The organism is Stappia sp. G46H5W, from assembly GCF_058448995.1.
The window spans coordinates 171,649-286,991 of the sequence record NZ_JBZFLL010000001.1; the positions used below are offsets into that span (position 1 = coordinate 171,649).

Sequence of the window (115,343 nt, forward strand, 5' to 3'; positions counted from 1 at the left end):
CGGGTCGAGGACACCGGCACCAGCTGGTCGACGGCGGAGCCGTAGAGCGCTTCGGCCGCGGCAAGGCAGGCGGGGGTGACGCCGCTCACCACCTTGGGGATCTCGCGGATGCCGAAGCTGGCATTGCCCGGATCCTCGCGCTCGGGCGAGTAGACGACGAAGAGGTCCTGGCCCACCACCAGGTCCTCGCGCGCCATCGCCGGCAGCATGTCGTCTTCGGTGGTGCCGGGATAAGTGGTCGATTCCAGCGCGACCACCTGGCCGGAGCGCAGGTAGGGGCGGATGGCACGGGCGGCATCGAGAATGTAGCCGATATCCGGATCGTGGAAGCGGCCGAGCGGCGTCGGCACGCAGATGATCAGCGCGTCGCAGTCAGCCGCGCGCGCGAAGTCCGTCGTCGCTTCGAAGGGGCCGGCGAACCGCACCTCCTCGCGCCGATTGCCGACATAGCGGGGAAAACCGCGATCCGCGTTGAGCCGTGCGATCTTCGCCGGATCCACGTCGAAGCCGACGATGGGGTGGCCGATCTGCGAAAAGCGCAAGGCAAGCGGCAGGCCGACATAGCCGAGACCGATGACGCCGATGACGGCGGAGCGGTCGGCAAGGCGGGCGCGCAAGCTGGCAAGGGCATCGGAGTGGGCAGTGTCCGCGGCCATGATCGGATCTCTGGTAGGGTTCGATGAAAGAGAAACGGCATGCGGTGGATACCCGCATGCCGTTTCGTGTCGCACAGGCGTCGCAGCGCGGCAAGTCCCGGCGGCGAAGAGTTCTCCCCCGCCGGGCGCTCGCCCTATCCTCCGGTCACACGAAGCTGAAATCGCTCTCCGAAATCAGCGTGTGGTCGAAGTTCTGCAGCACGATGGTGTTGGTGCCGAAGGTCAGGTGCGTGTCCGCCCCCACATCCGTCACCGTCACCTGCGAGAAGTTGTTCACACCCAAACCGACGCGGATCGTGTCGATTCCGTCCTCGAAGTCGGTGATCGTGTCGGTATCGCCGGCAGACAGGAACACGAACGTGTCGGCCCCCGCACCGCCGGTCAGAAAATCGTTGCCGGCACTGCCATCAATCCAGTTGTTTCCGGAGTTGCCCTGAATTGCATTCGCCCGCGCATTGCCGACGCCGGAAAGGTTCCCTGTGCCAATCAATGTCAGGTGTTCGACATGCTGACCATGCTGCCACAGCGCGAAATTCACAGAACTAACAACCGTATCGACGCCTTGGCCCGCAGTCTCCACAATCGTGTCACCGACGTTGTCCACGTGATACGTGTCGTTGCCGGCACCGCCGATCATCGTGTCCGCTCCAACGCCACCATTCAGCACGTTGTTGCCAGAGTTACCCGTGATCACGTTGTTCAGCGCGTTGCCGACCGCATTCAGGTTTCCGCCGCCCAGAAGCGTCAGGTTCTCGATATGCTGGCTCTGGGCCCAAAGCTCGAAGCTCACATAGCTCTGAACCGTGTCCGTGCCGTTGCCCGCCGTCTCCACGACCACATCGCCGACATTATCGACAACATACGTGTCGTTGCCGGCACCGCCGATCATCGTATCCGCTCCAACGCCGCCATTCAGCACGTTGTTGCCCGAGTTGCCCGTGATCACGTTGTTCAGCGCGTTGCCGACCGCATTCAGGTTCCCGCCGCCCAGAAGCGTCAGGTTCTCGATATGCTGGCTCTGGGCCCAAAGCTCGAAGCTCACATAGCTCTGAACCGTGTCCGTGCCGTTGCCCGCCGTCTCAACGATCACATCGCCGACATTATCGACAACATACGTGTCATCGCCGGCACCGCCGATCATCGTATCCGCTCCAACGCCACCATTCAGCACGTTGTTGCCAGAGTTACCGGTGATCACGTTGTTCAGCGCGTTGCCGACCGCATTCAGGTTTCCACCGCCCAGAAGCGTCAGGTTCTCGATATGCTGGCTCTGGGCCCAAAGCTCGAAGCTCACATAGCTCTGAACCGTGTCCGTGCCGTTGCCCGCCGTCTCAACGATCACATCGCCGACATTGTCCACGACATAGGTGTCGTCGCCGGCGCCGCCGATCATCGTATCCGCTCCAACGCCGCCATTCAGCACGTTGTTGCCCGAGTTGCCCGTGATCACGTTGTTCAGCGCGTTGCCGACCGCATTCAGGTTCCCGCCGCCCAGAAGCGTCAGGTTCTCGATATGCTGGCTCTGGGCCCAAAGCTCGAACGAAATCGAGCTGATCACCGTGTCGACGCCCTGTCCCGCAGTCTCCACAACCGTGTCACCGACATCGTCGACATAAAAGACGTCGTTGCCCCAACCGCCAATCATGTGATCGGCGCCCAGGCCACCATCCAAGGTGTCGTTTCCGCCACCGCCGGCAAGGTTGTTGTTGCCGCTGTTGCCTTGAATGTTGTTGTTCTGGCCGTTGCCGTAGCCGTTGATGTTCCCTGTACCCTGCAGATACAGGTTCTCCAGATGCTGGCTCTGCGAACTCAGGCCGAACGTGATCGTGGAGTAGACGCTGTCCGCACCCTCGTTCTCAAGCTCGACGATCGTGTCGCCGACATTGTCGACATAATAGGTGTCGTTGCCCCAGCCACCGACCATGTGGTCGGCGCCGTCGCCGCCATCAAGCGTATCGTTGCCGCCGCCGCCATACAGCGTGTCGTCGCCCTGATTGCCGTCCAGGTTGTTGTTACCAGAGTTGCCCGCGATGATGTTCGCCTGCCAACTACCCCACGCGTTGATGTTCCCAGTCCCGATTAGATACAAGTTTTCGACGTAAGCAAACACGCTCAGCCCCAACGAGATTGAGCTATAAATCGAATCTGTACCTCCTCCATAACTCTCAAGAATGGAATCACCGATGTTATCGACATAATATGTGTCGTCGCCATCCCAACCGATCATTCCATCGGCGCCGGCACCGCCATCCAGGATGTTGTTTCCCGAATTGCCGTTAATAATATTGTTCAGATCGTTTCCGTAACCGTTGATGTTTGCGGAGCCGGCCAAAGTCAGACTTTCAACAAAATCGGTTAGTGTATAACTAATCGAACTCATCACACTATCGCGGCCACCCCGGCTCGAGTTCTCGATGACGATGTCGCCGACATTGTCCACAATATATGAGTCATTGCCGGTGCCGCCGATCATTGTATCGGCACCTTCGCCACCGTCGATGATGTTAATGCCGCCGACACCGTAAATCGTGTCGTTGCCGCCGCCCCCTTGTAGTCTGTTAAAGGACGAGGAGCCGGTAATAATATCCTCTGCGGAGGAACCGAGGACAACCTCGATGCTCGACAGCGTGTGACTGAAGGCATTGCCGTTGTAGCTTCCCGTCGCCGTGCCCGCGCCGAGATCCACGGTCACGCCGCCCATACCAACCCGGTCGAACCTCACGGAGTCCCAGCCATCCCCTCCGTTCACGGTATCGTTGCCGCCGAGCATGACAAATTGCTCATCGCCCCAGCCACCGTTGAACGTGTCGTCGCCGTTCGAGCCGACGATCACAGCAACATCTTCCAGTGTATCAGTGCCGATCCCAACGCCCGTCACAGTGCCGCTGACATTCGCGCCATTGTTACCGGTATAGACGATCCCCGACGCGACATCGGCATAGACGACGCTGACGAAACCGGCGTACTGACCGGCCGCAGGAGTACCATACCAAGCGTAGCCACCGGTGATGGTGTCATCGCCTGCACTCGACAGAATCTCGCAGGGCATCCCGAAATAACGATCGATTACGATTGCGTCATCGCCCAAACCGGGGGCGATCGTCAAACTGCTGACATCGGGATCAAAATCGCCGCTGAAGACGAACGTGTCTGAGCCGACCCCGGATATGGCAACTATGTGTTCTCCACCCGGCCCACGCTCCATGGTGGCCGCGAGTCCTTCGATGAACGCCGAGTAATCGACGTAAAGGCCGACCTCAGGAGTAAGCGTTATCGTATCGTTTCCACCAGTTCCGATATAAGTGTGACCAAGCCCGGTGATCGAGAACACATCGTTTCCGCTTCCGCCTGAATACGTCGTCATTTCAACCCCTTTAGTGAGCTTGGCAATGGCTCGAATGCCTCTAAACGGCATCGCTCGGCGCGGTTGAGTCTGGCATCAACGCCCTCCCAACTACCGAAATACTTTATCGGGGAGAAGTCTTCAGGCAGAAAATGCGTGCGCGGAGCACCGTTTTGAATAGTCAGCCCTGTTAGCTATCGCCATATAGATGCGATTGTAGACGCCTGCGGCAGTTTCAACGTAACCCCAACAGGATCTGCCCAAGTCATGGGCTCGTCGCTAGGACCGGCGGCCCAAGCGGGTCGCCGGTATATATGTCAACGTCATACTTGAACAGGATCACACGAAGCTGAAATCGCTCTCCGAAATCAGCGTGTGGTCGAAGTTCTGCAGCACGATGGTGTTGGTGCCGAAGGTCAGGTGCGTGTCCGCCCCCACATCCGTCACCGTCACCTGCGAGAAGTTGCTCGCGCCAACCCCGATCCGGATCGTGTCGACCCCGTTCTCAAAGTCGGTGATCGTGTCAGTATCGCCGGCAGACAGGAACACGAACGTGTCGGCCCCCGCACCGCCGGTCAGAAAATCGTTGCCGGCACTGCCATCAATCCAGTTGTTTCCGGAGTTGCCCTGAATTGCATTCGCCCGCGCATTGCCGACGCCGGAAAGGTTCCCTGTGCCAATCAATGTCAGGTGTTCGACATGCTGACCATGCTGCCACAGCGCGAAATTCACAGAACTAACAACCGTATCGACGCCTTGGCCCGCAGTCTCCACAATCGTGTCACCGACGTTGTCCACGTGATACGTGTCGTTGCCGGCACCGCCGATCATCGTGTCCGCTCCAACGCCGCCATTCAGCACGTTATTGCCAGAGTTACCCGTGATCACGTTGTTCAGCGCGTTGCCGACCGCATTCAGGTTTCCGCCGCCCAGAAGCGTCAGGTTCTCGATATGCTGGCTCTGGGCCCAAAGCTCGAAGCTCACATAGCTCTGAACCGTGTCCGTGCCGTTGCCCGCCGTCTCCACGACCACATCGCCGACATTGTCGACAACATACGTGTCATCGCCGTCACCGCCGATCATCGTGTCCGCTCCAACGCCGCCATTCAGCACGTTGTTGCCAGAGTTACCCGTGATCACGTTGTTCAGCGCGTTGCCGACCGCATTCAGGTTCCCCCCGCCCAGAAGCGTCAGGTTCTCGATATGCTGGCTCTGGGCCCAAAGCTCGAAGCTCACATAGCTCTGAACCGTGTCCGTGCCGTTGCCCGCCGTCTCAACGATCACATCGCCGACATTGTCGACAACATACGTGTCGTTGCCGGCACCGCCGATCATCGTGTCCGCTCCAACGCCGCCATTCAGCACGTTATTGCCAGAGTTACCCGTGATCACGTTGTTCAGCGCGTTGCCGACCGCGTTCAGGTTCCCCCCGCCCAGAAGCGTCAGGTTCTCGATATGCTGGCTCTGGGCCCAAAGCTCGAAGCTCACATAGCTCTGAACCGTGTCCGTGCCGTTGCCCGCCGTCTCAACGACCACATCGCCGACATTGTCCACGACATAGGTGTCGTCGCCGGCGCCGCCGATCATCGTATCCGCTCCAACGCCACCATTCAGCACGTTGTTACCCGAGTTGCCGGTGATCACGTTGTTCAGCGCGTTGCCGACTGCATTCAGATTGCCGGTACCGAGGAGCTCTAGGTTTTCGATGTGCTGGCTCTGGGCCCACAGTTCGAAGCTGATGTAACTGCGCACGGTATCCGTGCCCTCGTCAGCATACTCGACGACCACGTCGCCCGCATCGCTGACGACGTAGATATCGTCGCCGGTGCCGCCGATCATCGTGTCCGCACCGGCGCTGCCGTTCAGGATATCATTGCCTCCCATGCCTTCGAGACGGTCGTCGCCGAGGGAGCCGATAAGAACGTCGTCACCGGTCCTGGAGCCGCGGACATGCTCGATATTGGCGAGCGTATGGCTGAAGGCATTGCCGTTGAACAGACCCGTCGCCGTACCGGCCGCGAGATTGACCGTCACAGCGCCCATACCGTTGCGATCGAAGCGCACCGTATCGAACCCACCGCCGCCATCGACCGTGTCGTTGCCGCCGCGCAGGATGAAACGCTCGTCGCCATCGCCGCCGTTGAAGACGTCGTTGGAGTCGGAGCCACGGATCTCGCTCACATTGACCAGGGTATCGGTGCCGATGCCTGCGCCGGTCACGGTGCCGCTGACGCCGGAGCCGTTGTTGCTGGTATAGGTGATACCGGAGGACGCGTTGCGATAGTCTGCACGGACCGAACCATCACCTGTCTGCGTGATAGTGTCGTCGCCGCCGCCGCCGCGAACCTGCACGAAAATACCCGCAGTCGCGTTGATCGTGACGGTGTCGTTGCCGGAGCCGAGCGCGAGAGCGACGCTGCCCAGCTCCGGATCGATGGGCCCCGTCACGTTCAGCGTGTCGACATCCCCGGTTCCCTTGTCGATGGTCATGACCGTACCGGTCATGCTGATCGCCATGTTGGTGGTGAACCCGGCGTAGTCGACATAAACGTCATGCTGCTGCAGGACGTTGATCGTGTCGTTGCCGGCAGACCCGATGACCGTGTCCTCGCCCTCGCCGGTGTTGATGATGTCGTCGCCATCACCACCATCGAGGTAGTCGTTGCCGGCCCCGCCGTTCAGCGTGTCATTGCCGCCACGCCCTTCCAGCGTGTCATCGCCGGACGACCCCGTGAGGCTGTCGTCGCCGGTGCGCGAACCGCGAACCGCCTCGATGCCGGACAGGGTGTGACTGAAGGCATTGCCGTTGAACAGACCTGTTGCAGTACCTGCCTCAAGATTGACAGTCACCGCCCCCATGCCGTCCTGGTCGAAACGCACCGTGTCGTAGCCGTCGCCGCCGTTCAACGTGTCGTTGCCGCCGCGCAGAATAAAGCGCTCGTTGCCGGACCCGCCATTGAAGACGTCGTCGTAATCGGTGCCGCGGATTTCCGAGAGGCCCACCAGAGTATCGGTGCCGACACCTGTTCCGGTCACCGTACCGCTCACATTGATGCCGTTGTTACTGGTGTAAGTGATGCCGGACGAAACGTTGCGATAATCCGCCCGTACGAAACCGTAACCCAGTTGGGTGATCGTATCGTCGCCTGCGCCGCCTCGGACCTGGACGAAAATGCCAGAGACCGAATCGATCGTGACATTGTCGTTGCCGGAGCCCAAAGCAAGGGTAATCGTGCCGCTGCCGTCGTAGGGTCCGCCGATATTGACCGTATCGGTGCCACCGACGCCCTTGTCGATGGTCATCGTCGTGCCGGTAAGATTGACCGACAAGGCGCTGGAGAACGAACTGTAGTTCAGGAAGACCTCTTCAGTCGCCAGAACGTTGATCGTATCGTTGCCGGTCGAACCATAGACCGTGTCGCTTCCGGTGCCGACATTGATGGTGTCGTTGCCGCCGCCGCCGTTGAAGACATCGTCGCCGGCATAACCGTCGAACCGCTCGTCAGCGTTGGAGCCGGTAAACTGTGTGCTTTCCGTACGCGACCCGCGGACATATTCGATCCCGGACAGGTTGTGCGAGAATCCAACGCCGTTGAACGTTCCCACCGCTGTTCCGGCGGAAAGATCGACAATGACGGATCCCATGCCGTCGCGATCGAACCGGACCAGGTCGAACCCGGCGCCGCCATTGACGATGTCATTGCCGCCGAGCGGGATGAAACGCTCGTCGCCGTTGCCGCCGTTGAACGTGTCGTTGCCGGCCGAGCCCATGATCTCGAAGACACTGGAGAGCGTATCCGTCCCCATGCCGGCCCCGACCACGGTGCCGCTGACGCCCGAGCCGTTGTTGCTGGTATAGGTGATGCCCGTTCCGACGTTGCGATAGTCGACCCGAACGAACCCGCCGAGGTTCGTGATGGTGTCGTTGCCGGCGCTGGACTGGATGCTGTAAAAAATGCCGCCGGGATCGTCGATGGTGACGCTGTCATTGCCCGAGCCGAGGCCGAATGTCAGGGCACTGACGTCCGGATCCAGTTCCCCGCCGGCAAGGAAAGTATCCGTGCCGATCCCGTCCTTGGTGACCTGACCGCCGCCGGCGTCCCCGTCGATGACAACCGTCAACGCTGCCGAGAAGCCCCGGTAATCGACATAAAGGTCGACTTCAGGAAGAAGCGTGATCGTATCGTTGCCGCCGCTCCCGATATAATCGTGACCGAACCCGGTGATCGAAAATGTATCGTTACCGTTTCCGCCTGAATACGTCGTCATTTCAACCCCTCCAATGAGCCTGGCAATGGCCCAAATCCCCTTGAACGGCGCCGCTCGGCACGATTGAGCCTGGCATCAATGCCCCTCGCCGCAACCGAAATACTTTATCGGGGAGAGGTCTTCAGGCGGGAAATTGCGAGCGAGAAACGCGGTTCGATCAGTCAGCCCTGTTAGTTATCGCAATAAGAATCAAATTGTAAACGCCTCGGGCGATTTTGAGTCCCTTGAGCGAAAGCCCGAAAGGGTGCCCATTGCCCGCTCGGGGCGAATACCGGCAATCCTGCAAAATCGCCGGCATCCATCTCGTCAGCACATCTCGGCCCGGGTCACACGAATGCAAAGTCACCCGAGGAAATCAGCGTGTGGTCGAAGTTCTGCAGGATGACCGTGTTGCTGCCGAAGGTCAGGTGCGTGTCCGCCCCCACATCCGTCACCGTCACCTGCGAGAAGTTGCTGGCGCCAACCCCGATCCGGATCGTGTCGATCCCGTCCTGGAAGTCCGTGATCGTGTCAGTATCGCCGGCAGCCAGAAACACGAATGTGTCGGCCCCTGTCCCGCCGGTCAGCGTGTCGTTGCCGGCACTGCCATCGAGCCAGTTGCTGCCCGAATTGCCCTGGATCACGTTTGATCGCGCATTGCCGACACCTGACAGGTTCGAGCTGCCGATCAGCGTCAGGTTCTCGACGTGCTGGCCGTGCTGCCAAAGCGCAAAATTCACCGAGCTGAACACTGTATCAATGCCTTGTCCGGCAAGCTCGACGATTGTGTCACCGAGATTATCGACGGAATAGACATCGTTGCCGGCTCCACCGATCATCGTATCGGCACCCACAGCACCATCGAGCACGTTGTTGCCCGAGTTGCCGATCAACGTGTTCGCCTGACCGTTGCCGGTGGCGTTGATATTCGCGGCTCCGATCAGCGTCAGGTTTTCGATATGCTGGCCCTGCTGCCAGAGTGCATACGAGACGGAACTGATAACCGTATCCGTGCCGTTGCCGGCCGTCTCGATGACCACGTCCCCCACATTGTCAACGTAATACGTATCGTTGTGGGCGCCGCCACTCATCGTATCGGCACCAAGACCACCATTCAGCACGTTGTTGCCTAGATTTGTGGTGATCACATTGTTCAGCGCGTTCCCGACTGCAGTCAGGTCCCCACTGCCCAAAATGGTCAGATTCTCGATGTACTGGCCCTGCTGCCAGAGTTGATAGGAAATGGTGCTGTAGACAGTGTCTATGCCTTCACCGGCCAATTCGATGACCCGATCGCCGACATTGTCGACGGAATAGGTATCGTTGCCGGCTCCGCCGATCATCGTATCGGCACCCACAGCACCATCGAGCACGTTGTTGCCCGAGTTGCCGATCAACGTGTTCGCCTGACCGTTGCCGGTTGCGTTGATATTCGCGGTCCCGATCAGCGTCAGGTTTTCGATATGCTGGCTCTGCTGCCAGAGGATGTACGAGACAGTGCTGTATACTGTATCAATACCCTCTCCAGCGAGCTCGACCACGGCATCGAAGACATTGTCGACCGAATAGCTGTCGTTTCCGGCACCGCCGATCATCCTATCGGCCCCAAGAGCACCATCGAGCACGTTGTTGCCCGAGTTGCCGGTGAGCGTGTTGGCGAGGCCATTGCCCGTCGCATTGATATTGGCGGTCCCGATCAATCGAAGATGCTCGATGTGCTGCCCCTGCTGCCAGAGCGCGTACGAGACCGAGCTGATCACTGTGTCGATGCCCTCGCCAGCAAACTCGACGATCGTATCTCCGACATTATCGACATGATAGGTATCGTTCCCGGCGCCGCCGAGCATGTTGTCAGCGCCAGCGCCGCCATTCAAAACGTTATTGCCGAAGTTGCCGGTGATCACGTTGTCCAGGGCGTTGCCGGTTCCATTCAGGTCGGCAGCACCGTGAAGCTCCAGCCCCTCGATATTCTGGCCGTTCTGCCATAGCGCAAACGAGATAGAGCTGATGATCGAGTCGTAGCCTTCCCCGGCATTCTCGACGACGACATCTGCAACATTGTCAATGTAGTAGACGTCATCACCGGTGCCGCCGATCATCGTGTCCGCGCCGGCATTGCCGTTCAGGTGATTGTTCGCACTGTTGCCGATGAGCGTATCGTTGCCATTGCCGCCGGTCGCGTTCTCGATGACGGTTCCGCGCGCGATCGTCAGGTTGCCGGTCAGCCCGCCAACGTTCGAGTAGGTCTCGGGACGCAGGTCGATCAGCTGGGCAGCATTGATCCCGGAGAAATCCAGAAGGTCGATACCGCCGTTATCATAAATGGTCAGCGCAACGTTGTTTCCGTAGCTCAGGAAGTTGTCGACATAGGTTCCGGTGTTGTTGGCACCGGTGGATCCGTACACGGTGTTGCCGAGATTGGTCGTCGTCGATGCGCCGTACAGGTTCTGGATGGCGATGATGTCCGCCACCATCGGAGTGATGATGTAGGCGCGCGTGGCGTTGATATAGGTATTCTCGTCCTGGTCGAAGTAGGACATCACGGTGCCCTGCCAGGAGTCGTTCCTGTAGTGGTTGTCGATGCCGTAGGTCGCCGTGCTGTTATAGTTGCCGGCATGCCCCAGCCCCAGCGCGTGGCCGATCTCGTGGAGATAGGTCTGGAAGGAATAGCTGTCGATCGTCGTGCCGGAATTGGCGAGCCAGGCGGTCGAGACGTTCACGGTCGACGACAGGATGGTGTTGCCGCTGGTGGTCGACGAGTTGTAGGCGCCGCTGTCGTTGTCGTCGATCATGATGGCGGCGGAGCCCGACACGAAGTTGAAGTTGATCCCGGTCACGGCCGTCCAGGCGGCCAGGGCTTGGGTGGCAAGAAATTGCCCTTCGGCCGTCAGGCCCGTGATGTTCACATCCAGCGTGCCGCCGGAGGACACGTTGAAGGACCGCTGCGAGCGTCCGGTCGCTTCCCAATAGCCATTGGTCAGCTGCGCGGCGATCTGGTCGTTATCGAAGACCGGGAGCGGCGGCGGGGCCGTGATCGACAGGGTGTAGTTGCCGGTGGATAGACCGTTATAGGAGCCTGCGTTCAGATAGTAGGTGCCGCCGGTCGTCGCAGTGAAGGAGAGGAACGAATTTAAGCCGTCGCCTCCATCGTCGTTGAAGGCGATCTGAGTACCGGAGGAGTTGTGGACGCGAAGATAAGTGTCGAGGCCCGACGTGTTTGCGGTCAATGCGATGTTGTAGGTCGTACCTGCCTCGAGCGTGACCCGCACCCAGTCCTGATCGCCGCTCGTCAGAGTGCCGTTGAAGCTGTCGCCGACATTGATCGTGTAGGAGGTGGACGTGCCTGCCGAAGCGTCCACGCCCTCATTGATGACCGCGAAGTCCGTATCCGCACCCGGAGTGAACGTCTCGTCGCAGCTGTAGCCGGCCACGACAGGAACCACAGGGTCCCGGTAGGTCATCGCACAAAGGTCACACATGATCTCACACCCTTTCGCAATCTGATCGGACGCCTGGCGCCCTGATGACCGGCTGCAGGCGCCGGTCGTCGATAATCATCCCCCCACAGGCAAAGTGTCCGCCAGCATCCGGCCAAAGGGCCGTGCGTCGGAGAAATTGACCTGTCGGTCATTGACGGAAAACTCGATAACGGGCCCCTGAGCCGCAGCGGCCGAGCCCTGACGCCAGGAAAGGCGCGCCATCACGAAAGTCTCGTGAGACCTCACCCACTCCACGGCCACCCGCATGGAACGGGCATCGCCATCGTCGCCGCCGGTCCGGACCGCAATGTCCGGCAGCCGCTCCCGAAGGCGCGCGAGGAGACCTTCGCATGCGTTCCTGCGCCAATCATCGCCACCGAAATCGCAGGCGACGACAAGCTCCTCAGGTCGTTGTGCAAGCACCAGATCAGTTACCTTTTCGCCGGCATCGGCCATTCGCGGGCCAGTCAGCATACCTGCCACTGCCGCAACGGCAACAGCCAAAAAAAGCACGCCATGCCGGACCCTGTTCATAACGGTCTTCATTGCGCGACGCCGTGCTGAGCCAGAATCACGCACTGCCTAAATTACCTACCGGAATTAACCATAACCCCGTTCCACGCCACTTTCCACGAGTTGCGTGAAATTTGCGTGATAGCAGGACCGCCTCAGCCGCAGACCTGGTCGAGTTCGGCAATGGCGCAAACGAGGTGATAAAGCGAACTGGCCGGCGCCGGCTCATCGATGAACCGGCCATCCGGCGCCAGGCGGTCGCGCCAGAGACCGCGCGGCTCAACGTCCAGATAGGTCTCGATGACACGGGCGGCCGCAATCGCTGATGCTGCGGCCTCGCGCTCGCGCGGCACGTCGCCGGCCTTGCGGGCCTCTTCCATCATCACCAGGGAGGCCTTCAGCCATTCGGTCTGGGACCACAGCCGTGCCACCGGATCGCGCGGGCGCAGGTCGTCGCCGATCTCCAGCATGACCACGCCGCGATCCGGGCAAATGCCATGCTGCAGTCCGGCCGAATAGAGCCGGGCCGCCGCGGCAAGGGCATCGTCGCGGCCGGTCCTGCGCCCCCAGATCGTCAGCAGCCAGCACCACTCGAACAGGTGGCCGGGATCGACCCTGTGCCCGGCGTCGCCCGCCGCCGGCGACCAGTCGCCCTCGAAATACTCGCGAAGCACCCCAAGATCGGGATCGATGAAACGGCTCATGGCGAGTTCGGCGATGCCGCGCGCCATGTCGCCCCAGCGCGGACTGCCCGAAAGCCGCTCCCAGGCCAAAGCCGCCTCGAAGAGGTGCATGTTGGGATTGGCGCGCAGCGGCAGCCGGCGGGGAACATCCTCCTCGAAGCCGCCGTCCGGATGGCCGAGCGTCTCCATCAAAAGGTCCCGAAGGCGCCTGCCCTCCTCGACGGCGATCTCGCGCAGGCTCGCCACGGCGCCGGCGATGCTGGCATAGGCGAAAAGTGCAAAGGCCTGGTCGTAGAGATCGAAGGGACGCGAGCCATCCGCCGCCGGCGGGCGCAGGCTGCCGTCCTTCTGGAGAAAGCGGCCATGGAAGGCGCCAAGCCCACGGGCCGCGATGCGCGCCGCATCCCCCGGCCAGCCGAGCCGCGCGCCCTCAACGAAGGAATAGATCTGCCGGGGCGGCACGCGCGGCCGCGCCGGAGCTGAAGACGGCTCAGCCGTTCCCAACTCCAGGCTCTCGGCGAAGTGCCCGCTCGCCGCGTCGTAGCCGGCCTCGGCCCAAAGGGGCAAGGCGTCTCGCACGAGCCAGTTCTTCAGCCGCTCGCGAACCACCATCAGTTCGGAGGCGGACTCCTCGGACCCTGTCGCGCGCACTACCGCCTCCTCCCCCAAGACCGACGCCGCAGCGTCAGAGCGTCTGGTTATAGTCGCCGACTTCCGGATTTTCCCGCAGGACCGCATCCACCGCGTGGAACATGGCGTGCAGGCGTTCCTCGGAGACCGGGCTTTCCACCACGACGACAAGCTCCGGCTTGTTGGACGAGGCACGTACCAGACCCCAGGTACCGTCCTCGGCAACGACGCGGATGCCGTTGACGGTGACGAGATCGGCGATACCGTGCCCGGCAATCGTCTCGCCGTTCTCCTTCATGGCGGTGAAGCGCTCCACCACCCGGTCGACGACCTCGTATTTGATCTCGTCGGCGCAGTGCGGCGACATGGTCGGCGAGCCCCAGGTGCGCGGCAGCGCGCGGCGCAGATCCGCCATCGAGCGGCCCGGGTTGCGGTCCAACATGTCGAGAATGGCGATGGCGGAGACGAGGCCGTCGTCATAGCCGCGGCCGATCGGCGCGTTGAAGAAGTAGTGCCCGGACTTTTCGAAGCCGACGAGCGCGTCCAGCTGGTTGACGCGGCGCTTGATGTAGGAGTGGCCGGTCTTCCAGTAGTCGGTGACGGCCCCGTTCTCCTGCAGCACCGGATCGGTGGCGAACAGGCCGGTCGACTTGACGTCGACGACGAAGCGGCAGCCGGGATGCAGCGCGGACAGGTCGCGGGCCAGCATCACGCCGACCTTGTCGGCGAAGATCTCCTCGCCCTCGTTGTCGACGACACCGCAGCGGTCGCCGTCGCCGTCGAAGCCCAGCCCCACCTCGGCGCCGCTCTCCAGCACCTGGTCGCGGAGCGCATGAAGCATCTTCATGTCTTCCGGATTCGGGTTGTAGCGCGGGAAGGTGTGGTCGAGCTCGCAGTCGAGCGGGATAACCTCGGCGCCCAGGGCCTCCAGCACGCGCGGCGCGAAGGCGCCCGCCGTGCCGTTGCCACAGGCGGCGACCACCTTGATCGGACGCGACAGGCGCGGCCGATTGGTGAGGTCCGCGATATACTGCTCCTGGAAGTTCTCGACAAAACGGTAGCTGCCCGAGCCTTCGCGGAAGCTCGCTGTCAGCACGATCTCCTTCAGGCGTCCCATCTCGTCGGGACCGAAGGTCAGCGGACGCTCGATGCCCATCTTGACGCCGGTCCAGCCATTGTCGTTGTGCGAGGCCGTAACCATGGCGACTGCCGGCACGTCGAGAGCGAACTGCGCGAAATAGGCCATCGGCGACAGCGCCAGGCCAATATCGTGGACGCGCACGCCGCCGGCCATCAGGCCGGTGACCAGTGCCATCTTGATGGCGGCGGAGTAGCCGCGGAAGTCATGCCCGACGACGATATCGGGGCGCACGCCGCGCTCGCGCATGAGGGTTGCAATGCCCATGCCGAGGGCCTGCATCCCCATCAGGTTAATTTCCTTTTCGAACAGCCAGCGGGCGTCATACTCGCGGAACCCGGTGGCCTTCACCATCGGCCGGGATTCATAGGCGTAGGTGTTCGGCTTCAGTTCGGCGACAGGCACTGGCAGCATGTATCTTCCTCAGGATCTGGTCCGGTTCGGCTCGCGCGGGTCGCAAGACAGGCCCGCACTTACTTGGACGAAAATGGCGCCCCCGCCTCGTCGTAACGGATAATGTCGTCATCGCCTATATAGGCGCCCGACTGGATTTCTATGACACGCGCCGGCACCCGGCCCGGATTGGCGAGCCGGTGGCGCGCTCCCACCGGAACGTAGGCCGACTGGTTCTCGGTCATCAACCGCGTCTCGCCGTCGATCTCGACCGAGAGCGTGCCGGAGACCACCACCCAGTGCTCGGCCCGGTTGACGTGGCTTTGCCGGGACATGCTCTCGCCCGGCTTGATCTCGATTTCCTGCACCTGGAACCGGCCGCCGACGGCGATCTCCTCGCGCCAGCCCCAGGGGCGGTACAGCCGGCGATGCTCGCGGGTCTCGCGGCGGCCTTCCGCCTGCAGCCCCTCGACCACGGTTTTCACATCCTGGGCATGGGCCTTGTCGGCAACCAGGACCGCATCCTTGGTGGCGACCACCATGACATGGTCGAGGCCGACCACCGAGACCAGCGCACCATCGCTGACGACGAGATTGTCCCTCGCCTTCACGAAACGCGCCTCTCCCAGAACGCTGTTGCCCTCATCGGATTTCTCGAAAGCCTCCCACACCGCAGACCAGGAACCCAGATCGCTCCAGCCCGGTTCCATCGGCACGCAGGAAATCCGCTCCGACTTCTCCATGATCGCATAATCGATGGAGATATTCGGGACCTGCGAGAAGAGGCCGGCATCGAGGCGCAGGAAGTCGAGATCGCGGGTCGCAGCGGCCAGGGCCTCCTTCACGCGGGCGAGGACCTCCGGCGCATGCCGCGCGAATTCCTCCAGCATGGCGCGGGCGGAGAACAGGAAGATGCCAGCGTTCCAGACATAGGTCCCGGCGGCAAGGAACGCGCGGGCGCGCTCAAGATCCGGCTTCTCGACGAAAGCCTCGACCGCACAAGGTCCCTCGCCGGCTTCCGCCAGACGGATATAGCCGTAGCCCGTGTTGGGTTCGGACGGCTTGATGCCGAAGGTGACGATACGCCCGGCCCTTGCGGCCGGCAGCGCCCGCTCGACGGCAGCGGCAAAGGCGTCGGTGTCGCGCAGCAGGTGATCGGAGGGCGCCAGCAGAACCAGCGCGTCCGGATCGCGCGCCTCGGCCAGCAGCGCGGCGATGGCCGCAGGGGCCGCCGTGTTGCGGCCGACGGGCTCCAGCACGATGGCCGTATCCTCGGCCGGAGCGCGAACTTCCGCCATCTGCTCGCCGACGAGGAAGCGATGCTCGGAATTGGAGATGACAATGGGCGCCGAGAAGGCGGGGCCGGCAAAGCGCTTCAACGTCTTCTGAAACAGGCTCTCACCGTCGAAGATCGGAAGAAACTGCTTGGGTCGAGCCGAGCGCGACAGGGGCCAGAGCCGCGAACCGGAGCCGCCGGACAAGATGCAAGGGATGATCACGCAAGGTCTCTCGTCGCCGGGGTTTGCCGCAGGATGCGGAAAGGTCAGACCCTCTTTTGCCCAATCCCGGACTGACAGGAGGTTAACCCGAAATCCCAGAGGTGTGAAACAGCAGAGAAAAACGCCCTGAAGCTCAGTCGGGAGAGGCCGGCGCGGACCAGGCGCGCGCCTGCGCAGGCCCCAGCCGCAACAGGTCCACCGCCCGCGCGGCGATCTGCGCAACCGCATCGGACAGCGAGGCAGGCTGCAGATAGAAGGCCGGCACCGGCGGCAGGATGATGGCGCCGGCCTCGGTCGCCAACACCATGTTGCGCAGGTGGATGAGCGAGAGCGGCGCCTCGCGCACCAGCAACACCAGCGGCCGGCGCTCCTTGAGCTGAACCGAGGCCGCGCGCGTCAGCAGGTTGTCGTCGAGGCCATGGGCGATGGCGCTGAGCGTGCGCATGGAGCACGGGGCGACGATCATCCCGGCGATCGCGCTGGAGCCCGAGGCGATCTCCGCCCCCACATCGGCAATGCCGTGTTCACGCGCGGCAAGCGCAGACAGCTCGCTTCGCGCGCCCTCTCCTCCCTCCAGCTCCAGCGTCCGCTCTCCCCCGGTGCTGACGACGAGATCGAGCAGCGCGCCGCGGCGGGCCAGATCACGGGCACAGGCGAGCGCCAGCTGCGCCCCGGAAGCGCCCGAGACGCCGAGAACAACGCGGGTCATGCCAGCCCCTCCGCTTTCAGGATGCGCTCGGCGGCGCCCTCCGCCTCGGGCGAGAGCCGCATCACCTCGCCGAAGGCGCGGGCGGTTTCCGATCCGAGCTTCACCGTCGCGTCGAGCCCGATCTTGCCGGCGAGCCCCTCCAGCGGCGAGGCGAAGTCGAGATAATCCATCGGCGTGCGATCGAGCAGCATCGTGTCGCGGGCCGGGTCGTAGCGCGTCGCCAGCGCCCAGGCGATGTCGTCCCAGTTGCGCGGATCGATATCGGCGTCCACCACCACGATCATCTTGGTGTAGCTGAACTGCGCCAGCAGCCCCCAAAGCGCCAGCATCACCCGGCGCGCCTGCCCCGGATAGCGCTTGTCGATGGCGATCACCGCGATGCGGTAGGAGCACGCGGCTGGCGGCAGCCACAGGTCCACCACTTCCGGGATCTGCTGGCGGATGACGGGAAGCGCCAGATCGTTGAACACCTCGCCGATGATGGAGGGCTCGTCCGGCGGCCGGCCGGTCCAGGTGGACAGGTAAAGCGGATCGCGCCGGTGGGTGATCGCGCTCACCTGCATCACCGGGAAAGGTTCGACCGAGTTGTAATAGCCCGTGTGGTCGCCGAACGGGCCTTCCGGCGCCGTCTCCTGCGGATGCACCCAGCCCTCCACCACGATCTCCGCGCTGGAGGGAACCAGCATGGGCACGGTGACGGCGGGCGCCAGCGAAGTGCGCGCCCCGCGCAACACACCGGAGAAGGCCAGCTCCGACACGGTTTCCGGCAGCGGCAGGGCCGCGGCCAGCAGCAAGGCCGGATCGGCGCCGAGCGCGATGGCCACCGGCATCGGCTCCCCCTTGCGCACCCAGCCGCGATGATGAGCCGCCGCGCCCCGGTGCGGCAGCCAGCGCAGGATCAGCCGGTCGGGGCCCAGCACCTGCGCCCGGTAGATCCCGGCATTGTAGCGTCCGCTATCGCTCGCCTGCGCCCCCGCATCGCGGGTCAGCACCACCGGCCAGGTCATCAGCGGGCCCGCATCTCCCGGCCAGCAGGTCTGGACCGGCAGGCGCGACAGGTCCGGTTCTCCCATCCGCTCTTCCTGCGAGACACCCCTGCCGAGCACCTTGACGCGGGCCCTGAGGGCCGCCGCCATCTGCGGCCAGCGCGAAAGCGCATCACCGACGCCTTGCGGGGGCACGGGGCTGCGCAGCGCGGCGAGAAATTCTCCAAGCTGAGCGATATCGGCAGGCTCGATACCGAGACCGGCAGCAACGCGCCGCCGGGTGCCGAAGAGATTGGCGATGAGCGGGATGGAGGAGACCGAGCCGTCTTCGGCGAGCGGACGCTCGAAGCGCAGGACTGGCCCGCCCGCCAGCAGCACCTTGCGGTGCACGGCGGTGACCTCCTCGCGCAGCCGCACCGGCTGGGCGATGGAGCACATCTCGCCGGCTGCATCGCACCAGCGCAGAAAGCTGCGGAGATCGGGAAAGGCTGGCAGGCGGCGCATGGCGGCTCCTTGAAAAGGGTGCCCTGCCTTAGCAAAGCGGATCGCCCGCGAAGTTGATGCGGATCAACAACGGCGGGAGATCGCCCCTCTATGGTGCGCGGCACCCGTCCCCTCCTGCCGGAGCGCCCCATGCCGCAAGCCCTTGCAGATCCTCTGGAACATCGCGCCATTCCGAAAATGCCCGCGCTTCTGGCCTTCGGTGTGCGAATGGCGCCGCACGGGCCGGCGGACCTGCTGCTGACGCAGGTGACGCGCCGGATTCTCGCGCGGCATGCCGGACTGCTGGAGCGCCTCGGGCCGTACCGGCGAACGCGCTTCGTGGTGACGGCGAGCGACGTGCCGCTGTCCTTCCTGCTCGACCTTGCCCGCGACACGCCGGCAGTCAGCCTCCACCGCGAACCGCCGGCGGCCGATGCGCGCATCACCGGCAGCCTCGCCGCCCTGGTCGGCCTCGTCCACGGGGTGTGGGACGGCGACGCGCTTTTCTTCTCCCGCGACCTCACCGTTGAAGGCGACACGTCCGCCGTTCTGGCCCTGCGCAACGCCATCGATGACGCGGAACTCGACATCGGCGCGGAACTGGCCGGCCTCACCGGCCCTCTGTCGGGTTTGGCCGCACGCGCAATCGCCCGCCTGGAAGCGGCAACGGGCGTGCCACTCACCCGCGCGGGAGGCGTGCGATGATGGAGCTCGTCTGCCCCGCCGGCACACCGGCTTCGCTACGCGCTGCAGTGGATGCCGGCGCCCACAGCATCTATTGCGGCTTTGCCGACGACACCAACGCCCGCAACTTTCCCGGCCTCAACTTCTCCCGCCCCGAAATGGCGGACGGCATCGCCTATGCCCATGCGCGCGGCGCCAAGGTGCTGGTCGCCATCAACACGTTCCCGCGGGCCGGCGAGACGGAGCTCTGGCACCGGGCGGTGAGCGACGCGGAAGCGCTCGGCGCTGACGCGGTGATCCTTGCCGATCTCGGGCTGATCGCGCATGCGGCCGAGCGCCATCCCTCGCTGCGCCGACACCTTTCGGTGCAGGCGGCGGCGGCAAACCCGGACGTCATCAACTTCCACGCAAGCGCCTTCGGCGTGAAGCGGGTGGTGCTGCCACGGGTGCTCACCGTCGACGAGATCGCCTCGATCAACCGCGACATCGACGTGGAGACGGAAGTCTTCGTCTTCGGCGGGCTCTGCGTCATGGCCGAGGGCCGGTGCTCGCTGTCCTCCTACATTTCCGGCAAGTCGCCCAACATGAACGGCGTGTGTTCGCCGGCAAGCCACGTCGCCTACGCCGAAGAAGACGGCGAGCTGGCCGCCCGCCTCGGCGGCTACACCATCCACCGCACCCCGGCGCAGGCGCCCGCCCCCTACCCCACCTTGTGCAAGGGCTGCTTCAAGGTCGGCACGCGCACCGGCTACGTGTTCGAGGACCCGGCGAGCCTGGACGCCTCGGAGCTGCTGCCCGCGCTTGCCCGGGCCGGCGTCACGGCGCTGAAGATCGAGGGCCGCCAGCGCTCGCGCGCCTATGTCGCGCAGGTGGTGCGCAACTTCCGCCAGGCGGTGGAAGCGCTCGCCGAAGGGCGCGAGGTGCCGCTCGGCACGCTTGCCCGGCTGACCGAGGGACAGGCCGCGACCGCCGGTGCCTACAACAAGATCTGGAGATAAGCAGATGCAGCTGACCGTCGGCCCGATCCAGGGCTTCTGGGATCCGGGGCAGTGGAGCGCGTTTTACGAGCGGCTGGCCGATACGCCGGACATTTCCCGCGTCGTCATCGGCGAGCTCGTCTGCTCGAAGCGGCTCCCCTTCTACCAGACCCGCCTGCCCGATGCGATCGCGCAGCTGCTGGCCGGCGGCAAGGATGTGGCCCTGACCAGCCTCGCCCTCGTCACTCCGCTCAAGCGGGAACGTCGCATGGCCGCGGAACTGGCCGTGATGGACCTGGAGGTCGAGGTCAACGACCTCACCATGCTGGCGCATCTGTCGCCGGACGCGCACTTTTCCGTCGGTCCGTTGGTGAACGTCTACAACGAGAGCACGCTCGCGGTTCTGGCGCGGCGCGGCGCAATGCGCGTCTGCCTGCCGCCGGAACTGTCCGCCACCTCCGTCCGCCGCATCGCGGCGGCGACCGACATGCCGGTCGAGGTCTGGGGCTGGGGGCGCCTGCCGCTCGCCATGTCCGGGCGCTGCTACCATGCGCGCTATCACGACCGGGCGAAGGACCAGTGCCAGTTCGTCTGCGCCGAGGACCCGGACGGGCTCGCCGTCGACACGCTCGACGACCAGCAATTTCTGGCGATCAACGGGCTGCAGACCCTCTCCGGCCAATGCGCGAACATGGCGCATCACCTGCCGGCCCTGCGCGAGGCGGGCGTTGCAGGCCTGCGCCTGTCGCCGCAGACCAGCGGCTTCTTCGAGGTGATCGAGCTCTTCGCGCATCTGACGGCGGGCCGCATCGATGCGGAAGAGTTCTGCGCCAAGGCCCTGCCGCATGCGCCAGGCGGGGCTTTCTGCGACGGCTTCCTGGACGGCCCGACCGGGGTCTCCTGGTCGGGCTCACAGGCTCAGGTCAGACGGCAACCGGCCGGAACGCCTTGAGCCGCGCCGGATCGGTGTCGATCCGGGCCGCCCCGATCAGGTCGAGGCAATAGGGCACGGCCGCGAACACCGCCACCAGCGAGGTGGCGATGCTCGCCGGCTTGCCCGGCAGAGTGATGATGAGGCTTGCCCCGCGAATTGCCGCCTCCTGGCGCGAGAGGATCGCGGTCGGCACTTCGGCGAGATTCGCATGCCGCATCGCCTCGCCGAAACCGGGCAGGAACCGCGTTGCGACCTGCGCCAGCGCTTCCGGCGTCTCGTCGCGCGGAGCCGGCCCCGTGCCGCCCGTGACCAGCAAAAGGTCGCATCCTTCCACATCGCACAGATGGCGCATCGCGCCGGCAACGCTGTCGGCGCCGTCCGGCACGATGCGGCCGACGAACTCCCAGTCGCCGACGAGATGCGCCCGCAGCCAGTCGAGCGCCGCCGGCCCGCTGCGATCCTCGTAGATGCCCGCGCTGGCCCGATCCGAAACCGTGAGAATGCCGATGCGGGCGGGCTTGCCCAGTGTACTTGCCATGAGATTGTTCCTTGGGAGGAAGGGAGGGGCTGCCGGTCAGTCGGCTTCAACCGGCAAGGGAGTAATGCGCGGCGGTAAAGACCGCGCCGATGGTGCCGCCCAGCGCGGCGACGAGGGCGATGAGGCCGTAGCGCCAGCCGGCCGGTGCCTCGCGCAGGCCGAGGAACTGGGTGAGCACGATCCAGGCCTTGGCGAGCGCAAGGGCAAGGATCGACCAGACGAGGATCGGGGCGCCGCCATCCGGCACCGCGAGCGAAGCGGCGGCGAGCCCAGCCAGGGCAAGGGCGGCGACATGCAGGCGTGTCATGGAGATCACCCGATCAGGTAGACGACGGGGAAGACCAGGAGCCAGACCAGGTCGACCATGTGCCAGAAGGCGGTGCCGGTCTCCAGGTTCTCCAGGCTGTTGTAGCGGGCGACCACGGCAAGCAGCACGATGCCGGCCAGCACATGCAGGGCGTGGAAGCCGGTGACGAGATAGTAGAGTTCGAAGAACGTGCCGCTGTCCGGGCCGTAGCCCAGTGAGATCTTGGCGGCATATTCGGCGCCCTTCACCACGAGGAACACAACCCCGAGCGCCATCGCCGCCGCAAGCTGCGGCCGCCCGGAGCGCCCCGTCTTGCGCCCTTCCACTGCAAGCGCCGCGCACCAGCCGCTGGCGATCAGAACCAGCGTGTTGAGCCCGCCGAGCCGCACGTCCAGTGCCGCCTGCCCTTGCGCGAAGGCGAGCGGGTCAAGCGCCCTCGCGACCGAGAATCCGACAAGCAGCGCACCGAACACGGCGAGCTCGCCGAGAATCAGGATCCACATCATCGGGTTGCCGGGCAGTCCGTCCAGCGGCCCCCATCCTTCGTCGGGCGTCTCGCCCGCGACGTCCTCATGCATGCTTGCGCCTCCAGTCGGCGCGACCCTAGCAGGCGCCCGCCCGGCCGAGTTTGAGCAGGCTCAAACTCGCGGCGAGGTGGTGCGGGCGAGTTTGCGCTGGAACAACGTTCGTCCGACGCCTTGGCCCTAGCTCTTGGCTCCACTGACGGCATCCGCCAGCAACTGGAGAGCACACATGTCCGGACCAAGCGAACCGCATCGACCGCCGGTCGAGCGTTTCACGAAGTCGGCCGCCAGAAACATTTTCTACGGTGGCTCGATCTTCTTCTTCGTCGTCTTCGTCGCCCTGACCGCGCAAAGCCATTGGCACATCGTCACCAATTCGACCGACGAAGAGACGCTGACCGCGGCGGTGATCCGCGGCAAGCACGTGTGGGAGAAGAACTCCTGCGTCAACTGCCACTCGATCCTCGGTGAAGGCGCCTATTTCGCGCCCGAGGTCGGCAATGTCTGGGTCCGCTACGGCGGCAAGGACGACCCGGAAGGCGCAAGGGCCGGCCTCATCGCCTGGATGCAGGCCCAGCCCACCGGCATCGAGGGGCGCCGGCAGATGCCCCAGTTCAACCTGACCGACCAGGAGCTGAACGATCTCGTCGACTTCCTGGAGTGGACGAGCCGGATCGACACGCAGGGCTGGCCGCCCAACGACGCGGGCTGAGGAGCAAACCCCGATGAAATACGCTTCCCAAAGAGTGGCCTACTGGTACTTCGTCTGTGCCATGGTCCTGTTCGGCGTGCAGATCCTTGCCGGCGGCCTGGCCGGCACGGTCTATGTCCTGCCGAACACGCTTGCGGAACTGATGCCGTTCAACATCATCCGCATGATCCACACCAATGCGCTCATCGTCTGGCTGCTGATGGGCTTCTTCGGCTGCGCCTACTACTTGGTGCCGGAAGAGGCGGAGCGCGAGATCGAGAGCCCGTTCCTCGCCTATGTGCAGCTCGTGCTGCTGATGGTCGGCGCACTGGCCGCGGTCATCGGCTACACGCAAGGCATCCATGGCGGACGCGAGTTCCTGGAGCAGCCGCTCTGGATCAAGATCGCCATCGTCGTGGTGGCGCTGATCTTCCTCTACAACGTGTCGATGACCGTGCTGAAGGGCCGGCGCACCGCCGTGACCAGCGTTCTGTTGCTGGGCCTGTGGGGCATCGCCGTCTTCTGGCTCTTCGCCTTCTACGCGCCGGACAACCTGTCGCTGGACAAGGTCTACTGGTGGTACATCGTCCACCTGTGGGTGGAAGGCGTGTGGGAACTGGTGATGGCTTCGGTCCTCGCCTTCCTGCTGATCAAGCTGACCGGCGTCGACCGTGAAGTCATCGAGAAGTGGCTGTACTCCATCGTCGGCCTCGCCCTGTTCTCGGGCCTGCTCGGCACCGGCCACCACTACTACTGGATCGGCGCGCCCGGCTACTGGCAGTGGGTCGGCTCGATCTTCTCTGCACTCGAGGTCGCGCCGTTCTTCGCAATGGTGGTCTTCGCCTTCACCATGGTCTTCCGCGGTCGCAAGGACCATCCGAACCGGGCCGCGGTGCTGTGGTCGCTCGGCTGCACGGTCGGAGCCTTCTTCGGCGCCGGCGTGTGGGGCTTCCTCCACACCCTGTCTTTCGTGAACTACTACACGCACGGAACGCAGCTCACCGCCGCCCATGGGCACCTGGCCTTCTACGGCGCCTATGTGATGCTGAACCTGGCGCTGATCTCCTATGCAATGCCGTATCTGCGCGGCAAGGCGCCCTATCACCAGACGCTGAACATCACCTCCTTCTGGCTGATGAGCGGCGCGATGATGGTGATGACCTTCGCGCTGACCTTCGCCGGCGCCGTGCAGGTCCACCTGCAGCGCGTGCTGGGCATGTCCTACATGGAGGTCCAGGACGAGATCGCCCCCTTCTACTGGGTGCGCCTCGGCTCCGGCATTCTGGTCGTCATCGCCGCGCTGATGTTCCTTTGGGCGGTGTTCGGTCCCGTCCGCGAACGGCGCAAGGTCGCTCGCGAAGGTCGTGCGGCCTCGCTGCAGGCAGCCGAGTGACACAAGCCGGGCGCCGCATTGCCGGCGCCCGGCCCTCTTCTTCCGCCCCGTCTTTTGCGCAAGCGCCCCCAGGCGCAACAAGGAGCGATCCGCGATGATCCCCGCCACCTCTCCCCTCGCCGCAAACGGCGAAACTCCGGACCTGCCCTTCTACGCGGCCTCCGGCGACGAATGCATGCTGTTCGAGCAGGCTTGGCGCAACCGGCTGCCGGTGCTGCTGAAGGGGCCGACCGGCTGCGGCAAGACGCGCTTCGTCGCCCACATGGCTGCGCGCCTCGGCCGGCCGCTCTACACCGTCGCCTGCCATGACGACCTCACAGCCGCCGACCTGACCGGACGCCACCTGCTGAAGGGCGGCGAGACCGTCTGGGCCGACGGGCCGCTGACCCGCGCAATGCGCGAGGGCGCGATCCTCTATCTCGACGAGGTGGTGGAAGCGCGCAAGGACGTGACCGTGGTGCTGCACCCGGTCACCGACGACCGGCGCACGCTGACCCTGGAGCGGACCGGCGAGACGCTGCTCGCCCCGCCCGAGTTCATGCTCGTCGTCTCATACAATCCCGGCTACCAGAACGTGCTGAAGTCGCTGAAGCCCTCCACCCGCCAGCGCTTCGTGGCGATGGAGTTCGGCTATCCCGATCCGGACACGGAAGCGGCCATCGTCGCCAGCGAGACCGGCCTTGCGCCCGATCGCTGCGTGCCGCTGGTGCGCATCGCCAATGCCCTGCGCGACCTCAAGGGCCAGGACCTCGACGAAGGCGCCTCGACGCGGCTCATCGTCTACGCGGCAACCTTGATCAAGGCCGGCATGAAGCCGGCGGCGGCCATCGATGCGGCCCTGCTGCAGCCGCTCAGCGACGATCCGGACGTGCAGGCCGCCCTTGCCCGCGTCGCCGATCTTGCCCTCGGGTGATGCCATGTCGCTGTTCGAGCCGGAAGAGTTCGTCGGGTCCCACTGGCACAGGCTGGTCGGCAGCCTGACCACCCTGCCCCATCATCCCGGGGCGGCCGTGACGCTCGCCGACATGCGCACGCGGCTCGGCGTGCTGTTCCGGGCGATGGGCGGCAGCGGCGCGCTACGTCTAGTCGAAAGCGCGCCGACGGTTTCCGCGCACCGCCTGTCGCCGCTGCGGCGCATGGGGCTCGGCGCGGAGAAGATGAGCCTCGCCATCCTCGACAAGTCGACGCTGCGCCTGCCGGCCGTCCTCGACAGCTTTCCCGACCGTTCCGACAATATCGCGCTGTACGAATGGCTGGTCGCCTGGTTCGCCCATGCCGGTGCGGGGCCGACGCCGAGCGGCGATCCTCTGGTCGACGACCTTCAGCGGCTGCGCATGAGCGTTGCCACGACCCGTGCGACGCTGCGCGCCTGGCCGGGCCTGCGCCCGTTGTTCCACCGGCTGCGCGAGGCGGCCCTTGCCGTTCGCCCGCAGCGCTCCCTTCCCGCGGTGGAGATGCGCGTCGAACAGGCGATCCGGGCCCTGCTCGGAGGCCAACGCGGCGAGGATGCGGACAGTCTTCTTGCCCTGATCGAGAGCCCGGACGCCAGCCTTGCCGGCGTCAAGGCCCCGCGCGGCTACCGCACCTATCTGCCCATCCCGCTGTTCGGCGAAATCCGCGAGGAGGCCGGCGCCCCACGCCCCGACGACGCCGAAGATCCGACCGGAACCTCCATCGCCGTCGACGGCCGCCGCCGGCAGGCGGAGCGGCGCGACACCGACATGAGCGACCGGGGCGATCCGCTTTACTTCCACCGGTTCGAGACGATCTTCTCCCTGGCCGAGATGGTCAACGTCAACCGCCGGGTGGACGACGACGACGAGGACGGCGCCCGGCAGGCGGCCGACGACATCAGCGAACTGACCATCGGCAGCAACCGGCAGAAGGCCGGCGTGCGGCTCAAGATGGATCTCGACCTCGCCCCTTCCGAGGCCGAGGAGGGAAGCCTTGCCGGCGGGCTGACCTATCCCGAATGGGACTGGAAGCGGCGCGCCCACCGGCCGGACCATTGCCGCGTCGTCGCCGCGCGCGCTCCGCAGAGCGGCAATCTCTGGCAGCCGGACGAGGCGATGCAGCGACGCATCCGCGCCGTTCGCCGCCAGTTCGAGGCCCTGCGCCCCAGGCGCATCGTCCTGCACGGACAACCCGACGGCGACGATCTCGATCTGTCCGCTCTCGTGCGTGCCGAGGCCGATCGGCGTGCAGGCAGCGCCGGCACCGAGAACCTGTTCACCTGCGGCCGTGCCGTGGAGCGGGATCTGTCCGTCGCCGTGCTGATGGATGTCTCGCTGTCGACCGACGCCTGGATCGGCAATCACCGGGTGCTCGACGTCGAAAAGGCGGCGCTGCTCGCCCTCACCCATGGCCTGACCGCCTGCGGCGACGAACACGCGATCCACACCTTCACCTCGCGCCGGCGGCAAAGCGTACGCGTCGACACGGTGAAGGACTTCGGCGAGCCGCTCGGCCCCGCCGTCGAACGCCGGATCGCGGCGCTCACTCCCGGCCAGTACACACGCATGGGCACCGCGATCCGCCATATCGCCCGGCAGCTGTCCGCAAGGCCGCAGCGCCACCGGCTTCTGCTGCTGCTCACCGACGGCAAGCCGAACGACATCGACTATTACGAAGGGCGCTACGGGATCGAGGACACGCGCGAGGCGATCCGCGAGGCCAGGCGGGAGGGGCTGACCGTCTTCGGCGTTACCGTCGACGAGGCGGCGCGCGATTACTTCCCCTACCTGTTCGGCAAGAGCTCCTACGCGATCATCGCCGATCCGGAGCGGCTGCCCGGTGCCCTGCCTGCGATCTACCGGCGACTTATGGCGTAACGCTTACGCGCCCGGCTGCCTGCCTGCGACGAGATCCGCCCAGAAACCCGCGACTGCAGTCCGGTCGCCGAGCCGGCGGCTGAGCGCAATTCCTCCTTGCGCGATTTCCTTCGCCTTCGCCCGGTCGCGGGCAAGCCTCAGCACCGCATCTCGGAACGCTGCCGGCTCATGCGCGGCGAAGAGACCGTTGCGGCAATCCTCGATCACCGGCGCGAACACCGCCGTCGGCGTGTAGATGCCGGCGGCGCCCGCCACCGCATGCTGGTGCAGCTTGATGATCGAGCGGCCGTCATTGACCGGATTGACCGCATAAGGCGCCAGCGCCACATGGTGCCGCGCCCTGTTCAGCCAGCGCTGAAAATCCTCCAGCACCATCGGCGTCATGTGCGCGACCTGCCGCGAGGCGGGCAGCAGGGCCTCGCCCTTTGTCCCCAGGAACGTTTCGACACGCAGACCCGGCTCGGCGGCGAGCGCCTCGGCAAGGCCGGGGGCGACGGCGGCGAAGTCCTCCGCATGGGTCGCTGTTCCCAGGAACAGCACCCGCGTCTCGCCGTCCTCCCGGTCGAAATGCGCAAGGTCGCCGGTGGGGGCAAGGTCGGCGGGATGCAGAAACGCGCCGGGTAGCGGCGCCAGCCGCTCCAGCAGGCGCCGGTTCGGCGCGACCGCGACGTCGACGCGCTCGAGCAGCCTTGGGAACAGGCCAGAGAGGAACCGCGCGATCCGCCCTCGGTAGCGGGCGTCGAGGCGCGTATCGCTCGCCATCGCCCACAGATCGTCGTCGAGAAGATAGGCGACGCGCCCGCCCCTTGCGCGGAACGCCGACAGCAGACGCAGGTCGCGCGCGGTCACATAGCGCACGACGATGGCAAGGCTCCGTCCCTGCCCGTCGGTCAGCGTCAATCCGTGCTGGCCTATGCGGCCGAGCTGCAGCCCCGTCGCCGCCAGTTCGGCCCCGCAGATCTCCACATAGTGATAGCGCGTCGGATAGGCCGTCTTTGGCCTGCCCGTGAAATGATCGAAGGCGGTGGCAAGCGCCGCCTTGCGCAACAGGTTGGGACGCAGGATCACATTCCGTCCTTCGTCGTGAGCTCCGCCAGTCGCTGACGGGCAAGCTCGTTGTCCGGGAAAAGCTCCAGGGTTTCTTCCAGGACCGAGCGGGCAAGATCGTGTTCGCCGGAGCGACGCAGCAGATGGGCCAGCGTCACCCGGTAACCCGCAACACCGGGAGCCCGCTCGACCGCCCTTCGCTGAAGGCCGACGCCTTCTGCAAGGAACTCGGGAAGGCGTGAGAGAACCCAGGCGCCGAGCGCCAGCCCGCGGTCGTTGTCCGGAAACTGCTCAACGAGCCCGCGGGCCAGCTCCACGGCCGCGGAGCTTGGTCCTTCCAGCGAAAACGTGAGCCTTGCGTGTTCATGCGCCGCATCGAAATGCGACGGATCTTCCGTCTCGGCCTTGCGCGCCCATTCCGCGGCCTCTTCCGACTTGCCAAGACGCTGGAAAACTCTTGAGCGATGATAGCTGCGCGAGGGCTGCAGATCCTCTCCCGCCTTCTTGCGGATGATCACCATCTTGGCGGGGCCGGTGGGCAGGCCCGCTTCATTGACGAACGTCACGCCGGCAATCTGCGAAGCGGCCTCCAGATAGCGCTCTTCGGGGATATCTCCGGTTTCCGCGAACCGGCCCTCCAGCAGGAACCGCGAGAACAGCTCGGCCGTTTTCGGCACGCTCTTCAGCTCTTCGATCTGCGCCGGCTGCCAGTGCAGGTCCTCGATGATGTAGGTCCCGCCCGGCACCAGCGCCGGAAAAAGCTCGATGAACGCGGTCTGCTGATGCCACGAGGCGTGCGATCCATCATCCACCACGACATCGAAGCCATCCGGACACGCTGCCCGGAGTCGGGCAAGGTCCGCAGGCTCCCCCATATCGCCCTGCACGAACGTGAAACGGTCAAGGGAAACGGCCGAGAAATCGGAGATGTCGAAGCCGAAGATCCGGGCGTTCGGCAGATAGTCCAGCCACATCCTAATCGATGGGGCATCGACGGTCTCGCGGCGAGCGCTGCCGCCTGCCGCTTCCGGCCCGCCGACCAGCAGCCCGATCTCCAGAAAATTGAGCGGCTCTGCCCTGCGATGGGCAAGGAGCAGGTCATATACGGCGGTGTAGCCGTGGGCATCGCGATTGCGATAGCCCTTGTCCGAACCGTATTTGTCCGCGAGCGCGCTGAGGTCCGGCAGCTGACCCTGCATGGTCATCATGAAGTTCCTGCTCGTCAGGTTGTCGGCAACCATACCTAGACCAGCGGGCAGTCAACTACCAGTTCCAGAGCGCGCAGCAGAGGGTTTCCACACCTCAGACAGGAGCCCCGTCGCGCATCTTCAGCCACTGGGTCCCGTCGGAATAGGCGAACTGGGCGCCACCGGCCGCATCCTGGACATAGGCGAGCGTTCCGGCCCCGACGGTTGCCGCCGACGGCAACGCGGCCTTGAGATAGCTCCCCGTCCGTACCGGCCCTGCCACGTGCAGCCGTGCCGTCGGTGTCACGGTTCCAACACCGACGTCGCCGCCGCTGGCGATCCGGATCCGCTCGCTGCCGCCGCCATACAACCGATGCGACCGCGTGGGCGTGTCATACATCGTCATGATGTCGGTAGCGCTCCCGTAGATATAAAAAGCCGAGTGGTTCCAGTCGGGGATGCCGATCCACGCCTGTGTTCCGCCGGAACCGGTATTGACCAATTGGAGGAATGCAGAGGACCCCGACAAAGATCGGATACCGCCCTCCACGTCCAGTTGGCCCGCGCCGGGCGCCCGCCCCAACCCGACCTTGCCGTTTACAGCATTGACGGATATCGCCGTCAGCCATGAGGTTCCGGAACCGCTGACCTTAATCGTAAAATCCTCTGATCCGAGCAACCCGAGCTCCGCACGCGCAGAGTACCCTGTCTGGAAAATGACCGATGCGGTTTCACCAGCAGCCCCTTTGTTCAGCTTGAGCCTGTGCCCCGCTTCGCCCCCGTCGAACAGGCTAGCAGCTCCCCCCACGGCCAATCGGTTATCTTCATCCGCGGTGGCGTTGATGCCCAGTTGGTCGAACGCACCTGGAAGATCCGCCCAGCCGTTCTCCTGCCATGCAACGAACTTCCTTTCGTCCTCGACCCAGGCCAACCAACCTGCTCGAGGGGCATGAAAGCGCCAGTCACCCGAATGCCAACACGCCACACAGCCGCCCTTATCGGTCCACGCCCCCGTTCCACCTTCCGGCACGATATGGCGCGAACCTTCTGCGGGCGAGAACGGCGGACTGACCTCCCCCCTGGAGGCAACGGACAGATGCACCAGCGTATCGAGGGCAGCCACTGCATCGTTGTGCGTGACGTGTTTTTGCGCCTGTGCAGCAGCGAGCATCGGCAGCTTGAGATTGAGCGTTGTCTCGGACATCGGGGCCCCCTGGTCTTTGCTGACGCTCAAGACTAACTCGCCCAGAGAACGCGAGGATAAGGTGCCGCCGCGGATGACAGGGCCTGATCGATCCTCTAAACGTCAGGGATAGGCATGTCCGTCAGGCTTGCAACAGCGCGACATGGCGGAAAACGGTTGACGGTTGGAAGGGAAGACTGCCTGTGAGCGAAGACGATCTCCGCAAGAATGTGTACTCGGCACTCAAGGTTTTTCAGGACACGTTGCGCCTCTACCGGCAGCAAACGGGCAAGTCGCCGGACTTCCTGATCGACGGAGCGTCTCCCGCAATCCCACGCGAGCTGTTGGAAGGTTGCAAGGTTCTGCCGCGCCGCGAGCATATTCTCGACGACCTTCCCAAAGGCGGTATCGGCGTAGAAGTCGGTACGCAAACAGGTCTGTTTGCCAGAACCCTTCTGGACAAGACGAAACCCAGCAAGCTCTATCTGCTCGATATCGACTACACTCCATTTCGCCGACATCTGGTCGCCACCGAGATCGATTCTGGAACTGTCGTTCCCAAAGAAGGCTCTTCTTGGGACCTTCTCGAAGAGTTCGACGACGGCTATTTTGACTTCGCCTATATCGACGCTGGCCATGGCTACGACATGGTCACAAAGGACTTGGCGGCAGCGATCCGCAAGGTAAAAAAGGGCGGTTACATCATCTGCAACGACTTCGTTGTGTGGAGCCCCCTGGAAGCAATCACCTACGGCGTGCACAAGGCCGTGACCGAGACCATTGTCGCAAACAACCTTCAAGTGACACACTTTGCGTTCCATCCTTACGGATATTCGGACATAGCGTTCCGAGTGAACTGACTTGGATCAAGGTATCTGAACCATGCTAAACTTGATTGAAGACGTCTTCATGCATGCATCTCCAGTACCGGAGTCGGTTTCGAGATACCCAGCAATGCTCGGACCTGGGGACCGATCTCTTTATTACTATGCAGCACAATCTTTCTACAAGTTCCAAGGAAGAATTGTTGATGCTGGCGTCTTCCTCGGCGGCACAACAAACGCTCTGATCGAAGGCATGAAAGATAACAAAAATTATCCTCACGCGACGCCGCATAAAATTTCGGTATATGATCGATTTCTCGTCAGCGAGCCGCCTTATCAAAATTTCATTCTCAAGAATACCGGAAAGAAACTCGAGCTAACAGACAGTTTTCAAAATATTTTCTCCGAACTACTAGGAGATAACACGTCACATATTGAGATATTTCCCGGGGATTTCCTCGCGTATACATATCCTTATGATTTCATCGAAATCCTCGGATTGGATTTATGCAAATCTAAAGATCTCACATTCCATTGCGCGCGCGAATTCTTTCCGAAGATGCAGCCATTCAAATCCATCGCCATACATCAGGACTACGTTCACATGTGGACCCCATGGATTCATGTGACGATGGAGGCACTGGCAAGGTATTTTATCAAAACAGCAGAGATTGACATCTCGGCTCTTTTTGTTTGCTCAAAAACTCCTTCGCTATCGGACATCAATATCGCGCTCGACCGCCTGTCAGACTATGAAGAAGCACTAAGGCTCATGGACTGCGCAATTGCCAAGGTGCAAACACCGCGAGCGCATTTCGCTCTTACCCTAGCCAAAGCGAAGCTTATCGCAGACCTAAGAAGCAGTTCGGATGCTGCCATGGAATGCCTGACATCAGCTTCAATTGCAGGATATCGCGGCTCAGAGCTTCCCTCGAGCGACCGCCATGGCCTGATGTATCAACAGATGAAAGCGTATATCGAGAAGACAACGGCGACAGCGTCAGCATAGACACTTGCGCGGCTGCCCTTTGGGCGGCCACGCAAATAGGCCTTAAGTAAATAGAATTAGGCCAACCAGTTATCGCCCTGCGAACCTTGCATATACTGCCAACTCAAGAGACAGTGCGCGCATCTGGTTCATGCGCGTACTGATCACGTTCTGATAATCTCCCCAGTCCCGGTACTCCTTGAACGCCTCGCCATAGAGAAACTCGGCGAGTCTTTCTTCCAGCGGCCACCCCTGAAGCCGCTCTTTCCGGATTGCATCCAGTTCACGGGAGCGCCGCGAGACTTCGTCAAAATCAACGGCCCCACCAAATTTTGCCTGGGCATACTCATAAAGCTGGAGATCTTGGGTAATATTCCCCTCGGGAATCTCGATACTCTTCCCCTTCTCCTCCGACGGCCTCTGGTTATGATTCACCTGCTCAGGAGAAATATCTAGGCGTCGGAAAACAATATCTGCCGCGGCCTCGAGATTTTCGGAAAAGTAGACATGATCGAACAGGTCGATCACTCGTTTCGCGCGCTCGAATAGGGATCCGTCAGCGCCTGCGAAGCTCGGGAACCTATGAATAAAAAAATAGCAAATCGGATCAGACGTATACTCGAGAAATCGCTCGAGCGAGAGCGGCTCGTTACCAAGCTGACGGGCCATCCGGAGATGGTAAAGGTACATGCTTTCAAGTCGCGCCTTGGGCTCGCGCAAACCGGTAAACAGGAAAACCGGAGACTTGAAGTATTTCAGCATCTCCTCGTGGATCGAATGCCCCCACACGAACTTGAGCTGGTCACGCCGCGGCAGCTGCATGATTTCCGGCCGACCCAACATGAAGTTTTCATGCATGCTCGTGTTCTGGTAGATCTGATGCTCCGGAAGGCATGATTGCACACGCTTCAAAATAGTCGTTCCTGCGCATTTCGGAACGTGAACACCCACACAAACATTCATCAAATTTACCTTTTCCGTCGCGCCTGTAATGTCAACCTACGTTCCAGAGTCGATAACCTTCCGGGGAACGGTCCGTCAAGGCGGTGCTGGTCGCGGTGGCGCCGTAGTTCGCCGCGATCCGCAGCTGGCCGATGATCTCCACCTCGTCCGCGGACGGCCGGCCGAGCAGCCGATCTAGCCCGCGGAAGGCGTCGGCCGGGTCGAGCGCGCCGGGCCCAAGGCGGGGATTGGCGAGCATCTCCTCGACGAAGGCAAGCGCGGCCTCCTGGATCGGCCCGATGGCCTCGGCGTGCTGGCGCTCCTCGTCGGGGCGCTCCTCGCACACGGCAACGATCCCGTCTCCATCACGTCGATAGCCCGCCGTCGACCCGTGGCCGGCGGTGTGCAGCAGCTCGACCAGGCTCGGGCTCCGTCGCAGCGCCTGCGCCCGCGGCGTGCCGTCGAGCGAAAACAGATAGCCGGCCGCGTCGAAACCGCTCAGCGCCGCCCTGTCGAGGAAGAGGCCGAGATAGCGGCCTGCCAGCCGGCCGCGCCAGCCGCGCGCGCGCAGCACCTCGCCCAACCCCTTCTGCAGCGAGCCGTGCCAGCCGATATCGACCAGCGTGACCGCATCCGCGCCGATCACCCCTTCCTGCGCCAGATAGTCGGTAAAAAGGTCCGCATGCGCCTGGTTGGCGGCCTGCAGGGCCGTCCGGCATGCCTCGAAGAGCTTGGCAAAGCGCCCTGCCCCGGCCCTGTCGCCGATGGCCACGACATCCTGCGGTGACGAAAAGCCGGCACTGAGGATCTGAGCCGCAAACTCCTGCGGGTCCAGCCCCCAGCGCGCCAGCGCATCTGCCGGCGTCAGGCGGGCCCAGTTCTGGGCGAAGAGCGCGGCCGCTGCCTCCGGCTCGCTCACCGCGCGGGCGCGGTAGATCGCCTGGCGCGAGACCATCAGGTAGCGGCTGTCCGTCTTCGTGCCGAAACGCCTGCGGAACAGATCGAAGGCCCGCTTCATGATCAGGCCGTCGCGCGAGCAGAAATGCAGCACCGGCGTCTCATTCGCCTGCACCGCCTCGTGCAGCCAGCCGGCCATGCCGAACAGCAGCGGCCCGAGGCATTCGCGGCCGACCCGCTCCAGCACCGGCATGTCCTCCGGCTCGCGCAAGGCGATACCGGAGCCGAAGAGCTCATCCGCAACGCTGGCGAACACCGCGCTCGATGGCTGCGGGCTCGGATTGCGCCAGTCGATGCGCCAGCGGCCGATCAGCCGCCCCGCCGGATTGGCGACGCGCAGATGCGTGATGCCGGCTTGCAGCGCACGCGAGCCGTCCGACCATGGATTGTCGCCGATATGGGCGATCTGCCGGGGTACCACGCCCATCTCCTCGCAGACATGCGCATAGAGGTCGCCGTGATGCTTGGTGTGGTCGACGTCGCAGGAGACGAACAACCGCTCGTGGTCGGTGTAACCGTTGCGTGGCAGCGCCTCGTTGATGAACGCGGCAGAGGAGTAGAAGTCCGAGACCAGGACGACGCGCTTTCCGACACGCACCGCCCAGTGATAGATCGGCTCGACGCTCGGAACCGGGCGCAAGTGCTCCAGTTCGACTTCCTGCTCGATCCGCTGCGCCTCGACGAGCGCGGCCTGCGTCACGCTGGGACGCCCCTGCGTCGGCAGCAGCGCGTTCATCCGGCCATACATTTCGGCCAGCGTCACCTCGTGGCCGCGCCGCGCCTCCAGCGCACAGCGGGCATCGCGCTCGCCGCGCATGCGCAGACGCGCAAACTCCCCCGGCGACAGCCCGAGCAGCGGGCCGGCCTTCTCGCCGATGGTCAGGAACAGGTCGATGGGGCGGAACACGCCCTCGCGCCGCAGCAGGGTCTCGAAAATATCGAAGGAGATCACGTCGAAGGGCGCGAGCCGGCGCAGGATGTCGTCCAGCCCCTTGCCGGCGGCAACCGCACGGCGCGCCTCGCCGCGCGCTGATGCGACGGGAAGGCGTGCCACGTCCAGATCGAGATAGTTCAAGGTCATGAGCGGTGCTTTCGCAAGCGTCGGATCAAAGGCGTTTGGCGATCAGCGACTCGACATATTTCATGTGCTCGGCGCGGTCGTTGAGCATCTTCTCGAGCCAGTGCATGTGCTGGCGCATCTGGTGCAGCTGGTCGGTGACCTCCCGGTGCATCTCGCCCATGTAGAGCATCTGCCCCTCACTGCTGCCCTGGCCCATCCCCTCGCGCATGTGCCGGTTGATGTAGAGCGCGCGCTGGATCCGGTGCACGTCCTTCTGTGCCACGACCGTGTTGCCGTACTCGCTCGTCGTGCCGGCGGAGCGGTGATGGTAGAAGGCCAGCGGCTCGCGCAGCACATCGATGCGGAAGCGCTGTGCCGCACGCAGGTGGAAGTCCCAGTCGCCCAGCACCGGTAGCTCGCCGTCGAACAGGCCGACCGTTTCCATCACCACGCGGCGGAACAGGAAGGAGATCGGCGGGAATTGGTTCTCGACCGAAAGCCGCGTCAGCTCCAGCGCCTCCATGTTCTTGAACAGGAACCGCTGACGCTCGATGACGTTGTCGCCCTCGATATCCTCGATCACCACGGTCGCATGGGTGACCACGCCGCCGACATCCGGCGAGGAGGTGTCGAGATGGCCGATGCAGCGCTCCAGGAACTTCGGATCCCAGGCGTCGTCATCGTCATGCACGACGAGGAACTCGCTCGCCGAGTTGGTGACGCCGGCGTTCGAGGCGTTCTCCATGCCGGTCGAGACGGGATTGTTGATCACCAGTACCCGGCCCTGGAAGGCGGCGCGGCGCGCCTCCACCAGCTGGCGCACCGGCTCGGGATCGCCGCCGTCGTTGACAACGACCAGCGCCCAGTCGGTGTAAGTCTGCGACAACACGCTGTCGAGCGCGCGCTGCAGCAGGATCGGCCGGTCCTTGGTGCGCATGATCACGGCGACACGGCCATAGGCGATGCGGCCGGCGACCGGCAGGCCGCTGCGGGCCGGCAGGTGCGGATCGACCGGAGGCTGGTCCCAGCGCTGGGTCAGGCCCTGCGCCAGCATCAGCATGCGGTGGATGCCGTGCGGCAGCCCGTGGGAATAGGCGCGGATGTTGCGCTGGAAATCGACCTGGGCGCTCTCGCGCCCGCGCAGCATGCTCTGCGCCGCCACCCGGTACCAGAAATGCGCCCGGTTCAGCAGCTCGTGCCGCAGGCCGAGCGTGCCGGCTCGCGCGAACAGCTCCCAGTCCTCGTGGCCACGGCCGAAATCCTCGGTAAACCCGCCGATCTTCTCGAAGGCCGCGCGGGTGATCAGCATGTTGGCATCGCCGAAGCAGTTGGACAGCACGCCAACCGCAAGATCGGGGATCAGCGGCACGCCGATCTCGCGCGGGATGTCGCGGCCCGGCTCGATGGCGTCGGTCCCGTCGAACATGGCAAATCGCGAGGTGACGATGTCCGCCCCGGTCGCCAGGTGGGCGTCGACGAAGGCATCGATCATGCCCGGATGAGCGAGGTTGTCGTCGTCCATGAAGACGATCAGCTCGCCGGTCGAATTGCGCACCGCCGTGTTGCGGGCCGCGCCCAGGTAGCTATTGGGCTGGCGCACCACCTTGCCGTTAACGGCGGCGAGCTCCGCCTCGATCGTTGCCAGCTCTCGGGCAATGCCCGGCACGGCGCTGCCATCGTCGACGACAACGATCTCGAGCTCCGGATAGCCGCAGGCCAGCACGGAGGCGAGCGTCTGCCGCAGCAGGCTGGTGCGGTTGAAATGGCTGATGCAGACGCTGACGCGCGGACGCGGCGCGGCGCTCGCGGCACTCGCCGACTGCGGGGCGGCCGCGGCGATCTCCTGCGCAAGGGCCAAGCCCATCGCGCTCCTCGCGGTCCCATGGGCCAGAGGCGCACGAGCACCGGAAAGCGCGGCATCCAGCGCATCGGCAAGGTCGGTCGCATTGCCCGCCCGCACCGACGACAGATCGGCCAAGGGAAGCCCGGCAGCACTGGCGAGGCTGTCCCACGCGGTGCCTTCGACCGCCGGAAGGCGGACGCCGATGCCGTTTGCGGCAAACGAGCCGAGCAGCCCGGCGAAACTGTCGAGCGTCAGGTCCAGATGAATGCGCAAACCGAAGCGCCACTTGCGGGCGCGCTCGCGGATATAGGCGCTGGCGCGGCGGCCACGCACCCAGTCCTCGGTGCCGGCGAAGACCACGCCGACCGTGTCCGGGTCGATGCCGGGCCGGCGCATCAGGCGGTCGAGGGCATCGCAGAGCTGGACAAGCCCGGTGCGGGTGCGCAAGGGAGCCGCGAAGACCAGCCAGCGGCGCTCGCCTCCCTCCTGCGGGAAGCCGGCGGCGCTGGCCGCCGTGCCGATCTCGGCCGGAACGACGAGACCGCGCTCGCGGACCGAAGGCTCCAGCTCGGCGCTGGTCTCCAGAACCTGTGCCGAGGGTGCCAGGATCCGGGTGCAGGCTGCAAGAGCCGCCTTTTCCAGGGCTTCCTCCACCAGAAGCTCCGGCCGCTCCAGCAGCTGGTCACGGTCGAGCAGGTCCTGCACCGCGAAGGTGTCGGCCAGCATCACCACCTGCGTCGTGGCGGGCAGCAGGCCCTGCCGGCGCGAGGTGGCGCAATAGGAGAGAATGCCCGAGCGGCTGGTGCCGGCTATCAGCGAGAAGGCATTGGCCCGCGCCCACAGGTCGAGCGCATAGGCCCGCTCCTGCGCTCCGCCGGCGGTCGAGGGCAGCACTGCCTGCGGCAGCGGCACGAAAGCCGCACTTGCCAGCAGGCCGGCATTCTCGCGGCCGACCAGGTCTTCCACCAGGGGGGCGAGATCGCCGCTCGCCCCGCGCAACGAGGCGCGGTGGCCGCAGGAGACGACAGTGATCGGCGCAACGCCGGCGCGCGCGGCAGCCACCGCCGCCAGAAGCACGCTCCGCGCCTCCTCGCGCGACTGCGCGTTGACCAGGGGATCGGGCATGACGAAACAGGCGCCGGTGCGGCTGTGACCGGCATCCTGCAGCCGATGGGCGCCGCCGCCGGTGGACACCGCCTGCTCCAGCAGCACCCGCCCGTCGAACGTGGCGCGCACGCGCACCGCGGCCTTTTCCGGGATGGGGCGCTCGAAGCGGAAGCCATGCGCGTCGGTCAGGAAGCTTTCTGCGGCAAGCTGCGGATGGGGATCGCGCGCGGGGCGCGTCTCCACCACCTTGCCGTCGACGATCAGCGAGACCTCGGCGACCGCCTCGCCGTCCCAGGGCAGCACGACCCAACCCGACACGGCGCCGCCGACATGCTCGACGCGGGTCAGCGCGTTGGTGCGCGGCTCGCCCGCGCGGAACATCAACGGCCGTTCCGGCCAGCGGCGCTCGTCGCCGACGATGCGGGCCTCGACCCGGTGCGGCAGCCCATCGCGCCAGCGCGCCGAGATGGAAACCGCAAAATGGCCGATGCCGGCATCGTCGTTCGGCAGTCCGCGGGCGACCTCGATCGCCACGGGCTTGTCGTCGATCAGGATCTCCACCGCCGTCTCGCGGTTCTCCTGCCAACGGTCGACCACCTTGCCGGAAATCCGGTCGTCGGCGATGTCCATCGACAGATCGAAACGGTGAAAGGCCAGCTCCCGCGAGAAGGCTACACTGGCCGCCTTGCCATCCCCTCCGGCCGTGCCGATGCGCACCGTGTGGGTTGCGTCTTCCAGCTTCAGGGCCGGCACATGCGTGTCGAAGGAGAAGAATGGCGCGGCGGACAGCTCGGCAACCCGGCGCTCGCCGATCCACACGCCGCACAGCCCGCTCGCCGCCTTCAGCAGCAGCCCCTGCCCCGCGATCCTGCGGTCGGAGGCCTCGGCCACCGACACGGCAAGCGATCCGTCGGCAGCGATGTGCACCGGCACCTGCGCCGAGCCGGCCGGCTGGCCATTGGCGCTCACGGCAACGCGCACCTTAGCCGGGCCGTCCATGCGGGCCGGCTTCACCAGCGCGGCGATGTCGGCCGGCGTGGCGCGCCAGGAAAAGGCGTGCAAGGCGTTGGTCGTCCCCCTGTGCACCACCTTGCCGTCCAGCGAGATCTCGATATCCACCGAAGCGCCGGCGCCTTGCGGCAGCCAGGCCGCTCCCTCGACAGCCAGCGGCGTCAGCAGCGGCAGCTCGCAGCGCACCTTGGCGAAGGTCCGCGCCTCCACCGCATGGAACGGCTTCGGACGCCCCTTGCAGCGCAGTTCGATGGCGTGCGAACGGCCGTCACGCAGCACGGGCGGGATGGCGAAGCGGAACATGCAGGAACCGCCCGCCTTGCCGGCATCGGCAAGGTCCTGGCGATAAAGGTCGGCGACGGTCTCGGCCAGCACCACGCCGTCCTCGACCAGTTCCAGCGGCAGGCGCTTTTCCGGCGTTGCCGGGGCCCAGATCCAGCCGACGATACCCTCGTCGCTGACCGTGTCGACATTGAAGTCCAGCGCCGAGGCCGAGGCCGCTTGCGGGAAGACGTGGAAAGGCACGCGCGCGCCGGCAAGGCGCAGGCTGAGCCGTGCCGGCGGCGTCTTGGCCACGTCCTCCGGCAGGTGCATGTCGAACGCATGGGCGCCATCGCCCTTGCCGGCTTGCTTGAGGTCGTCGCGATACCCATCCGCCGTTGCGGTGGCGATCACCCGGCCATCGGCGACGGCCTCGATGCGCACGCGCTCGCCCGGCTTCTTGGGCATCCAGGCCCAGCCGGTGATGCGCCCCGGGGTCTTGCTGTCGATGTGGAAGTCGACCTTGCCGGCGGCAACGCGCGGCGACTGCCAGAACGGGCGGCGGGCGCCCTTGCAGCGCAGGCCAAGCCGGTCGGTCACGCCCGGCTCAGGAAGGGTGATCTGGAATCCGTGCGCGCCGTCGCCCTTTCCGGCCTTCAGCAGATCCTCGCGGAACTGGTTGGCCTCGACGGTGGCGACCACCTGCGCACCGCTCAGGATCTCGATGCTGATGCGCTCGTCCGGCCGTTCCGGCCACCAGGCCCAGCCCGCGATCAGCAGCGGCCCCGTCTTGTCGACATGGAAGTCGGGAGACGGTCCGCGCCAGAAGGCAAGATTGGCCAAAAGCTTCTTCTTCGCAGGCCTGTTCGTCCCAGTTTTCAACATCGCTGTCCCGATCTGCAGGTCTTGCATTCAGTTCTTGTACGCGCCGCGCTGATGCCAGCGCCAGGCGTCGGAAATCATGTCCTCGAGAGCGGACCGCTGCGGATCCCAGCCCAGTTCCGTCCGCGCCCTGGTCGAGCCGCACACGAGCTGCGTGGCATCGCCCTCGCGTCTGGCCCCCTCCAGCACCGGCACCGGCTGGCCGGTGACGCGGCTCGCCGCCTCGATCACCTCGCGCACGGAGAACCCCCGTCCCGTGCCGAGGCAGAAGACGCGATTGCTGTTGCCCTGCCTCAGCCACTGGAGGCCGGACAGATGCGCGTCGACGAGATCGCAGACATGGACGTAGTCGCGGATGCAGGTCCCGTCCGGCGTCTGGTAGTCGGTGCCGAAGATGGTGATGGCCTCGCGCCGACCGCTGATCGCGTCGAGCACCAGCGGAATGAGGTGGGTTTCGGGAACGTGGCACTCGCCGATCTCCCCGTCGGGATCGGCGCCGGCCACGTTGAAATACCGGAAGATGGTGTGGCGCAGGCCGGCCGAGACGGAGAAGTCCCGCAGCATGTCCTCGATCGCCCGCTTCGAGGCGCCATAGGCGTTGATCGGCGCCTGCGAGGTGTCCTCGTCAAGCACCACCCCGTCCTGTTCGCCATAGGTCGCGCAGGTCGATGAAAAGACGAAGTCGAGGCAGCCGGCTGCGGTCGCTGCCTCGACGAGATTGAGCGTCGCCGAGACGTTGCCGCGCCAATAGAGGCCCGGATCCTTGATCGACTCGCCCACTTGCGAAAGTGCCGCGAAGTGCATGACGGCGACCGGCTTCCAGCGGGCGAAGACCTCATCGAGGCGCGCACGGTCGGAAAGATCGCCTTCCTCCAGCGGGCCGAAGCGCACCGCCTCCCGCCAGCCGGTGACGAAATTGTCGAAGGCAACGGGCAGATAGCCTGCGCGGCGCAGCGCCTTGCAGCAATGGGAGCCGATATAGCCGCCCCCGCCCGTCACCAGAACAGTCTCTTCCGCCATGCCACCGATTCCCGTCTCTCGGTATGTTGCAGCGCATCATGGTCAGCCGTCGCAGCAACATTGTGACGCTGGTCACACGGTTGCCGATCCGGCGGCTGGCGATCCCCGGCTTCGTCCGATCCACGAAGCCGGGACCGAACTCAGATCAGGTTCTGCGCCTCCAGATAGGCGATGATTTCATCGACGATCTCCTCCGGGTCGCGGCCCATCGTGCGGATGTGGATTTCCGGATTTTCCGGCGCCTCGTAGGGGCTGTCGACGCCGGTAAAGTTGCGCAGCTCGCCTGCATCCGCCTTCCGGTAGAGACCCTTGGGGTCCCGCCGGCGGCATTCCTCGATGGGCGTGTCGACGAAGACCTCGATGAAGCGCCCTTCCGGGAACAGTTCGCGCGCCATGGCACGCTCACTGCGGAACGGCGAGATGAAGGAGACCAGCGTCAGCAGGCCGGCATCGACGAACAGCCGCGCCACCTCGCCCACTCTTCGGATGTTCTCCACCCGGTCGACATCGGTGAACCCGAGATCGCGGTTGAGCCCGTGGCGCACGTTGTCGCCGTCCAGCGTGTAGGTGTGACGGCCGCGGACATGCAGCTTCTTTTCCAGAAGCGAGGCGACCGTCGACTTGCCCGAGCCGGACAGGCCCGTGAACCACAGCGCCGCCGGCGTCTGGCCGAGGCTCTGTGCGCGCGCCGCCTGGTCCACTTCCAGCGCCTGCCAGTGGATGTTGGTCGCCCGCCGCAGAGCGAACCAGACCATGCCGGCGCCGACCGTCGCATTGGTCAGCCGGTCGATCAGGATGAACGAGCCGGTGGTGCGGTTGGCCTCGTACGGATCGAAGGCGACCGGCACCGTCATCGCCAGATTGGCGAAGGCGATCTCGTTCAGCTCCAGCGTCTTGGCCGCGGCCCGCTCGAACGTATTGACGTTGATCTTGTGCTTGATCTCCGTCACCGAGGCGGTGATCGTCCGCGTGCCGATCTTGAGCAGGTAGGAGCGGCCCGGCAGCAGCGCCTCTTCGGACATCCAGATCAGATGCGCGGCAAACTGGTCGGCAACATCCGGACGGGCAGCGGCAGCGGCGATGACATCGCCGCGCGAGACGTCGATCTCGTCGTTCAGCACCAGGGTCACGGCCTCGCCGGAGCCGGCGCTTTGCGTCTCGCCCACCTGGGACAGGATGCTCTTGACCGTCGAAGTCCGGCCCGAGGCCGCGACCACCACCTCGTCGCCGACATTGACGCGGCCGCCGGCAATCGTGCCGGAAAAGCCGCGGAAGTCGAGGTTCGGGCGGTTCACCCACTGGACGGGGAAGCGGAACGGGCGGGCATCACCGTCGCGGCCGACCTCGACCGTCTCCAGATGCTCCAGCAACGTCGGCCCCTCGTACCAGGGCATGTTCTCGCCGGCTGCGGTGACGTTGTCGCCGAAGCGCGCCGACATGGGGATCGCCACCAGCGTCTCGAAGTCGAAGCCTTGCGCGAAGGCGCGGAACTCCGCCTCGATCTGGTTGAACCGCTCCTGCGAATAGCCGACCAGGTCGATCTTGTTGATGGCCAGCACCACATGGTGGATGCCCAGCAGCGAGGCGATGAAGGCGTGCCGGCGCGTCTGGGTCATCAGCCCGTTGCGCGCATCGACTAGCAGCACGGCAAGATCGGCGGTCGAGGCGCCGGTCGCCATGTTGCGGGTGTACTGCTCGTGGCCGGGCGTGTCGGCGACGATGAACTTGCGCCGGTCGGTCGCAAAGAAGCGATAGGCGACGTCGATGGTGATGCCCTGCTCGCGTTCGGCCTCCAGCCCGTCGACCAGCAGCGCCAGGTCGATGTCGTCGCCGACCGTGCCGTGGCGGGTGGAGTCGCGCTCCAGCGCGGCGAGCTGATCCTCGAAGATCAGCTTGGTGTCGTAGAGCAGGCGCCCGATCAGGGTGGACTTGCCGTCGTCGACGCTGCCGCAGGTCAGGAAGCGCAGCTGGTCCTTGTTGACCTGGGACAGGATGTACTCGCGCACGGCCTCGTCGGAGGCGGTCGGATCCGGATTGCGCATGGTCAGAAATACCCCTCGCGCTTCTTCTTTTCCATCGAGGCGCTGTCGTCGTGGTCGATCAGGCGGCCCGAGCGTTCGGAGGTGCGGGCAACCAGCATCTCGCGGATGATCGCCGGCAGCGTGTCCGCATCGGACTCGATCGCGCCGGTCAGCGGATAGCAACCGAGCGTGCGGAAGCGCACCAACAGGTCCTCCACCCGGTCGTCAGGACCGATCGGCATGCGCTCGTCGTCGACCATGATCAGCATGCCGTCGCGCCGCACCACCGGCCGCCGCTTGGCGTAGTAGAGCGGCACGATGGGGATGTTCTCCAGCAGGATGTACTGCCAGATGTCGAGCTCGGTCCAGTTGGACAGCGGGAACGCGCGGATCGACTCGCCCTTGGCGATGCGTCCGTTATAGAGGTTCCACAGTTCCGGACGCTGGTTCTTCGGGTCCCAGGCATGGGCCTTGCTGCGGAACGAGAAGACGCGCTCCTTGGCGCGGCTCTTTTCCTCGTCGCGCCGGGCGCCGCCGAAGGCCGCGTCGAAGCCGTACTTGTCGAGCGCCTGCTTCAGGGCCTCGGTCTTCATCACATGCGTGTGCACGGAGGAGCCGTGGCTGAAGGGGCCGATGCCCTGCCGGATGCCGTCCTCGTTCGTATGCACGATGAGATCCGCGCCGATCCGCTTCGCCGTCTCGTCGCGAAAGGCGATCATCTCGCGGAACTTCCACGTCGTGTCGACATGCATCAGGGGGAAAGGCAGGCGCGAGGGCGCGAAGGCCTTCATCGCCAGATGCAGCAGGACGGAGGAATCCTTGCCGATCGAATAGAGCATCACCGGATTGCGGAACTCGGCCGCCACCTCCCGGATGATGTGGATGCTTTCCGCCTCGAGCGTCCTGAGATTGTCGAGGCGGCCGGGCGCCATCACGTCTTCTTGCAAGTTCGACCCTTCCTCATGCATCAAGCCACCTCGCGCCGCATCGCAGTCCCGCTTGCAGCGAGACCGTCGCGGTGGTGCGCAAGGCGAGCCGCTTCCTGGCTGCCGGATTGTCCGTACTGGCTCTGATGGCCTGTTCCGCCCCCGCCTGCCGCACCTTTGCGCGGCATGATCGGGCTCCCTGGCGAACGGAAGGACCGGCGGCTGAAAACCGCTTCGACACTCATTCCGTGCACTCCTTCTAGTTGCTCGGTGCGGTGCGATCAAGCCGTTGGAACAGCGTCCCAAACCGACGTTTTTCTCTACCTGCCCTAGCGTTCGAGACGCCGCAACACGGCCCCGGTCTGCCCGAGGCGCCCATCCGGCACGATCTCGCGATATCCCTCAACGTATTTCTCGACGGCAAAGCCGAGCTTTTCCGCCCAAAGCTCGATCACATTGCGTTCGATGAACATGTTCATCACCGGCTTCGTCCCGTTTCTCTGCTGCTCGACACTGCCGAGGAAGACCGGGAAATGGCCGCGATTGCCGAACTCCAGGAACGAGAACAGGAACGTCCCGCCCGGCCGCAGCACCCGGCTCACCTCCTCCATGTAGAGGTAGGTTTCCTCGTGCAGCAGATGCGTGAACAGGCTGAACGAGTAGACGATGTCGGCGGACGCATCCTCTGCCGGGATCTTCAGGTTCGTGGAGATATGGAAGCGGTAGTCGGCCGGCGTATGGGCGCGGGCATAGTCGATCAGGTCCTTGACCACATCGATGCCCAGATAGCCGTAGCTGCCGCTCTCGGCCAACTGCCTTGCGGTCCGGCCGCTGCCGCAGCCCAGATCGATCAGGCTGTCGCCGTCCTTGAGGCCCAGCGAGCGCAGCAACTCCAGATGTATCCGGCCCTGAATGTCGTAGTGCCCGCCGACGGCCAGCGACATCGCCTCGTCCAGCGGGTGGCTCTCCTTGAGATTGCGGACATGGCGCTCGTAGTCGCGCTGGAAGTGCGGCTTCTCCGCTTCCGCGCGCGCCTTGGCGCCCGTCAGCGCGCCGACGATACGCTGCACGATCCCGCCCATCACGCGCTCTTCCGCTTCCTGGCGACGAAGGTCAGCGCCGGCCCGTTGACATGGCCCGGATCGTCCTTGCCGATCTCCACGTCGAAACCGAGCGTGTCGAACAGGCGTAGCAGCGAGTCCTTCTCGACCCAGCGGGTCACCCGCTCGGCGCCGCCGCAAAAGCCCTTCCAGTCGAGCGCCTGCTGGACATAGGTCTGCCGGCTCATGGTCAGCGGCACGCCGCGATGTTCGGTCGTCTCGGGCGCGGCGAAGCGGTTGGCATAGACCGGATGGCGCGACAGGATGTCGTGGTCGTAGTAATGGGTCCAGATGCCGATGGCATCGGCGCTCCGGCACATCGCCTCGATCAGCGCCACCGGATCGCTCATGTGGTAGAGCACGCCGCTCGCGACGATGGCGTCGAAGCGGCGCGGCTCCTCCTCGAGATATTTCAGGAAATCCCCGAGCAGGAACCGGGCCTTGTGCAGCCCGTAGTTGTTCTTGACGATCAGGCACTTGAGATAGGCGCGGGTGTTCGCCTCGATGGAGGTGATCGAGGCCGCCCCCTTCATCTGCAGCATGTAGGTGTGGCTGCCCTCCAGCGGCCCCAGCTCCAGCACGTGCTTGTTCACATACCCGCCGCTGGCGCGCTCGAAGAAGTCGACGCGCGGATCGGTGTAGAAGGCCGGCTTGCCGTTGGGCGGCAGGCCCGGCAGGGCCCCCGACCATTCGCCCTCGAACAGGTCGACGGCGTTTTCCGCGCGTGCCGGGCGCATGTCGTAGCGCTCGTCGAGCGCTGCGTCCTGATGCCCGCGTGCGTTTCGCGGCGACACCGCGCGCCGCACCCCTGCAAGCGTGCCGATAAGCCGGCCGAGCAGCCTGTTTGCCATGGTTGCTGCCCTCATTCTCAGATCGAGCCGTAGCGGAACAGGACCTTCTTGAGGCCCTTGTAGTAGCGCCCCATCCCCTTGCTGCGGATGTCGACGCGGATTTCCTCGGCGAACGGCAGGTCGAGCTCGTCGATGATCTTGTTGATCTGCTCGAACGTGTAGACGCCGCGATAGACCAGATCGCGCTTCAGGATCGGGATGCCGAGGAACTTGTAGTAGAGAAATCCGCCGAAATGGATCTGGTTGCGCTCGGTCAGAAGCTTGACGTATCCCTCGATGAACTCGGCCATCTTGAAGTCGCTGAGGTTGCGCCGGCTCTGGAAGTCGTAGCGCAGGTCCAGCGCCTTGGTGACGTCGTCGTCGTCGGCAAGGGAAGTGCCCTTGGCCCGGGCCGTGTTGACGAGATCGGCGAAGCGCTCGATGAACTGCCCCTGGGCCAGCGCCTCTTCCGAGATCGCCTGGCTGGAGCGCATCTCGATCAGCTTGTAGAGCTGCTTGCGCAACAGGTTCCTGTTGCGGAACGGCACGAGGTCGATGGTCGAGCGCAGTTCGCCAAAATCCATGCCGACGAGGATGTTGTAGACCTCGACCGGGTTGACGATGATGTGCGGGCCCTGGCCGACCTTGCGCAGCACGCATTTGGTCAGCCCAACCTCGCCCTTGTGCACCGACCAGCGGCGAGTGCTGATGGGCAGGTACTTGTCCCAATATTCCAGGAAGGCCGGCGCCTCGATCACGTCGCGGTTGAAGGCCAGCAGGAACGACTGGACGTGGTAGTGGTGTTCGAACACTTCCGTCAGGCCGATGAACGGCTCGTTGGCGTCCAGCTTGGCGAAGATCTCGTCGAGACCCGTCGGCAGGTAATAGACGCTGTCGTTCATCAGGATCAGCTTGTCGATCACCGGCTCGCGCTTGCGCAGCAGGCTGAAGCCGTCCTTGTAGGCGCCGAAGTCGCGGCCCAGGTTCTCGCGCTCGATCAAGAGATGGCAGTTGTCCAGCAGGTCCTCGCGCACCTCGCCGCTCGCCCGCATGTTGGTGACGAAGACGATGTTGATGCCGCGCGCGTTGAGCGCGTCGATGGCCGTCCGGGTGAAAACCTGGATGTCCGCTTTCGTGTAGATCACGAAGATCGCGAAGCGCTTGCCCTCATGCGAGCGGCGCCCCTCGCTCACGCCGAGAATGCGGCGCTTTTCCGAATAGAGCTTGGGGTCCAGCCGGCAGACGAAGCGGGCATAGACCTCGTACGGCATGATGACGACAAAGTACCAGTACAGGTACCAGAGCCGGTTGATGATCTTGTAGAAGAAGAAGATGACTGGGTGGATGACCTGCCCGAGCATGTTCCGTCTGCCTATTTTCGTCCGCTGATCTGCAGGAGGTACTCGCCATACAGCGTCTTGGCGAGCGGCTTGGCGAGTTCGGCGACATCTTCCGGGGTGATCCAGCGGTTCACCATGGCGATCTCTTCCAGGCAGGCGACCTTCAGCCCCTGCCGGTGCTCGATCGCCCGGATGAATTCCGAAGCCTCCATCAGGCTGTCATGGGTGCCGGTGTCGAGCCAGGCAAAGCCCCGGCCGAGCTTTTCCACCGTCAGCTGCCCTGCCTCGAGATAGCGGCGGTTGATATCGGTGATTTCCAGCTCGCCGCGCGCGGATGGGCGCACCTGATGGGCATGTTCCACCACCTTGGCATCGTAGAAATAGAGCCCTGCGACAGCCCAGTTCGACTTCGGGCTCGTCGGCTTCTCCTCCAGCGACACTGCCCGGCCCGCCTCGTCGAACTCGACGACGCCGTAACGCTGCGGGTCCTGCACGTGATAGGCGAACACCTTGCCGCCGGCGGTCAGGGCCGAGGCCTTGACCAAGCGCTCGGACAGGCCGTGGCCGTAGAAGATGTTGTCGCCGAGCACGAGGGCGCAGGGGCGGCCGTCGATGAAGCGCTCGCCCAGGATGAAGGCTTCCGCCAGGCCCCGCGGCTCCTGCTGCACCACGTAGGACAGGCGGATGCCCCACTGGCTGCCGTCGCCCAGCAGCGCCTCGTAGCTCGGCAGATCGCGCGGCGTGGAGATGATCAGGATCTCGCGGATGCCCGCCAGCATCAGAACCGATAGCGGGTAGTAGATCATCGGCTTGTCGTAGACCGGCAGCAGCTGCTTGCTGGTCACCCGCGTCAGCGGATAAAGGCGGGTACCGGATCCGCCGGCGAGCACGATGCCTCTCACGCCAGGTACCCCTTCTCGGCCAGATACGCGTCGAGCGCTTCCTGCCAGGGGCGCGGGGCGCCGATCGCCTTGGAGAGCTTGTCGTTCGACAGGACCGAATAGGCCGGCCGGCGTGCCGGCGTCGGGAACTCGGACGACGGGATCGCCTCGACGCTCGCCTTGGTCCCGGACCTGCGGATGATCTCCTCGGCAAAGCCGTGCCAGGTCGTCGCGCCGGAATTCACCACATGCCAGGTGCCGGCCGGCACCTCGTCGCGCAGCATGGTCAGCAGCGCGGCGGCGATGTCCTTGGTCGAGGTCGGCGACATGTGCTGGTCGGCAACGACGCGCAGGTGCCCGCGCTCGCGGCCGAAGCGGATCATCGTCTCGACGAAGTTGCCGCCCTTGCCGCTGGCGCCGGCCACGCCGAACAGCGAGGCGACGCGCAGGATCAGCGTGTTGTCGCAGGCGAGCCGGGCCAGATCCTCGCCCATCGCCTTGCTGGCGCCGTAGACGTTGACCGGCGCGCGCGGGTCGGCCTCGTCGAGAGGCTCCCGCTTGTCCTGGCCGCCGAACACGTAGTCGGTCGACACATGGACGAAGCGCGCCGACTTCGCCTGCGCCAGTTCGCCGAGCAGCGCAACCAGATGGGCATTGATGGTGAAGGCCTGCTGGGCGTTGCCCTCGACCTCGTCGGTCTTGTGGTAGCTGGAGCAGTTCACCAGCACATCGAAGTCGGCCGTCGAGAGCAGCTCCCGCACCCGGTCGAAATCGGCAAGGTCGAGCCGGTCGCGGCCGACGGGAACAATGTCGAGCACGCCGCCCGCCGCATCGTTCGCCCGGCGGATGTCCGTACCGAGCTGGCCGCCGGGACCAAGAAGGATCGTCTTCATGGGAACCTCAGATGCGCAGGATGCCGCCGTTGAGCTCGAGCTCCTTGATGCGTTCATGCCAGGTCACGAGTTCCTTGTACCAGGCGAGCGTGATGGTCTGGGTCGTCTTGTCGGTGCGCCCGTCCTCCAGCGCCGCCAGCACGTCGCGCACGCCGTCGACCGCGGTCAGCTCGGCCTTGAAGCCCAGCGCCTCGATCTTGTCGAAGCCAACCCGGTAGGAACGGTGGTCGGGGTCGCCGTACCATTCGATGGCGACATCGTTCGGCAGCGTGTCGGCGACGATCTGTGCCAGCGGGCCGATCTGGTAGTTGTTCTCGTCCGAGCCGACGTTGAAGATCTGGCCGTTGATCCTGTCGGCCGGGGCGCTCAGCATGAAGATCTGGGCACGGGCCGTGTCGCGCACATGCACCATCGGGCGCCACTGGCTGCCGTCGCGCATCAGGGGCAGCTTGCCGGTCTTCCAGGCGCCGAACACCATGCCGTTGATCGCGAGATCGAAGCGCATGCGCGGGCTGTAGCCGTAGACCGTCGCCTGGCGCAGCACCACCACCGTGAAATCGTCGGAGGCGAGCGGCAGCACGCCGTGTTCGGCCATCTCGTTGGCGCGCGCATAGGCGGTCAGCGGATTGGTCGGGGTGGTCTCGGTGGCGATCACGCCGGGCTCCTGGAAGCCGTAGAGGCTGCAGGAGGACGGCAGCACGTAGCGCTTGACGCCGGCCTCGCGGGCGAGCCTGGCGGTGCGAACGCGCGAGATGTGGTTGATCTGGTCGGTCTCGCGGCTGAACTCCTCGCCGGACGGGTCGTTGGAGATGGCGACGAGGTCGATCACGTGATCGATGCCGGACAGCAGCGCCGGGTCGATCAGCCGGGCATCCTGGCGGACGATCTCCAGCCGCTCGTGCTCGGGCAACAGGTCTCGGCCGAAGAAGAAGCGGTCGACCGCGCGCACCGCATAGCCTTCTTCCAGCAGCAACGGCACCAGGGTCGTGCCGATATAGCCGCCCGCGCCTGTGACCAGAACAGTTTCCATGCAAACACCGACCGCGTTTCGAGTTGTAGGCCGACAGAACTGTCAGCCCCTTGCATTTCCAGGAAGGCACCCTGCCCCGGATGCCTTCTTCCCTGCCCGACTCTCGCCCAGGATCACGCGACGTCGTTTACCGACGGCCGCATTTTGCAGCGCAAGACGATCCAATCAACCCGCAGGTTGGCGAATCTTCAAGAAATCGTCATCGCGCGCCGGCTCGCCTCGCGTCTGACGTGTCAGAACCAGTGGATTACATCCTTGAAGAACGGCTGCACCCGGTCCTTGTCGGACAGGATCACCTTGTCCTCGGCGATCCCCCAATCGATGCCGAGGTCCGGATCGTTCCAGCGAATGCCGAAATCGTGGGTGGGCGCGTAGTAGCCGGTCACCTTGTAGATGATCTCGGTATCCGGCTCGAGGGTAAGGATGGCGTGGGCGAAGCCGACCGGCACCAGGATCTGGTTCCATTCGGCCGCGGAGATCTCCGCCGACACCCATTTTCCGAAGGTCGGAGACGACTTGCGGATGTCGACGGCAACGTCGAGGATCCGGCCGCGCACGCACCGCACCAGCTTGTCCTGGGCGAACTCGCCGCCCTGGTAGTGCAGGCCGCGCAGGGTCCCCGCTTCCGCCGAGTAGGAATGATTGTCCTGGATGAAATCGAGATCGATACCGGCGTCCGCGAAAGCCTTCTTGTTGTAGACTTCCGAAAAGAACCCGCGATGATCGCCGAATTTCCTCGGCCGAATAATCTTTACTTCGGGAATTTCGAGGCTGGTAACGTCAAGCGACATGGAAACGGATGCCTGTCCTTTGGAGTTCGGGGCACCGGAACGGGCCCGGCGTTGTATAGAAGACGCTGCCAGGGCGAACAAGGCCGCGCCGCAGGCGGAGTGTCTCCCTCCTGTTGCGATGACCTTGCCGATGGCCTAAGCGACAGCGAAGTCACATGGAAATGCGGCGCTTTGCCGGCAGCTTGGGAAGGAGCGGTGGATGGATGTCGAGACGGTGGTGATCGGCGCCGGCGCGGTCGGCCTTGCCATTGCCCGCGAACTGGCCCTGCGCGGCCAGGAGGTGATGGTGCTCGAGGAGCATCCGATCATCGGCTCGCAGACCAGCGCCCGCAACAGCGAGGTGATCCACGCCGGCATCTATTATCCGGCCGGCAGTCTCAAGGCGCGCGCCTGTCTTGCCGGGCGCGAGATGCTCTACCGCTTCTGCGACGAGCACGGGGTTCCGCACCGCCGCCTCGGCAAGCTGATCGTCGCGACCTCGCCGGAGCAGGTCGAGACCCTTTCGGACATTCGCGCCCGGGCCGAGGCGAACGGTGTCGACGACCTTGCGTTCCTGTCGCGCGCCGACGCTTTGGCCTTGGAGCCGCACCTTGCCTGCGAGGGCGCCCTGCTCTCCCCGTCCACCGGCATCGTCGACAGCCACGGCTTCATGATGGCCCTGCAGGGCGGGCTGGAGGCGCGCGGCGGCCAGGTGGTCTGCGGGTCAAAGGTCACGGGTCTTGCCGCCCTCGGCGACGGCTACCGGCTGACGGTCGAGGACGGCGCCGAGGGCTTTGCCCTCACCTGCCGCAATCTCGTCATCGCCGCCGGGCACGGCGCGCCCTCGCTTGCCGCCCTCCTGTCCGGCACGCAGCCGCCGACGGCCTATTTCGCGCGCGGCTGCTACTTCTCCGTCACCGGCCGCGCGCCCTTCTCGCGGCTGATCTATCCGGTGCCCGAGCCAGGCGGGCTCGGCGTCCACCTGACGCTCGACATGGGCGGCCAGGCCCGCTTCGGTCCCGACGTGGAATGGATCGACAGCCTCGACTACACGGTGGACCCGCGCCGGGCGGATGGCTTCTATGCCGAGATCCGCAAGTACTGGCCGGAGCTTGCCGACGGCTCGCTGCGCCCCGACTACAGCGGCGTCCGGCCGAAGATCTCCGCCCCCGGCGAGCCGGCGGCCGATTTTCGCATCGACGGACCTCGCGAGCACGGCCATCGCGGCCTCGTCGCTCTCTACGGCATCGAGTCGCCCGGCCTGACCTCGGCGCTGGCGCTTGCCGGGCTCGCCGCCGATCGCCTGGGGGAATAGGCGCATTGCCCCGCCGGCCCGGACATGCCATGGAATCGTCGCGTTCCCCGGTCAATTATCCCGCAATGCAACACGCATGGCCGGGACCAGAAGCTTCGGGAGTGACATGACGACGTCCTTCGTCGCCGCGCTGGCCAATCAGAAGGCCGTGCTGGGCGCCCTCATCCTGCGCGACATGCGCACCCGGTTCGGGCGCACGGCGATCGGTTTCGTCATCGCGGTCGCCTGGCCGCTCACCCACCTTCTGGCGATGCTCGGCATCTGGGTCGCGATCGGCCGGGCCGTGCCGCTCGGCACCAACAATGTGGTGTTCTTCGGCACCGGCATCATGCCCTACATCCTGTGCCTGTATCCGGGCCGGATGATGATGCTCGCCATCCAGCAGAACAAGCCGATGCTGCTGTTCCCGGTGGTGAAGGTGATCGACATCATCCTGGCGCGCGCGCTGCTGGAGATGATCACCGCGATGTGCGTGCTGCTCGCCTTCTGCACGATCCTCTACATCGCCGGCGTCGACTTCCTGCCGAACCGGCCGGAGATCGCCATCGCCGCCATCGCGGTCACGGTTCTCTACGGCATCTCGGTCGGCCTGCTCAGCTGCGTGATCCTGGTGCTGTTTCCCATGTGGGTGGCGATCTTCATCCTGATCATGATCGCCCAGTGGATCACCTCCGGCGCGCTCTACCTGCCCAGCATGATGCCGCACTGGGTGCTGGAATACATCGTCTACAACCCGCTCTATCACTGCATTTCCTGGCTGCGCACCGCGTATTACGACGGATATGGCGGCAGCACCGTGGAACCCATGTACGTGGTGCAGGTCTCGCTCTTCATCCTGCTGCTGGGCTTTGCGGCGGAGCGGGCCGTTCGCGGAAAGCTCTTGATGAAATGATCAGGTTCCAGAACGTCTTCAAGTTCTACCGCACGCAGAAGACGCTCAAGATCGTGCTGGACCACATCAGCTTCCGGCTGGACAAGGGCGTCAGCTACGGGATCATGGGCATCAACGGCGCGGGCAAGTCGACCTTGATGCGGCTGATCGCCGGCACGGAGATGCCCAACAGCGGGCGCATCGTGCGCGAGTCGCGCGTGTCCTGGCCGCTCGGCTTCGCCGGCGGCCTGCATCCGGCGCTGACCGGCCGGGAGAACATCCAGTTCGTCGCCCGCGTCTACCGGCAGGACATCCGCAAGGCGGTGCGCTTCGTGGAGGACTTTTCCGAGCTCGGCCCCTTCATCGACGCGCCCTTCGGCACCTATTCCTCCGGCATGCAGCAGCGCCTCGCCTTCGGCCTGTCGATGGCGATCGACTTCGAATGCTACCTGATCGACGAGGTGATGGCGGTCGGCGACTCCCGCTTCCAGCAGCGTTGCCGGGACGAATTCAACAAGCGCAAGCAATATTCGGATATGATCATGATCTCGCACAGCATCGAGCTTGTGCAGATGTATTGCGACCGTGGCATCGTGCTGGCCGATGGAAAGATGTATTTCTTCGATTCGGTCTCGGATGCGGTCGAGATGTACAAGCAGTTGAACATGTAGCGGCCGCGGGCGGGACAGCCTGCGGCGAATGGCGGAGAAGATGTCGGACGCGCTCATAGACGTGGTGCTCGGCGGCGGCGGCGACGTCGTCGAGAAGGCACCGAAGAGCGAGAAGCGAACGGAAGCGATCTCGGCGGCCCTCAAGGAGGCCAGCCGGCGCATCCGCTCGAACCGTCGCGTCATCGGCGGCGGCGGCTTCAGGCGCCGCCGCGGCGAGCGGCTGTTCCTGCTGTCCATCGCCGCCAGCTGGCTGCTTCTGGTCCTGCTGCCCGCCCTGGTCGCCGGCGTCTATTTCGGCCTTGTCGCCTCGGACCGCTACCAGTCCGAGATGCAGTTCTCCCTGCGCAACTTCAAGACCACGACCCCCGCCTCCTTCATGTCGCTGACCGGCCTGCCCACCGGCAACCTGATGCAGGAGGCCATGGTGGTGGAAAGCTACGTCCACAGCCGCGCGCTGGTCGACCGGCTGCAGGAGCGCACCGACCTGTTCGGAAAGTTCAACTCGGGCGGCATCGACTATTTCTCGCGGTTTCCGCAAGGCGATCCGATCGAGGATTTCATGGACTACTGGCGCGAGCGGGTCGGCGTCCATGTGGAGTCCCTGTCGGGCATCGTCACCATCACGGTGCAGGCCTTCTCGGCCGAAGACGCGCAGGAGGTGAACCGGCTGATCCTCGAGGCCATCGACGAACTGGTCAACGACCTGTCGGCCCGCGCCCGCACGGATCTCCTGCAGTTCAACCGCGAGGATCTCGACCAGGCGCAGGAGCGGCTTAAGAAGCTGAGCGAGGACCTTGCCAACCTGCGCAACACCACCGGCCTGCTCGATCCCGAGACCTATGCCAAGTCGATCTCGGCGGTCGCGACCGAGCTGGAGGTGCGCCTCACCGATATGAAGGTGCGGCGCCAGACGTTGCTCGGCTCGATGAATGCCGACACGCCGCAGATGCAGTTCCTGACCCGGCAGATCGAAACGCTGGAAGGCGAGATCGCGCGCCTGCGCCGCGAGATCGCCTCGCCCGGCAGCACCGGCGAGACGCTCTCCACCACCAAGGCGCTGTTCGACCGCTACCTGCTCGACCAGGAGATCGCCCGCAAGCAGTACACCCAGGCCAGTCTCGAATACGAGCGCGCGCGGCTGGACGCTGACCGGAGGCAGGTCTATACGGCGGTCGTGATGCAGCCGACCCTGCCGGAGGATGCCGAGTATCCCCGCCGGATCTGGTCCTGGACCGTGGTCCTGGTGCTGTGCGTCGCTGCCTGGGGCGCGCTTGTCGGGCTTGCGGTGCTGGTCCGCAACCATCTGGCGGCATGACCATGAATGCGAGGCTGGAGCACGTGCTGCGGGCCGCATGCCCGCATGCTGCAGAACCCGCGAGGCGCTGGACGTGACGATGCAAAGACTGCTTTCACGACGCCCCGGCACCAAGGATCGGGGCAACAAGGCGCAAGACGCGAAGACGGGACACAAGCCGGCAAGGGCCGAGGCCGTTGCCGCCCGCGCCGTGTCCGTGACCGGCGGCGGCACCGATGCGGACGCCCTTGCACCGCGCCGCCGCGGCCCTCTCGCGCGCGCCGGGGCCCAGGTCACCGGCCTGGTGAAGACCGTCCGCGAGGACCTGAAGGAACTGCGCGAGACCGATGCGAGCGGCCGGCGCGGCGGCGGGCTCTTGCGCACCTTCGGCATCTTCGTGATGATCCCGACCCTTCTCGCCGCGCTCTATTTCCTCGTTCTGGCCTCCGACATCTTCGCCTCCGAGACCCGCTTCATGGTGCGCAGCGGCGACACCCAGCAGGAGGTCGGCACCGGCACGCTGGCCATGGTCGCCAAGGTCGCCGGCGTCTCGGGCACCAGTCCCGACAGCTTCGCCGTGCTCAACTACGTCAAGAGCCGCGCGATCATCGAGGATGTCGGCGGCAAGGAGACCATCTTCCGCCTGTACAACCGCGACCGCGGCGACTTCTTCGCGACACTGGAAAGCGACGCGACCTGGGAAGATATCGTCGAGTACTGGCAGAACCGGGTCACCGCCTCGCTCGACACCCAATCGGGCATCATCACCGTCGAGGCGACCGCCTTTTCCGCCGAGGAAGCGGACTGGCTGGCCCGCCAGGTGGTGGAAAAGAGCGAGACGCTCGTCAACGAGATTTCCCGGCGCGCCCGCGAGGAAGCGCTGCGCGTCGCCATGGCCGATGTGGAACTCGCCCGCACCGATCTTGCCGAGGCGCGCGAAGCGCTGCGCCGCTACCGGAACGCCAGCGAGATCATCGACCCGACCATGACGGCCGAGTCCATCGGCCAGGTCCTGTCCCAGCTGATGATCAAGCGGATCGAGCTCGAGGCCCGGCTTGAGACGACGGCCTCGATGATCGACCGGGATTTCGCACCGCGCCAGGTGATCGAGCGCGAGCTGGCCGAGGTCAAGGCCCAGATCGCCGAGCAGGAGGGCCTGCTGGCCTCGCAGGGGCGCAGCGGCGGCACCGTCTCGGACGTGGTCGCCAGCTTCGAGAACCTGCGGCTGGAGGAGGAGTTCGCCGCCAACCGCTACTCCATCGCCACCTCGTCCTTCGAGAGGGCCCGGCAGGAGACGGAGCGCCAGCAGCTCTACCTGGTCGAGATCGTTCGCCCCAGCGTGCCCGACACCGCGCTTTATCCGCGCGTTGCCGCAGGCATCTTCATGATCTTCTTCATTTCCTTCGTCCTTTGGGCGATCGCCTCGCTGATCGTCGCATCGGTCAAGGACCACGCGATCTGACGGGACAGCCCCGGGAGACCCTGCACAGTGCAGTTTCACATCGACCGACAGGCCAACGGCGTCCTCTCCGGCTGGATCGTGCCCAACAATCCTGGCGGCACGCCGCATGTGAAGGTCATCGTCAACGACGAGGAAATCGCCGTCATCGGCCCGAACGTGAACCGTCAGGACATCAAGGACCTGGGGCTTCACACGACGGGCTTCGTCGGCTTCCACATCGACGACAAGATCGTCAAGGGCATCCAGAAAGCCGACAACGTCCAGCTCGTCGAGCAGGAAACCGGGCTGATGGTGCACCGGCACACGGCCTCACCTTTCCGCATCGAAAAGCGGGTGATGTTCTTCAACCTTTGCGTCGTGCCGCAGATCCGCATGCGCAACATGGCGAGCAACCTGTTCAGCCTGACCTATACCAACAGCGAACGCATCACCTTCGCGACCATCTCCAGCATCCTGATCAACCACAACGCCCATTCGCAGTTCGTAATGGGCCGCAGCAATCACAACCGCATCGCCGAGTTCCTGCTGAGCCGCGAATACATGCGCATCGCGCTGCTGCGCGATCCCATCGTGGAGCTCGCCGAGCGCTTGATCATGATCAAGCAGATCTCGCGGTCCTCGAACCGCAAGCTGCTGGAGAACCTCGTCTCCGGACTCGAGAACCTGTTCGGCCTGTGCGAGACCCTCAACCTGGAGAGCGAGGAATCGCTGCGCGACGCCTTCACGCGGCTGCGCCCGCAGCAGGCGCAGGCGATTGCCGACCCCTTCGTACGCACGCTGGTCTGCGATCAGGGCGACGAGCCGGAAGAGCGGCATATCAGCATGGCGCTGGACCGGTTGGCCGAGTTCGATGCGGTCGGCGTCGAGGAGCGGATCGACGCGTTCAACACCTGCGTCGAGGAAGTCACGGGACGCGACATCTTCGGCGGCTACGAACCTTACGTGCTGCCGGGCACGATGGAGCTGGCCGAGCGGCTGCACGGCATCGAGAAGGTGCAGGAATATCTGGAATTCGACGCCCTGCTCTACCGCGAGCTGCGCGGTGTCATCGACACCGAGTTCGGCGCAGCCGCCCCCGCTCCGCCCGCCTCTTCCGGCATGCCGCAGGCCGCGCAGCGGCGTTGAAGCGCCCCCGTCCCTCGCGCCTCAGCGCTTGACGCAGCAGACCGCATAATCGAGGCGGCGGCCGTCGACATATTCCTGGTAGCGCATGGTGCCGGGCATGTCGGCCCAGTCGCTCGCATAGTCGCGGAACGGCCAGGGCACCCGCTCGATCAGCTCGCGGCGGCGCGGCACGTCCTCGGCGATGGCCGCAAAGACGTTCTCGGTGATGTCGACCACCTTGTGCACGTCGAGCCCGTTCTTCTCGCAGAGCTCGTCGACGATCTTGCGCTGGTCGGCGAAGGCCTTGTCCGTGTAGCCGACCGAGAAGCTCAGGACGCCGCCGGGGCGCAGCACGCGCGTCGCTTCCTTCATGAAGGCGTCCATGCCGACATAGCTCGCCGCGCCGACGCTGAAGATCATGTCGAAGGAGCCGTCGGCCAGCGGCAGGTCGCGGGCATTGCCCTGCAGGATGCGGATCGAGGGGATGTGCTGCAGGCGCTTGCGGCAGACGCTCACGGCGCTGGAATTGACGTCGACGCCGGTGATCCGCGCCTGCGGGAAGCGGTGATGGGCCACCTGCACGCCGCCGCCGAGGCCGCAGCCGATGTCGAGGATGTCGCCCCACTCCCCGCCCCCGTTGCCGGCAAGCTCCCGGGTGAACTCCCACAGCACCTTGTCGTAGAGCGTCGACTGCAGCGGCTCGCGGTCGAAGGGGGCCAGCTCCGTCCAGGGGGCCTCAGCCGGCGAGAATCCGCTGTTGAAGAAGTTCTGGTGGCGGGCCGGCGACAGCCGGTAGAGCGCGAAATAGATCGCCTCCTGAAGCTTGCGCTGGAGCGGCTTGGGCAGGTTCCGCTGGATGCGGCGCTTCAGGACATAAAGGAACGACATGCAGGTCTCCGGCGGCTGTTGCCGACCGTGTTACAGGCTCGCGCGCCGCTTGCCTACACCCTGCCGGCACTCCGGCGGCAGGTTCCGCCGGAGTGTTGCGCCGTCGCGCTAGGGATTACTGCCGGCCCGAACGGTGCGCCCAGCCGGTCATGCGCATTTCCAGCCAGGCCATCGCCGCATACATGACGATGCCGAGCACGGCGAGCGCAACGAGGCCCGCCCAGACCAGCGGCACGTTGAACTGCGACTGCGCCGCCAGCATCATGTGGCCGATGCCGGCATTCGCCGCCACGGTCTCGGAGATCACCGAGCCGACGAAGGCCAGCGTGATGGCGATCTTCAGCGAGCCGAAGAAATAGGGCATGGAGCGCGGGATGCCGACCTTCAGCATGATGTCCATCTTCTTCGCGCCGAGCGCCCGCAGCACGTCCTCCATCTCCGGCTCGATGGTGGCAAGCCCCGTCGCCACGTTGACGACGATGGGGAAGAAGGCGATCAGGAACGCGGTCAGCACCGCCGGCACCGTGCCGATGCCGAACCAGATCACCAGGATCGGCACGACGGCGACCTTGGGGACGGAGTTGAAGCCGATCATCAAGGGATAGAGGCCCGCATAGATCGCCCGGCTCCAGCCGATGGCCAGCCCCAGCGCCAGTCCGCCGGCCACCGCCAGCAGGAAGCCGACGGTCGTGGTGAACAGCGTCTGCAGCGAGTTCTTCCAGATCGGCGACCAGTACTTGACGATGGCGGCCCAGATGTCGGTCGGCGCCGGCAGGATGAAGACGGCGATGTCGAAGCCCTTGCACGCCGCCTCCCAGACGACGAACAGGCCGATGGTCCACAGCCAGGGGGCGGCCTTGATCCAGCGATCGTTGGTCATGCGGCGGCCCTCGCCTCGGCAATGTGTCCGCGCAGATCGTGGACGATGTCGTTGAAGCCCCCGTCATAGGTCAGGTCGATGGGCCGGGGGCGCGGGAAGTCCACCTGCCGCTCGACGATGATGCGGCCGGGGCGTGCGCTCATCACGAAGACGCGGTCGGCCAGGAACACCGCCTCGCGCAGGTCGTGGGTAACGAGAATGACGGTGAAGCCCTTTTCCGCATGCAGGTCGCGCATCACCTGCCACAGTTCCTCGCGGGTGAAGGCGTCGAGCGCGCCGAACGGCTCGTCCAGCATCAGCAGCGCCGGATCGTGGATCAGCGCACGGCAAAGGTTTGCGCGCTGCTGCATGCCGCCCGACAGCTGCCAGGGAAACTTGTCGCCGAAGCCCTTGAGGCCGACGATCTCCAGCAGGTTCTCGGCCCGGGCGACGTAGCTCTCGTATTCGCTCTTCAGCCGGCGCCGGTGCGGCTGGACGATCTCCAGCGGCAGCATGACGTTCTTCAGCGTCGTGCGCCAGGGCAGCATCGAGGGGTTCTGGAAGGCCATGCCGGCGACGGAGACGGGTCCGTCCACTTCCTTGCCGGCCACCTCGACCGTGCCCGCCTGCGGGCGGATCAGCCCGGTGGCGAGCTTCATCAGGGTGGACTTGCCGCAGCCCGACGGGCCGACCACGGCGGCGAACTCGCCCTTCTGCACGGCCATGGTCAGGCCGTCGAGGGCCAGCGTGCCATCGCCCCCGCCATAGGCAAGGCGGATGTTGTTGAGATCGACGAAACCTGTCACGGCCGGGCGAAACTCCAAAGGGTGATGCGGCCGCGCGGGCCGCAGGACGGGCGGATGCGCCCGGCACGAAGCGCCATGCGGGGGCCGCGCGCCAGGGGAGCGAGGAAACGACGCCCGCGCCTCCCCTTCCCCGCCTGTGCCGCCGGGAAGACGCGGCGCGGGCGTGGCCCCTTACTTGATCATGCGCTCCTCGACCGGCGGCAGGTAGGAGGGGTCGAACACCCGCTCCGGTGCCGGCGGAGTGTCGCTCACGCCCATGGAGGTCTTCAGGTATTCCATCGACTTGGCGAGCTTGGCCATGTCGACGCCGCCGAAACCGTTGGCCTTCACCGCCGGGGTGGCGATGGAGCCGTCCACGGCCATCAGGATGCGGTCGGTCTCGGTCGCCTGGTCCAGCACCTCGTTGCGCTTCAGCACGTAGGGCACGGAGGCCTCCGGGTCGGCGATCGTGTCGAGGAAGCCGCGCACCAGCGCCTTGACGAAGCCCTTCACCGCTTCCGGATTGCTCTCGGCGAAGTCGGTGTTGACCATCACCACGTTGCCGTAGAGGTCGAGGCCGTTTTCCGCCATCAGGATGGTGGCGATGTCGTCCACCGGCACGCCCTGCGATTTCAGGTTGATCACCGAGGAGAAGGAGAAGCCGAAGATCGCGTCGACCTGGCCCTGGGCCAGCATCGGCTCGCGCACCGGGAAGCCGACATTCTCGATGGTCATGCCGGACGTATCGAGCCCGGCGACGTCGACGAAAGCCGGCCACTGGCCGAAGGCGGCGTCCGGCGGCGGGGCGCCGAGCTTCTTGCCTTCCAGGGACTTCGGATCCTCAGTGACGCCGAGGCTCTTGCGGCCGATCACCGCGAAGGGTGGGCGCTCGTAGGCCATCATCACGGCCTTGACCTTCAGGTCCGGCTGCTCGTCCAGCAGCTTGATCAGCGCGTTGATGTCGCCGAAGCCCATCTGGTAGGCGCCGGTGGCGACCCGCGGGATCGATTCGCGCGAGCCCGCGCCCGTGTCGATGGTGACGGAGAGGCCTTCCTCGGCGAAATAGCCCTTGTCCTGGGCGATAAAGAAGGGAGCGGCCGGGGCCTCGAACTTCCAGTCGAGGGTAAACTTGATCTCGGTTTCCGCCATCGCGGCCGGAGCGGCCAGCGTCAGGGCGAAGGCAATGCCAAACAGTCTGCGCATAGGGTCCCCACTGGTGTTTTTATGAAGGGTCACCAGCAAGACTGCCCCGCAATTGCCCATCTATCAAGCAATTTTGGCTCACGCTCAATTAGCGTGCAAGGCCGCCCAAAAAGACGGCAAAACCGGCCGGAGGCATCGCTTCCGGCCGGTTTTTTCGGCATTTCGCCTCAGGCCCTAGAGCCCGAGATAGCGGATCACCTCGTCGGCCAGGTCCTCGGCCGACCGCGACACCGTGTCGAGCACCAGTTCGGCGCTTTCCGGCGCCTCGTAGGGGCTGTCGATGCCGGTGAAATTGCTGATCTCGCCGGCCCGCGCCTTGCGGTAGAGCCCCTTGGGATCGCGCGTCTCGGCCACTTCCAGCGGTGCATGGACATGGATCTCGACGAACTCGCCCGGCGCGAACAGGTCGCGCGCCATCTGCCGGTCCGAGCGGAACGGCGAGATGAACGACACCAGCGTGATCACGCCCGCTTCCGTGAACAGGCGCGAGACCTCGCCCACCCGCCGGATGTTCTCCACCCGGTCGGCCTCGGAGAAGCCGAGGTCGCGGTTGAGCCCGTGGCGCACATTGTCGCCGTCCAGCAGGAAGGTCAGCCGTCCTTGCGCATGCAGCCGCTGCTCGACCAGGTTGGCGATGGTCGACTTGCCGGCGCCCGACAGGCCGGTGAACCACAGCACCCGCGGCGTTTGCCCGGTCAGCCTTGCGCGGGCCGCCCGGTCGATGTCGAAGGCCTGGCGGTGGATGTTGTCCGCCTTCCTGAGGCTGGCCCAGATCAGGCCCGCGCCGACCGTCTGGTTGGTCAGCGGGTCGATCAGCACGAAGGAGCCCATCTCGCGATTGACCTCGTAGGGGTCGAAGGCGATGGGCGCGCTCAGGTGGATCTCGCAAAAGCCGATCTCGTTCAGCGCCAGCGTGCTCGCCGGCAGATGCTTCAGCGAATTGACGTCGATGCCGTGCTCGATGCGCGCCACCACGCCGGTGGTGCTGCGCTTGCCGGCCTTGATCACGTAGTTGCGGTCGGTGCGCAGCCCCTGGTCGCCCATCCAGATCACGTGGGCGCTCAGGCGGTCGGAGACCTCCGGCCGGCTTTCCGGCGTGCTCAGCACGTCGCCGCGCGAGATGTCGACCTCTTCCTGCAGGGTGATGGTCACCGCATCGCCCGCCACCGCCTCGTCCAGGTCGCCGCCCATCGTGGCAATGCGGGCCACCGTGGCAACGCGCCCGGACGCGGCCACCGCCACCTTGTCGCCGGGGCGGATCGCGCCGCTGACGACGGTGCCGGCATAGCCACGGAAGTCGAGATTCGGGCGGTTCACCCACTGCACCGGCATGCGGAACGGGCCCAGGCGATCCTCGCCGGCGACATCCACCGCTTCCAGATGCTCCAGCAGGGTCGGACCGTCGTGCCAGTCCATCGCCTCGCTGCGGCGGGTGACGTTCTCGCCGGTCAGCGCCGACATCGGGATCACTTCCAGCGTCTCGAAGCCGAAGCCTTGCGAGAACGCTTCGTACTCCGCGCGGATCCGCTCCAGCACTTCGCGGTCGTAGCTGACCAGATCCATCTTGTTGACGGCCACCACCACGTGGCGGATGCCCAGCAGCGAGACGATGAAGGAGTGGCGGCGGGTCTGCTGCAGCACGCCCTTGCGCGCATCGATCAGGATGATCGCCAGATCCGAGTTGGAAGCGCCCGTCGCCATGTTGCGGGTGTATTGCTCGTGGCCGGGCGTGTCGGCGACAATGAACTTGCGCGCCTCGGTGGCGAAGAAGCGATAGGCGACATCGATGGTGATGCCCTGCTCGCGCTCGGCCTCCAGGCCATCGACCAGCAGCGCGAAGTCGAGTTCCTCGCCCTGCGTGCCGTATTTGCGCGAGTCCTTCTGCAGGGCCGCCACCTGATCCTCGAACACCCGCTTGGTGTCGTGCAGCAGGCGTCCGATCAGCGTGGACTTGCCGTCGTCGACGCTGCCGCAGGTGAGAAAGCGCAGCAGCCCCTTTTGTTCATGATCGCCGAGATGGTCGACCGCCTGACCGGCGAGAGAAGGCATTGCCTGGTTCATCGTTCAATCCTCAGAAATAGCCTTCGCGCTTCTTCTTTTCCATCGACGCCGCCTCGTCGTGGTCGATCAGCCGGCCGGAGCGCTCCGACGTGCGGGCGATAAGCATCTCGGTGACGATTTCGTCGAGGGTGGTGGCGGGCGACTCGATCGCCGCCGTCAGCGGGTAGCAGCCGAGGGTGCGGAACCGCACCTGGCGCATCTGCGGCACCTCGCCGGGGCGCAGCGGCAGCCGCTCGTCGTCCACCATCACCAGCATGCCGTCGCGCTCCACGACCGGGCGCTCGGCCGCGTAGTAGAGCGGCACGATGGGGATGTTCTCGGAGCGGATGTACTGCCAGATGTCGAGCTCGGTCCAGTTGGACAGGGGGAAGACGCGCAGCGATTCCCCCGGGCGCACCCGCGTGTTGAAGATCGACCACAGCTCCGGGCGCTGGTTCTTGGGGTCCCAGCCATGCGAGGAGGTGCGGAAGGAGAACACCCGCTCCTTGGAGCGCGACTTCTCCTCGTCGCGCCGCGCGCCGCCGAAGGCCGCGTCGAAGCCGTAGTGCGACAGCGCCTGCTTCAGCGCGTCGGTCTTCATCACCTGGGTGTAGTAGGACGAGCCATGGTCGAACGGGTTGATGCCGTCGGCCAGTCCCTGCTGGTTGCTGTGGGTCAGCAGTTCCATGCCCGCTTCCGCCGCCATCCGGTCGCGGAACGCGATCATCTCGCGGAACTTCCAGGTCGTGTCGATGTGGAGCAGCGGAAACGGCGGCGGCGCAGGGTAAAACGCCTTGCGCGCCAGATGGAGCATGACGCTCGAATCCTTGCCGATCGAATAGAGCATCACCGGTCGCAACATCTCGGCGACGACCTCTCGGATGATCTCGATGGATTGCGCCTCCAGACGGCGCAGATGGCTTCCCCGGTTGGACACGGACGTCTCCTCGTGCACGAGGCCGGGAGAGGCACGAAGACGGCGGGAGCGCCCCTGCGTCCCCGTTCCGTCAACTGCTCCCGGCAGCTATCGTCCACGACTTAAGGAGCCGCGCGCACAAGCGCGAGAAACAGGATTGCCGACAAGCGGCGCTCCTTAAAAAATCTCTGTCATTTCGCAGCTTTTGCGGACGCTTCGACGACCCTTTGGGCCGCGATGACAGCGGTGGAGACTGGCGACGCGTTCCCGCACGGCGCTCACTCTCGCGCACCGCCCTCTCGGTTCGTCATCCCGGGCAAGCGAAGCGCGACCCGGGACCGGAGAGCCGAGGGAGTGTGAGGTGCGCTCAGAAAAAGAGGGAATCACCCTGCCTCCCCGATGCCAGATCTTCGGTCTTCGGCCTCGTCCGGGAAGACGCTGGGGAGAGGTTGGAGCGACAAACACCTGCCGAGGGTACCAATGGGTCCCGGCTCTCCGGCTTCGCCTGCGGCCGGGATGACCTCGGAGAGAGAGGCATGGCCTCGAATCCCCTCTGCCGTCACCCCGGACGAGCATCGCGAGATCCGGGGCCTATTCGTTCCCGGAGCGGGAGCGAGGACACTCGAGCCCTCCCGCACTCAGCGTTCCTTTGGCGTCAGCCGGCAGCGGACGCCTCGGCCACTTTCGCGGCGGCCGCGCGCACCAGGTCGGCCGTTCCCGCCGCCAGAAAACCCGGATTTGCGAAATCCGAGTCATGCGGCTGGTTGCGCTTGCCATAGAGGAAAGGCTCGCCGTCGAGGCGGCAGACGCTGCCGCCGGCGGCCAGCAGCACGCCGTGGCCTGCGGCCGTATCCCACTCCATCGTCCGCCCGAAGCGCGGATAAAGATCCGCCTCCCCGCGCGCCACCAGGCAGAACTTCAGCGACGAGCCGACGCTGACCGTATCCGTCACACCCATTGCGGAGAGCAGCGCGTCGGTCTCCGCGTCCCGGTGCGAGCGGCTGGCCACCGCAACCGGCGGCACCTTCGGCTCGGCCCGCACGCGCAGCGGCACGACCTCGCCGCCGGCGCCGGCGCTGTCCACCGCGACCGTCTCCTCCACCGCACCCTCGCCCAGCCGCCCGAGATAGAGCGCACCGCGATGCGGCGCGTAGACCGCGCCCATGACGGGCACGCCCTTTTCCACCAGTGCGATGTTCACCGTGAAGTCGCCGCGGCCGGAGATGAACTCGCGCGTGCCGTCCAGCGGATCGACGAGGAAGAACCGCTCGCCGACAGCCTCGGGCAGCCGGCCGGCGGAGACTTCTTCCTCCGCGACCACCGGCACGCCCGGAAACGCCTTGGCAAGTCCGGCAAGGATGATCGCCTCGGCCCGGCGGTCGGCTTCGGTCACCGGGCTGTCGTCGGCCTTGCTCTCTACCGCGACGCCGCCGTGGAAAAAGTCGAGCAGCACCGCGCCCGCCTCGAGGCAGAGCGCCCTGAGCGCCTGCATGTCGTCCGTCATCCGCATGGCCTGTCTCCGGTCATGTGTTGCGCGAGAGGTGATCTGTCGGGCGCGTCAGCCGATGGAAAGCGGCGTCTTGCCGATGCCCTGATAATCGAGGCCGGCGGCGATCACATCCGAGCCCTGCCAGATGTTGCGCATGTCGACCACCGCGCGCCCGCGCATGCGCCGGGCGATCTCGGCAAGGTCGAGGCCGCGATAGGTGTTCCACTCGGTGATCACCGCAAGGACGTCCACCTCGTCGGCGACGTCATAGGGGTTGGCCCGCCACTCCAGGCCCGGCAGCAGCGGCTCGGCCTGGCCGCGCGCCTCCGGATCGTGGGCGACCACGGTGACGCCGGCCGCCTGCAGCGCCGGTACGATCACCAGCGAGGGGGCGTCGCGCACGTCGTCGGTATTGGGCTTGAAGGCGATGCCGAGAATGCCGACACGCTTGCCGGCAGTGTCGGGCCCGAGCGCCGCCAGCACCCGTTCGGCCATCTGCCGCTTGCGCTCCTCGTTGACGGCGATCGTGGTTTCCACCAGCCGCTGCGGCGCGCCGTGCTTCAGGCCGGTGGCGGCCAGCGCGGTCGTGTCCTTGGGGAAGCACGAGCCGCCGAAGCCGGGACCGGCATGCAGGAACTTGGAGCCGATGCGGTTGTCGAGGCCGATGCCGCTCGCCACCTTCTGCACGTCGCCGCCGACCTTCTCGCACAGGTTGGCGATCTCGTTGATGAAGGTGATCTTCACCGCCAGGAAGGCGTTGGCCGCGTATTTGGTCAGCTCGGCATTTTCCAACGAGGTGACGAGGATCGGCGTCTCGCGCAGGTAGAGCGGCCGGTAGAGGCGGCGCAGCGCGGTTTCCGCACGCTCGTCCTCGGCGCCGACCACCACGCGGTCGGGACGCATGAAGTCCTCGATGGCCGAGCCTTCGCGCAGGAATTCCGGGTTGGAGGCGACGGAGAAGTCGACGCCCGGCCGCTCCTCGCGGATGATCTCGGCCACCTTCCGGCAGGTGCCGACCACCACGGTCGACTTGATCACGACCACCGTGCCCGGCCGCATCGCCTTGGCGATCTGGCGCGCGGCGGCATAGACGTAGGTGAGATCCGCCTCGCCATCGCCGCGGCGCGAGGGCGTGCCGACCGCGACGAAGACCACATCGGCCCTGGCCACGGCCGTGTCGAAATCCGTGGTGAAGGACAGGCGCCCGGCGGAGAGGTTCCGCTCGATCAGCCCGTCGAGGCCGGGCTCGTAGATGGGCACCTCGCCCGCATTGAGCCGCTCGATCTTGCTGGCGTCGATGTCGACGCAGGTGACGTCGAAGCCGAACTCGGAAAAGCAGACACCCGAAACCAGGCCGACATAGCCGGTGCCAATCATTGCGATACGCATGCGTGCTCCTGGACTTTCCTGGAAAGAGAGGGGCCTTGCGGTCGGGCGGGAGGCGGCGCCGCGGGGCCGTACCGGTGCTGTTCACGTCACGATCTGCAGGCGGAACCCCGACAGGCGTCCCGGGTCCTGGCGTCCCTTCGGGTCTCGTGCGCTGCGCGCACGGTCCCAGCGTCAAGGCATGCCGGTCCGCTGCGTTCCTGTTCGCTTGCCACCGGTTTGTCAACCCGCTAACACGGCTGAGGCGGGCACGCGCGGACGGGCGTTGTGCGCGCCGCCGCGATCAATTGGCGGCGATCATCGGCAGGAGGGGAACATGGCAGTTCTTGTGACCGGCGGCGCCGGTTACATTGGCAGCCACATGGCTTGGCGCCTGCTGGACGCGGGCGAGCGCGTCGTCATTCTCGACAGCCTTCAGGGCGGGCACGAATGGTCGGTGCCCCCGGCTGCCCTTTTCCACCGCGGCGATGTCGCCGATGGCCAAGCCCTTGCCCATGCGCTGGATCTCGCCGGCGAGCCGGTCGACGCGGTGCTGCATTTCGCCGGATCGGTCTCCGTGCCCGAATCCGTCGAACATCCCGAGAGATACTATCGCAACAACACCTGCGCGACGCTGGCGCTGGTCGAGGGATGCCGCGCGGCCGGCATCTCCAATTTCATCTTCTCCTCCACCGCCGCCGTCTATGGCGAGGTCGGCGGCCGCCCGGTGAACGAAAAGGCGCCGACGCAGCCCGCCTCGCCCTATGGCATGTCCAAGCTGATGAGCGAGCGGATGCTGTCCGACATCGCCGGCGCCCACGGGCTGCGCTGCGGCGTGCTGCGCTATTTCAACGTCGCCGGCGCCGATCCGCAGGGGCGCACCGGCCATTCGACGCGGGGCGCGGGGCATCTGCTCAAGGTCGCCTGCGAGGCCGCGCTCGGCCTGCGCGACGGGCTGACCATCCACGGCATCGACTACCCCACGCGCGACGGCACCGCCGAGCGCGACTTCATCCACATCGCCGACCTTGTGGAGGCGCATTACCTTGCCCTGCAGAAGCTGCGGGCGGGCGATGCCGGCTTCACCCTCAATTGCGGCTATGGGCGCGGATACACCGTCCTGGAGACGATTTCCGCGGTGAAGCGCGCGTCCGGCAAGGACTTTGCCGTGCGCACCGGCCCGCGCCGGCCCGGCGACATCGCCAGCGTCATCGCCGACAACCGGCAGATTCTCGCAAGGCTCGACTGGACACCTGCCCATGACGACATCGACATGATCGCAGGACATGCCCTTGCCTGGGAGCGCAAGCTTTTGCAACGCAGCGAGAGCTGAGTGTCATCATCTTGAAAGATGAGACATTTCAGATAGCGGGCTCAAAGATTCCGTAAGGGCACAAATATCTGGAGAAATCCATGCTGCGATGCAATATTGCCTTATTATCGACGCTTTGAAGACCGCCTCGTCTTGATATATTGAAGTTCCCCCCGATACCGCTTCGCGAACCTGCTTCGAGGCTGGGGGGCAAGATGCCCGGCGGGGGACGGCGGCAGGAACCGTCCCTGGTCGAAGGCTGGGCGATGGACTGGATCCGGCGGGTCGGATCCATGAAACGGATCCGGGGGCGGATCCGGTTTCGGGCCGGCAGGGCCCGGCACGGCGGGTGCAGGGGACATGCAACCCGACGACAACATCCGGTGGCATCCTCGCGGGTCGCCGCCGCTTGGCAGCATTGGCTCGCAAGAGCCGCTACGGAAGAGTTCTGGATGTCCTTGCGCGCGAATAACACTGTCATCACCGGCTATTCGGCACGCCTTCCCGGTGCCGGGACAGTGGAGGCCTTCTGGACATTGCTCGACGACGGGCTGTGCTCCGTCAGCGAGATACGCCCCGACCGCTTCGACACGCGCGGCTTCCACCATCCGCGCCCCGGCACCTCGGGCCGCAGCTTCACCTTCGCCGCCGGCCAGATCGACAACGTCTGGGGCTTCGACGCCGGCTTCTTCGGCATTTCCCCGCGCGAAGCGGTGCAGATCGATCCGCAGCAGCGGCTGCTGCTGCAGGTCGTGTGGGAAGCCATCGAGAATGCCGGCCTGCGCCCGTCCGATCTCGCCGGCACCCAGACCGGCGTCTATGTCGGCGCCTCGGGCCTCGACTATCACCAGCGGCTGCTGTTCGACCTGCCGTCCGTCGACATGCAGACGATGACCGGCAACACCCTGTCGATCATCTCCAACCGCATCTCCTACATCTTCGACCTGCGCGGGCCGAGTTTCACGCTCGACACCGCCTGTTCGTCCTCGCTGGTGGCGCTGCACCAGGCGGTGAGCGCCATCGAGAGCGGGCAGATCGACACGGCCATCGTCGCCGGCGTCAACTTGCTGCTCAGCCCCTTCCCCTTCATCGGCTTCGCCCGCGCCTCGATGCTGTCGCCGCAGGGCCTGTGTCGCGCCTTCGACGCCTCGGGCGACGGCTATGTCCGTTCCGAGGGCGCGGTGGCGATGATCCTGCAGCGCGACACGACCGCGCGCGAACCGCGTGCCCGCATCCTTGCCACCGGCATCAATGCGGACGGACGCACCGCCGGCCTGTCGCTGCCCTCCTCGCCGGCGCAGAAGACCCTGCTGGAGAGCATCTACAGCGACGAGCTCGGCATTTCGCCGGACGATCTCGCCTTCGTCGAGGCGCACGGCACCGGCACCCAGGTCGGCGACCCGGCCGAGGCCAACGCGCTCGGCACCGCCATCGGCCGCAAGCGCGGCGCCCCGCTCCCCATCGGCTCGGTCAAGACCAATGTCGGCCACCTGGAGCCGGTCTCCGGCCTCGTCGGCATCCTCAAGTCGGTGCTGGCGCTGCGCCATGACCGGCTGCCGAAGTCGCTGCATTTCAACGAGCCGAACCCGAACATCGACTTTGCGGGCCTCAACCTTGCCGTTGCCGCCGAGCAGGTCGAGCTGGCGCGGGGCGCGCGTCCGCGCCTTGCCGGCATCAACTCCTTCGGCTTCGGCGGCACCAATGCCCACACCGTCATCGGCGACGTCGCGCCGCAGGGTGCCGAGGACAGCCGCGTGCCGGACACCGCGCCGCTGGTGATCTCGGCGCGCTCGCAGGCCGCACTGCGCGAGCTGGCCGGCCGCTATGCCGCGCTTGTCGAGGATCACGGCGACAAGGCCGGCGCGGTGATCGACGCCGCCGCCCGCCGCCGCGACCTGCACGACCATCGCCTCGTCGTGCTCGGCGACAGCACCGCAAAGCTGTCCGCCCTGACCGCCTTTGCCGGCGGCGAGGATGCGGCCGGCGCCATCGAGGGCAAGACCGCCCCGCGCACCCGCGGCGTTGCCTTCGCCTTCTCCGGCAACGGCTCGCAATGGGCCGGCATGGGCCAGGACGCCTATTCCGGCGACAAGGCCTTCCGCGAGGCGCTGGAGACCGTCGACCGGCATTTCATGGCCGTTTCGGGCTGGTCGCTCGTCACCATGCTGTTCTCCAAGGACCTGGAGACGGAGATCGAGCGGACCGAGATCGCCCAGCCGCTGCTGTTTGCCGTCCAGGTGGCCCTCGTCACCGCGCTGAAGGCGCGCGGCATCGAACCTTCCGCCGTGCTCGGCCACAGCGTCGGCGAGGTCGCCGCTGCCTGGTGCTCGGGAATGCTGGATCTGGCCACCGCCACGCGCATCATCCATGCCCGCTCGACGCAGCAGGAGGTGGTGCGCCATCTCGGCAGCATGGCGGCGCTCCTGCTGCCGGCGGAGGACGCGCGTGCGGCCATCGCGGAAGCCGGCCTGCCGGGCATCGAGCTCTCGGCCATCAACTCCCCGCGCAGCGTCACCATCTCCGGCCCGTCGGAGAGCATCGACGCCTTCGCACGCCTTGCCCGCAAGAAGCGGTGGGCCCTGCGCAAGCTCAACATCGCCTATCCGTTCCACAGCGCGCTGGTCGATCCCATCGAGACGCCGCTGCGCGAGGCGCTCGGCACGTTGACCTGCAACGCCCCGGCGATCCCGTTCCTCTCCTCCGTCACGCCGGAGCAGGACGAGATCACGCCGGATGCCTCCTACTGGTGGGAGAATGTCCGCCGCCCGGTGCGTTTCACCGATGCGGTCGCGCGCCTTGCCGAGCAGCCGGTCGACCTCGTCGTCGAAATCGGCCCCAAGGCGGTTCTCACCACCTATGTGCGCGATGCGCTGCGCAGCATCGGCAACCAGACGCCGGTGCTCGCCAGCCTCGAGGCGCCTCGCAGCGAAGGCGCGCCTCTCGCCGATATCGACACCATCGCCGCGCGCATCGTCGCCCATGGCGCTGCGCCTGATCTCGACCTGTATGTCGGACCGCAAGGGCGCAACCTTCCGGTCCTGCCGGACTATCCCTGGCAGCTCACCCCCTTCCTGGCGCCGGAGACGGACGAGCGCATCACCGCCCATGGCGAGCGCGGCTGGCCGCTGGCCGGCAAGCGCCTGCGCCCGGAAACGGCGGAGTGGTTCAACGTCATCGACCTCGACCTGCTGCCGTTCCTCGCCGATCACAAGGTGGAGCAGACCGCCGTCTTCCCGGCTGCCGGCTTCATCGAGATGACCCTGCGCGCCGCCCTGCAGTGGACCGGCGAGGCGCGCATCGAAGTGCGCGACCTGGAAATCCTGCGCCCGCTCGTGCTCGACGAGGGCAAGACCTTCGAGACCATGGTGCGCCTGTCGCCGGACGACCGGGTGATCGAGGTCCATGCCCGCCCGCGCCTTTCCGGCGCCGACTGGTCGCTCTACGCCAAGGCCGGCTTCCGCACGCTGGCCGGTGCAGCGGACGCGCCCGCGCCGCAAGCGGACACAGCCGGCACCAAGGTCTCCCATGACGAGATCTACCGGCTGACGCTGGCGCATGGCCTCGACTACGGCCCGGCCTTCCGCCTTGCCGATACCGCCGTCCTGTCGGGCGAGCGCGAGGCGCGCCTCGGCCTGCTCGCCCCGGCCGCCACGCCCGAGCCGGGCACCTTCGCCCTGCACCCGGCGGTCGCCGATGCCGGCTTCCATGGCCTCTTCGCCCTGCTGGGGCAGCGGGCCGAGCCGGCCGAGGGCGGCTTCCTGCCGATCCGCTTTTCCGGCATCGAGCTGCATGCCCCCGCTTCCGTTCCCGTTGCCGTGCGCATCCAGGTCGAGAAGGGCAGCGCCCGCTCTCTGGTCGCCGGCTTCGACTATCTCGACGCCGAGGGCGGCCTCGTCGCGCGCCTGACGGGTGCCCGCTTCAAGGCGGTGCAGTTCCACATGACTGAGCGCGACCATGGCCTCACCTACCGCGTCGTCTCGCGCCTGCTGACGCCGGCCGATGCGGGCGAGGCGCATGTCCTGCCGCTTGCCGCGATTGCCGGCGACCTCGGCCTTGTGGCGAGCGAGGACTACGATCCCTCGGACGCCGCCCTGCTGGCCGACGCGCTTGCCCGCACGATCGCCCATCGGGCGCTCCATGACGTGCTCGGCGGCGCGCCCCTTGTTCTTTCCGCCAAGGTTCGCGACGGTGCCCTGCACGAAAGCGCCGCGCCCTTCGCCGCCCATTTCCTCGAGCTTCTCGCCCATCACGATCTGGCCGAGGAGGAAGACGGCAAGTGGCGGATCGCCGATCCCGCCGACGGGCTCGACCCGGCCTCGCTGGTGCAGACGCTGGTCTTCGAGGCCGGTGCCCATGGCTCGCAGGCGACCCTGCTCGCACGCCTTGCCGACGACCTGCCGGACCTTCTGCGGCAGGGCCTGCCCGCCAGCGCCGGCGATGTCTTCGCCTCGGCCCTGCTGGCCGGCTGGCGCAATGCCGATCCGGCCGCACAGGCCCTGCGCCGCGCCTGTCTCGACATCGCCGGACGGGCCGTTGCCGACTGGCCGCAGGACAAGCCGCTCTCCGTTCTGGTGCTCGGCGAGCGCTCGTTCCCCGTCGCCCGCCATCTCGACACGCTGCTGTCGCCCTATAACGCCACGCTCACCGTCGGCGATCCCTCGCCGGGCGCTGCCGAGCGACTGCGCCGCAACTGGCAGGGCAGCGCCCAGACGCGCTTCCTCTCGCTGGAGGACGGCGCCCTTGCCGAGGGCGGCCCCTACGATTTCGCCGTCTGCTGCGACACGCTGAGCGGCGCAGGCGATGCGGTGCTCAAGGACCTTGCCGCGATGCTGTCGCCCGGCGGTCAGCTGCTGGCTCTTGAGCGCACGCCGTCCAGCGATGCCGAACTGATCCTGGGCACCGGCGCCGACTGGTGGACGCCCGTTCCCGGCTCGCCGCGTCCTGCCACCCCGCTGCTCGGCGGCGAGGGATGGACCGCCCGCCTTGCCGCATTCGGCTTCGGCGAGGTCGAGGCCCTGCCGCTTGCCGGCGGCGAGGTCGATGCCAGCATTCTGATCGCCCGTGCGCCCACCCTCCCCTCCGGCCGCTCCGCTGCCAACAGCAACGGCGCTGCGGAGAGCGAGGCGGAGCTGCGGCGCATGGCCATCGTCTGCGACGTGGACGGTCCCTCGCGCGCCGTCGCCTCGGCGCTGCGCCAATGTCTGAAGCCGCACCGCATCGACGCGGTGCTGGTGGCCGGCGGCGCCCCGGCGGCCAATGACGAAATGATGGTCGCCGATCTCGACGATCCCGCCGTCTGGGACGAGGCCACGCCGCTTGCCGCCGCCGCGCGCGACGGCATCGTCCATCTCGCCGGCGCCTATGCCCGCACCGGTTCCGGTGAGGATGCCAGCGCCGCTCTCTCCGCCCGCACCTGGCAGCTGGCGCAGATGCTCAAGGGACGCGGCAGCGCGGCCGGCCCGATCATTGTCGTCGCGCCGGAAGGCGCGCGCGCCCCGGCCTGCGGCACGTCCCCCGATCCGCTGCAGGCGGGCGTGTGGGCCTTCGGCCGCGTCGCCATGAACGAGTTCCCCTCCGCCGGCCTGCGGCTCGTCGATATCCGCAAGGATCTCGACGCGAGCGCTGCCGCCCTGCGCCTTGCCGCCGAGATCGTCGGGCTGGACCGCACCGACGAGCGCGAGCTGGTCATCGACGGCGACACCCGTCTCGGCCTGCGCCTGGAGCGCGGTCCGGAGCTGCCGCAGCCCGGCACCGGCGCGGCGGACGAGGGTACCGGCATCCTGCGCCTCGACATCGCCCAGCAGGGCTCGCTCGACCGCCTGTCGTGGTCGCGCCTTCCCGCCCGTGCCCTTGTCGACGACGAGGTCGAGATCGCGGTGGAGGCGAGCGGCCTCAACTTCCGCGATGTGATGTGGGCGCTCGGCCTGTTGCCGGAAGAGGCGCTGGAGGACGGCTTCGCCGGCCCGACGCTCGGCATGGAGTGCGCCGGTACGGTCGTTGCCACCGGCCCGCAAGCGCGCCGCCTGCGCCCCGGCGACAAGGTCATCGCCTTTGCGCCGGCCTGTTTCGCCAGCCGCGTCACGGTCTCGGAAAAGGGCTGCGCCCGCACGCCGCAGGGGCTCGCTCCGGAAGCGGCGGCGACCATCCCCGTCGCCTTCCTCACCAGCTATTACGCGCTGCACCGGCTCGCCCGGCTGGAAGCGCACGAGACCGTGCTGATCCATGGCGGTGCCGGCGGCGTCGGCCTTGCCGCGATCCAGGTCGCCCGCCATATCGGCGCGACGATCATCGCCACTGCCGGCAGCCCGGAAAAGCGCAGCCTTCTGCGCCAGCTCGGCGTCGACCACGTGCTCGATTCCCGCTCGCTGACCTTCGCCGACGACGTGATGCGGCTGACCGGCGGCAAGGGCATCGAGGTGGTGCTCAACTCGCTGTCCGGCGAGGCGATGGAGCGCAGCATCGAGGTTCTGGCCCCCTTCGGCCGCTTCCTCGAGCTCGGCAAGCGCGACTATTACGAGAACACCCATCTGGGCCTGCGGCCATTCCGCCGCAATCTCAGCTATTTCGGCATCGATGCCGACCAGTTGCTGATCCATCAGCCGGCCCTGGCCGAACGCCTGCTCGACGAGCTGATGCAGCTCTTCGCCGGCGGCGCGCTCTCGCCGCTGCCCTACCGCGCCTTCGAGGCCGACGAGGCGGTCGCCGCCTTCCGCCTGATGCAGCAGGCCGGCCATATCGGCAAGATCGTCATCCGCCCGCCGCAGCAGCCCGCCGCCCCGCAGGCTGCGCCCGCGCCCTTCCGCTTCGAGAGCGAGGCGGGAAGCCTCGTTGTCGTCGGCGGCTTCGGCGGCTTCGGCGCGGCGCTGATCGGCCGGCTCGCCGACATGGGCGCGACACGCATCGACGTCCTGTCGCGGCGCGGCGCCACCACGCCGGAGGCCGCCGCCCTGATCGAGGAGATGGGCCGCCGCGGCGTTACGGTCGTCGGTCATGCGTGCGATGCCACCAGCGAAAGCGCCGTCACGGCCGCGCTTGCGGCGATCCGCAAGGATGCCGGTGCGATCCAGGCCGCCTTCCACACGGCGATGGTCCTGCACGACACCCTGCTTTCCAACCTCACCCGCGAGCAGCTCGACGCTGTGCTGGCGCCGAAGGTGCGCGGCGCGCAGCTTCTGGACCGGCTGACCCGGGGCGATTCCTTGCGCCAGTTCGTGCTGTTCTCCTCCGCCACCACGCTCGTCGGCAATCCGGGACAGGCCAACTATGTGGCCGCCAACGGCTATCTGGAGGGCCTTGCTGCCCGCCGGCGCGCCGAAGGCCTGCCCGGCCTCGCGGTTGCCTGGGGCGCGATTTCCGATGCCGGTTACCTTGCCCGCAACGCCGATGTCGGCGACCTGCTGGCGCGCAAGCTCGGCCGCCACGCGCTCACCGCGCGCGAGGCGCTGGACGGGCTGGCAACGCTCATGGCCCTGCCGCAGGACGACGCGGCCGCGGCCGCGCCCGGCTATGCCCGCATCGACTGGGCGGCGGCGCGGCGCGATCTCGCCCTCCTCGCCACGCCCTTCGCCGAGCGGCTGGGGATCGCGGCCGGCAATGACGGGGCCGGCGAAGGCGGCACCATCGATCTTGCCGCACTGGTCAAGGGTCTCGACCGCGCCAGCGCCATCGCCAAGATCTGCAAGTTGCTGGCCGTGGAAATCGGCCGCATCCTGCGCATCGGCGAGGACGATATCGACCCGGCGCGTCCGCTGACGGAAGTCGGCATGGATTCGCTGATGGCGCTGGAGCTGCGCATGGCGGCGGAGCGCCAGTTCGGCATCGACATCCCGCTGATGTCGCTCGCCAACGGCGCAACGCTCAGCGACATGGCCACCCGCATCGCCGACCAGGCCCTGTCGGGCGTCGCCGGCGTTGGCTCGGATCTGTCCAGCGAAGCCCGCACCAACGCCATGCAGCATCTCGGCGACGACGTGTTCGACGGCGACGCGGAGGCGCTGGCCGATGTGGCCGCCGAGGTCGAGGAACGCACCCGCAACGTCCGCTCGCTGCTATAGTGGGCGATGCGGGCGCAACGCCCAGCTCTCGAGGAGACGACAACTTGGACCAGCACGGCAGCAAGTCGGACGAGCGACGCGAGCTGATGGCGAACCTTCGCGCCGGCCACAAGGCGGCGCGTCAGCGCCAGCCCGCGCGCCCGGCCGTGCAGGCCCCGCCGCCGCCCGGTCCCGCCGCCTTCGACTTCTCCGAACTGCCGCAGCTGCGCCAGTTGCGCATGCACCGGGCCGCTGCCGATCTCATCGGTCTCGACAACCCGTTCTTCCGCCCGCATGCGGGCGTTGCCGGCGCCACCACGGTGATCGACGGCAAGACCTACGACAATTTCGCCTCCTACAACTATCTCGGCCTGAACGGCCATCCGGAGGTGAACGAGGCCGCCACCCGCGCCATCGCCACCTACGGCACCAGCGCCTCGGCCAGCCGCGTGGTGGCCGGCGAGCGGCCGATCCACCGCGAGCTGGAGGAGCGCCTCGCCCGCCTGCACGGCGTCGAGGATGCGGTGGTGATGGTCAGCGGCCACGCCACCAACGTCACCGTCATCGGCCACCTGATGCAGGGCGACGACCTCATCCTCACCGATTCCCTGGTGCACAATTCGGTCACCGAGGGCGCGCGCCTGTCGGGCGCGGCGCGGATGAACTTCCCCCATGGCGATCTCGACGCGCTGGAGCAGATCCTCTCGCAGAACCGGCACAAGTTCGACCATGTGCTGATCGTCGTCGAGGGCATCTACAGCATGGACGGGGACTATCCCGACCTTGCCCGCCTGATCCGCCTGAAACAGAATTTCGACTGCTGGCTGCTGGTCGACGAGGCCCATTCCGTCGGCGTGCTGGGCGCCACCGGGCGCGGGCTCGCGGAGCAGTATTCCGTCGATCCGCGCAGCGTCGAGATGTGGATGGGCACGCTCTCCAAGACCTTCTCGGCCTGCGGCGGCTACATCGCCGGCTCCAAGGCCCTGTGCGACTACCTGCGCGCCACCGCGCCCGGCTTCGTCTTCTCCGTCGGCCTGTCGCCCGCGCTTGCCGGGGCGGCCATCGCCTCTGCCGACCTCCTGGAGCGCGAGCCCGAGCGCGTGCAGCGGCTTGCGGCCAACGGCCGGCGCTTCCTGGAGCGCGCAAGGGCCGCCGGCCTCGACACCGGCCCCAGCGCCGGCCTCAGCGTCATTCCGGTCATCGTCGGCGATTCCATCGGCGCGGCAACGCTTTCCAACCGCTTGCTGGCACGCGGAATCAACGCGCTGCCCATCGTCTTCCCGGCGGTCGCGGAAAAATCCGCCCGCATCCGCTTCTTCATCACCAGCGAGCACAGCAGTGATCAGATCGACCGCGCGGTCGATGCCACCGCCCAGGAGCTGAAGACAATGCGGGAAGAGAATGTCGGCTTCTCGTCGCTGGTCAAAAGCGTCCGCCAAACCAGTTAAGACGGCGAGCTAGAGCCCCAGCTTGCGCCCCAGCCAGGACAGCTCCTGCCGGATCCGCGTCACGATCCGGTGGCGGGTGCTCGCCCTCTGGCTCTCCAGCCGCGCGATCAGGAATTCCGGCCCGCAAGGGACGAGGCTCACCGGATCGACCGTCAGCGGATAGTCGATGAAGGCGACATGGGCGAGCGTTGCCAGATCCAGCCGCCGCCCGCGCCTTGCGCACTCGGTCAGGTCCTGCGTCAGCCCCCATCCCGCATAGAACGGCATGCCGTAGACCGTCACGGGTTTGCCGCGCAACAGAGCCTCGAAGCCGCTCAGCGAGGAGAAGGTCTCGACCCGGTCGGCGAGGTCGACGAGGTCGAGGATATCGCAGCCCTCCACCACCTGATCGGCGAGGCCTTCGGTCTCGTGCGGCTCCAGCCGCCCGGCACGCAGGCGCGCGGCCACATCCGGATGCGGCTTGAACAGGATATGGGCGTGCGGGTTGCGGGCGCGCACCTGGCGCAGCAGCTCCAGATTGACGTTCTGGCAAGCCGCGCAGTCGATGGTCGCCGACAGCGAGCGGCGCACGCCGGCATCGTCTGCCACCTGTCCCGGCACCAGGATCACCGTGCGATCCTCCGGCACGCTCGGCAGCGTGCCCTTGCCGCCGACATTGTACTTGGTGACCCGCGCCTTGCGGATGCGGGCGATGAGCCCGTCCGCGCGGGCCCGCTCCACCGGGGTCAGTTCCCGCTCCCCCAGCAGCCGCTCCATCCGGCTCGACCGCAGCGCGTCGAAATAGATGCCCTCATTGTCGAAGCCGACCGAAGCGCCGCGCGCAAGGCCCGCACCGAGCCCGACCGAGCGCAGGAAGCCGTCCTCGATCCGCCACAGGTCGACGCCCGCCCGCGCAGCCGCCGCCTCGGCCTCGGCACTCACGCCCGCCGCCCAGCCGAGCGCCCGTCCGCCCTCGCGCGCCGCGCGGGCGATCGCCTCGTCCGCGCTGGCGCAAAAGGCGAACTCCCGGCCCGGTCCCGCCAGCGCCGCACGGATCGTCGCGTGGTTCCAGGACTTGGCGCCGAAGCAGAACAGCGGCTTTTCCGAGACCTCCGCCCGCCGCGCCGCCGCCGCCACCCCTTGCAGCGCCAGCGCCGCCGGCAGCGCCTGTCCCGCCTCATAGGGCGAAGGATAGATGTGCGCTTGCGCCAGCAGCATCCCGGCCCACTCTTCGGCCAGGCCCTCATCGAGCCCGAAACGCCGACACAGCGCAGAACCCCAGCCCGCCGCATCCTCAAGCGCCACAGCTTTCAGCGCCGCGACCGCCGCGGCGCTCGCCGCTGCCTCGCCTTCGCGCAGAACCACTGCCGGATCAACCGGCAAGAGCGCCACCACCAGCGTGCCCTTCGCCAGCGGGGCCGGCGGCGCATCGGGAGACGCCATGCCGGCCAGCAGCATCGGAACGCCGCCCCCTGCCGCCTGCCGCGCCCGCTCCGCCACCTCGGCGCTTCCGGCAGGGCACACCAGCCCTTCGCCCGTCTGCGGCGCGCGGGTCGCAGCAACTACCGGCGTCCCGAGGATCGTGGCAAGCGCACGGGCACACGGCGCAAGCTCCTTGTCCACCACGAGCCAGCGCCGGCAGGTCGGCCACGCGCTCACAGCGGCACCCCCATCGCGCGGGCGCGGGCAAGGCGCGGCGGCAACTCCGCCTGCCAGTCCGGATCCGGTGCCGTGTCGTCCAGCAGCCGCGCCGTCATCGTCGCCACGGCGACATGCAGCCCCTCACGATTGTGGATCGAGCCGCGCAGCTGCGAGCTTGCCACCACGACTTTCAGCAAATCGGCAAGCAGCGCCGGATCGGGCGGCTGCGGCGCCTGCCAGAAGCTTTCGAGCGGACCGCGATGGGTCAGCCCCTCCATGTCGTAGAGCGCCGGCGTCAGCACTGCGACCGGCACCCCGGCCCTCAGCGCGTCGAGCCCGGCGGTCGAGTTCACCGTCACCAACCCGGAAAGACGCTGGAACAGCGCGCCCAGCGACCCGCCGTCGAGGAAGACGATTCGCCCTCCGTCCTCGCCGGCATGGCGCGCGATCTCTGCCCGCCAGTCCACCTCGCCATTGTCCAGCGGATGCGCCTTCACCACCAGCCGGGCCTCTTTCGGCGCACCTTCGCGAAACGCCGCAATCACGTGGCCGAGCGCTGCGCGCATGGTGCCGAAATGGGAATGCGCCAGGATCTGGTAATCCCCCTCCACCTGCAGCGGCAGCAGGAACAGCGGCTCTTGTCCCCCCAGGAGCTCCGCCTCGATGCGCGAAGCCACGGCCTTCCGTCGCCGCTCACCGGCGAGCCGGCGTATCCAGGACAGGTAATCGACGAGCGGATGGCTCGGCGTGTGGCGGCGATAGGAGGGATGGAAGGCAAAGCCCGCGACATTCGGCAGGTGATAGGACACGTCCTGCCAGGCCTCCAGCGCGAAGGAGCCGGGATAACGGGGCGACAGGTCCGGATCAGTCAGACGCGCCGCTGCGCGGCGGATGATCGCCGGGTCGTCCGGCAGCCGGCTCAGCACGCCGAGCCCGCCGCGGGCCAGCGTCATGTAGCCCGGCCGCACCAGCCCCAGTTCGGTGACATGGACGGCGATCCCGCGCTGCTCCGCCGCCAGCACCGCCGGGCGGTGATAGGGCCGCGTGTCGCCATGCAGCACGAGGTCGGTGACGCCGCCCTCCTCCATCAGCCGCGCCGCCTCGGCCGGCCAGTCGGCGAGCTTGCCGCGCCAGAACCGGCACTCGCGCCCGTGCCAGTGCAGCCAGTCGCCGCTGCAGAAATTCACCCGGGTCACCCGGTGGCCGGCCTTCGCCAGCCTTGCGCCGATCATCCGGTAGAGCGGCGACAGCGGCCCTTGCAGGAACAGGAAATGCCGGGCGCGGCCTGCGCGCGTCTCAGCCGCGCCAGGCACGCCACCACCGCCCGATGCGGCCGCGAACCTGCATCTCCTGCGTGAAGGTCATGGGAATGCCGAGCCGCCGCGCCTTTTCCCCGCGCGGTGCCGGGCGCACGCAGGCGCCGGGCTCGTTGACGCCGTTCTGCGTCAGCCGGCGGGCAAGCTCGCGCGCGGCCGCCTGCTTGCCCTCGGCCGTATAGAAGTTGCCCTGGATCTGGATCGCATGGCCCATCAGCCGCTGCACCGCGTCGTAGACGCCGGCATCGGGGGCCTGCGGCGTACGCCAGAACCGGTCGAGCGGCAGCTGGCAGGTCAGCCCCGGCAGATCGTAGACGGCAACGCCGAGGATCTTCACCGGACAGCCGAGCCGCACCGCATGCAGGCCCGTCGTGGAGTTGACCATCAGCGCGCCGGAAGCATGCTCCAGCAGCGTCACCAGATGGCCGCCGTCGACCAGATGGACCCGGTGCTTGACCCGATGCTTGCGCGCCAGCTGGCGCACGATCCGCCCCCATGGCTCGATGCCCTGGTCCATCGGATGGATCTTGATCACCAGCTGCGCCGCCAGGTGCGCATTGGCGGCGAAAGAAGCGAACACCTCGTCCAGCGCATCGGCCAGATGCCCATACTGCGCATTGTAGCGCAGCTGGTAGTCGCTCTGGAGCTGCAGCGGAAAGACGAAATACGGACAGCGCGACTCGATCAGGTCGGCGATCAGGATATTGGCGTTGCGGTCGCGCCGGCTGGCGAAGAGCAGCCGCGGAACCATCGCCGTGAACTCGAAGATCGGATGGTAGAACTTGTCCTGGGTGAAGCGCGGCCAGAACAGGAAGAGGAACGCATTGACGAGGTGGAAGGTCACCTCGTGCACCGCCTCCAGCCAGAACGGATGGCGATAGCGCACGGTCAGGTCGATGGGCGCCAGCACCGAGGCCGCCTCGCGGATCGCGCTCACGTCGTCGGGAAACAGCGAGCGCGCGGACATGCCGTCGAGTTCCGCGGTGATCCAGTCGGGGCGCAGGTAGCCGTTCTCGTAGGCGACCGTGCGCAGGCCCAGTCGCCCGGCGACCTCGATGGCCGCCGAGTGGTAGGGGAAGCGGTCCTGATAGAAGACGATGTCGGTGACGCCGTGCTTGCGGACATAGGCCTCGAGAAAATCCGGCCACGCCGTCAGGCTGCCGCGATAGCTGGTGCAGCGGGCATCGTGCCACAGCAGCCAGTCGGACAGGCTCAGGTTGATGCGCAGGGTGCGATGGCCGAGCGCTTCCAGCTCGTTGGCGACGACGCGCGGAAAGTCCGAGGGCGGACCCTGCAGAAACAGCACCGTGCGCGTTTGCGTCTCTTGCGGCATGTCAGGCGTCCGTTGCGACGCCGGCCGGTTGGCGGAAGCCTGCCGCTCGCGGCGTCGCGGGCGTGCGCCCCCTTTCCGGGGCGCGGCCCGCCATCAATTGGTGGCCAGCGCGTCGACCGTTCTCGCACTCGACAGCAGCGGGCCGATGATCTGCAGGAACTTGCCGAACTCCGCCGTCGGATGGTTGGCGACGTAGATGATGTCCTTGTCGCGCATCTCGAACGAACGGGCGAGGAAGAAGGCCTCGGCCTGACGCATGTTCAGCTTGTAGACGACCGGCACGCGGGTCTTGGAGAACTTCTGCGCGACCTCGTCGCCGCGAATCCGGCGCACCAGTTCCCGGTCCTCGAAGCGGAACAGGAAGATGCCGCCGGCATCGGCGAAGAAGTCCTTCAGGCCGCCGACCTGGGCAAGGCCCTCGGCCAGGGTCACCGATTCGGTCTTGAACGGCACGAGCTGCGTCGCCTGCACCGCGCCGAAGGCGGAGAAGGTGCGCGGCTTGTGCGTCACCAGCACGTTGTCGCCCGGTGTCAGCCAGATGTTGTTTTCCGGATATTCGATCAGGTCGACGAGGCGCGCCTCGCCGGAGCGCGAGCCGCGCTTGACCGTCACCACTGTTTCGTAGGTCGCCTCGCGCGAGCCACCGGCCCGCGCCACCGCTTCCAGCAGGCGCATGCCGCGCACCGACATGGTGTACTGGCCGGGCTTCATCACGTCGCCGACCACGACGACGCCGCTACTCTCGTTGCCTTCCACCAGGACCAGAACCTGCGGCTCGATGGCCTTGCCCTTCAGCCGCTCCTGGATCGAGGAGCGCAGGCCCTCGACCGACAGGCCATTCGCCTGGATGCGGCCGGCATAGGGAATGAAAATATAGCCGGCCTCGTCGACCACCACGGGAACGGAGACGTTCTTGCCGTCGGTGGTGGAGAACAGGCCTTCCGGTGCCGCTTCCCAGATCGTCACGACCAGGCGGTCGCCGATGCCAAGGCGCGTCGAACGGCCGGCACCGGGCACCGAGGCGAAGTGGCGGGAGAACAGCGCCGGGCGATAGTCGTGCACCGCCGAGATCGTCTGGCGGTCGAGCGACAGGAGTACGTAGTCCGAGCTGACCGCGTCACCCTCGATTTCCTCGGACGTGATGGTGATCGCAGCCGGTCCCTGCCCAGGCAGGCCAGCACAGCCCGCGAGCGAAAACGCAAGGAAAACAGGGATCAAGAAACGCATCAAGGCCTCGGTAGTGACATTCCGGACGTGTCACGCCCGCTTCTGTTAGCACCCTCTCGGGCGGGTGTCCAAGCTGGATGGACACGCGCCGCCGCAAGCCCGGCACCTGTTGTCCATCGGCAACATTGTTTACCTCATTGGTTAATCAAACAGAAAATGAATCTGACAAAACTGTCCCCGTTTTCAGGCATTTGTGGGCCGCCGTTCGAGGGGAGCGACAGGAGCGGGCAGCGTTTCTACCCTGACGGCAATTGCGGCCGGCACCCGCAACCGCGCGCCCTGCCTTGCCGAATCCGCCGCGGGGCGAGATTCGTCAAAGCGCATGAAACATGCCATATGGTGAGCGAATTGGTCCGGATGGGGCCATCGGTTCAGAACCGGTCAACCATTCGGGCCTAGCCTGAGGCTTACAAGATGGGTCGATGAAGGACCTTTCGGGCTCAACCGGAACAGGATGTCTCGTGCGTATCAACGAGATCCGGGCGGCAGACTCGTCGGCGTTTTTGACGGGGAATGCGAGGACGGCGCGGCGAGGCACTCGCCGGCGCGCCCTTTTTGCTGCGCTGATGGCCGGGTCCCTTTTCAGCCTTCCGTCCTCTCCGGCCGCCGCGCTCGACCTGCTCGGCTGGCTGCCTTTCGGCAAGTCGGAGAGCGAGACGGAAACCGCCGTCGTCGATCCCTTCCCCTATACCGTCACCCTGTCGCTGTCCGGCTCCAACGATGAGCTCAAGGAGAGGCTCGAGAGCACCTCCGAACTCGTCAGCGATGCGGACCGCCCGCCCTCGGGCGAGGCCGGTCTCATCGCCCGCGCCAATTCCGACTTCGAGCGCCTTGTCGGCCGGCTCTATGTCGAGGGCTACTATGCCGGCACCGTCGACATCCGCCTTGCCGGGCTGACGCTGGAGGCGGCGCTGCGCATGCCCTCCCTGCCCGGCCCGCGCCCCGTGCCGGTGACGATCCGCGTCTCGCCGGGCGCGCTGTTTTCCTTCGGCAAGCTCTCGGTCGAGAGCACCTCGCAGGACGCCCTGGTTGGCACGCCGGAGAGCTACGGACTTGTCCCCGGCGAGACCGCCAATTCCGAGAAGGTGCTGCGCGCCGAGCAGCAGATCGTCGCCCAGTTGAAGGCGGCCGGATATCCCTTCGCCAAGATCGAACGGCGCGAGATCGTCGCCGACCACGCGACCAACCGGCTGGACGTGCGCCTCGTCGCCGCGCCGGGACGGGCCGCGCGCTTCGGCGAGGTCAGCGTCAGCGGCACCGAGGCGACCGATCCGGATTTCGTCGTCACCCAGGCCATGCTGCCGGAGGGCGAGCAGTATTCGCCTGAGGCGATCGAGCGCGCCACCAAGCGGCTGTCCGATCTCGGCATCTTCTCCTCCGTGCGTATCGTGCCGGGCGAGCAGGTCGGCCCCGACGGGCGCCTGCCGATGACCATCGAGGTCTCCGAGCGCAAGCGCAACGTCATCGGCGTCGGCGCCAACTGGTCGAGCTCGGAAGGCTTCGGCGTCGAGGCCTACTGGCGGCGGCGCAACCTGTTCGGCCGCGGCGAATTGCTCAGCATCGAGGGCTCGGTCGGCCGCATCGGCGACAACAGCCTGTCGGACCTGGAATATGCCGGCCGCATCGCCTTCGAGAAGCCCGGCGCTTTCGGGCCGCTGACCACCTTCACGACCAGCCTCAGCGCCAAGCAGGAAATTCCGGACGCCTATCGCAGCCGCAACGTCACGCTCGACGCCTTCGTCCGGCGCGAGTTCAGCGACCAGCTGTCGGCGCGGGTCGGCGCCGAGGTGCAGTTCGCCGACGAGCAGGACGTCTTCGGCGACCGCACCTACCTGCTCACCGGCATCATCGGCGAGGTTGCCTACGACACCCGCGACGACAAGCTGAACCCGACGAAGGGCATCAACGCGGTCGCCTTCGCCGAACCCGCCTATGACGCCAAGGGCGGCAACTTCATGCTCTTCACCAAGGCGCAGGTCTCCGCCTACCAGGCGCTGGACGTGTCCCGCCGCTTCGTGCTCGCCGGGCGCCTCGGCGCCGGCAGCATCATCGCCCCGTCCATTCGGGCGGTGCCGGCTGCCCGGCGCTTCTTCTCCGGCGGCGGCGGCTCGATCCGCGGCTACGCCTATCGCAATGTCGGCCCGCGGATCGCGGGCGAGGTCACCGGCGGGCGCTCCTATGTGGAGGCCTCGGCAGAAGTGCGGATGAAGGTCACCGAGACGATCGGCCTCGTCGGCTTCATCGATGCCGGCAACAGCTTCAGCACCGTCTATCCGGATTTCTCGGAAGGGCTCAAGGTCGGCGTCGGCGCCGGCATCCGCTACTTCACTCCAGTCGGGCCTCTCCGGCTGGATGTCGGCGTGCCGCTCAACCCGGAGAAGGACGACCCGAGCTTCGCCGTTTACGTCGGCCTCAGCCAGGCATTCTGATTTCGAGAAATCGAGACGGAATCGCCGGCAGGAACGCAAAATTTCTCGAAATTTTGCAAAATCCGTCTCAAATCCGATTCTGCGAATCATTCCAGTCACATGGCCTGGGACGATAAGGTTTCGATTCCGATTCAACGTCTTGAGAGGCCGATTCAGGTCGGCCGCCCGGGACGCCATGATTTCGCTTCAAGAGTGCGGGATAAGTCTTTTCATGACGACTCGTTTTTCAGCTCGTCGGGGTGCATGACGTGACCGCCTCGCCAGCCCGCCGCCGTCCCCGTTCCTTCCTGCGTGCCACCGCCCGGCTGCTGCTGCGCGTGCTCGTCGCCATCGTGGTGATCGTGCCCTTGCTGGCGCTCGGCCTGCTCGGCGCACTGCAGACGGATGCGGGGCGCAACGCGGTCGTGTCGCTGGTCAACGGGATCGCCGGCGGCCCGGACGGCGGCGTGAAGCTCTCCGGCCTCACGGTCGGCTGGGGCCTCGATGCCGGGGTCGAGCGGGTCGAGGTCTCCGACGCGCAAGGCACCTATCTGACGGTCGAGCAGGCCCGGCTTGCCTGGGCTCCGCTGGCGCTCCTGTCCGGCACCATCGATGTCGAAGCCGTCGACGTCGCCCGCGTTTCCCTTGCGCGCCTGCCCGTTCCCTCGCAGAGCGAGGACACTTCCGGCGGCTCCGTGCCGCTGCTGCCCTTCCGCCTCGGCCAGGCGCGGATCGCGGAGATCGACATCGGCGCGCCCGTCGTCGGCATCCCGGTTCGCCTGACCGCGCAGGCGCAGGCGAGCCTGTCCGACGCCCCACAGGCGGCCAATGCCGAACTCACCATCAGCCGTATCGACGGCACGCCGGGCGATATCGCCGCGACCGTCCGCTTCATGCCGCAGGCCGAAGAGCTGTTCTTCGACGTCACGGTGAAGGAGCCGCGCGGCGGCCTTGCCGCAAGGCTGTTGCAGATCGAGGGTCTGCCGGCGCTCGACATCGCGCTGAAGGGCGATGGCCCGCTGGACGACTGGCAGGCGCAGCTGTCGCTGGCGCTGGACGGGCGCACCGAGATCGCGGGCACCGCCCGCCTTGCCGAGACCGGGGACACCCGCAAGCTGAACGCGCGGCTGGAGGGCGAGTTGTCCGCCCTCGCCCCGCCGGTCGCCGCCGCGCTGGTCATGGGCCGCACGGTGCTCGACGCGGAGGTTATCCTCACCCGCGACTTCGCCCCGCGGCAGGCACAGGGCACCCTGGCGACCGGCACGCTCTCCTCCAGTTTCCGCGCCGACCTGCCCGAGGACGGGCGGATCGATGCGGACGCGAAGGTGCGCCTGTCGGCCGGCGACGGCGCGATGATCGGCATCGAATTGCCCGACCGGCTGATCACCATCGGCGAGACCAACCTGTCACTGACTGCCAGCGGCCCGCGAGATGCGCTCGACTGGTCGCTGGCGCTCGACACCGTGCGCCTGCAGACCACGGAAGCCCAGTTGGAGGGCATCGGCCTGCGGCTTGCGGGCGAGGATCTCGACACCACCGCGGCGAATGCGCCCCTCGCCCTCACCGCAAAACTCACCGCGCGCCACCTGCAGCCGCTGATCGACGGCGCCGAGATGCTCGCCGGGCCGCTGACGCTCGACGCGCGCGCCACGGTCGACCCGGTCGCCCCGGGCGCGGAGATCGACGCCCTCACCCTGACGTTGAACGGCATCGAGACGACGTTCGACGGCGCTGTCACGGCGGAGACCATCGACGGCAGCTACACGGTGACGCTCGCCGACCTTGCCCGCTTCGCGCCGCAAGTCGTGGGTGCGGCCCGGGTCGAGGGCACGGCCAAGGGCGCGCTCACCGGCCCCGACGTCGCCGCGACGCTCACGGCCGAGGCGTTGCAGCTCGCCGGCAAGCCCGTCACGGATCTTGAGATCGACGTCACCGCGACGACAGCACCGGACGCGCTGTCCGCGAATATCCAGGCGCGCGGCACCGTCGACGGCAACCGGCTGGATGCGGAGATCGACGCGGAGCCGAAAGGCCCCGGCCTCTCCATCCCGACCTTCTCGCTGGCAACGGGGGAAAACCGGATCACCGGCGCCTTCGAGGTCGGCGACCTTGCCGATGCGCTCGGCACGGTCACCGGCACGCTCGACATCGCCGCGCCGAAGCTCTCCGAGCTTTCGGCCCTCGCCCTGACGGAACTGGAAGGCGCGCTGTCGGGCAAGCTGGCGCTGACGGGAACCGGCGCCGATCAACGGGCGCAGCTCGACCTGCAGGGCGAAGATGTGGTCGTTGCCGGCAACCGCATCGCCCGGCTTGCCGCCTCGGGCACCGCCAGCGGCGGCCTTGCGGCTCCCAAGCTTTCGGGCGAGGCGCGACTTGGCGGCATCAATGCCGGCGGCACCGCCATCGAGACGGTCACCGCGACCGCGACCACACAGGGTTCGCGCACCGATATCGAGGTGGACGCCCGCCTGTCGCAGGGCGGCAATGCCGATGGCGTGGTGCTGACCGCGGCCCTGCAGCCGACCGAAAACGGGCTGGATGTGCTGCTGTCCTCGCTTCAGGGGCGCTATCGCGGTCTTGCCACGCGCCTGGCGCGCGAGGCGCGGATCGGCATCGCCGACGGCACCACCACAATCGAGAACCTGGGGCTGCGGATCGGCGAAGGCCGCATCGACATCAGCGGCACCGCTTCCGACCGCCTCGCCATCGACGCGAAGATCGCCGCGCTGCCGCTGACGGCGCTGGCCCCGCTCGCGCCAGGCGTCGCCCCGACCGGCAGCGCCTCGGGCACGGTCACCGTGCGCGGCGCTGCGGCCGACCCGCAGGCCGAATGGTCGCTGTCGATCGCCGATCTCTCCGCCGCCCCCTTGCGCGAGAACGGCATCGCAGCGGTCAATCTGCGCTCCAACGGCCGCTTCCAGGGCGGCCGCATCACCCAGACGACGGACATCACCGGCGCGGACGGACTGGCGCTCACCGCCAGCGGGCCCGTCGCCATTGCGGCGCCCGGGGCCCTCGACATCACGCTCTCCGGCAACGTCCCGGTCGGTGCGGCACGACAGCGGCTGATCCTGTCGGGCTTTTCCGGCCAGGGCGGGCTTGCCGTCTCGGGCAAGGTCACCGGCCCCTTCGCCGCGCCGCGCTACAGCATCACCCTGCAGCCGCGCCAGCTGTCGCTGACGCAGCTCGCCTCCGGGCTCACCTTGCAGAACTTCACCGGCAGCATCGCCATCGACAATGCCGGTGTTGCGATCAACGATCTTAACGCAGCCATCGCCGCCGGGGGTAACCTGTCGGCCGGCGGGCGGGTCGGGCTCGGCGCCGGCATGCCGGCGGACCTCAGGGTACAAGTGCGCGACGGGCGCTATTCCGACGGTCGCGTGGTGCAGGCAACGGTCGGCGCCGACCTGCGGCTGACCGGCCCCCTCGCCGACCAGGCGCGCGGTGCCCGGCTGGAGGGTAACGTCACCGTCGCACGTGCCGACATCACCATTCCCAGCAGCCTGCCGGGGGCGATCAATCCCCTGGCGGTGACCCATGTCAACGCGCCGGAAGCGGTGCGCCAGCAGGACGCGGCGCTGGCCCGCGACCAGGGCGGTTCCGGCGGCGGCGGCAGCCGGCCGATCGCGCTGGACGTCACTGTCTCCGCCCCCGGACGCATCTTCGTTCGCGGTCGTGGTCTCGACGCGGAAATGGGCGGCACGCTGCGGGTGGCCGGCACCACCGCCGACATCCAGGCCATCGGCTCGTTCAACATGCGGCGCGGCCTGCTGCAGGTGCTGACCCGGCGCGTCCAGTTCAACCGGGGCGATGTCAGCTTCACCGGCTCCCTGATGCCGCGGCTGGACTTCGCCGCCACCTCGCAGACCAGCAGCGCAGCGGTCACCATCACCGTCACCGGCCCGGCGGCACAGCCGGAGATCGCCTTCACCTCCTCGCCGCAGCTGCCGCAGGACGAGGTGCTGGCGCAGTTCCTGTTCGACCGGTCGATGAGCCAGCTCTCGCCCACGCAGATCGCCCAGCTCGGCGCCTCCGTTCTGGCGCTGACCGGCGGCAGCGGCGAAGGCCCGCTCGGTGCGCTGCGCCAGTCGCTCGGCGTCGATGCCATCGACGTGGAGACCGACGGGACCTCCGGCCCCTCGCTCGCCGTCGGCAAGTACCTGAGCGACAACATCTATCTCGGCGTGAAACAGGGCACGGAAGCCGGTTCCAGCCGCGTCACCGTCGACATCGACGTCACCAAGTCGCTGAAGCTGCGCGGCGAGGTCGGTGCGGACGGCGAGTCCAAGGCCGGCATCTTCTTCGAGCGCGAATTCGGCAACTAGCGGAAGGCAGCCCGAGCGATTGCACGGGCCACCCCCGTTGTCGTCCCGGTTTCGGTGTAGCCGAAGACCGGGATCCAGTAACCACAGGTCGTGCCGCTCAGGTCGCGGCGCCGGCACAAAGCCGCATCCGCCAGCGTCCTTGCCCCGCCCTCTCTCATCGTCATTCCGGGCAAGCGAAGCGCGACCCGGAACCGGCGAGCCACAGCGGTCGTGGCTCCGTCCCGGAGCGCGTCTGCAAGCGCCTTCGACTCTCCGGTCCCGGCTCGGCGCCGCGCGCCGTCCGGGAGGACGCAAGGAGAGGCCTGTGCGATGGCACGGGTCACCCCCGGTTGTCATCCCGGTTTCGGCGTAGCCGAAGACCGGGATCCAGTAACCACAGGTCGTGCCGCTCAGGCCTCGGCGCCGGCACAAAGCCGCATCCGCCAGCGTCCCTACCAGCTACCCCGGCGGATACTGGATGCCTGCCTTCGCAGGCATGACAAGCGAGAGTGTGGCGCGCCGAAGAAATCCCCTACGCGTCGCGCCAATCCTCGCCGGCCAGCGCTGCGATCTCCGCGTGCACGGCCGCGGGGATAGTCAGCCCCTCGCGGGCGGCGCGGGCGCGCGCCTCGAGCCGGCGCGATCCCGGCAGGCGCACCCCGTCCTCCGCCTCGATGGCCGCGACCAGCGTCTCCATCCGCTCGCCATAGGCGCCGGCCGAGCTCATGCCCGGATCGATGGCGATCACCGTCTGGCCAAGGTCCGGCGCGGCCCCTTCCCCCGTGAACAAGCTCGATGCCTCGAAGGCAAGGCTCGCTCCGACCAGAGCGGCGGCCATCACCTCCACCATCAGGGCCAGCGCCGCACCCTTGGCCTCGCCGATGGGGATCATCGTGCCCGCCATGCCCGCATCGGCATCGGTCGTCGGGTTGCCGTCGACGTCGAGCGCCCACCCTTCAGGGATCGGCAGGCCGGCCTTTTGCGCCGACAGGATGCGTCCGCGCGCCACGCGCGAGACGGCGAGATCGATCACCAGCGGCGCCCGCCCCTCCGACAGCGGCGCGGCGAAGGCGATCGGATTGGTGCCGAACAGCGGCTTGCGACCGCCCCACGGCGCGATGGCCTTGGGCGCATTGCCGAACACGAAGGCGACGAGGCCCTTTTCCGCCAGCTTCTCGCAATGGGCGCCGGCCTGGCCGAAGTGGTGGGAGCGGCGGATGGCGGCAAGGCCGATGCCGGTCTCCGCGACGATGCCGGGCAGTGCGTCGATCACCAGGTCGAAGGCGGGATAGGCGAAGCCGAGGCCCGCATCGACCCTCAGCAGGGCCGGCGCGGGGCGCGCGAATTCCGGTACCGCATGGCCGTCGACCTTGCCGCTTTTCGACTGGGCGGCATAGGAGGAGACGCGCGACAGGCCGTGGCCGGCCTGGCCGTCGGCCTCGGCGGCAACAAGGGCGCGGGCAACGGACTCGGCGTTTTCGGCGGAGGTATTCGCAGCGATGAGAGCGGCGCGGGCAAAGGCGCCGGCCTCGTCCAGCGTGAGTGTGACCGGGGAGGACATGGCGAAGGCTTTCGTGGTCGGCAGGGCCGGATGAAGGGCTGCAGCGCATCAGGCGCAGGGTCTGACCGCCGTTTAGACCGCTTCGCGCCGCGCGAAAAGGGGCGTGTGCGCCGCCCTCCTCCGCCCGCGCCCTTCGCCGCACCGGGGCGGGCCGCAAAAGTCGATCGCCGGGACCGATTGCGGGGCGAGACCTCCATCATATTCTTGTATATGATATTTGTCTGATGAATGATGCGAAGCACGTGTTTTCAAAGCTCCCTCCGCATAAGGTTGCTCCTTCATGATCGCCAAGGCCGGATACAGTCCGCTCTATCGCAGGGTCGAGGACATCATGCGGACCCGGCTGACCGACGGCAGCTGGCCGCCGGGCCACAAGCTGCCGAGCGAGCAGGCGCTGGCGGGCGAGTTCGGCGTTGCCCAGGGCACGCTGCGCAAGGCGGTGGAGACCCTGGCGGCCGAGGGTCTGATCGAGCGGCGGCAGGGCAAGGGCAGCTTCGCGCGCCAGCCTCAGGTCGCGCGGCCGATGTTCCAGTTCTTCTTTCTCGCCCGGCCGGGGGGGGGCGAGCGGCTGACGCCGGACCTTCGCCGCACCAGCGTCGAGGACGGCACGGCGGACGAGGCGGAGGCCGCACGGCTTCACCTGGACCCCGGCGCACCGGTGGTGCGGATGTTCCGCGAGCGCAGCCTCGAAGGACAGGTGGTTCTGGTCGAGCGCATCGTGCTGCCGGGCCACCGTTTCGCCGGCATCGGGAACCTGCGGCTGCCCCAGGCGCTTTACGCCATGTACCAGAGCGAATTCCGGGTGATGGTCACCGCGGTGCATGAGGAATTGCGGTCGATTGCGGCCGATGCGGAGCAGGCCGGCCTTCTGGAGGTTGCGCCGGGCTTCCCGCTGCTGGCCGTCGACCGCATCGCCTATGACCTGGAGGGAACCCCGGTCGAATGGCGGGTCAGTGCCTGCAACACGCAGGATCTCGTCTATTCCGTGACGCTTCGCTGAGTTTCGGGCCGCATGCGCGGCCCCGACAGGACGATGGCCGGCTCCTGCCGGCGCGCAACGACAACACAACGGGAGTGCAAGAATGATCAGCGACCACAGGCTCTTCAAGCAGTCCTGCCATATCGGCGGATTGTGGACCCATGCCGACACCGGATCGGTGATCGAGGTCGACAATCCGGCGACCGGCGAGATCATCGGCACCGTGCCGCGCTGCGGGCGGGCGGAGACCGCCCGGGCCATCGAGGCCGCCTATCTCGCCTTCCAGGACTGGAAGGCGACGACGGCGGAGGAACGCGGCGCCCTGATGCACAAGCTGTGCGATGCGATCATGGCCAATCACGACGCGCTGGCGGAAATCCTCACCACCGAGATGGGCAAGCCGCTGGCCGAGGCGAAGGGCGAGATCGCCCTCGGCGTCAAATACATCCGCTTCTTCGCCGAGCAGGCCAAGCGCATCGACGGCGACATCATCCCCTCGCCCTGGCGCGGCAAGCGGATCCTGGTGACCAAGGAGCCGGTCGGCGTCACCGGCGCGATCACCCCCTGGAACTTCCCCCACTCGATGATTTCGCGAAAGCTCGGCGCGGCCCTTGCCGCCGGCTGCACCATGGTGATCAAGCCGGCGAGCCAGACGCCCTTCTCCGCCCTCGTCTTTGCAGCGCTTGCCGAGGAAGTCGGCTTCCCGCGCGGGGTGGTGAACGTCATCACCGGCTCGGCCGCCGAGATCGCAGCCGAAATGTGCGAGAACCCGCATCTGCGCAAGATCACCTTCACCGGCTCGACGGAAGTGGGCAAGAAGCTCGCCTCAAACGCTTCCGCCCACATGAAGAAGATCTCGATGGAGCTCGGCGGCAACGCCCCCTTCATCGTCTTCGATGACGCCGATCTCGACGCGGCGGTGGAAGGGGCTATGGCCTCCAAGTTCCGCAATTCCGGCCAGACCTGCGTTTGCGCCAACCGCATCTACGTGCAGGCCGGCGTCTATGATGCCTTCGCCGAAAAGCTCGGGGCCGCCGTCGCCGCGCTCAAGGTCGGCAACGGCCTCGAAGAGGGTGTGACGCAGGGTCCGCTGATCGACGGCAAGGCCGTCGAGAAGGTGGAGGAGCACATCCAGGACGCACTCGCCAAGGGCGGCAAGGTGGTGCTGGGCGGCAAGCGCCACGCCAATGGCGGCAGCTTCTTCGAGCCGACGCTGGTCGTCGGTGCGACCCCGGAGATGAAGGTGGCGCGCGAGGAAACCTTCGGGCCGCTCGCCCCCCTCTTCCGCTTCGACACGGAAGACGAGGCCGTGGCGATGGCCAACGACACCGAATACGGCCTTGCCTGCTACTTCTACACCCAGGATTTGGGGCGCGCCTTCCGCGTCTTGGAGGCGCTGGAATACGGGCTGGTCGGCGTCAACGAGGGGCTGATCACCACCGAGGTCGCGCCCTTCGGCGGCGTCAAGGATTCAGGGCTCGGCAACGAGGGCTCGAAATACGGCGTCGAGGACTACCTCAACATCAAATACGCCTGCGTCGGCGGGCTTGGACTTTGATCCCGCCCCTCCCGGCATGAACGAAGGGCCGCCCATGGGCGGCCCTTTTGCATTTCAGGTCAATTGGTTGCGCGCGCCCGCACCTCGGCGAGCATCGCCGCGACATCGGCGGCGAGAAGATCGGCGACGCGGGTTGCGATGCGCGGCAGCGCGCGGCGGGAACTGATGGCGAGCGCGATGCTTTGCGGCACCACGTTCTGCCCCGTCACGGGGATGGCGACGAGGCGCCCGTCCAGCAGTTCCTGCGCCGTGTCCAGCTCGGAGGTGAGCGCGGCATGGCTGCCGGAGACGACAAGCTGTTTCAGAAGCTGCAGCGAGTTGGTGACCACCGGAGGGCGGTTCTCCGAGAACATCCAACCGTGGCGGGCGTCCAGCATCCGGCGGATCGCCAGCGACGGGCTCTGCACGACGGTCGCCTGGTCGCGCACCTTGGCAAGGCTCACTTGGCTCAGTTCCGCAAGCGGATGGCCGGGCGCGACGACGCAGTGCAGCGGCAGCTCGGCGCTCCACACCACATGCAGGTCGCGGTGCGGGCGCAGGTTGAAGGCGAGCGCCACGTCGGCATCGCCCCGGTCGAGCACGGCCATCGCATCGTCGGGCGTTGCGATCTCCACATCGATCCGTACCCGCGGATACACCTCCGCCACATGATGCAGGAAGCGCGGCAGCACGCCGTTGACCAGACTGTCCATTGTCACGAGGCGGATATGGCCGAGGCTGATGCCCTGCATCTGCTTCACGTCGGACCACAGGCGGTTCTCGTCCGCCCGCCAGCGCCGCGCCAGCACCACGAACATTTCGCCGACCGGGGACAAGGTCATGCCCGTGGTCATGCGGTCGAACAGTTGTACCCCGAGCCGGTCCTCCAGCAGCTTGATCTGCCGGTCGATCGCCGAGGCGGCAATGCCGATCGCACGCGAGGCCGCCTGGATCGAGCCGTGCTCTGCAACGGCCTCGACATAGTGCAACCCGCGGGGAACGAGGTGGAGCGACATTTCCGGGCATCCTAATTTCTAGAACGCAGGATTGTCGATAATGTCATGGATTGCAATGACGAGGGCCGGCTAGCGTTCAGGGCATAAAGGACACCGGACGGCAAAGGCCCGCCATGACTTCCGCCCTCGACACGCTCAATTCGGCTTCCCGCGAAACAGCGCTAGCGCTGCTGGAGCCCCTGGTCGAGCGCTCGCCCTGGGTGGTGGAGCTGACCGTCGACCAGCGCCCCTTCGCGGACGATGCAGCGCTTGCCGCGGCGCTGGCGGACACGATCCTTGCAGCCGGCACCGAGCGCCAGCGGGTACTGTTTGCCGCTCACCCGGAGCTTGCCGGCCAGGAAGCGGCCGAAGGGCGCATGACCGACGCCTCGACCGGCGAACAGGCCCGGCTCGGCCTGTTGTCTCTGTCGGCGGACGATGCCGTCCGGCTGCGCGCGCTCAATGCCGCCTATCGGGCGCGTTTCTCCCATCCCTTCATCATCGCCCTGCACCGCGTGCCGGACCTTGAGACCCTTCTTGCCACTTTCGAGCGCCGCCTTGCCGCGCCCGCGCCGGAAGAGCATGCCGCCACACTGGACGAGATCGCCTCGGTGATCCGCTCCCGTGCCGCCCGCGCCTTCGGGCCGGGCGCGAAACCGCCCCGGACCTCCCTCGCCGCAACCCTGGAGCACCCAGCCATGAAAGCCATCCTCCCGCTTGTCGCCTCCACCGCCCTCGTGCTGTCGACCGCCATGGCCGATGCCAAGGACACGATCCGCATCGCCGGCAACTTCGCCACCGAGCACTCTTCCTCGCTTGCCATCGCGAAGTTCGAGGAAGAGCTCGAGCGCCTGTCCGGCGGCGAGATCGACGTCAACGTCTTCCCGGCGCAGCAGCTGGGCGGGGCGGCCGAGAACGTACAGGCCGTGAAGATCGGCGCCATCGAGATGATGTGGGTGGGCACCGCATACCTCACCCGTACCGTGCCGGAGCTTGAGGTCATCGGCCTTCCGTTCCAGTTCCCGAGCCGCGAGGCGGCCTTCGCCATCACCGACGGACCGGTCGGCACTGCGCTGGACGACATGATGGCCAAGGAGGGCATGACCTCCCTCGGCTACATGGAGCTGGGCTTCCGTCACCTGACCAACAATGTCCGCCCGGTGGTCGCCCTCGGTGACATCGAGGGCCTGAAGATCCGCCTGCAGCCGAACGAGACGCATCTCGCCACCTTCCGTGCCCTCGGCGCCAATCCGGTGGCGATGGACGTGAAGGAGCTCTACTCCGCCCTGGAGCAGGGCGTGATCGACGGCCAGGAAAACCCCTTCGCGATCATCAATGTCGCCGGCTATACCGAGGTGCAGAAGCATGTCTCCAACACCGGGCACTTCTTCGACTTCATCTCGGTCGTCGGCAACAAGAAGTGGTTCGACGGGCTCGCCCCGGAGAAGCAGGCAATGGTCCGCGAGGCCATGGCGACCGCCGTTGCCTATCAGCGCGAGCTGGCCGCCGAGCAGGATGCAGCGGGTCTAGCGCAGCTCACGGCCAAGGGCATGACCTTCACCGAGGTTTCGCCGGAACTGGCCGCCGCCCTGCGCGAAAAGACCGCCGGTGTCGCCACCGAGACCAAGGCCCGCCTCGATCCGGAGCTGGTGAAGCTGCTGGATGCCGAGACCGCCAAGCTCGGCATGTGACCCGATGGCGCTCGATCGCCTCCTGACCTTCGTCCTTGCGCGCGCCGATACCGGCGCGCGCCTCCTCGTCATCCTGGGTGCGGCCGCCATGGTCGCCGTGGTCTCGGCCCAGGTGGTGATGCGCTATGTCTTCAACGGCTCGCTCGACTGGGCCGACGAGGTCAGCCGCATCGCCTTCGTATGGACGATCTTCCTCGCGATCCCGCTCGGCATCCGCGACTGGACCCATGTGGGGATCACGCTGCTGGTCGAGCGCCTGCCCGCCGGCGTGCAGCGCCTCGTCGCGCGGGCGACCAGCGCCCTCGGCGCGGCGCTGATGGGCGTCGTGTTCTGGACCACCATCGGCGTCGCGCTGGCCACATGGTCCGAGCGGCTGGGCGCGCTGAACATCACCTCGAGCGTATTCTTCTTCCCCGTCATTCTCGGCGCGCTGCACTCGGCCCTGCATCTCGTCCATCTCGCGCTGGTCCCGATGGAGCCCCGGGCATGAGCCTCTTCGTCATCGCAACCTTTCTCGTGCTGGCCCTTCTCGGCATGCCGCTCGCCTTCTCGCTCGGCGTTGCGGCACTGGCCGGTCTGTGGCTGTCGGGCATCGACGTCGCGGTGCTGGCGCCGCGCCTGATGAACGCGGTCAACTCGTTCCCGCTGATGTCGATCCCGCTGTTCATGATCGCCGGCGAGCTGATGCTCAAGGGCGGGATCATGGACAGGCTGGTCGACTTCGCCAACGCCTTCATCGGCCGGGTGCGCGGCGGCCTCGCCCAGGTGACCATCGTCGCCGGGGCAGGCCTCGCCTCCGTTTCGGGCGCAGCCGTCGCCGACGCCTCGGCCCTCTCCTCCACGCTGGTGCCCTCGCTCCGGAAGCAATACGGCCTCGGCTTCTCCACCGGCATCGTGGCGGCGGCCGCCAATCTCGGCCCGATCATCCCGCCCTCCGGCGCGATGATCGTCTACGCGTTCATGGCCGGCTCCAGCGTTTCGGTCGGCGGCATGTTCATGTCCGGCGTCATTCCCGGACTGATCCTGTTCGCCCTGTTCATGGCCCTGTGCTGGCTGATCGCCTGGAAGCGGAACTACCCGCTGGCCGGCACGCCGGTCACGCTCTCCAACATCCTGCGCGAGCTGAGGCGTAGCCTCGTCATCTTCCTGATGCCGGTTCTGGTCATCGGCGGCATCGTCGGCGGTGCCTTCACCCCGACGGAAGGGGCCGCCGTCGGCGTCTGCTACGCGCTGGTCCTCGGCTTCTTCGTGACGCGCAAGCTGAAGCTGTCCGACCTGCCGGACGTGTTGCTTACCGCCGCCAAGACCTCCGCACTGGTCGGCGCGATGATCGCCTTCGCCTCGACGGTGACCTTCCTCTTCACCATCGACCTGCTGCCGATGAAGCTCGCCGGCCTGATACAGGGCGTCACCGACAGCCCGTTCCTGTTCCTCTGCCTGATCGCGGCGATGCTGCTCGTGGTCGGCATGTTCCTGGAATCCAACGCCGCCTACATCATGCTGGTGCCGCTGTTCCACCCAATCGCCCTGCAATACGGGATCGACCCGCTGCATTTCGGCTTTCTCTTCGTCTTCAACCTGGTGATCGGCATGCTGACCCCGCCGGTCGGCGTCGTGCTGTTCGTCGTCTGCGGCATTACCGGCGTCAGGATGGGCGAGCTGGTGCGCGAGAGCTGGCCCTTCATCGCGGCGATGTATGCCGTGCTGCTGGCTTGCATGATCTTTCCCGGCATCGTCACCTGGTTGCCCGAAAGGCTCGGCTACTGATGCGCCTGCTGCTGCTCAACCCCAATACCACCGAGGCGCTGACCGACCGCCTCGCGCGCAGCGCGGCAACGGTGCTGCCGGGCGATGTCGAACTGCTGCCCCTGACCGCGCGCCAAGGCTTTCCCTACATCTCCTCGCGCGCGGAGGCCCAGATTGCCGGCGCCGCCGTGCTCGACCTGCTGGCGCAGCACGAGGGACGCTTCGATGCCGCGGTCATCGCCGCCTTCGGCGATCCCGGGCTTTCGGCCGCGCGCGAGCTCTTCGACCTGCCGGTGACCGGGCTTTCCGAGGCGGCGATGCTCTCCGCATTGGCACTGGGGGAGCGCTTCGCCTTCGTCACCTTCTCGCCCCGCCTCACGCCCTGGTACGAGGAGCAGGTAACGCGCGCGGGGCTCGGCATGCGCTTTGCCGGCACGTTCACGCCGGATGCCGCTTTCGGCTCCATCGCGGCAGTGGCGGAGGAGATGCGCGCGCCGCTGGTGGAGACCTGCCGCCGCGCAGCAGCGCATGCGGATATCCTGATACTCGGCGGCGCGCCGATCGCCGGGCTGGCCGGGTATATCGCCGACGAGGTGCCGGCGGTGCTTCTCGATCCGGTGAAAGCCGCCGTCCTGCAGGCGGTTTCGCTTCACCGCCTGCGCCCGTCCGGCGCCGACAAGGGCAGCTATGCCCGCCCGCCGGCGAAAGACAGCACCGGCCTCTCCCCGGCGCTCGCCCGCCGGATCGCCGGCAAGGATGCGCCCGACGCGCCTTGAGCGCAGCGGATATCCCCGCGCCCGCGTCCTCCTCCTTTGGCACAAGTCCCCGATACCGCCTTGTGAGGGGCGCCCTGCCATGCGAGCATCGCGGCGGGAGGAAATAGCCATGGTGTCGGCGCTGTCGCACATCAGGGAGATCGAGCGCGTCGCCATGGGCGGGGCGAGCGTACGGGATATGCCCGTCGTCCAGTCGTGGCTGCGCTGCGTCAACGACTACCGGCTCGACCCGGCCCAGGCGCAGGAAGCCTATATCGTTCCCCAGACGACGCTGCGCGAACATCGCGAGCAGGCGGAGGAACTTATTCGCATCGGCCGCAGCGGGCTGGAAACGCTGTTCAACCAGGTCGCCGAACAGAAATACGTGCTGCTGCTGTCGGATGCGCGCGGCGTCACCGTCGAGTTCATGGGCGACCCCACCTTCGACAACCAGCTGCGCAAAGCCGGGCTCTATCTCGGCTCCGAATGGTCGGAAAACCGCGCCGGCACCTGCGCGGTCGGCGCCTGCATCGTCTCCGGCAAACCGGTGGTGATCCACCAGGACGACCATTTCGACAGCAGCCATATCGGCCTGACTTGCACCGCCGCACCGATCTACGACACGCTCGGCGACCTCACCGCCGTTCTCGACATCTCGCAGCTGCGCTCGCCCACCGCCAAGGCCAGCCAGCAGCTGGCGCTGCATCTGGTTGCGGCGACCGCGCGGCGGATCGAGCTTGCCAACCTGATCTCGCGCACCCGCAACGACTGGGTGCTGCGGCTGTCGCGCCTGCCGGACTTTCTCGACGTCGACCCTGATGCGGCGCTGTCGCTCGACGGAACGGGCCGCGTCACCGGCATCACCCATGGCGGCTTCAACGCGCTGGCGCGGGCGATGAACCTGACCGCCTTCACCGCGCGCGAACTGATCGGCGAGCGGATCGACCGGTTTTTCGAGATCGATATCAACGACCTGCCGCGCTACATGCGCGGCGGTGCCGACCGGGAACGGGTGCTGCGGGCGCGCGACGGCTCGGCCTTCTTCGCCAGCTCCATCGCGCCGGTCGTGGCGCCGCGCGGGCCGGCAACCGCCCGTCCGCGCCTGCCGGGCGCGCTCTCCACCTTGAGTTTCGGCGATCCGCGCATGGAGGCGATGCTGGCGCGGGTGTCGCGGCTTGCCGGGCTCGACATCCCGATCCTGATCCACGGCGAGACCGGGACGGGCAAGGAGTATCTCGCCCGCGCCATCCACGAAAGCCGCGAGCGCCCCGGCCCCTTCGTCGCCGTGAATTGCGCGGCGATCCCGGAGCACCTGATCGAGTCCGAGCTGTTCGGCTACGCTCCCGGCGCCTTCACCGGCGCGGCCCCGCGGGGCAAGACCGGCCTGATCGAGGCCGCGGCCGGCGGCACGCTGTTTCTCGACGAGATCGGCGACATGCCGCTCTCTCTGCAAAGTCGTCTCCTGCGCGTCCTGTCGGAGGGCGAGGTGCAGCCCGTCGGCGCGCTGAAGACACGGCCCGTGCGGCTGAAGCTCATCTCCGCCTCGCACCGGGATCTCGGCCGGCTGGTGGCGGAGGGCCGGTTCCGCGAGGATCTGTACTACCGGCTAAACGCGGCCACCTTCACCCTGCCGCCCTTGCGCGAGCGGCTGGACTTCGATGCCCTTGCCGAGCGGATGCTGGCCCGCATCGCCGCCGAGACGGGCGGCAGTCCACGCCTGTCCCCCGGCGCGCGCATGGCGCTGCGTGCCCATCACTGGCCGGGGAATCTGCGGGAACTGCACAACGCCCTGAAGGTCGCTGCAGCGCTGGCGGACGGGGACAGGATCGATGCCGAGGCCCTGCCCGAGCAGATCGGCCGGCCGGGCGCCAGGCAGCCGCTGCGCCCTGCTCTCGCCCCGATGCCGCCGGCAACACCGCCCGGCGGCACGGATGCGGCAGGCGAAGGCGACCTCCTGCAAGAGCTTGCGGCCTGCGGCGGCAATGTCTCGGCGCTGGCGCGCCGGCTCGGCGTCAACCGCTCGACCGTGTATCGCTGGCTGAAACGCGGCACCCCGCGCACCGGCTGACCTGCTCCGGCCTGTCGCGTCGCCTGCGACAGGTGTTGCAGCCCTGTTGCGCAACGCTGCAACAAGTCCTGCAACACACATACGCAAGCCCTTGAAGAAAAAGAGCTCCCAGCCTTTTCGAGACTGGCACGCGGCTTGCCAACTGACCCGTACCGGGCGGGCGCAGATCCGTCCCCGGATACATGAGCAACGGGAGGAGACGATATGCTCGACAAGACACCGACGGCCCGCGTGCAGGCCTTTCTCGACCGGTTCGGCGGGGCGCTGGAGGCGGGCCGGATCGACGAGGCCGTCAACATGTTCGCCGAGGAGTGCTACTGGCGCGATCTCGTGACCTTCACCTGGAACCTCAAGACCGCCGAGGGACGCGGCGAAGTCCGCGACATGCTGGAAGCGCAGCTCGCTCTGACCAAGCCGACCGCCTGGCAGGTGGCCGAGGGCGAGGAGGCCAGCGAGGCCGACGGCGTGACCCAGGCCTGGATCACCTTCGAGACGGCGGTGGCGCGGGGCTACGGCCTGATCCGCCTCAAGGACGGGCTGATCTGGACGCTGCTGACCACCATGGTCGAGCTGAAGGGCCACGAGGAGAAGTCCGGCTTCAGCCGGCCGCTTGGCGCCAAGCACGGGGTCAATCCCGGCGGCAAGACCTGGAAGGAGGAGCGCGAGGAAGAGGCCGCGACGCTCGGCTATACCAAGCAGCCCTATGTGGTGATCATCGGCGGCGGCCAGGGCGGCATCGCGCTCGGCGCGCGGCTGCGCCAACTCGGCGTGCCGACGATCATCGTGGAGCGCAACGACCGGCCGGGCGATTCCTGGCGCAAGCGCTACAAGTCGCTCTGCCTGCACGATCCGGTCTGGTACGACCACCTGCCCTATATCGATTTCCCGAAGAACTGGCCTGTCTTCGCGCCGAAGGACAAGATCGGCGACTGGCTGGAAATGTACACCAAGGTGATGGAGCTGAACTACTGGACCCGCTCCACCGCGCGCTCGGCGAAATGGGACGAGGCCAACAAGGAATGGGTCGTCACGGTGGACCGGGACGGCGAGGAAGTGGTGCTGCGGCCCAAGCAGCTGGTCTTCGCGACCGGCATGTCGGGCAAGGCCAACATCCCGCAGTTCAAGGGCGCAGACCGCTTTGCCGGCGAGCAGCACCATTCCTCGAAGCATCCCGGCCCCGACGGGTACAAGGGCAAGAAGGTCGTCGTCATCGGCTCGAACAACTCGGCCCATGACATCTGCGCCGCGCTTTACGAGGCCGGCGTCGACGTGACCATGGTGCAGCGCTCGACCACCCATATCGTGCGCTCCGAACCCTTGATGGAGCACGGGCTGGGCGCGCTCTATTCCGAGCAAGCGGTGGCCGGCGGCATGACCACGGCGAAGGCGGATCTCATCTTCGCCTCGCTCCCCTACCGGATCATGCACACGTTCCAGAAGCCGATCTACGACAAGATCCGCGAGATCGACGCCGACTTCTATGCAGCGCTCGAGAAGGCCGGCTTCCGGCTGGACTTCGGCGCCGACGGCTCGGGGCTCTTCATGAAGTACCTGCGGCGCGGCTCGGGCTACTACATCGACATCGGCGCCTCGCAGCTGATCATCGACGGCAAGATCAAGCTGGCCGCCGGCCAGGTGGAGGAGATCACCGAGAATTCCGTCAAGCTCGACACCGGCGTGGAAATCCCGGCCGACGTGATCGTCTATGCCACCGGCTACGGCTCGATGAACGGCTGGGTCGCCGACCTGATCGACCAGGAGACCGCCGACAAGGTCGGCAAGGTCTGGGGCCTCGGCTCCGACACGCCCAAGGACCCCGGCCCCTGGGAGGGCGAGCAGCGCAACATGTGGAAGCCGACGCAGCAGGAAGCGCTGTGGTTCCACGGCGGCAACCTGCACCAGTCGCGCCACTATTCGCAGTTCCTGTCGCTTCAGCTGAAAGCGCGGATGGAAGGCATCCCGACGCCGGTCTACGGGTTGCAACAGGTGCACCACAAGGGCTGAGCCAGGGCCAGCCGACGCAGGACCGGGCGGAGCGATCCGCCCGGTTTTTGCGTGTTCAGGGTCGCCGGCAGCAAGCTGCCTTGTGTCCGCCGAATTGGCCGCCCCCGCGGTCTGGCACGCACGCAACAGTGCACAACAGATCGGATCCTCGTCGTGATTGAGGCGGGAATCCGCGAAAAGACCGGTTACAACGCGGGGGAACATTGCAGTGCAGGCCGGTTGCGGTCGCACCCATTGCCCGACGGCAGAGAGGCCTTCGCTCGTTTTACCGAGCTCGACAGACACAACCTGATTTCGGAAAACAAAGATCGATGTCACTCACGACTATTGCGCGCACTGAGATTTCTTGCCCCCGAAGCAAATCCAAGGTTTCACCCATGTGCATCACGGCCAAGGCAGCAGCCTTGCTCGGCGTCTTGCTGCTTGCAACCGGCTGCCAGGGCGAGGACCCGGAAGCTGCGGTCAGAAAGATTCTCGCCGAAAGCAGCCCGGATCTTTCGCAAGATGCCCTCGTCTTTGACGGCTGCGAGCTGAAAGTGACGATGACGGGCGCGAATGCGATGGGCTGGAACATCCAGCACATCCTGCGGGCTGATCTTTCCATGTTCGACACGGGCCGCGCCGGAATAACACCGAACAGCCAGAACAGCGTCACACTGAGCTTCGACAGAAAGCCAGTCGACGACAGACTTCTCGATCAGGCCGAACGGATCGCGAAGCTTCTGCCCGTCGCGCTGCAGAACAACGAAAGCATTGGGCGCGACCGGCTGGAGCAGATCCTGAAGTCGCCGAACGGGACGCTTGTCTTCCGCCTGACATCCGTCGGCGTGGGCGACGGCCCGATCCAGCCGCATAAGGACGCGCCGCAGTTCTACGATTTCGCACAGCAGGTTGCCGCCCTCCCCACCCCTCAGCTGGCGGGAATATCGCTGCAGTTCAATAAGGCCGGTGAAAAACGAGAGGACCTGATCTCCGGCGCGGTAATGGTTCCCCAACTGCTGCAGTTCAAGGCCTCCTCCACCGAACAGGCGCAAAGCCTTGCCGAGGCGCTCAACGCGTACCGAAAGGACGCCTGCGCGTCCTGACCGGGGTGGGCTTCGCCGGACGGGAGGCAACAACACCATCCCGCCCAGCGCATCGAAAGCCTTTACACTTGAACGGTCGGCGACGGCACCAACCTCAAGATGCGCTCGATCTCCGCGTCGTAGGCATCGTCTTCGAGAACGGCGACCTCCGGCCAGGTTGCGATCCACTCCACCAGATAGTGGACGGGCTCAGGCCCTTTCTGGTGCGCGAAAAAGCGGTCGTCGAGCGCATAAAGAGGTGCGGCCACCGCCTTGTCGGACCAGTCCGACAGTTGATCGATCTTCTCCGGATTCTGGCGCAGCCAACCCAGATAGTCGACCAGAACCTCGGCGTATTCCTGCGCCCCCATCGCGTGAGCCGCCATCAAGGCTTCCTCCAGATACCAAACCCGCCTCGGGCTGGAATTGACGATGAACTGACGATGGCCGCCGTTGTTCACCTGCGCCATGTAATAACTGAAGTAGTAGGCTTGCCTGAATTTCGGATAGACCCGGCCCATCGGAATTCTCGCCCGATTGCACAGGATGTTGACGAAGTCCACGAGGCTCTGGTCGATCTCGAAGAAGTCAAGATAGCCCTTGTCTGCAGACCTCAACCGAGTCTGGATGCCCGGCTGGGCAAGATCCCATATCCGCCTGCGGATCGGGAGTGTCTTGATCATCTCGTCATCGTTCACCGGCTTCATATCTGCCGGCGGTCCGCGCCTCTTTCCGAACACGTCTCGTGCCTCGCCATTCGAACAGCCCTGCACAACGTAATCGACCTCAGGTTGTGCACACGTAAATGCCTTGCATAAAATGATCTGCCGGACGGCATATCTTGCCGGACGCGCCTGCCCTTCCCCTGTGGACAAGACAGCGCCGGCGCAGCCTTGTCGCGGGCTACCCGACGATTTTCGCCGGACGTGCGGGGGAAACGGCGAACACCGCTTGACCTTGCCTCGCATGTGATTGATAAGTCTGCCCGCTGGCCTCGTGGCGGAGTGGTGACGCAGCGGATTGCAAATCCGTGCACCCCGGTTCGATTCCGGGCGAGGCCTCCAGCACCCTCTCCAGACAATCCTATGTTCTGACGGCAGATGTCTTGACAGGTAGCCGCGCTGCCAGCAGCGGCGCCTATCGAGGTCGCTGCGTCTACAGCGGCATCTAACGCAGCCGGAACAAGCCTCATCCCACGCGGAAAACTGTGCACGCCCTATCGAGAGGCGATGGCTTGCCGTGCGCACGAAACTCCATCAAACCTGACTGCAATACACCAATAATCTCAACGTTTACTTGCATTTCAATCAATAAATTCCCGTTTTTCGAATTCCGCTCCCTATCAATTGGTGCAATTGCAGACGATCCGGTGTGAACCGGACTGTACCACATCCGAAAACTGGCTATACAGAGCCTCAAGGATGCGCAAAAGCCATCCACGACAACGATACTTTGGTCACATGAGGTCCCAATGCTGCTGAGCGGCATCGCCAACATCGGCCTGCTGAGCCTTGGCGCGCTCGCAATGTTCTTTTCCCGGGAACATTTCGGCCTCAAGCTGCCCAACAGATTGCAGGAGCTGCTGATCGGCATCTCCTTCGGCCTACTGGCCGTCCTGGTCGTCAATTTCCCCGTCACCATTCCGCTCGGCGCAACCTTCGACACGCGCGCGGCGCCTGCGATGCTCGCCGGCTTTTTCGGTGGCCCCGTCGCAGGGGTGACCTGCGGTGTAATTGCCGCCGCGGCGCGCTACTGGGTCGGAGGGCCGGCGGTCATCGGCGGAACGCTCAGTCCGCTTGTCTACGCCTCCGTCGGCGTCGTTGCCGGCCTGATCGTGTTCGGTCAGCTGCGTCGCAAGCCGGGCCTGCCCGATTTCGTTGCCCTTGCGCTTGCGGGCACATTCTTCGTCCTGCCGTGCTTCTTCGTGGACCGGGGATTTGCCACCGGGCTGACGATCCTCTCCAGCGCCTGGCACCTGCTGCTCCTCGGCAATGTCGCCGGAGTGGTGATCCTCGGGCTTTTATCGGAAAGCGTCCGCCGCTCGCTTCTGTCGCATGAGGAAACCGACCGCAGCCTGGCGATGCTCGACCTTGCGCGCCACTCGGCGCGGATCGCCATGTGGCGCTACGACTTTCCGACAGACAGGCTGGAGTGGGACGCCGCCATGTTTCCTCTCTACGACGTCGATCCCGAGCGGTTCAGCGGGCGTTTCGCCGACTGGACTGCCTGCGTCCATCCGGACGACCTGTCCGGCGCTGTCGCGGAGTTCCAAAACGCCCGGGACGCGGGAGGACGCTTCACCTCGCGCTTCCGTATCCGTTGCCGGGACGGCAGCGAGCGGTGGCTCCAGGCCTATGCCCAGTGCAGCTTCGACGCGACCGGCTCCCCGGCAGAAGCCATCGGTCTCAACTGGGACGTCAGCGAGCACAAGCTTCTTGAGTACAATCTGCGCGCCAAGGAAACCGAAGCGCGGGAGCGGACCCGGGAACTGGAGAGCCTGCTCGCCTCGATGCGCCAGGGCGTGATGCTGTTCGATGCGGACGACCGGCTCCAGATCTGGAATGCACAGGCGGTGCAGCTCTTCGACCTCAATGACAATACCTTGCGTACCGGCATGCCGCACGAGGCCGTGGCCGAAGCGCAGGCCGCTGCCGACGGCCGACTGGCCTCGACCCTCCCCAACCCGCGGACCGTTCGCAAGAGACTGCGCGACGGCCAGATCTACCGTCTGAAGTCGCGCAAGAAGGACGGCTCAATCATTGCCACCACCCTTTCACCCATCCCCGGTGACGGCTGGATCGAGACGCACGAGGATATCACCGATCTCGAAGAGGCAAGCGAACGCATTCGCATTGCCGCCGAAACTGACCCCCTTACCGGGCTATCCAATCGCGCGGTCTTCTCCCGGGAGTTGGAGGCCTGCGTCGCGGCTGCGCGGCAAGGGATCGCCAAGTCGGCGCTGTTGCTTATCGACCTCGACCGCTTCAAGGCGGTCAACGACAAGTTCGGGCATCTCAAGGGCGACGAACTGCTGGTCCAGGTCGGACAGATCCTGAAACAGGCGACGGCTCCGAACGACGTCAGTGCCAGGCTTGGCGGCGACGAGTTCGCGATCATATTGAAGCTGGGAACGCTCACGAACGCGCGAGCCGTCGCGGAACGGCTGGTCGAGCAGATATCGCAGCCCCATACCCTGGAGGGGGCAGTCGTCCATCCCGGCGTCAGCATCGGTATCGTCGCCATCGACGAGACGGCGACCGACCCGCAAACCCTGCACAGCTACGCGGATGCGGCACTCTACAGAGCAAAATCCAGCGCAGATCCCGGGTACCGCATCTTCGACGAGGACATCCGGAAGGCGGTTTTTGCGCGCCGCCGGATCGAGACCGGACTTGCTGCAGCGGTGGAGAACAAGCAACTGGAGATCTGGTTCCAACCGATCGTGGATTTGAGCGGTGACCAGATCTGCACTTATGAAGCTCTTGCCCGCTGGCGACAGCCGGACGGCAGCTTCATCCCACCGGACGAATTCATTCCAGTCGCCGAGGAGACAGGGCTAGTCGAGCAGATCGGCCTTCTCGCGCTCGAGCGCGGCCTGGAAGCCATGCGCGACTGGCCGAAAGGCACCCGCCTGTCTCTGAACACCTCCCCGCGCCAGTTCGGCAAGGGCCTCCTGGTGCCGGCCGTTGCCGCCGCACTGGAGCGGTACGGCACACCTGCGACCCGAATCGAGCTGGAAATCACCGAAAACCTGCTGATCAACAGCGGCCCGGAAGTGTTCGAGGACCTCGATGCCCTGGCGGCGCTCGGCGTCGGTCTCGTGCTTGACGATTTCGGCATGGGCTACTCTTCGCTGAACCGCCTTCACCGCTATCGGTTCAACGGACTGAAGATCGACCGCACCTTCATCCAGCGCATGGAGGAGGACGAGACCTCTGCGGCGATCGTCTCCGCCATCGCCGGGCTGGCGCGCAGCATCGGCATGCACTGCACGGCGGAAGGCGTGGAAACGCAGGCGCAGTTGGACCTTGTGCACAAGGCCGGATGCGGGCGGGCCCAGGGGTACCTGCTCGGACGCCCCGGCCCGCACGCCTCATTGCAACCGACAGCCTGAGCGACATGCGAAGCGGCAAAACGCGACGCCCATGCTGCGCACGCGGAAAAGCGTTTCCTGCCTCGCGCCTCGTGTTCTAGGGTCCGTTCCGAACGGAAGGAACGGAGGCGAGCGCATGAAGCATGGCGGCGATCTGGGCGGCGCAATGGCCCGGTATGGCGGACTTGCCGAGGACTGGCTGGACCTCTCGACCGGCATCAATCCGCATGCCTATCCCGTGCCCTCCCTGCCCTCCCGCTGCTGGCAGGACCTGCCCTCGCAAGGCGCGCTCGACCGGCTGCTCGCCGCCGCGCGCAAGGCCTATGAGGTGCCCGCCCACCTGAAGCTCGTCGCCGCGCCGGGCACGCAGGTGCTGATCGCCCTGCTGCCGCATGTGCTGCCGCAGGGCGACGTCGCCATTGCCGGGCCGACCTATGGCAGCCACGGCGATGCCTGGCGCCGCGCCGGACGGCGGGTCTGCGAGATCACCTCGCCGCATGCGGAGCTGGCGCCCGAGGTGAAGGTGCTGGTGATCGTCAACCCGAACAATCCCGACGGCCGACTGGTCGACCCGTCGAGCCTGTGCCACATGGCCGGGCAGATGGCGGAGCGCGGCGGCATGCTCGTCATCGACGAAGCCTTTGCCGACTGCGTGCCGGGCGCCAGCGTGCTGCCGCATCTGGCCGGGCGCCCGGCGGTGGTGCTGCGCTCCTTCGGCAAGTTCTACGGCCTTGCCGGGCTGCGCCTCGGCTTTGCCGCAGGCCCCGAGAACATTCTCGCCGTCCTCCGCGAGCGGCTGGAGAGCTGGGCTGTCTCCGGCCCGGCCATCGAGACCGGGGCTGAGGCGCTCGCCAATGATGCCTGGCGCAAGGCGATGATGGCGCAACTGGCGGACGAGGCCGCAGACCTGACGCTGTCCCTGCAGATGCACGGGCTTTCCGTGTTCGGCGGCACGCCACTTTTCGTGCTGGCCGGCACGCGCAACGCCGCCGGCCTGCATGAAGCGCTCGCCCGGCAGCGGATCTGGACGCGCATCTTCGACTACGCCCCGACCTGGCTGCGCATCGGCCTTCCCGGTGGACGCGAAGGACTGGCCCGGCTGGAGGCCGCGCTGCAGAACGCCATGGCCGACAGCGGCACAGCCTCGGGACGCTAGGGCCATGCTGCTGTTTGCCGACACCGCCTTCCTGCTGCTGCTGGCCCTGGTGCTGGATGCACTGGTCGGCGACCCGCGCTGGCTGTGGAGCACTGTGCCGCATCCGGTGGTGCTGTTCGGCAAGGTGATCGAGATCGCCGACCAGGACTTCAACGACCCCGCCGCCTCGCCCCGCGCGCGCAAGATCTACGGCGCCATGTTTCTCGCCAGCCTCGTTGCCTGCTCGCTGCTGATCGGCGCGCTGCTGGAGGCGATCCTGCGCGCCCTTCCCTTCGGCGAGATCGGCATCGCCGTGATCGCGGCGATCTTCATCGCCCAGAAGAGCCTTTATGAGCATGTGGCCGCGGTCCGCGACGGGCTGCTGGAGGACGGGCTTGCCGGCGGCCGCCGGGCCGTCGCGATGATCGTCGGCCGCGATCCGCAGCAGCTCGACGAGGCCGGCGTTTCCCGCGCGGCCATCGAATCCTGCGCCGAGAACGCCGCCGACGGGGTGACCGCGCCGGCCTTCTGGTTCCTGCTGCTCGGCCTGCCGGGGCTGATCGCCTACAAGGCGGTGAACACGGCGGATTCGATGATCGGCCACCGGACAGAGCGACACGAGGCCTTCGGCTGGGCCTCGGCCCGCTTCGACGATCTGGTGAACTGGCCGGCCGCGCGCCTGTGCGGGTTCGCCATGGCTCTCACCGCGCCGCTGAACGGCGGCAGCATCAAGCAAAGCCTTGCCGTGATGCGGCGGGACGCGCGGAAGCACCGCTCGCCCAATGCCGGCTGGCCGGAAGCGGCAATGGCCTCGGTCCTGGGACTGGCGCTCGCCGGCCCGCGCGCCTATCCCGGCTACACGGTCGATGATCCGTTCATGAACGAAGGCGGCCGGCGCGAGGCAACCGCCGGAGACATTTCCAGGGCGCTGAAGGTGTTCCGCCAGGCGATGGTGCTGCAGGGCGTTGCGGTCGCGGCCATCGCACTCGTCGCCCTGTTCCTGTGAGGTCCGCAATGATTCCCTTCGCCCCATCGGCCGAGCGCAACAAGGACGCGATCCTCGCAGCGCTCCATCCCCGCCTCGCGCATTGCCGGCGCGTCCTGGAGATCGGCAGCGGCACCGGCCAGCATGCGGTGCACATGACGCAGGCCCTGCCGCAGCTTGTCTGGCAGTGCAGCGAGTTGCCCGGCACCGTCGAGGGGGTTGCGGCGCGACTGGAGGCCGAGGGAACCGCTCGGACACCGCCGCCGCTCGCCCTCGATGTCGCCGCCCCACCCTGGCCGCTGCCGACAGCCGGCGCACCCGATGCCTTCGACGCGATCTTCACGGCCAATACGCTGCACATCATGTCCTTCGCCCATGTCGGGCAGTTCTTCGCCCGCGTCGGCGAGGTGCTGGCGCCGGGCGGTCTGTGCTGCGTCTACGGGCCGATGAAATATGGCGGCGCCTTCACCACCGAGAGCAACGCCGAATTCGACAGGCAGTTACGGGCGCGAGACCCGCAGAGCGGCATTCGGGATTTCGAGACGCTCGATGCGCTTGCGCAAGCTCAGGGCCTGGTTCTGCTGGAGGACATTGCGATGCCAGCGAACAACCAGTTGCTGATATGGCGGCGCACCGGCGGGTAAGGTCACCGCGCGCGGGCGATCTCCAGCAGCGCCTCGATATCGAGCGAGGCTTCAAGATGCTCGGCCAGCGCGTCGAGTGTCCGGTCGATCTCGCCTTCGTAAGCACGGGTGGAGCCGCTGCCCAGCTCCCTCAACAGGCCGGCGCGGAACGTGTCCGACGCGAACAGCCCGTGCACATAGGTGCCGGCGATGCGCCCGTTTGCCGAGACCGCACCGTCCGGCTCGCCGCCCTCGCCCAGCAGCGCGAAAGGTCGCGCGGTGTCGGCTCCTTGCGTGCGGCCGATATGGATCTCGTAGCCGGAGAGCGCCGCCCCGCTCGCCGCATGGCGGCCGGTCACCTCGACAAGGCGCTTGTCCGCCGTCAGCACCGTATCGACGTCGAGCAGGCCAAGCCCGTCGACAGTGCCGGGCGTTCCCTCGATGCCGTCGGGATCGCTGATCGTCCGCCCCAGCATCTGGTAGCCGCCGCACACGCCCATGACGCGCCCGCCGCGCCGCACATGGGCGCTAAGGTCGATGTCCCAGCCCTGCGCGCGGAAGAAGGCGAGATCCCCGACCGTCGACTTGGACCCGGGCAACAGCACCAGATCCGCATCCCCCGGCAGCGGCCGGCCCGGGCCGACCAGCTCCAGCGTCACGCCCGGCTCCAGCCGCAGCGGATCGAGATCGTCGAAATTGGCGATGCGGCTGATCACCGGCACGGCGATCTTCACCGAGCCGTCGCCGTCGCTTTCCTCCAGCGCCAACGCATCTTCCGCCGGCAGGCGGTGCGCATCGGCAAACCACGGCACCACGCCGAGCGGGCGCCAGCCGGTGCGTGCGGCGATCTCCCGCACACCTTCGTCGAACAGGGACACATCCCCCCGGAAGCGGTTGACGAGAAAGGCCTTGATGCGGGCGCGCTCCGCCTCGGGCAGGATCGCGTGAGTGCCGACAAGGCTGGCGATCACCCCGCCGCGGTCGATGTCGCCGCACAGGGCGACCGGAATATCGACAGCTTCGGCAAACCCCATGTTGGCGATGTCGCCGGCGCGCAGGTTGATCTCCGCCGGGCTGCCCGCCCCTTCCACCAGAACAAGGTCCGCGCCCTCGCTGAGCCGCTCGAAACTCTCCAGCACCTTCGGCAGGAGCTCGGCCTTGCGGCTGCCGTATTCGCGCGCGCGCATCGTTCCCGCACGCCTGCCCTGCACGATGATCTGCGCCCCCACATCCGTCTCGGGCTTCAGGAGCACCGGATTCATGTGCACCGACAGCGGCACGCGCGCGGCCATCGCCTGCAGCGCCTGCGCTCGGCCGATCTCGCCGCCGTCACTGGTCACGGCCGCGTTGTTCGACATGTTCTGCGGCTTGAACGGCCGCACCTTCAGCCCCCGGTCGGCGAACAGCCGGCAGAGCCCCGCCACGACGAGACTCTTGCCGACATTCGAGCCGGTGCCCTGGATCATCACTGCGGGGATGCGGCGGGCTGCCGCCATCAGAACTCGATCCCCTCCTGCGGCTTCACGCCGGAGCGGAACGGGTGCTTGACCTGCTCCATCTCGGTGACGAGGTCGGCGATCTCGATCAGTTCGTCCTTGGCGTTGCGGCCGGTGACGACGACATGCACATCCTCCGGCTTCTCGTCGCGCAGGAAGGTGACGACTTCCTCGATCGGCAGGTAGTCGTAGCGCAGCACGATGTTCAGCTCGTCGCACAGGACGAGGCGATGCTCGCGCGAGCGGATCAGGTCCTTGGCCGCTTCCCAGGCGGCTCGGGCGGCATCGATGTCGCGCTGGCGGTCCTGGGTCTCCCAGGTGAAGCCCTCGCCCATGCGCTTGATGGTGACGAGGTCGGAGAAGCGTTCCAGCGCCATGCGCTCGCCGGTCTCGATGCGGCCCTTGACGAACTGCACGACGGCGACCTTGTGGCCATGGCCGAGCGAGCGGAACACCATGCCGAAGCCGGCCGTCGACTTGCCCTTGCCCTTGCCGGTATGGACGATCAGGAGCCCCTTCTCGATGGTCTTGGTCGCCATGATCTTGTCGCGCGCGGCCTTCTTCTTGCGCATCTTCTCGGCATGGCGGGCGTTGAGCTCCTCTTCGCTCATCTCGGCCTTCTTGTCGCTCACGAGGTCGTCTCCCTTTCCTGCCCCGGCCGGGTTTCCCCCAGCGGGCTTTCGATGTTCAAGGCAGCGCGCACCGAATTGCGCCGCGGCCGCCACAGATCGCGCTCGACCGCCTCGCGGAAGCGCGCCTCGATTTCCTCCAGCGCCTTCGGATTGGCCGTCTCCAGAAAGGCGCGGACTTCGCCGTCGTCCAGATAGGCATCATAGAGCTGGTCGAAGTGATGGTCGCCCACCGCATTGGTGGTCGCGGAAAAGGCGAAGAGATAGTCCACCGTCGCGGCGATCTCGAAGGCGCCCTTGTAGCCGTGGCGCATGACGCCGGCGATCCACTTCGGATTGGCGGCGCGCGCCCGCACCACCCGGCCGATCTCCTCCGACAGGGTGCGGATCACCGGGCGCTCGGGGCGCGAATGGTCGTTGTGATAGATCTTCGGCGCCGCGCCCTTCAGCGTTTCCACCGTGGCGGCGAGCCCGCCCTCGAACTGGTAGTAGTCGTCGCTGTCGAGCAGGTCGTGCTCGCGGTTGTCCTGGTTGTGCAGCACCGCGTCGACCTGCGACAGGCGCGCGGTCAGGCTGGCGCGGGCGCCCTCGCCCTTCGCCCCGCCACCATAGGCGTAGGAGCCCCAGGCGAGGAACGCGTCGGCAAAGTCCGCGCGGGCATCCCAGATCCGCTCGTCGATCAGCGCCTGCAGGCCGGCGCCATAGGCTCCGGGCTTCGAGCCGAAGACCCGGTAGAGCGCCTGCCGGCGGGCCTTTTCCGGGGCAAGGCCGTCCGCCTCCAGCCGGGCGGCTTCCTTGCGGGCGCGCGCGGCGAGCGGATTGGCGTCCTCCGGCTCCTCCAGCTTGGCGATAGCAGCAACCGCCGACTGGAACAGGTCGACCTGATGCGGGAAGGCATCGCGGAAGAAGCCGGAAATGCGCAGCGTGACGTCGACGCGCGGCCGGCCGAGCTCGGCCAGCGACAGGATGTCGAAACC

At 66.5% G+C, this 115,343-nt stretch carries 80 protein-coding genes and 1 tRNA gene (2 of these 81 only partly in view); 34 read left to right on the top strand and 47 right to left on the bottom strand.

The features are described 5' to 3' along the window. From ACVJ6E_RS00670 to ACVJ6E_RS00715, 10 genes are all read right to left on the bottom strand, one after another. On the bottom strand, window positions 1–656 hold the start of the coding sequence (locus tag ACVJ6E_RS00670) for a nucleotide sugar dehydrogenase (protein ID WP_120268252.1). It extends 670 nt beyond the left edge of the window; 656 of the gene's 1,326 nt are visible here — the first part of the coding sequence; the start codon lies at window positions 654–656; its stop codon lies beyond the left edge, outside the window. 145 nt (window positions 657–801) lie between these two features. Then, window positions 802–4,020 carry a beta strand repeat-containing protein gene (locus ACVJ6E_RS00675; protein ID WP_491676380.1) on the bottom strand — a complete coding sequence of 1,073 codons (3,219 nt, stop codon included), beginning with the start codon at window positions 4,018–4,020 and terminating at the stop codon, window positions 802–804. 318 nt (window positions 4,021–4,338) lie between these two features. Next, window positions 4,339–8,268 (bottom strand): beta strand repeat-containing protein, encoded by a 3,930-nt coding sequence (locus ACVJ6E_RS00680; RefSeq protein ID WP_491676381.1) that lies wholly within the window; start codon window positions 8,266–8,268, stop codon window positions 4,339–4,341. Window positions 8,269–8,594: 326 nt separating this feature from the next. Beyond that, the gene (locus ACVJ6E_RS00685; RefSeq protein ID WP_158592771.1) at window positions 8,595–11,708 is read right to left on the bottom strand and encodes a M10 family metallopeptidase C-terminal domain-containing protein; all 3,114 of its coding nucleotides are present in this window, start codon (window positions 11,706–11,708) and stop codon (window positions 8,595–8,597) included. A 93-nt stretch (window positions 11,709–11,801) separates the two neighbouring features. Next, a complete protein-coding gene (locus ACVJ6E_RS00690) occupies window positions 11,802–12,272 on the bottom strand; it encodes a hypothetical protein (RefSeq protein ID WP_147421923.1) in 471 nt (156 codons plus the stop codon). Between the two features lie 122 nt (window positions 12,273–12,394). Beyond that, complete coding sequence (locus tag ACVJ6E_RS00695; RefSeq protein WP_158592770.1) at window positions 12,395–13,573, bottom strand: AGE family epimerase/isomerase; 1,179 nt, start codon at window positions 13,571–13,573, stop codon at window positions 12,395–12,397. Between the two features lie 34 nt (window positions 13,574–13,607). Then, window positions 13,608–15,104 (bottom strand): phosphomannomutase/phosphoglucomutase, encoded by a 1,497-nt coding sequence (locus ACVJ6E_RS00700; protein WP_120270900.1) that lies wholly within the window; start codon window positions 15,102–15,104, stop codon window positions 13,608–13,610. A 59-nt stretch (window positions 15,105–15,163) separates the two neighbouring features. Further along, a complete protein-coding gene (locus ACVJ6E_RS00705; protein ID WP_491676382.1) occupies window positions 15,164–16,582 on the bottom strand; it encodes a mannose-1-phosphate guanylyltransferase/mannose-6-phosphate isomerase in 1,419 nt (472 codons plus the stop codon). A gap of 133 nt (window positions 16,583–16,715) precedes the next feature. Next, complete coding sequence (locus ACVJ6E_RS00710) at window positions 16,716–17,291, bottom strand: UbiX family flavin prenyltransferase (protein ID WP_120270898.1); 576 nt, start codon at window positions 17,289–17,291, stop codon at window positions 16,716–16,718. Further along, on the bottom strand, window positions 17,288–18,781 hold the full coding sequence (locus ACVJ6E_RS00715; RefSeq protein ID WP_120270897.1) for a UbiD family decarboxylase: 1,494 nt from the start codon (window positions 18,779–18,781) through the stop codon (window positions 17,288–17,290). Before ACVJ6E_RS00715 ends, ACVJ6E_RS00710 begins: the two co-directional genes overlap by 4 nt. Before the next feature lie 129 nt (window positions 18,782–18,910). Between ACVJ6E_RS00715 and ubiT the strand changes: the two genes are divergently transcribed. The 3 genes from ubiT to ubiV are packed head-to-tail and all read left to right on the top strand — an operon-like array spanning window position 18,911 to window position 21,373. Continuing rightward, window positions 18,911–19,465, top strand: a complete 555-nt coding sequence (gene ubiT, locus ACVJ6E_RS00720) for a ubiquinone anaerobic biosynthesis accessory factor UbiT (RefSeq protein ID WP_208996901.1) — start codon at window positions 18,911–18,913, stop codon at window positions 19,463–19,465. Next, window positions 19,465–20,442: a ubiquinone anaerobic biosynthesis protein UbiU gene (ubiU, locus tag ACVJ6E_RS00725; RefSeq protein WP_120270920.1), complete on the top strand. Its 978-nt coding sequence runs from the start codon at window positions 19,465–19,467 to the stop codon at window positions 20,440–20,442. Before ubiT ends, ubiU begins: the two co-directional genes overlap by 1 nt. 4 nt (window positions 20,443–20,446) lie before the next feature. Further along, on the top strand, window positions 20,447–21,373 hold the full coding sequence (ubiV, locus tag ACVJ6E_RS00730; protein ID WP_120270896.1) for a ubiquinone anaerobic biosynthesis protein UbiV: 927 nt from the start codon (window positions 20,447–20,449) through the stop codon (window positions 21,371–21,373). Here the strand turns inward: ubiV and mog are convergent. From mog to ACVJ6E_RS00745, 3 genes are read right to left on the bottom strand one after another with little or no spacing between them, the layout of a single operon-like run. Then, window positions 21,345–21,893 (bottom strand): molybdopterin adenylyltransferase, encoded by a 549-nt coding sequence (mog, locus tag ACVJ6E_RS00735; RefSeq protein ID WP_120270895.1) that lies wholly within the window; start codon window positions 21,891–21,893, stop codon window positions 21,345–21,347. The two genes, ubiV and mog, sit on opposite strands and share 29 nt — an antisense overlap. A 46-nt stretch (window positions 21,894–21,939) precedes the next feature. Then, window positions 21,940–22,200, bottom strand: a complete 261-nt coding sequence (locus ACVJ6E_RS00740; RefSeq protein WP_147421922.1) for a cytochrome C oxidase subunit IV family protein — start codon at window positions 22,198–22,200, stop codon at window positions 21,940–21,942. A 5-nt stretch (window positions 22,201–22,205) separates the two neighbouring features. Then, window positions 22,206–22,778 carry a cytochrome c oxidase subunit 3 family protein gene (locus ACVJ6E_RS00745; protein ID WP_120270893.1) on the bottom strand — a complete coding sequence of 191 codons (573 nt, stop codon included), beginning with the start codon at window positions 22,776–22,778 and terminating at the stop codon, window positions 22,206–22,208. A 175-nt stretch (window positions 22,779–22,953) separates the two neighbouring features. Here ACVJ6E_RS00745 and ACVJ6E_RS00750 point away from each other — a divergent pair, with 175 nt between their 5' ends. From ACVJ6E_RS00750 to ACVJ6E_RS00765, 4 genes are all read left to right on the top strand, one after another. Further along, window positions 22,954–23,436, top strand: coding sequence for a c-type cytochrome (locus ACVJ6E_RS00750; protein ID WP_120270892.1), 483 nt, complete (start codon window positions 22,954–22,956; stop codon window positions 23,434–23,436). Window positions 23,437–23,449: 13 nt separating this feature from the next. Next, window positions 23,450–24,808, top strand: coding sequence for a cbb3-type cytochrome c oxidase subunit I (locus tag ACVJ6E_RS00755; RefSeq protein ID WP_120270891.1), 1,359 nt, complete (start codon window positions 23,450–23,452; stop codon window positions 24,806–24,808). A 94-nt stretch (window positions 24,809–24,902) separates the two neighbouring features. Continuing rightward, window positions 24,903–25,721 carry a CbbQ/NirQ/NorQ/GpvN family protein gene (locus tag ACVJ6E_RS00760; protein WP_120270890.1) on the top strand — a complete coding sequence of 273 codons (819 nt, stop codon included), beginning with the start codon at window positions 24,903–24,905 and terminating at the stop codon, window positions 25,719–25,721. A gap of 4 nt (window positions 25,722–25,725) precedes the next feature. Then, a complete protein-coding gene (locus ACVJ6E_RS00765; protein WP_120270919.1) occupies window positions 25,726–27,639 on the top strand; it encodes a VWA domain-containing protein in 1,914 nt (637 codons plus the stop codon). A gap of 3 nt (window positions 27,640–27,642) precedes the next feature. Here the strand turns inward: ACVJ6E_RS00765 and ACVJ6E_RS00770 are convergent, their stop codons facing one another. The 3 genes from ACVJ6E_RS00770 to ACVJ6E_RS00780 all read right to left on the bottom strand — a co-directional run bounded on the left by ACVJ6E_RS00770 (window position 27,643) and on the right by ACVJ6E_RS00780 (window position 31,077). Beyond that, entirely contained in the window at window positions 27,643–28,707 is a 1,065-nt protein-coding gene (locus ACVJ6E_RS00770; RefSeq protein ID WP_120270889.1) for a glycosyltransferase family protein, read from the bottom strand. Further along, entirely contained in the window at window positions 28,704–29,891 is a 1,188-nt protein-coding gene (locus tag ACVJ6E_RS00775) for a tetratricopeptide repeat protein (protein WP_158592769.1), read from the bottom strand. The genes ACVJ6E_RS00770 and ACVJ6E_RS00775 overlap by 4 nt, the downstream gene beginning before the upstream one ends. 97 nt (window positions 29,892–29,988) lie before the next feature. Next, window positions 29,989–31,077, bottom strand: coding sequence for a DUF2793 domain-containing protein (locus ACVJ6E_RS00780; protein ID WP_120270887.1), 1,089 nt, complete (start codon window positions 31,075–31,077; stop codon window positions 29,989–29,991). Between the two features lie 182 nt (window positions 31,078–31,259). On the opposite strand from ACVJ6E_RS00780, the gene ACVJ6E_RS00785 reads away from it, so the two are divergent. Both ACVJ6E_RS00785 and ACVJ6E_RS00790 read left to right on the top strand, forming a co-directional pair. Continuing rightward, window positions 31,260–31,916: a class I SAM-dependent methyltransferase gene (locus ACVJ6E_RS00785; protein WP_158592768.1), complete on the top strand. Its 657-nt coding sequence runs from the start codon at window positions 31,260–31,262 to the stop codon at window positions 31,914–31,916. Between the two features lie 31 nt (window positions 31,917–31,947). Next, on the top strand, window positions 31,948–32,889 hold the full coding sequence (locus ACVJ6E_RS00790) for a hypothetical protein (protein WP_147421921.1): 942 nt from the start codon (window positions 31,948–31,950) through the stop codon (window positions 32,887–32,889). A gap of 69 nt (window positions 32,890–32,958) precedes the next feature. On the opposite strand, the gene ACVJ6E_RS00795 is transcribed toward ACVJ6E_RS00790, so the two are convergent. The 13 genes from ACVJ6E_RS00795 to rfbC form a co-directional block, all read right to left on the bottom strand. Beyond that, window positions 32,959–33,726: a hypothetical protein gene (locus ACVJ6E_RS00795; RefSeq protein WP_147421920.1), complete on the bottom strand. Its 768-nt coding sequence runs from the start codon at window positions 33,724–33,726 to the stop codon at window positions 32,959–32,961. Between the two features lie 136 nt (window positions 33,727–33,862). Beyond that, a complete protein-coding gene (locus ACVJ6E_RS00800; RefSeq protein ID WP_120270884.1) occupies window positions 33,863–35,848 on the bottom strand; it encodes an HAD family hydrolase in 1,986 nt (661 codons plus the stop codon). A gap of 25 nt (window positions 35,849–35,873) precedes the next feature. Next, on the bottom strand, window positions 35,874–40,892 hold the full coding sequence (locus ACVJ6E_RS00805) for a glycosyltransferase family 2 protein (protein ID WP_158592767.1): 5,019 nt from the start codon (window positions 40,890–40,892) through the stop codon (window positions 35,874–35,876). 69 nt (window positions 40,893–40,961) lie between these two features. Continuing rightward, window positions 40,962–41,951 (bottom strand): UDP-glucose 4-epimerase GalE, encoded by a 990-nt coding sequence (galE, locus tag ACVJ6E_RS00810; RefSeq protein ID WP_120270882.1) that lies wholly within the window; start codon window positions 41,949–41,951, stop codon window positions 40,962–40,964. Window positions 41,952–42,091: 140 nt separating this feature from the next. Further along, a complete protein-coding gene (gene cysN / locus ACVJ6E_RS00815) occupies window positions 42,092–43,993 on the bottom strand; it encodes a sulfate adenylyltransferase subunit CysN (RefSeq protein WP_120270881.1) in 1,902 nt (633 codons plus the stop codon). 2 nt (window positions 43,994–43,995) lie between these two features. Continuing rightward, window positions 43,996–44,904, bottom strand: coding sequence for a sulfate adenylyltransferase subunit CysD (gene cysD / locus ACVJ6E_RS00820; RefSeq protein WP_185926480.1), 909 nt, complete (start codon window positions 44,902–44,904; stop codon window positions 43,996–43,998). A gap of 323 nt (window positions 44,905–45,227) precedes the next feature. After that, window positions 45,228–45,980, bottom strand: coding sequence for a class I SAM-dependent methyltransferase (locus ACVJ6E_RS00825; protein ID WP_120270879.1), 753 nt, complete (start codon window positions 45,978–45,980; stop codon window positions 45,228–45,230). After that, window positions 45,980–46,849: a class I SAM-dependent methyltransferase gene (locus ACVJ6E_RS00830; RefSeq protein ID WP_158592766.1), complete on the bottom strand. Its 870-nt coding sequence runs from the start codon at window positions 46,847–46,849 to the stop codon at window positions 45,980–45,982. Before ACVJ6E_RS00830 ends, ACVJ6E_RS00825 begins: the two co-directional genes overlap by 1 nt. Before the next feature lie 17 nt (window positions 46,850–46,866). Further along, the gene (locus ACVJ6E_RS00835; protein ID WP_120270878.1) at window positions 46,867–48,189 is read right to left on the bottom strand and encodes a rhamnan synthesis F family protein; all 1,323 of its coding nucleotides are present in this window, start codon (window positions 48,187–48,189) and stop codon (window positions 46,867–46,869) included. Between the two features lie 11 nt (window positions 48,190–48,200). Beyond that, entirely contained in the window at window positions 48,201–49,070 is an 870-nt protein-coding gene (rfbA, locus tag ACVJ6E_RS00840; RefSeq protein ID WP_120270877.1) for a glucose-1-phosphate thymidylyltransferase RfbA, read from the bottom strand. Continuing rightward, window positions 49,067–49,942: a dTDP-4-dehydrorhamnose reductase gene (gene rfbD, locus ACVJ6E_RS00845; protein WP_120270876.1), complete on the bottom strand. Its 876-nt coding sequence runs from the start codon at window positions 49,940–49,942 to the stop codon at window positions 49,067–49,069. The genes rfbA and rfbD overlap by 4 nt, the downstream gene beginning before the upstream one ends. 7 nt (window positions 49,943–49,949) lie before the next feature. Next, window positions 49,950–50,972, bottom strand: a complete 1,023-nt coding sequence (locus ACVJ6E_RS00850) for an SDR family oxidoreductase (protein ID WP_120270875.1) — start codon at window positions 50,970–50,972, stop codon at window positions 49,950–49,952. A 233-nt stretch (window positions 50,973–51,205) separates the two neighbouring features. Further along, window positions 51,206–51,763, bottom strand: coding sequence for a dTDP-4-dehydrorhamnose 3,5-epimerase (gene rfbC / locus ACVJ6E_RS00855; RefSeq protein ID WP_120270874.1), 558 nt, complete (start codon window positions 51,761–51,763; stop codon window positions 51,206–51,208). Window positions 51,764–51,962: 199 nt separating this feature from the next. On the opposite strand from rfbC, the gene ACVJ6E_RS00860 reads away from it, so the two are divergent. The 6 genes from ACVJ6E_RS00860 (at window position 51,963) to ACVJ6E_RS00885 (ending at window position 58,480) form a co-directional block, all read left to right on the top strand. Further along, the gene (locus tag ACVJ6E_RS00860) at window positions 51,963–53,057 is read left to right on the top strand and encodes an NAD(P)/FAD-dependent oxidoreductase (RefSeq protein WP_120270873.1); all 1,095 of its coding nucleotides are present in this window, start codon (window positions 51,963–51,965) and stop codon (window positions 53,055–53,057) included. Between the two features lie 106 nt (window positions 53,058–53,163). Then, window positions 53,164–53,949, top strand: coding sequence for an ABC transporter permease (locus tag ACVJ6E_RS00865; RefSeq protein WP_158592765.1), 786 nt, complete (start codon window positions 53,164–53,166; stop codon window positions 53,947–53,949). Then, complete coding sequence (locus ACVJ6E_RS00870) at window positions 53,946–54,599, top strand: ABC transporter ATP-binding protein (RefSeq protein WP_120270871.1); 654 nt, start codon at window positions 53,946–53,948, stop codon at window positions 54,597–54,599. The genes ACVJ6E_RS00865 and ACVJ6E_RS00870 overlap by 4 nt, the downstream gene beginning before the upstream one ends. 28 nt (window positions 54,600–54,627) lie before the next feature. Further along, window positions 54,628–55,914, top strand: coding sequence for a hypothetical protein (locus tag ACVJ6E_RS00875; RefSeq protein ID WP_120270870.1), 1,287 nt, complete (start codon window positions 54,628–54,630; stop codon window positions 55,912–55,914). A 79-nt stretch (window positions 55,915–55,993) separates the two neighbouring features. After that, on the top strand, window positions 55,994–57,355 hold the full coding sequence (locus tag ACVJ6E_RS00880) for a KpsE/RkpR family capsule polysaccharide export protein (protein ID WP_120270869.1): 1,362 nt from the start codon (window positions 55,994–55,996) through the stop codon (window positions 57,353–57,355). A gap of 27 nt (window positions 57,356–57,382) precedes the next feature. After that, the gene (locus ACVJ6E_RS00885) at window positions 57,383–58,480 is read left to right on the top strand and encodes a hypothetical protein (protein WP_120270868.1); all 1,098 of its coding nucleotides are present in this window, start codon (window positions 57,383–57,385) and stop codon (window positions 58,478–58,480) included. A gap of 21 nt (window positions 58,481–58,501) precedes the next feature. Here the strand turns inward: ACVJ6E_RS00885 and ACVJ6E_RS00890 are convergent, their stop codons facing one another. The 8 genes from ACVJ6E_RS00890 to ACVJ6E_RS00925 form a co-directional block, all read right to left on the bottom strand. Further along, window positions 58,502–59,347, bottom strand: a complete 846-nt coding sequence (locus tag ACVJ6E_RS00890; RefSeq protein ID WP_067222230.1) for a class I SAM-dependent methyltransferase — start codon at window positions 59,345–59,347, stop codon at window positions 58,502–58,504. Window positions 59,348–59,462: 115 nt separating this feature from the next. Further along, entirely contained in the window at window positions 59,463–60,227 is a 765-nt protein-coding gene (locus ACVJ6E_RS00895; protein WP_067340180.1) for an ABC transporter permease, read from the bottom strand. After that, window positions 60,224–61,012: an ABC transporter ATP-binding protein gene (locus tag ACVJ6E_RS00900; protein WP_120270917.1), complete on the bottom strand. Its 789-nt coding sequence runs from the start codon at window positions 61,010–61,012 to the stop codon at window positions 60,224–60,226. The genes ACVJ6E_RS00895 and ACVJ6E_RS00900 overlap by 4 nt, the downstream gene beginning before the upstream one ends. A 171-nt stretch (window positions 61,013–61,183) precedes the next feature. Further along, window positions 61,184–62,194, bottom strand: a complete 1,011-nt coding sequence (locus ACVJ6E_RS00905) for an ABC transporter substrate-binding protein (protein WP_120270867.1) — start codon at window positions 62,192–62,194, stop codon at window positions 61,184–61,186. Between the two features lie 174 nt (window positions 62,195–62,368). Continuing rightward, window positions 62,369–64,255, bottom strand: a complete 1,887-nt coding sequence (gene cysN / locus ACVJ6E_RS00910; RefSeq protein ID WP_120270866.1) for a sulfate adenylyltransferase subunit CysN — start codon at window positions 64,253–64,255, stop codon at window positions 62,369–62,371. Window positions 64,256–64,265: 10 nt separating this feature from the next. Then, the gene (gene cysD, locus ACVJ6E_RS00915) at window positions 64,266–65,171 is read right to left on the bottom strand and encodes a sulfate adenylyltransferase subunit CysD (protein ID WP_120270865.1); all 906 of its coding nucleotides are present in this window, start codon (window positions 65,169–65,171) and stop codon (window positions 64,266–64,268) included. A 634-nt stretch (window positions 65,172–65,805) separates the two neighbouring features. Continuing rightward, window positions 65,806–66,654 (bottom strand): 3'(2'),5'-bisphosphate nucleotidase CysQ, encoded by an 849-nt coding sequence (cysQ, locus tag ACVJ6E_RS00920; protein WP_120270916.1) that lies wholly within the window; start codon window positions 66,652–66,654, stop codon window positions 65,806–65,808. Between the two features lie 54 nt (window positions 66,655–66,708). Next, window positions 66,709–68,028, bottom strand: coding sequence for a UDP-glucose dehydrogenase family protein (locus ACVJ6E_RS00925; RefSeq protein ID WP_120270864.1), 1,320 nt, complete (start codon window positions 68,026–68,028; stop codon window positions 66,709–66,711). Between the two features lie 313 nt (window positions 68,029–68,341). Here ACVJ6E_RS00925 and galE (ACVJ6E_RS00930) point away from each other — a divergent pair, with 313 nt between their 5' ends. The 3 genes from galE (ACVJ6E_RS00930) (at window position 68,342) to ACVJ6E_RS00940 (ending at window position 78,797) form a co-directional block, all read left to right on the top strand. Continuing rightward, window positions 68,342–69,337, top strand: coding sequence for a UDP-glucose 4-epimerase GalE (gene galE, locus ACVJ6E_RS00930; protein WP_120270863.1), 996 nt, complete (start codon window positions 68,342–68,344; stop codon window positions 69,335–69,337). A 431-nt stretch (window positions 69,338–69,768) separates the two neighbouring features. Continuing rightward, window positions 69,769–77,370 (top strand): type I polyketide synthase, encoded by a 7,602-nt coding sequence (locus tag ACVJ6E_RS00935; protein WP_120270862.1) that lies wholly within the window; start codon window positions 69,769–69,771, stop codon window positions 77,368–77,370. 86 nt (window positions 77,371–77,456) lie between these two features. Beyond that, window positions 77,457–78,797, top strand: coding sequence for an aminotransferase class I/II-fold pyridoxal phosphate-dependent enzyme (locus ACVJ6E_RS00940; protein WP_120270915.1), 1,341 nt, complete (start codon window positions 77,457–77,459; stop codon window positions 78,795–78,797). Window positions 78,798–78,806: 9 nt separating this feature from the next. On the opposite strand, the gene ACVJ6E_RS00945 is transcribed toward ACVJ6E_RS00940, so the two are convergent. The 4 genes from ACVJ6E_RS00945 to ACVJ6E_RS00960 all read right to left on the bottom strand — a co-directional run bounded on the left by ACVJ6E_RS00945 (window position 78,807) and on the right by ACVJ6E_RS00960 (window position 84,293). Further along, entirely contained in the window at window positions 78,807–80,435 is a 1,629-nt protein-coding gene (locus ACVJ6E_RS00945; RefSeq protein WP_491676383.1) for a capsular polysaccharide export protein, LipB/KpsS family, read from the bottom strand. Then, window positions 80,432–81,730: a capsular biosynthesis protein gene (locus tag ACVJ6E_RS00950; RefSeq protein ID WP_199681569.1), complete on the bottom strand. Its 1,299-nt coding sequence runs from the start codon at window positions 81,728–81,730 to the stop codon at window positions 80,432–80,434. The genes ACVJ6E_RS00945 and ACVJ6E_RS00950 overlap by 4 nt, the downstream gene beginning before the upstream one ends. Further along, window positions 81,714–83,066, bottom strand: a complete 1,353-nt coding sequence (locus tag ACVJ6E_RS00955) for a capsular biosynthesis protein (RefSeq protein ID WP_120270860.1) — start codon at window positions 83,064–83,066, stop codon at window positions 81,714–81,716. Before ACVJ6E_RS00955 ends, ACVJ6E_RS00950 begins: the two co-directional genes overlap by 17 nt. A gap of 93 nt (window positions 83,067–83,159) precedes the next feature. Next, the gene (locus ACVJ6E_RS00960; RefSeq protein WP_120270859.1) at window positions 83,160–84,293 is read right to left on the bottom strand and encodes a polysaccharide biosynthesis/export family protein; all 1,134 of its coding nucleotides are present in this window, start codon (window positions 84,291–84,293) and stop codon (window positions 83,160–83,162) included. 566 nt (window positions 84,294–84,859) lie between these two features. Between ACVJ6E_RS00960 and ACVJ6E_RS00965 the strand changes: the two genes are divergently transcribed. Further along, complete coding sequence (locus ACVJ6E_RS00965) at window positions 84,860–86,722, top strand: autotransporter assembly complex protein TamA (protein ID WP_199681567.1); 1,863 nt, start codon at window positions 84,860–84,862, stop codon at window positions 86,720–86,722. 248 nt (window positions 86,723–86,970) lie between these two features. Then, on the top strand, window positions 86,971–91,026 hold the full coding sequence (locus ACVJ6E_RS00970; RefSeq protein WP_147421919.1) for a translocation/assembly module TamB domain-containing protein: 4,056 nt from the start codon (window positions 86,971–86,973) through the stop codon (window positions 91,024–91,026). Between the two features lie 511 nt (window positions 91,027–91,537). Here ACVJ6E_RS00970 and ACVJ6E_RS00975 read toward each other — a convergent pair. Next, on the bottom strand, window positions 91,538–92,566 hold the full coding sequence (locus ACVJ6E_RS00975) for an Ldh family oxidoreductase (protein ID WP_120270855.1): 1,029 nt from the start codon (window positions 92,564–92,566) through the stop codon (window positions 91,538–91,540). A 280-nt stretch (window positions 92,567–92,846) separates the two neighbouring features. Between ACVJ6E_RS00975 and ACVJ6E_RS00980 the strand changes: the two genes are divergently transcribed. Further along, the gene (locus ACVJ6E_RS00980) at window positions 92,847–93,566 is read left to right on the top strand and encodes a GntR family transcriptional regulator (RefSeq protein WP_120270854.1); all 720 of its coding nucleotides are present in this window, start codon (window positions 92,847–92,849) and stop codon (window positions 93,564–93,566) included. A gap of 82 nt (window positions 93,567–93,648) precedes the next feature. After that, window positions 93,649–95,103 carry an NAD-dependent succinate-semialdehyde dehydrogenase gene (locus tag ACVJ6E_RS00985; RefSeq protein WP_120270853.1) on the top strand — a complete coding sequence of 485 codons (1,455 nt, stop codon included), beginning with the start codon at window positions 93,649–93,651 and terminating at the stop codon, window positions 95,101–95,103. A gap of 59 nt (window positions 95,104–95,162) precedes the next feature. Here the strand turns inward: ACVJ6E_RS00985 and ACVJ6E_RS00990 are convergent, their stop codons facing one another. Continuing rightward, a complete protein-coding gene (locus ACVJ6E_RS00990) occupies window positions 95,163–96,098 on the bottom strand; it encodes a LysR family transcriptional regulator (RefSeq protein WP_120270852.1) in 936 nt (311 codons plus the stop codon). 113 nt (window positions 96,099–96,211) lie between these two features. On the opposite strand from ACVJ6E_RS00990, the gene uraD reads away from it, so the two are divergent. From uraD to ACVJ6E_RS01025, 7 genes are all read left to right on the top strand, one after another. Next, window positions 96,212–97,768, top strand: a complete 1,557-nt coding sequence (gene uraD / locus ACVJ6E_RS00995) for a 2-oxo-4-hydroxy-4-carboxy-5-ureidoimidazoline decarboxylase (RefSeq protein WP_120270851.1) — start codon at window positions 96,212–96,214, stop codon at window positions 97,766–97,768. A gap of 4 nt (window positions 97,769–97,772) precedes the next feature. Continuing rightward, window positions 97,773–98,258 (top strand): TRAP transporter small permease, encoded by a 486-nt coding sequence (locus tag ACVJ6E_RS01000; RefSeq protein ID WP_158592764.1) that lies wholly within the window; start codon window positions 97,773–97,775, stop codon window positions 98,256–98,258. Continuing rightward, window positions 98,255–99,535 (top strand): TRAP transporter large permease, encoded by a 1,281-nt coding sequence (locus tag ACVJ6E_RS01005; RefSeq protein WP_120270849.1) that lies wholly within the window; start codon window positions 98,255–98,257, stop codon window positions 99,533–99,535. The genes ACVJ6E_RS01000 and ACVJ6E_RS01005 overlap by 4 nt, the downstream gene beginning before the upstream one ends. After that, window positions 99,535–100,290: an aspartate/glutamate racemase family protein gene (locus tag ACVJ6E_RS01010; protein ID WP_120270848.1), complete on the top strand. Its 756-nt coding sequence runs from the start codon at window positions 99,535–99,537 to the stop codon at window positions 100,288–100,290. Before ACVJ6E_RS01005 ends, ACVJ6E_RS01010 begins: the two co-directional genes overlap by 1 nt. A 109-nt stretch (window positions 100,291–100,399) precedes the next feature. Continuing rightward, entirely contained in the window at window positions 100,400–102,337 is a 1,938-nt protein-coding gene (locus ACVJ6E_RS01015; RefSeq protein ID WP_120270847.1) for a sigma-54-dependent Fis family transcriptional regulator, read from the top strand. Window positions 102,338–102,541: 204 nt separating this feature from the next. Then, on the top strand, window positions 102,542–104,341 hold the full coding sequence (locus ACVJ6E_RS01020; protein WP_120270846.1) for an NAD(P)/FAD-dependent oxidoreductase: 1,800 nt from the start codon (window positions 102,542–102,544) through the stop codon (window positions 104,339–104,341). A 377-nt stretch (window positions 104,342–104,718) separates the two neighbouring features. Next, window positions 104,719–105,426 carry a hypothetical protein gene (locus ACVJ6E_RS01025; RefSeq protein WP_120270845.1) on the top strand — a complete coding sequence of 236 codons (708 nt, stop codon included), beginning with the start codon at window positions 104,719–104,721 and terminating at the stop codon, window positions 105,424–105,426. Between the two features lie 62 nt (window positions 105,427–105,488). Here ACVJ6E_RS01025 and ACVJ6E_RS01030 read toward each other — a convergent pair whose 3' ends face one another. Then, entirely contained in the window at window positions 105,489–106,088 is a 600-nt protein-coding gene (locus tag ACVJ6E_RS01030) for a DMP19 family protein (RefSeq protein ID WP_158592763.1), read from the bottom strand. 307 nt (window positions 106,089–106,395) lie between these two features. Here ACVJ6E_RS01030 and ACVJ6E_RS01035 point away from each other — a divergent pair. From ACVJ6E_RS01035 to ACVJ6E_RS01055, 5 genes are all read left to right on the top strand, one after another. Next, window positions 106,396–106,469, top strand: a tRNA-Cys gene (locus tag ACVJ6E_RS01035). Window positions 106,470–106,876: 407 nt separating this feature from the next. Continuing rightward, a complete protein-coding gene (locus tag ACVJ6E_RS01040) occupies window positions 106,877–109,519 on the top strand; it encodes an EAL domain-containing protein (protein WP_120270843.1) in 2,643 nt (880 codons plus the stop codon). Window positions 109,520–109,634: 115 nt separating this feature from the next. After that, complete coding sequence (gene cobD, locus ACVJ6E_RS01045) at window positions 109,635–110,654, top strand: threonine-phosphate decarboxylase CobD (RefSeq protein WP_120270842.1); 1,020 nt, start codon at window positions 109,635–109,637, stop codon at window positions 110,652–110,654. 4 nt (window positions 110,655–110,658) lie between these two features. Further along, entirely contained in the window at window positions 110,659–111,639 is a 981-nt protein-coding gene (cbiB, locus tag ACVJ6E_RS01050; protein WP_120270841.1) for an adenosylcobinamide-phosphate synthase CbiB, read from the top strand. 8 nt (window positions 111,640–111,647) lie between these two features. Continuing rightward, window positions 111,648–112,262, top strand: coding sequence for a DUF938 domain-containing protein (locus ACVJ6E_RS01055; protein WP_120270840.1), 615 nt, complete (start codon window positions 111,648–111,650; stop codon window positions 112,260–112,262). A 2-nt stretch (window positions 112,263–112,264) separates the two neighbouring features. Here ACVJ6E_RS01055 and ACVJ6E_RS01060 read toward each other — a convergent pair whose 3' ends face one another. The 3 genes in view from ACVJ6E_RS01060 to cobN are tightly spaced (at most 17 nt apart) and all read right to left on the bottom strand, a layout consistent with a single transcriptional unit that may run on beyond the window. Next, window positions 112,265–113,737, bottom strand: coding sequence for a cobyric acid synthase (locus tag ACVJ6E_RS01060; RefSeq protein ID WP_491676384.1), 1,473 nt, complete (start codon window positions 113,735–113,737; stop codon window positions 112,265–112,267). Then, window positions 113,737–114,348: a cob(I)yrinic acid a,c-diamide adenosyltransferase gene (gene cobO, locus ACVJ6E_RS01065; protein WP_120270912.1), complete on the bottom strand. Its 612-nt coding sequence runs from the start codon at window positions 114,346–114,348 to the stop codon at window positions 113,737–113,739. Before cobO ends, ACVJ6E_RS01060 begins: the two co-directional genes overlap by 1 nt. A gap of 17 nt (window positions 114,349–114,365) precedes the next feature. Continuing rightward, window positions 114,366–115,343, bottom strand: partial view of a cobaltochelatase subunit CobN gene (gene cobN, locus ACVJ6E_RS01070; protein WP_120270839.1) — the final stretch only. It continues 2,796 nt past the right edge of the window; 978 of the gene's 3,774 nt are visible here — the last part of the coding sequence; its start codon lies off the right edge, out of view; the stop codon is at window positions 114,366–114,368.

Excerpts from the sequence above, each read along its gene's own strand:
- ACVJ6E_RS00675 (WP_491676380.1), bottom strand. The coding sequence starts at position 4,020 with ATGACGACGTATTCAGGCGGAAGCGGAAACGATGTGTTCTCGATCACC.
- ACVJ6E_RS00680 (WP_491676381.1), bottom strand. The coding sequence starts at position 8,268 with ATGACGACGTATTCAGGCGGAAACGGTAACGATACATTTTCGATCACC.
- ACVJ6E_RS00685 (WP_158592771.1), bottom strand. The coding sequence starts at position 11,708 with ATGACCTACCGGGACCCTGTGGTTCCTGTCGTGGCCGGCTACAGCTGC.
- ACVJ6E_RS00690 (WP_147421923.1), bottom strand. The coding sequence starts at position 12,272 with ATGAAGACCGTTATGAACAGGGTCCGGCATGGCGTGCTTTTTTTGGCT.
- ACVJ6E_RS00700 (WP_120270900.1), bottom strand. The coding sequence starts at position 15,104 with ATGCTGCCAGTGCCTGTCGCCGAACTGAAGCCGAACACCTACGCCTAT.
- ACVJ6E_RS00710 (WP_120270898.1), bottom strand. The coding sequence starts at position 17,291 with ATGACCCGCGTTGTTCTCGGCGTCTCGGGCGCTTCCGGGGCGCAGCTG.
- ACVJ6E_RS00715 (WP_120270897.1), bottom strand. The coding sequence starts at position 18,781 with ATGCGCCGCCTGCCAGCCTTTCCCGATCTCCGCAGCTTTCTGCGCTGG.
- ubiT (WP_208996901.1), top strand. The coding sequence starts at position 18,911 with ATGCCGCAAGCCCTTGCAGATCCTCTGGAACATCGCGCCATTCCGAAA.
- ubiU (WP_120270920.1), top strand. The coding sequence starts at position 19,465 with ATGGAGCTCGTCTGCCCCGCCGGCACACCGGCTTCGCTACGCGCTGCA.
- ubiV (WP_120270896.1), top strand. The coding sequence starts at position 20,447 with ATGCAGCTGACCGTCGGCCCGATCCAGGGCTTCTGGGATCCGGGGCAG.
- mog (WP_120270895.1), bottom strand. The coding sequence starts at position 21,893 with ATGGCAAGTACACTGGGCAAGCCCGCCCGCATCGGCATTCTCACGGTT.
- ACVJ6E_RS00740 (WP_147421922.1), bottom strand. The coding sequence starts at position 22,200 with ATGACACGCCTGCATGTCGCCGCCCTTGCCCTGGCTGGGCTCGCCGCC.
- ACVJ6E_RS00745 (WP_120270893.1), bottom strand. The coding sequence starts at position 22,778 with ATGCATGAGGACGTCGCGGGCGAGACGCCCGACGAAGGATGGGGGCCG.
- ACVJ6E_RS00750 (WP_120270892.1), top strand. The coding sequence starts at position 22,954 with ATGTCCGGACCAAGCGAACCGCATCGACCGCCGGTCGAGCGTTTCACG.
- ACVJ6E_RS00755 (WP_120270891.1), top strand. The coding sequence starts at position 23,450 with ATGAAATACGCTTCCCAAAGAGTGGCCTACTGGTACTTCGTCTGTGCC.
- ACVJ6E_RS00760 (WP_120270890.1), top strand. The coding sequence starts at position 24,903 with ATGATCCCCGCCACCTCTCCCCTCGCCGCAAACGGCGAAACTCCGGAC.
- ACVJ6E_RS00765 (WP_120270919.1), top strand. The coding sequence starts at position 25,726 with ATGTCGCTGTTCGAGCCGGAAGAGTTCGTCGGGTCCCACTGGCACAGG.
- ACVJ6E_RS00775 (WP_158592769.1), bottom strand. The coding sequence starts at position 29,891 with ATGACCATGCAGGGTCAGCTGCCGGACCTCAGCGCGCTCGCGGACAAA.
- ACVJ6E_RS00780 (WP_120270887.1), bottom strand. The coding sequence starts at position 31,077 with ATGTCCGAGACAACGCTCAATCTCAAGCTGCCGATGCTCGCTGCTGCA.
- ACVJ6E_RS00795 (WP_147421920.1), bottom strand. The coding sequence starts at position 33,726 with ATGCATGAAAACTTCATGTTGGGTCGGCCGGAAATCATGCAGCTGCCG.
- ACVJ6E_RS00800 (WP_120270884.1), bottom strand. The coding sequence starts at position 35,848 with ATGACCTTGAACTATCTCGATCTGGACGTGGCACGCCTTCCCGTCGCA.
- galE (WP_120270882.1), bottom strand. The coding sequence starts at position 41,951 with ATGGCGGAAGAGACTGTTCTGGTGACGGGCGGGGGCGGCTATATCGGC.
- cysN (WP_120270881.1), bottom strand. The coding sequence starts at position 43,993 with ATGCGCAATCCGGATCCGACCGCCTCCGACGAGGCCGTGCGCGAGTAC.
- cysD (WP_185926480.1), bottom strand. The coding sequence starts at position 44,904 with ATGGCGCCCGGCCGCCTCGACAATCTCAGGACGCTCGAGGCGGAAAGC.
- ACVJ6E_RS00825 (WP_120270879.1), bottom strand. The coding sequence starts at position 45,980 with ATGGGCGGGATCGTGCAGCGTATCGTCGGCGCGCTGACGGGCGCCAAG.
- ACVJ6E_RS00830 (WP_158592766.1), bottom strand. The coding sequence starts at position 46,849 with ATGGCAAACAGGCTGCTCGGCCGGCTTATCGGCACGCTTGCAGGGGTG.
- ACVJ6E_RS00835 (WP_120270878.1), bottom strand. The coding sequence starts at position 48,189 with ATGCTCGGGCAGGTCATCCACCCAGTCATCTTCTTCTTCTACAAGATC.
- rfbD (WP_120270876.1), bottom strand. The coding sequence starts at position 49,942 with ATGAAGACGATCCTTCTTGGTCCCGGCGGCCAGCTCGGTACGGACATC.
- ACVJ6E_RS00850 (WP_120270875.1), bottom strand. The coding sequence starts at position 50,972 with ATGGAAACTGTTCTGGTCACAGGCGCGGGCGGCTATATCGGCACGACC.
- rfbC (WP_120270874.1), bottom strand. The coding sequence starts at position 51,763 with ATGTCGCTTGACGTTACCAGCCTCGAAATTCCCGAAGTAAAGATTATT.
- ACVJ6E_RS00860 (WP_120270873.1), top strand. The coding sequence starts at position 51,963 with ATGGATGTCGAGACGGTGGTGATCGGCGCCGGCGCGGTCGGCCTTGCC.
- ACVJ6E_RS00865 (WP_158592765.1), top strand. The coding sequence starts at position 53,164 with ATGACGACGTCCTTCGTCGCCGCGCTGGCCAATCAGAAGGCCGTGCTG.
- ACVJ6E_RS00870 (WP_120270871.1), top strand. The coding sequence starts at position 53,946 with ATGATCAGGTTCCAGAACGTCTTCAAGTTCTACCGCACGCAGAAGACG.
- ACVJ6E_RS00875 (WP_120270870.1), top strand. The coding sequence starts at position 54,628 with ATGGCGGAGAAGATGTCGGACGCGCTCATAGACGTGGTGCTCGGCGGC.
- ACVJ6E_RS00880 (WP_120270869.1), top strand. The coding sequence starts at position 55,994 with ATGCAAAGACTGCTTTCACGACGCCCCGGCACCAAGGATCGGGGCAAC.
- ACVJ6E_RS00890 (WP_067222230.1), bottom strand. The coding sequence starts at position 59,347 with ATGTCGTTCCTTTATGTCCTGAAGCGCCGCATCCAGCGGAACCTGCCC.
- ACVJ6E_RS00895 (WP_067340180.1), bottom strand. The coding sequence starts at position 60,227 with ATGACCAACGATCGCTGGATCAAGGCCGCCCCCTGGCTGTGGACCATC.
- ACVJ6E_RS00905 (WP_120270867.1), bottom strand. The coding sequence starts at position 62,194 with ATGCGCAGACTGTTTGGCATTGCCTTCGCCCTGACGCTGGCCGCTCCG.
- cysN (WP_120270866.1), bottom strand. The coding sequence starts at position 64,255 with ATGAACCAGGCAATGCCTTCTCTCGCCGGTCAGGCGGTCGACCATCTC.
- cysQ (WP_120270916.1), bottom strand. The coding sequence starts at position 66,654 with ATGACGGACGACATGCAGGCGCTCAGGGCGCTCTGCCTCGAGGCGGGC.
- ACVJ6E_RS00925 (WP_120270864.1), bottom strand. The coding sequence starts at position 68,028 with ATGCGTATCGCAATGATTGGCACCGGCTATGTCGGCCTGGTTTCGGGT.
- galE (WP_120270863.1), top strand. The coding sequence starts at position 68,342 with ATGGCAGTTCTTGTGACCGGCGGCGCCGGTTACATTGGCAGCCACATG.
- ACVJ6E_RS00935 (WP_120270862.1), top strand. The coding sequence starts at position 69,769 with ATGTCCTTGCGCGCGAATAACACTGTCATCACCGGCTATTCGGCACGC.
- ACVJ6E_RS00940 (WP_120270915.1), top strand. The coding sequence starts at position 77,457 with ATGGCGAACCTTCGCGCCGGCCACAAGGCGGCGCGTCAGCGCCAGCCC.
- ACVJ6E_RS00955 (WP_120270860.1), bottom strand. The coding sequence starts at position 83,066 with ATGCCGCAAGAGACGCAAACGCGCACGGTGCTGTTTCTGCAGGGTCCG.
- ACVJ6E_RS00960 (WP_120270859.1), bottom strand. The coding sequence starts at position 84,293 with ATGCGTTTCTTGATCCCTGTTTTCCTTGCGTTTTCGCTCGCGGGCTGT.
- ACVJ6E_RS00965 (WP_199681567.1), top strand. The coding sequence starts at position 84,860 with ATGGCCGGGTCCCTTTTCAGCCTTCCGTCCTCTCCGGCCGCCGCGCTC.
- ACVJ6E_RS00975 (WP_120270855.1), bottom strand. The coding sequence starts at position 92,566 with ATGTCCTCCCCGGTCACACTCACGCTGGACGAGGCCGGCGCCTTTGCC.
- ACVJ6E_RS00980 (WP_120270854.1), top strand. The coding sequence starts at position 92,847 with ATGATCGCCAAGGCCGGATACAGTCCGCTCTATCGCAGGGTCGAGGAC.
- ACVJ6E_RS00985 (WP_120270853.1), top strand. The coding sequence starts at position 93,649 with ATGATCAGCGACCACAGGCTCTTCAAGCAGTCCTGCCATATCGGCGGA.
- ACVJ6E_RS00990 (WP_120270852.1), bottom strand. The coding sequence starts at position 96,098 with ATGTCGCTCCACCTCGTTCCCCGCGGGTTGCACTATGTCGAGGCCGTT.
- uraD (WP_120270851.1), top strand. The coding sequence starts at position 96,212 with ATGACTTCCGCCCTCGACACGCTCAATTCGGCTTCCCGCGAAACAGCG.
- ACVJ6E_RS01000 (WP_158592764.1), top strand. The coding sequence starts at position 97,773 with ATGGCGCTCGATCGCCTCCTGACCTTCGTCCTTGCGCGCGCCGATACC.
- ACVJ6E_RS01005 (WP_120270849.1), top strand. The coding sequence starts at position 98,255 with ATGAGCCTCTTCGTCATCGCAACCTTTCTCGTGCTGGCCCTTCTCGGC.
- ACVJ6E_RS01010 (WP_120270848.1), top strand. The coding sequence starts at position 99,535 with ATGCGCCTGCTGCTGCTCAACCCCAATACCACCGAGGCGCTGACCGAC.
- ACVJ6E_RS01015 (WP_120270847.1), top strand. The coding sequence starts at position 100,400 with ATGGTGTCGGCGCTGTCGCACATCAGGGAGATCGAGCGCGTCGCCATG.
- ACVJ6E_RS01020 (WP_120270846.1), top strand. The coding sequence starts at position 102,542 with ATGCTCGACAAGACACCGACGGCCCGCGTGCAGGCCTTTCTCGACCGG.
- ACVJ6E_RS01025 (WP_120270845.1), top strand. The coding sequence starts at position 104,719 with ATGTGCATCACGGCCAAGGCAGCAGCCTTGCTCGGCGTCTTGCTGCTT.
- ACVJ6E_RS01030 (WP_158592763.1), bottom strand. The coding sequence starts at position 106,088 with ATGATCAAGACACTCCCGATCCGCAGGCGGATATGGGATCTTGCCCAG.
- ACVJ6E_RS01040 (WP_120270843.1), top strand. The coding sequence starts at position 106,877 with ATGCTGCTGAGCGGCATCGCCAACATCGGCCTGCTGAGCCTTGGCGCG.
- cobD (WP_120270842.1), top strand. The coding sequence starts at position 109,635 with ATGAAGCATGGCGGCGATCTGGGCGGCGCAATGGCCCGGTATGGCGGA.
- cbiB (WP_120270841.1), top strand. The coding sequence starts at position 110,659 with ATGCTGCTGTTTGCCGACACCGCCTTCCTGCTGCTGCTGGCCCTGGTG.
- ACVJ6E_RS01055 (WP_120270840.1), top strand. The coding sequence starts at position 111,648 with ATGATTCCCTTCGCCCCATCGGCCGAGCGCAACAAGGACGCGATCCTC.
- ACVJ6E_RS01060 (WP_491676384.1), bottom strand. The coding sequence starts at position 113,737 with ATGGCGGCAGCCCGCCGCATCCCCGCAGTGATGATCCAGGGCACCGGC.
- cobO (WP_120270912.1), bottom strand. The coding sequence starts at position 114,348 with ATGAGCGAAGAGGAGCTCAACGCCCGCCATGCCGAGAAGATGCGCAAG.